Origin of the sequence: Burkholderia cenocepacia (genome assembly GCF_900446215.1) — a bacterium.
Lineage (GTDB): Bacteria > Pseudomonadota > Gammaproteobacteria > Burkholderiales > Burkholderiaceae > Burkholderia > Burkholderia cenocepacia.
The window spans coordinates 168,662-281,936 of record NZ_UAQZ01000018.1 but is presented as its reverse complement, the minus strand read 5'-3'; the positions used below and the strand labels follow the sequence as shown (position 1 = coordinate 281,936).

Genomic DNA, 113,275 nt, shown 5'->3' with positions numbered 1-113,275 from the left:
GCTTCGCATCGACGCGCGTCATCAGGTGCTGGTACGCCTTGATCGGCTGCGCCGACGACAGCGGCTTCGCGGCATCGGCCCACGCGAGCGGCGCGATCCCGAAGAACGCCTCGACCGCTGCGGCGACGCGCGGCATCACCGGCTTCAGCGCGAGCGACAGCAGGCGGAAGGCCTCGAGGCTCACGCTGCAGGTTTCGTGCAGCGCGACCGCGTTGGCCGGATCCTTCGCGAGATCCCACGGCTTCGCGCCGTCGACGTATGCGTTCACTTCGTCCGCGAGCTCCATCGTGTGGCGCAGCGCGCGGCCGTATTCGCGCGCTTCGTAGCTCGCGGCGATCTGCGGAATCGCATCGCGCAGCTTCGCGACGAGCGGATGATTCATCGCGCTGTCCTGCACGCGGCCGTCGAAACGCTTGATCAGGAAGCCGGCCGCGCGGCTCGCGATGTTCACATACTTGCCGACGAGATCGCTGTTCACGCGCGCCTGGAAGTCGTCGAGGTTCAGGTCGATGTCTTCCATCGTCGCGTTCAGCTTCGCGGCGAAGTAGTAGCGCAGCCACTCCGGGTTCAGGCCGGTGTCGATGTAGCTCTGCGCGGTGATGAACGTGCCGCGCGATTTCGACATCTTCGCGCCGTCGACGGTCAGGAAGCCGTGCGCGAACACGTTGGTCGGCGTGCGGTGGCCCGAGAACTCGAGCATCGCGGGCCAGAACAGCGTGTGGAAGTACAGGATGTCCTTGCCGATGAAGTGGTACTGCTCGGCCTTCGAGCCGGGACGGATCCACGCATCGAAATCGATGCCGTTGCGCTCGCACAGGTTCTTGAAGCTCGCGTAGTAGCCGACCGGCGCATCGAGCCACACGTAGAAATACTTGCCGGGCGCGCCCGGAATCTCGAAGCCGAAGTACGGCGCGTCACGCGAGATGTCCCAGTCGGCGAGCTTGGCTTCGCCCGCGTCGCCGAGCCATTCGCGCATCTTGTTGGTCGCTTCGGGCTGTGCGAGGCCGCTCACCCATTCGCGCAGGAACGATTCGCAGCGCGGGTCGGACAGGCGGAAGAAGTAGTGCTTCGAGGTCTTGCGCACCGGCGTCGCGCCGGACACGACCGAATACGGGTTCAGCAGTTCGGTCGGCAGGTAGGTCGAGCCGCACACTTCGCAGTTGTCGCCGTACTGGTCCTTCGCGTGGCACTTCGGACACTCGCCCTTGATGAAGCGGTCCGGCAGGAACATTTCCTTGACCGGATCGTACGCCTGTTCGATTTCGCGCTCGGCGATCAGGCCGGCTTCCTGCAGCGCGAGATAGATCTTCTCGCTCAGCACGCGGTTCTCGTCCGAATCGGTCGAGTAGAAGTTGTCGAACGACACGCCGAAGCTGTCGAAGTCGCGCTTGTGCTCGGTCCACACGCGGTCGATCAGCTGCTTCGGGGTCAGGCCTTCCTTCTCCGCGCGCAGCATGATCGGCGTGCCGTGCGTATCGTCGGCGCCGATGTAGTAGACCTCATGGCCATGCATTCGCAGCGCCCGCACCCAGATGTCGGTCTGGATGTACTCGACCAGGTGGCCGATGTGGATCTGCCCGTTGGCATAGGGCAGTGCGGACGTAACGAGGATCTGGCGGCTGCCTTGCGGCGCCGCAGCCTGCACGGAAGTGAGGTCGGATGCGGACATAGGGTCTGGAGAAGAACAGCGGGAAAAACGACGGGAAACTGCGATTCTAGCAGGGGCGCGGGCCAGCGCGGCGGGCCGGCGCCGCGGACCGGGCGGCGGAAGGGGCGAGGCCGCACACGCGGCATGCCCGGCGACGTTGTGCTGCAGCGCAGCACGAATTCTCCGGGCAAAAAAAAACCGGGGCGGATACGGCCCCGGAGCAACAACGACAAGAGGAGAATGGTGACGCGCCGGCAACACCAGCCGCGTACCGTAAATACTGACCACGGCCTGCGACAGAAGTTCGAAAATTTTTTCGATTTGTTACCGGCCCCGCCCAAAGCCTTGCCAGGCGGGGCTGTGCGGGCAGGCTGCCCGCACGATTCCTCTCGTGGTCGCGCTTACTGATGCTGTTGCGGTGCGCGCAGGTAGATCTCGACGCGGCGGTTCTGTGCGCGGCCGGCTTCGGTCGCGTTGTCCGCGATCGGGTTCGATGCGCCCATGCCTTGCGCCGACAGGCGGCCGCCGTTCACGCCGCGCTGCACGAGCGCGTTCACGACGCTTTGCGCGCGATTCTGCGACAGCGTCTGGTTCAGCTGGGCCGAGCCCGTGCTGTCCGTGTAGCCGACGATCGATGCCGTCACTTGCGGGTTCTGGTTCAGCGTCGTCGCGAGGTCGTTCAGCAGCGGCGTGAACGCCGGCGTGATCGCGTACTGGTTCGTCGCGAACGTGACCGAGCTCGGCACGTTCAGCTTCAGCGAGCCGTCCGGCTGCTCGGTCACCTGCGTGCCCGTCTGCGCTGCCGACGGTGCGAGCTTGTTCTTGATCGCTTGCCAGTTGTAACCCGTCACGCCACCGACCAGTGCGCCGACGCCCGCGCCGATCGCCGCGCCCTTGCCGCCACCGGCCAGCGCGCCGATCCCCGCGCCCAGCGCCGCACCCGTGCCGGTGCCGACGGCCGTATTGTTGCCTTGCTGCGTGGCGCAGCCTGCCAGCAGTGCGCCGGCGAGTGCGAATACGGACAGGCGAGTCGCGATTTTCATGTTCATCTTGGATTCCTCTCTTGGTTGAACGAGTCGACAACGACGACAAACAACAGTTACGGCTCCCTGCGCGGGCCGTCCGAAAAAGGAAGGCCGGCCTGCGCTCGCGGCAGCCGCCGAGGCGGTCGCATGCCCTGTCCGTCAGCGTGGCTGTTCGGACAGCGCGACGCGTCAGCCTCTACAATATAGGCGGTTAGTGGCCGATTTGGCCCTATAGCGTGCCGCACGCGAAGAGTGCGCCGGGTCGCGCGTTCGCGCAATGGCGTGCAACAGATTCTTTCACTTTTCCCGATTTTCGCAGCGTAATTTGATATTTTTTGACGTTTGCGCGCGAGAAAAACGTTTTCACGGAGTTTCGATGAGCATTGACCGGGCACAAGTCGACGCCGCGCTGGCGGCAGTCGTCGACCCCAATACCGGCCGCCCGTACGCGGCGAACAAGGGCGTGCGCAACGTCGCGATCGACGGCGATGTCGTGGCGCTCGACGTGGTGCTCGGTTATCCGGCGCGCAGCCAGCACGACGACGTGCGTGCGCGCGTCGCCGCGGCGCTCCAGGCCGTGCCGGGCGTGCGCGACGCACGCGTCGCCGTGTCGCAGGAGATCGTCGCGCATACGGTGCAGCGCGGCGTGAAGCTGTTGCCGAATGTGAAGAACATCGTCGCGGTCGCGTCGGGCAAGGGCGGCGTCGGCAAGAGCACGACGGCCGTGAACCTCGCGCTGGCGCTGGCCGCGGAAGGCGCGTCGGTCGGCATTCTCGACGCCGACATCTACGGCCCGTCGCTACCGACGATGCTGGGCATCCACGGCCAGCGCCCCGAGTCGCCCGACAACCAGTCGATGAACCCGCTGGTCGGCCACGGGCTGCAGGCGAACTCGATCGGCTTCCTGATCGAGGAAGACAACCCGATGGTGTGGCGCGGCCCGATGGCGACGTCGGCCCTCGAGCAGCTGCTGCGCCAGACCAACTGGCGCGAGCTCGACTACCTGATCGTCGACATGCCGCCCGGCACGGGCGACATCCAGCTCACGCTCGCGCAGCGCGTGCCCGTCACCGGCGCGGTGATCGTCACGACGCCGCAGGACATCGCGCTGCTGGACGCGAAGAAGGGGCTGAAGATGTTCGAGAAGGTCGGGATTCCGATCCTCGGCATCGTCGAGAACATGAGCATCCACATCTGCTCGAACTGCGGCCACGAAGAGCACATCTTCGGCGCGGGCGGGGCGGAGCGGATGGCGCAGGATTACGGCGTGAACGTGCTCGGCAGCCTCCCGCTCGACATCGCGATCCGCGAGCGCGCCGACAGCGGCACGCCGACGGTCGCGGCCGAGCCGGACGGCGCGCTCGCGCGTCGTTACCGCGACATCGCGCGCGGGGTGGCGCTGGCGATTGCCGAGCGATCGCGCGACATGACGTCGAAGTTCCCGTCGATCGTTGTTCAAAATACGTAAAACCCTTGCGGGGCGGGGCCTCACGCTGTTTACGGCGCCGCGAGGCGCGGTATCATGGCGACTTTTCCCGGGTCCCTTTACCCGCCCGGCGCGGCCGCCGTGTCAAACGGCCGTCAGCCGGCATGAGGATCGAATGAAACAACGACATCACGGCGTGCGCGCCGGCCGCGCGCAGCGCGCGCTGCTGGCCGCCGCCGCGCTGGGCCTGCTGGCCGGCTGTACCTCCTTTTCCTCGTCGCACGAAAAACGGGCCGACGCCCAGCTGCAGCCGACGGTCGGCTCGCAGGCGCGCGGTGCGGTGACGTTCGTCGAGCGCCCGGACGGCGTGCAGGTCACCTACAACCTGGTCGGCCTGCCGCCGAACAGCGATCACGCGCTGCAGGTGCACGAACGCGGCGACTGCAATGCGGGCGACGGCTCGAGCGCCGGCCAGGTGTTCGCGCCGGCCGCCGACCGGCTGCGCGCCGGCGCGCGCGTTGCCGGCGATCTCGGCAACATCCATGCGGATGCGAACGGCGTCGCGGCCGGCTTCATCGTCGCACCCGATCTGGCCCTCGATGGCGTGCGCTCGGCGATGAACCGTGCGGCGCTGGTGCATCGCGACGCGAGCGACCCGGCGTTTGCGCAGCATGGCGCGGGGCCCGCGCTGGCCTGCGGCGTGATCCGTTGACGGCCGCCGCGTGCGCGAGCCGATGATCGCGTAAAATGTCCGCCTTTCCCGGCCGCCGCCTTGCGCGAGCGGCCCTCCCTGACCGTCACGCAGCGTTTCCAGGCGCCCTGATATGAAACGACCCCAACGCTCACTTCGTTCGCTGTCCCCCGAGGGGACGGCCAGCCGCCTCGGGACGGCCCTGCGGAGGCTGGCATGAGCATCAAGTCCGACAAATGGATTCGGCGCATGGCCGAAGAGCACAAGATGATCGAGCCGTTCGTGCCCGATCAGGTCCGCGCGTCCGAGGACGGCCGCCGGATCGTCAGCTACGGCACGTCGAGCTACGGCTACGACATCCGCTGCGCGGACGAATTCAAGATCTTCACCAACATCAACTCGACGATCGTCGATCCGAAGAACTTCGACGAGGGTTCGTTTGTCGATTTCAAGGGCGACGTGTGCATCATCCCGCCGAACTCGTTCGCGCTGGCCCGCACCGTCGAATATTTCCGCATCCCGCGCACCGTGCTCACCGTCTGCCTCGGCAAGTCGACCTACGCGCGCTGCGGGATCATCGTCAACGTGACGCCGTTCGAACCCGAGTGGGAAGGCTACGTCACGCTGGAATTCTCGAACACCACGCCGTTGCCCGCGAAGATCTACGCGAACGAAGGCGTCGCGCAGGTGCTCTTCTTCGAAAGCGACGAGGTGTGCGACGTGTCGTACGCCGATCGCGGCGGCAAGTATCAGGGGCAGCGCGGTGTCACGCTGCCGAAAACCTGATCTGGTTGCATAACGTCTCACCAGTTTCCGGGTGACCGCTGCGCGTGACGCGCCGCGGTCGTTCTTTTTGGAGAATCGCCCATGAAGTTTCGTTTCCCCGTCGTCATCATCGACGAAGATTTCCGCTCCGAGAACATCTCGGGCTCCGGCATCCGGGCGTTGGCCGAAGCGATCGAGAAGGAGGGCGTCGAAGTCCTCGGCCTCACGAGCTACGGCGATCTGACGTCGTTCGCGCAGCAATCGAGCCGCGCGTCGTGCTTCATCCTGTCGATCGACGACGACGAACTCATGCTCGGCGAAATCGGCCCGGACGGCGAGCTGCCCGAGCTCGCGACCGCGATCATCGAGCTGCGCGCGTTCGTCACCGAAGTGCGCCGCCGCAACGCGGACATCCCGATCTTCCTGTACGGCGAGACGCGCACGTCGCGCCATCTGCCGAACGACATCCTGCGCGAACTGCACGGCTTCATCCACATGTTCGAGGACACGCCGGAATTCGTCGCGCGCCACATCATCCGTGAAGCGAAGGTCTATCTCGATTCGCTCGCGCCGCCGTTCTTCAAGGAACTCGTCAAGTACGCGGACGAAGGCTCGTACTCGTGGCACTGCCCGGGCCACTCGGGCGGCGTCGCGTTCCTGAAGAACCCGCTCGGCCAGATGTTCCACCAGTTCTTCGGCGAGAACATGCTGCGCGCGGACGTGTGCAACGCGGTGGACGAACTCGGCCAGCTGCTCGACCACACCGGCCCGGTGGCGGCGTCCGAACGCAACGCGGCGCGCATCTTCAGCGCCGACCACCTGTTCTTCGTGACCAACGGCACGTCGACGTCGAACAAGATCGTCTGGCACGCGACGGTCGCGCCCGGCGACATCGTGCTGGTCGACCGCAACTGCCACAAGTCGATCCTGCACGCGATCACGATGACGGGCGCGATTCCCGTGTTCCTCACGCCGACGCGCAACCATTTCGGCATCATCGGGCCGATCCCGCGCGACGAATTCAAGCCGGAGAACATCCGCAAGAAGATCGAGGCGAACCCGTTCGCGCGCGAGGCGCTGCGCGAGAACCCGGACATGAAGCCGCGCATCCTGACGATCACGCAAAGCACGTACGACGGCGTGGTCTACAACGTCGAGATGATCAAGGACCTGCTCGGCGACCTGCTCGACACGCTGCACTTCGACGAAGCATGGCTGCCGCACGCGACGTTCCACGATTTCTACCGCGACATGCACGCGATCGGCGACGGTCGGCCGCGCACGGGCGCGCTCGTGTTCGCGACGCACTCGACGCACAAGCTGCTCGCGGGCATCTCGCAGGCGTCGCAGATCGTCGTGCAGGATTCGGAGAACCGCACGTTCGACAAGCACCGCTTCAACGAGGCGTACCTGATGCACACGTCGACGAGCCCGCAGTACGCGATCATCGCGTCGTGCGACGTCGCGGCCGCGATGATGGAGCCGCCGGGCGGCACCGCGCTCGTCGAGGAATCGATCGCCGAGGCGATCGACTTCCGCCGCGCGATGCGCAAGGTCGACGCCGAGTACGGCGACGACTGGTTCTTCAGCGTGTGGGGCCCGGACAACCTGTCCGAGGAAGGCATCGGTTCGCGCGAGGACTGGATGCTGAAGCCGAACGACCACTGGCACGGCTTCGGCCCGCTCGCGGAAGGCTTCAACATGCTCGACCCGATCAAGGCGACGATCATCACGCCGGGGCTCGACGTCGACGGCGAGTTCGGCGAGACCGGCATTCCGGCCGCGATCGTCACGAAGTACCTGGCCGAGCACGGGATCATCGTCGAGAAGACCGGCCTGTACTCGTTCTTCATCATGTTCACGATCGGCATCACGAAGGGCCGCTGGAACTCGATGGTGACCGAGCTGCAGCAGTTCAAGGACGACTACGACAACAACCAGCCGCTGTGGCGCGTGCTGCCGGAATTCGTCGCGCAGCATCCGCGCTACGAGCGTGTCGGCCTGCGCGACCTGTGCACGCAGATTCACGACGTGTATCGCGCGAACGACATCGCCCGCCTGACGACGGAGATGTACCTGTCGGACATGGAGCCGGCGATGAAGCCGTCGGACGCGTTCGCGAAGCTCGCGCACCGCAAGATCGACCGCGTGCCGCTCGACGAGCTCGAAGGCCGCGTGACGAGCATCCTGCTCACGCCGTACCCGCCGGGTATTCCGCTGCTGATTCCGGGCGAGCGCTTCAACAAGACGATCGTGAACTACCTGCGGTTCGCGCGCGACTTCAACGAGCGCTTCCCGGGCTTCCACACCGACATCCACGGCCTCGTCGCGGAAGAGGTGAACGGCCGCGTCGAGTACTTCGTCGACTGCGTGCGCGACTGATGGCGACGCACGGACGACTCCGGGCGATGCGCGCGGCGCTGGCCGCGCTCGTCGTCTGGACGGCAGGATTGGCGGGGCTCGCGGGCGCGGGCGTCGCCCATGCGGAAGTCGCGGCGGCCGACCCGATCGACGTCGCGATGCGGCAGTGTCTCGCGCGGCGCGACCGGTCGTCGCCGGCCGGCCAGATCCAGTGCATGGGCGAAGCGCAGCAGCAGTGGCAGACAGTGATGGACGGCGCGTACCAGCGCCTGTTGAAGGACGCGCCGGCCGACGCGAAGCGCGGCTGGCAGGACAGCCAGCGCCGCTGGCTCACGTGGCGCAAGGACGAAGTGCTGCTGCTGAAGGCCGTGTACGACACGACGCGCGGCACCGCGTATGCGATGTCGAGCGCCGACCTGCAGCTGCAGCCGGTGCGCGATCGCGCGCTGGCGTTGCGCGGGGCGGCCGATCGCTATGCGCCGCCGCCGGCCGCCGTGCCGGTTGCGGCGACGAGCGGTGCGCAGGGCGGTGCGGCTGCGGCGGCCGCGCCGGCCGGTACGAAGCCGGCGAACGCGCCGCGCGAGCCGGCGGTGCGCCGCGTGCGACCGTGCGTGCAGGATGCCGCGTGCGAGCATGCGCTGTTCGACCTGAACCGCTATTACCAGAAGCTGCGCCGCAAGATGCCCGCGCATTCGGCCGGGACGCTCGTGCGCGCGCAGCGCGCGTGGGTGGCGTTCCGCGATGCGACGGCGCCGCTCGTCGGCGAGGATGGCCGCGTCGACCTGATCGGCGCGCGCATCGCGACGATGAAGCGGCTGTCGGAGACGGCCGGCAACCGGTAACGGCGCGCCGCTTTCGAGTGGGCGACACGACGGAACGGGCACCCTCGGGTGCCCGTTTTGCATGGCGCGGTGTGCTGCCTACGCGGGCTGCGACGTGCCCTGCAACCCGAACCACGACGGCACGAGCGCGATCGCGTCGTCGAGCGACGCGAGCACGTGCAGGCTCAGCGCGACGATCTCGGGCGTCGGCGCCTTCAGGTCGGGCACGGTGACGACCGCCGCGCCGGCGCCGGCGGCCGACTGCGCGCCGAAGTCGCTGTCCTCGAACGCGACGCACGCGTGGGCCGGCACGCCGAGGCGCTCGGCCGCGAGCCGGTAGACGGCCGGGTCGGGCTTGCCGCGCGCGACTTCGTCGCCGCCCGCGATCGCGCGGAAGAACGGCAGCACGCCGACCGCGCCGAGCCGCGCGCGGATCACGTCGCCCGCGGACGACGACGCGACCGCGCACGGAATGCCGGCCTGCGCGAGCGCGTCGAGCAGCGCGAATGCGCCGGGTTTCAGCGGAAACTTCGGATGCGGCTCGGGCGCCGCGAGCTGTTCGCGCACGCGGACGCGCACCGCGTCGAACGTAGCGGGGTCGCCGATCAGCCGTGCCAGGATCACCTGGCCTTCGGCGAACGAACGGCCGACGATCTGCAGGTAATCGATCTCGGTCAGCACGACGCCGTGCGCATTCGACACGTCGATCCACGTGTTCATGATGGTCCGCTCGGAATCGACGAGCAGGCCATCCATGTCGAAGAGCGCGGCGGAGAAGGTCATCGGGGGCGTCCGTGAAGCGGGGAAGGCGACGGGCGGCGCGCTGGCCGCCCGAATGAAAAACGGACGCCGAAGGCGTCCGTCCGGAACCGCAGGCCGTTACTTGCCGAGCGCGGCGCGGGCCGCCTTGACGGCCGCACGCACCTGGTCGGGCGCGGTGCCGCCCGGATGGTTGCGGCTCGCGACCGAACCCTCGAGCGTCAGGTAGCCGAACACGTCGTCGCCGATCAGGTGCGCGACGTTCGGCAGTTCCTGCTTCATTTCGTCGAGCGTCAGGTCGGCGAGGTCGATGCCGCGGTCGTCGCAGATCTTCACCGCGTGCGCGACCGCTTCGTGCGCGTCGCGGAACGGCAGGCCGCGCTTCACGAGGTAGTCGGCGAGGTCGGTGGCGGTCGAGAAGCCCTGCAGCGCGGCCGCGCGCATCGCGTCCGGCTTCACGGTGATGCCGGCGACCATCTCGGCGAAGATCCGCAGCGTGTCGGCGACGGTGTCGACCGTATCGAACAGCGGTTCCTTGTCTTCCTGGTTGTCTTTGTTGTACGCGAGCGGCTGGCCCTTCATCAGCGTGAGGAGCGCCATCAGGTGGCCGTTCACGCGGCCGGTCTTGCCGCGCGCGAGCTCGGGCACGTCCGGGTTCTTCTTCTGCGGCATGATCGAGCTGCCGGTGCAGAAGCGGTCGGCGATGTCGATGAAGCCGACGCGCGGGCTCATCCACAGCACGAGTTCCTCGGAGAAGCGCGACACGTGCGTCATCACGAGCGCGGACGCGGCCGTGAATTCGATCGCGAAGTCGCGATCGGACACCGCGTCGAGCGAGTTCGCGCAGATGCCGTCGAAGCCGAGCGTTTTCGCGACCGCGTGACGGTCGATCGGGTAGCTCGTGCCCGCGAGCGCGGCCGCGCCGAGCGGCAGGCGGTTCACGCGGGTGCGGCAGTCGCGCATGCGTTCCGCGTCGCGCGTGAACATCTCGACGTACGCGAGCAGGTGGTGGCCGAACGTGACGGGCTGCGCGACCTGCAGGTGCGTGAAGCCCGGCATGATCGTGTCGGCGTTCTGTTCCGCGAGATCGATCAGCGCGCCGCGCAGGTCGTTCAGCAGGCCGCCGATGCGGTCGATTTCGCCGCGCAGCCACAGGCGGATGTCGGTCGCGACCTGGTCGTTGCGCGAGCGGCCCGTGTGCAGGCGCTTGCCGGCATCGCCGATCAGCGCGGTCAGGCGCGCCTCGATGTTCAGGTGGACGTCTTCCAGGTCGAGCTGCCATTCGAATTCGCCACGCTCGATCTCGCCCTTGATCTGCGCCATCCCGCGTTCGATCGCGGCCAGGTCGTCGGCGCTGATGATCTTCTGCGCGGCGAGCATGTTCGCGTGCGCGAGCGAGCCGGCGATGTCGACGAGCGCGAGGCGCTTGTCGAAAAACACCGACGACGTGTAGCGCTTGACCAGCTCCGACATCGGTTCCGAGAAGCGGGCCGACCAGGCCTCGCCCTTTTTGTGCAGTTGGGACGTCATGGCGATTCTTCGAAGGGGAGTTGGGCGGCTGGGCGCCGCCGAGGGAATCTTGCGATTCTAACATTCGCGACGCGGGCGGCCGGCGCGCGCTACCGCGGGCCGCAGGTCAGCGGGCCGATGCGCGGCAGCGTGCCGTCGTCCGGCCGCCGGTACGCGAATTCGACGGTGCAGTCGCGGCCGCCGCCGGAGATCTGCAGGTGGTTGTTCGCGACGAGGCCGTCGACGAAGGTCAGGCCGTCGTAGCCGACGATCGTGCGCTGGCCGCTTTCGACGTGGCGGACCTCGAGCCCCGGCGGAAGCGGCGTGCCGTCCGGCGCGCGCAGTGCGATCGACGCGGCGCTGTAGCGTGTGATGGCGAAGTGCGCGAGCACGCCGGAGCGGGCCTGCGGCACGACGTCGAGCGTCGTGTCGGCGATCCGCGCGTCGGCCGGCAGCGCGCTGCCGTCGATCGCGACGCGATTGTTCTGGTACGCATTCAGGTCGGGCACCAGCAGGTAGCCGGCCCGGTCCGTCGCGCCGATCAGCCGGTTCTGGTGCAGCACGGGCACGCGCCCCGTGTCGGTCGAGACGAGCGCGAAGCCGTCGTCGACGCGGCGCGCCGTCATCACCCGGCCGTCCATCAGCACGAACGCGCCCGTGACGTCGACCGCCGCGTTGCTGCGCCCGTCGAACGATTGCGCGAGCAGCGTGACCTGGCCGGCGCGGCCGAGATACTGCAACTGGCCCTGCCCGTAGCGCGTGCCCGCGTTGGTGCCGGCCTGCACGTTCCAGCCGAAGCCGCCGCCGTAGTCGGGCGGCCGCGATGCATTGAGCGTGTAGGTCGATTCGCCGTTCTGCCGCCCGGCGTTCGCGGAGACGGACGTGTTGCCGCCGAGCCCGATGCTCAGGCTCGCGAAGAAGCCGCGCGCGTCGCGTTGCCGGAAGTCCTGGAAGCCGCTGAACGCGATCGAGGTCAGCCCGCCGAGATTGACGAGATAAGCGATCGAGCCGATCCGCGACGCGGCGATGCCCGGATACTTGAGGGCCAGATAGCTGAACGACAGCGTTTGCGCGCGCAGGAACGGGAACGATACCGTCACGCGATCGGTGGCGCGCGAGACGGGCACGCCTTCGCGGCTGCCCAGGTCGACGTAGTCGCCGAATGCGCGCAGCGTCTGTGCGTCGATCGAGAAGCGCGACGTCACGTACTGGTATCCGACGCCCGCCTGCACGCCGGTCCTGCCCGGCGCGCTGAGCGCCAGCGACGCGTTCGCCACGCCGCGTTCGCCGAGGCGCGCGAGCACGCCGGCGCCGGCGTTGTAGACGCCGGCCGTTGCTTCCCCGTGCGCTTCGACGGTCAGCCGCTCGCTGATCCCGTAGCGCAGCGAGCCGCTCGCCGCCGGTGTGCGCGCGTAGTCGAACGAATCGGTGCCGTACGCGCGGCGCAGGAAACCGGCTTCGAGCGAATGGCTGACGAGGCCGGGGGCCAGCAGGCGCGTATCGACGTACAGCGGAATCGACGTCGCGATCGAGCGGCCGAGCGCGTCGCGCGTGACGACCGTCGCGTTGCCCGCGCCGGTGATGCCCGGCACGCTGTTGATCACGAACGGCCCGCTCGGCACGTCGCCGCTGAACTGGCGCACGTTGTTCACGTACAGGTCGACCGACGTCGGCACGACCGCGCTGCCGGACAGCGCGGGCACCGGAAACGTGACGAGGTCGGGGCGCAGGCCGAAATTGCTGCGCCACTGCACGCCGCCCAGGCGCAGCGAGCGCGTCCAGGACAGCGACGACGAAATCGTGTCGCCGATCTGGGTCGTCGTGAGCGTGCGGGGATTCGAACGGGTCCATGACGTGTCGTAGCGCACGTAGCGCCGACGGTCGTCGTACAGGTACGCGATGCCGGTGCTGCTGAGTACGCCGGCCGGATCGAAATAGCGCGCCTCGCTCCAGACCGCGAGCGGTGCGCGCGCGATGGTTTGCGCGTAGGCATCGTAATTCAGCACGAAGCCGCGGCCGGACGTGGCCGGCGGCGCGGCGGCGAGCGCGCGCGTATCGAACGTGTGCGGAATGCGCAGTGCGTCGGGCACGCGCAGGTCGAGCGTTTGCCGGCCGGCGTCGTAAGCGTAGTGCAGCCCCGCGAGCGTATCGAGTGCGACGAGCGTGTTCGACGGTGCGTTCGCGGGGCCGCCGGTCGCGATGCCCAGATCGTTCAGGTCGGCGGAGGCCGCGTACAGCCGCCCGTCGATCTGCCGGAACCGGGCGATCCGGTGCGTCGGTTCGCCATTGAGCGACACGTCGAGATACAACCCGTCGGCTTGCGCCGCGGCGTCGGACACGGCGGTGGGCGGTACCGGCTGCGCGCATGCGGCGAGTGCGCGCAGCGCCAGTATCAACGCCAGCGCGAGCGGCGCGGCGGTGGGCCGGGCCGGCCCGGCGTGTCGCACGGGGCAGTCGGTCCGGAGGGTCTTGCTCGGCGGCGGCACGGGCAACGTCGTGCGATCCTGCTCGGGGGGCTCAGGGCGGCGTCAACCGGGCTTCGACCGGCTGCGCGTTGACGGTCGCCTGGATCTTGACGAAGCGCGTGCCGGCGTCGAGCTTGAGCGGCCAGCGTCGCGTACTGCTCGCGAGCGCATAGCCGAGCAGCCCGCGCGTGATCTCGTGGACGCCGCCTCGCGCATCGACCAACCGGACCGCGGAAATCTGCGCCCGCCGTCCGCCGCGATTGTCGACCGTGAGCTGCATGCCGGTCCCGTCGGGTTCGACGCGCCAGTCGAGGCGCGGGGACGCTTGCGCGGCATCGGGCTCGATGAATACGGGCACGGAATAGCGCAGCCGGATCGTCACGCCGTTGTCGACCGGCGTGCCCGGCGCGGGCAGTTCGTCGATCAGCACGCGATAGCTCTCCTCGGCGGCCGGCGAGCCGCGGCTCGTGCGCACGAGCCGGATCAACTGCTCGGCGTTCGCGTCGATCTGCAGCAGCGGCGGCGACGCGGCGAGCGCGTCGGTCGGCGTCATCACGTCGGTACCGTTTTCCTGCGTCCAGCGATAGGTGCGGACCTGGCCGTAGATCGGCCGGCCGCCCGGGTTGCTGAGCGTCATGCTCGCGGCGGCCGCCGATGGCGGCAGTTCGATCGTCACGGGCGTGATCTGCAGCGTGGCGGCATGCGAGACGGCCGCCGCCCACCCGACGCACAGCGCGGCAAAGGCGCGCGGGAACAATCGCACGGCCCGTCAGAAATAGACGGTGGCGGTGACCGAGGCCTCGTAGGTGTCGGGCTTCGGCGTCGCCTGCGCGGGCACCTGGCCGTACACGTTCAGCACCTGCGCGGAACCGGTGCCGGTGCCGCCGACCGTGTCGGTGCCTTGCGTGTTGCCCCAGATCGTCGAGTGGCCCGAGTCCTGGTAGAGCTGGTAGCCGACCGTCGTGCCGGTATTGCCGGCCGTGGTACCGCCCATCAGCCGGCTGGCGACGGTCGAGCCGGTTACCGCTCCGGCGTCGAGCCCGACGTTGTAGGGTGTCGAGTTCGTGCAGGTGACGGAGACCGTCGTCTGCCGGTTGACCGTCGATGCGAGTACGCCGGTCGTGCCGAATGCAAGCGGGTTCGCGGCGATCGTGCAGTTCGCCTGGATCGTGAGCGTGACGTTGAATTGCGCGGTGGCCGTGCCGTTCGAATAGACTGCGGCAACGGTGACGGGCTGCAGCACCGGCGCGAATGCGAACGTGGCTGCGAGCATGGCTGAAAAAACACGACGTCGGGAATCTGTCATTATGATTGTCTCCTGCCGTTCAAGGGGTCGCCCGGCCGCGGAGTGCCTGCCGCGTGGTCTGTCGCCGGTCGCCGTTACCGCTCTGTCGTTGGTGGAAGACTACTCCACGGGTTCGGTCGCGCGCAATGGAGAAAACGCCGACCTGGCGTGCATTGTCAGGGGAGCGGACGGATTCCATCGGCCTATTTGACATGGATCAAGTAACAGTGCGAACGATCGATGCGCAGACCGATACGATGATGGCGCGGCCCGATCCGCGAACCCGATCGGGCGGACGGTTTTTTTCGGGGAGGCGCATGGCGGATGACCGCTTCGACCTGGCGCGCCGCTGGATGCGCGCGCTCGCGTACCTGCTGCTGGCAGCGGTACTCGGCATGCCGTGGATGTCGGCGCGTGCGGATACGTGCACGGTGACGCCGCCGGTGCCGAGCTTCGGCTCGGTCAGTCCGATCACGCAACAGGCCTATACGACGACCGCGACGATGACCGTGAACTGCACGTGGGACACGCTGAGCCTGAACACCGGCGTGCTCGTGTGCGTGAACCTCGGCGGCACCAGTCCGCGCTACCTGAGCAACGGGACGAACCAGATGCAGTACGACCTGTATCAGGACGCGGGCTACTCGCAAGCCTGGGGCGCCGTGAGCAGCGGCACGACGCCGATATCGGTGACGTTGACGAAACCGGTGCTCGGCACGTCCGCGAGTGCGAACGTGACCATCTATGGTCGCATCGCGCCGAACCAGCCGACCGTGCCGACCGTGAACAACGGCAGCACCGTCTACACGCAGAGTTTCAGCGGCAACCAGGCCGCGTACAGCTACAGTTTTTCGCTGCTCGGCGTGCTGCCGACGCCGTGTGCGTCGCAGTCGACGGCTGGCACGATGACGGTTACCACGACCGCCACCGTCATCAACAACTGCATCATCAGCGCGACCGGCGTGGCGTTTCCGGCGGCAGGCGTGCTGGCGTCGGCGCTGACCGCGAGCGGCTCGATCAGCGCGCGCTGCACGAACGGCGACGCATTCCGGATCGCGTTGAACGGCGGCGGCAGCGGCAACGTCGCCGCTCGCACGATGCAGCGCGCGGGCGGCGGGTCGGTCAGCTATCAGCTCTATCAGGACAGCGGCTTCACGCAGCCATGGGGCGACGGCACCGCCGGCACGTCGATGGCGACCGGCACCGGCAGCGGGTTCGCGCAGGCAATCACCGTGTACGGCCGCGTGCCCGCGCAAGCGACGCCGGCGCCCGGCAACTACAGCGACACGATTACCGCGACGATCAGCTTCTGAGCCGCGCTCAGTCGCGCACCAGCACGACCAGCTTCAGGTCCTCGCGGTGCGCGGGCTTCAGCGTGATCTGCTGGTACACGAGACGGCCGTCGGCCGGATGGTCGAATTCACGCAGCCCGCCTTCGCGCTCGAACACGTCCTGCGACGCCCAGTACTGCGCGAACGCGTCGCTGCCGGCCGTCAGCGCGTCGATCAGCGCGCGCGTCGGCGCGTCGGTCAGGTGGCGGATCGCATCGGCGCGGAATTCGGCCGCGAGCCGCCGCGCGCGGGTTTCCCAGTCGACGATCAGCGTGCGGGCGGCCGGCGCCATGAACGTGAAGCGCAGCAGGTTGCGGTCGTGCTCGCCATCGAGCCAGCCGGAAAAGAGCGCGGCGGCCGGCGCATTCCATGCGAGCGCGTTCCATTGGCGGTCGAGCACGTAGGCGGGCGTCGCGATCGCCGCGACGGTCGCGGCGAGCGTCGGCGGCAGGTCGCCGCCCGCGACGTCGGGCTCGGCCGGGTCGCGCTGCGCGGCCAGCTCGAACAGGTATGCGCGCTCGGCCTTCGACAGTTGCAGCGCGACGGCGATCCGCGCGAGCGCGTCGGCCGACGCCGACACGGGTCGGCCCTGTTCGATCCACGTGTACCAGGTCGGGCTGACGCCGCACAGTTGCGCGACTTCCTCGCGCCGCAGCCCCGGCGTGCGGCGGCGCGGGCCGGGAGGCAGGCCGACGGCCTGCGGCGACAGCCGCTCGCGGTGGGCGCGGATGAATTCGCCGAGCGCGCGGGCGGGCGTGGCGTCGAGTGGCGGGACGGAGGCGGAGGACGGCTGGTTCATGCGGAAACGGCGAAGTGAAGGCGAAAACGCGGCAACGATCAGACAGGTGGATCAAATACCAGAATAACTGCTTAACTTGTACTGGTACACACGCAGGCCTATTGTAGCGGCTCGCGCGCTGGCAGGGCAGCGGGCGTCCCCCACAATGCGATGCACGGGGCCGGATCGGGCGTTGAAGCGCCGGGGCCGGCCGACTGCATCAAGGAAAGGAGCGAACGATGAAACACCACGACCAGGTCGCCGACGCCTTCGGCACGACGGCCGCCGCCTATCTGACGAGCACGGTTCATGCGACGGGCGCCGACCTGCAGACGCTCGCCGACGCGGTGAGCGCGACGCCCGACGCCGCGGTGCTCGATCTGGGCTGCGGCGCCGGTCACGCGAGCTTCGCGGTCGCGCCGCACGTGCGCGACGTGGTCGCGTACGATCTCGCCGCGCCGATGCTCGCGACCGTCGACGCGGCCGCGCGCGAGCGCGGGCTCGCGAACGTACGCACGCAGCAGGGGCCGGCCGAGCGGCTGCCGTTCGACACCGCGACGTTCGACTGGGTCGTGAGCCGGATGAGCGCGCACCACTGGCACGACATGCATGCGACGCTGGCCGAGGTGCGTCGCGTGCTGAAGCCGGGCGGCCGCGTGTTGATGATCGACATCGCGGGCAACGATCATCCGCTCCTCGATACGTACCTGCAGGCCGCGGAAGTGCTGCGCGACGCGTCGCACGTGCGCGACTACCGTGCGGACGAATGGCTCGCGATGTTCCGCGCAGCCGGTTTCGACGCGCAGGTGCACAGCCGCTGGCGGCTGCCGATCGATTTCGACACGTGGGTCGCGCGCATTCGCACGCCGGCCGACAGCGTCGCCGGCATTCGCGCGTTGTGGGCGCATGCACCGGACGAGGTGCGCGGCTACTACGCGGTGCAGGCCGACGGCTCGTTCGAGCACGACGCATTGCTGATCGACGCGCACTGAGCGTGCGGCGCGGCGCACGCTGCGCCGTTTGTCGTCGCATGAAAAAAGCCGCGATACGCATCGACGCGTATCGCGGCTTTCGTTATCCCGGCCGGCGCGGAGCGTGCCCGCGCCGCCCGCGGATCAGCCGGTGTTGCGCAGGCCGGCCGCGATCCCGTTGATCGTCAGGTGAATCCCGCGGCGCAGCCGCGCGTTCGTGTCGCCCGCGCGGTGACGCTTGATCAGCTCGACCTGCAGGTGATTCAGCGGATCGAGATACGGGAAGCGGTTCTTGATCGAGCGCGCGAGCAGCGGGTTGGTCGCGAGGCGGCCTTCGTGCCCGGTGATTTCCGCGAGCGCCTGCGACGTGCGTTCCCATTCCGCGACGATCCGCTCGAACACGTGCTTGCGCAGCTTGCGATCGGACACGAGTTGCGCATAACGCGACGCGACCGCGAGATCGGTCTTCGCGAGCACCATGTCCATGTTCGACAGCAGGTTCGAGAAGAACGGCCAGGTCTTGTTCATCTTCTTCAGCAGCGTGACGCGCTTCGTGCGTTCGGCGGCGTCCGGCGCGCCGTCGAGATACGCGCTCACCGCGCTGCCGAAGCCGTACCAGCCGGTCAGCAGCAGCCGGCACTGGCCCCACGAGAAGCCCCACGGAATCGCGCGCAGATCCTCGATCTTGCGCTGCTTCGGGTCCTGCAGCTTGCGCGACGCCGGCCGGCTGCCGATGTTCAGCTCGGCGATCTCGGTGATCGGCGTCGACGAGAAGAAGTAGTCGGTGAAGCCCGGGGTTTCATAGACGAGCGCGCGGTACGCGGCCATCGCCGAGTCGGACAGCGTCTGCATCGCGGCCTCGAACGCGGGCAACTGCGCCGGTGCGTTCGACTGCGGCAGCAGCGACGCCTCGAGCGTCGCGGCGACGACCGTCTCGAGGTTGCGCCGGCCGATCGACGGGTTCGAGAACTTGCTCGCGATCACCTCGCCCTGTTCGGTCAGGCGGATCTGGCCGTTCACGGTGCCCGGCGGCTGCGACAGGATCGCCTGGTAGGTCGGGCCGCCCCCGCGGCCGACCGTGCCGCCGCGGCCATGGAACAGCCGCAGCGTGATCTTGCGCTCGCGGAACAGGTCGACGAGCGCGAGTTCCGCGCGATACAGCTCCCAGTTCGACGTGAGGAATCCGCCGTCCTTGTTGCTGTCCGAGTAGCCGAGCATCACTTCCTGTTCGGCGCCCTGATGCGCGATCAACGCGTCGATGCCCGGCAGCGCGAAGTAGTCGCGCATGATGCGCGACGCGTCGCGCAGGTCGGGGATCGTCTCGAACAGCGGGATCACCATCAGGCTGTTCTTCGCGTCGCGGCCCGGCACGCCGAGCGTGCCTTCGAGCAGGCCCGTCTCCTTCTGCAGCAGCAGCACCTCGACGAGGTCGCTGACGGTTTCCGTATGCGAAATGATGTAGTTGCGCACCGCGCGCGCACCGAACTGCGTGCGGACCTCGCGCGCCTTCTCGAACACGCCCAGCTCGCTCTGCGCGAGTGCCGAGTATTCGAGGTACGGCGAGCGCAGCGGGCGCGGATCGGCGAGCGCGGCGAGCAGCACGCGCAGCTTGTCTTCCTCGGCGAGCGCCGCATAGTCGGCCTCGACGCCGGCGCGCGCGAACAGTTCGGCGACCACCGCCTCGTGGATGTCGGAACTCTGGCGCAGGTCGATGCTCGCGAGATGGAAGCCGAACACTTCGGCCGCGCGCACGAGCGGCGCGAGGCGCGGCGCGGCGAGCGACGCGCCGTGGTGCTCGTCGAGCGACGCGGTCAGCACCTTGAGATCGGCGACGAACGCTTCGGAGTCCTCGTATGGAATCGCACGCACGGGCGGCGCGCCGCGGCCCGCGCTGCGCACCGGCACCGTGCCTTCGCCGAGACGTACGCGCGCGCTCGCGGCGAGCCGCGTGTAGATGCCGATCAGCGCGCGGCGATACGGTTCGTCGACGCGGTGCGGCGACTGGTCGGGCGATGCGGCCGCGAGCGCCTTCACCGCGTCGTTCGCGCCGACCAGCAGGTTCGACACCGACAGCTCGGCGCCCAGCTTGTGCACCTGTTCCAGATAATGTTCGAGGATCACCGCGGCCTGGCGGTTGATCGCCTCGTCGAGCGTCGCCGCGGTCACGTTCGGGTTGCCGTCGCGATCGCCGCCGATCCAGCTGCCCATCTGGAAGAACGCGGGCACGCGGGCCGACAGGCCATGCTCGGCGAGCGCGGCCTCGATGTCGCCGTACAGCGCGGGCAGTTCGTCGAGGAACGTCGCGCGGTAGTACGACAGCGCGTTCTCGATCTCGTCGCCGACCGTCAGGCGCGAGTCGCGCAGCATCCGCGTCTGCCACAGCGCGGTCACGCGCGCGCGCAGCATCGCTTCGTTGTACTGGCGTTCGCGCGCGGTCAGCTCCTGGTCGCGCTCCGCGAGCAGACGCGCGATGTCGTGCTGCGCATCGAGGATGCTCTTGCGCTGCACTTCGGTCGGGTGCGCGGTCAGCACCGGCACGATTAGCGCATCGTCGAAGAAGCGCTGCAGCAGGCGCTTCGACGCGTTGCCGGTGGTTTTCAGCTGGTCGAGCGCGTACGCGACCGTGCCGGGCTGCGGCGCGGACCCGGCCAGCGCGTGGATGCGGCGGCGGCGGTTGTGGTGGCGGTCTTCCGCGATGTTCGCGAGATGCGAGAAATAGCTGAACGCGCGCACGACGCTCACCGTCTGCTCCGGCGTCAGCTTGCGCAGCTTCTTCTCGAGCGTCTGCGCGGCTTCGCTGTCGTCCTCGCGGCGGAACTTGACCGCGGTCTGGCGGATCGTCTCGACCACGTCGAACACCGTATCGCCTTCCTGTTCGCGCACGACGTCGCCGAGCAGGCGGCCGAGGAAGCGGATGTCCTCGAACAGCGGGCCGTCCTTGTCGTCGCGCGTGCGGGTGCCGGCCTTCGGTGCGACGGCCTTGCGGGCGGGGGCGCCGGCGGCTTTCGTCGCGGGTTTTGTCTGATGTATCGGGTCTTTCGGTTTCGTTGCCGTTTTCGCACGGCCGTTCGCGGCGGTGGCGAGGGTGCCCGTCGGGGCGTCGGGGGAGGGCAAGGCAGCATTGCGGCGCGCCGTACGCGCCGATCCGGAAGACTTCACGATGGGTTTCCTTGGGAAAGCTCGAGTCAAAAGGAACTGCGGAAACTGCGGGAACTGCGGTCAAGCAACCAGCTACGTGCGGCACATCCGCACAACGGCGCCGCGACCCGCACGGAGGCAGGCCGGGCGCAGGCTCCGGGCCCGGGCGGGCTGGGGCGTGCGTGCTACCATTGTTCGATCTTCAATCCCGTCCTTCGATGTTCCAGCAATGAATTCCGAGACCCCCGCGGCCGGGCCGCAACAGGCACAGCCGCCCGCGACGTTGACGATTGCTTCGCGCGAGAGCCGCCTGGCGATGTGGCAAGCCGAACATGTGCGTGATGCGCTGCGCAAATTATATCCAGCTTGTGACGTGAAAATCCTCGGGATGACGACGCGCGGCGATCAGATTCTCGATCGCACGCTGTCGAAGGTCGGCGGCAAGGGCCTGTTCGTGAAGGAACTCGAGGCCGCGCTGGCCGACGGTCGGGCCGATCTCGCCGTGCATTCGCTGAAGGACGTGCCGATGGCGCTGCCCGACGGCTTCGCGCTCGCCGCGATCATGGAGCGCGAAGACCCGCGCGATGCGTTCGTGTCGAACGACTACGCGTCGCTCGACGCGCTGCCGGCCGGCGCGGTCGTCGGCACGTCGAGCCTGCGCCGCGAAGCGATGCTGCGTTCGCGTTACCCGCATCTCGAGGTGCTGCCGCTGCGCGGCAACCTCGATACGCGGCTCGCCAAGCTCGACCGCGGCGACTACGCGGCGATCATCCTCGCGGCCGCTGGCCTGAAACGCCTCGGCCTCGAAGCGCGGATCCGCGCGCTGCTCGACGTCGAAGCCAGTCCGCCGGCAGCGGGCCAGGGCGCGCTCGGCATCGAGATCGCCGCGCACCGTGACGACGTCGCCGCGTGGCTCGCGCCGCTGCACGACCCGCGGACCGCGCTCGCGGTCGAAGCCGAGCGGATGGTGTCGCGCGCGCTCGGCGGCAGCTGCGAGGTGCCGCTTGCCGCGCATGCGGTGTGGCGCGCGGGCGAGCTGTACCTGACGGGCCGTGTGTCGACCACCGACGGCAAGCGCGTGCTGACGGCCGAGGAATGCGGGGCGGTCATGACCGTCGCCGACGCGCTCGCGCTCGGCCGCGCGGTGTCCGACGAGCTCGAGGCGCAAGGCGCGCTCGACATCGTCCAGGCGCTGCTCGCGGGCTCGCAGGCCGCCGGCAAGGGCGACGCCTGATGGCGGGCGGCGCGCGCGCGTTCACCGCTGTCCTGACGCGTCCGGACGGCCAGTCCGACGCGCTTGCGGCGCAACTGGCCGATGCCGGTTGCGACGTGCTCGAATTCCCGCTGATCGACATCGCGCCGGTCGACGATCCGGCGCCGCTCGACGCCGCGTTCGCGGCGCTGGCCGACTACGCGCTGGTGATCTTCGTGTCGCCGAACGCGATCGACCGCGCGCTCGCGCGGTACGGCGCGATCTGGCCGAATGCGCTGCCGGTCGGCGTGGTCGGGCCCGGCAGCGTCGCGGCGCTCGAGCGTCACGGCATCGCGGCGCCCGCGCATCGCGTGATCGCGCCGCAGGCGCCGGCCGACGGCGGCGTGCCTCATTACGATTCGGAAAGCCTGTTCGCGAGCATCGAGGCCGCGTTCGGCGGCGCGCCGGCGCTGGCGGGCAAGCGCGTGCTGATCGTGCGCGGCGACGGCGGGCGCGAATGGCTCGCCGAGCGGCTGCGCGAGGCCGGGGCCGACGTCACGCTCGTCGCCGCGTACCGGCGCGTCGTGCCGGAGCCGCGTGTCGGCGCGTGGGAGCGCGTGCACGCGCTGCTCGACGGCCAGCCGCACGCGTGGCTCGTCACGAGCTCGGAAGGCGTGCGCAACCTGCACGAGCTCGCGCGGGCCCACCTGAACGATGCCGAGATCGACGCATTGAAGCATGCGCCGCTCGTGACGCCGCACCCGCGGATCGAGCAGTCCGCGCGCGCATTGGGTTTTGATAGGATTACGCTGACCGGCGCGGGCGATGAGCGCATCGTCCGCGCGTTTCGAACGATGGCCGACGAGGCCGTCCAACCGGCGACAGCCGCACCGGTGACTAAACGCATGACAGATACCAACGATTCCAAAAGCGTCGCTTCCCAGCCGGCCGCTGCATCCGCACCGCCGACCAGCCCCCCTTATCTCGCGCCCGAGCCGCCCGCACGCCGCGGCGGCAGCGCGGTGCTGTGGTTCGTCGTCGTCGTGCTCGGCTGCGCGGCAGGGGTCGGCGGCTACGCGCTGAACCGCAAGATCGACCGGCTCGACGGTACGTTCGTCGCGCGCCAGAAGGCGCTCGACGCGCAGACGGCCGAAACGCGGATGAAGACCGAGCAGGCGCTCGCCAGCACGCACCAGGTCGACACGCAGCTCGCGCAGCTCGACGGCAAGCTGGCCGATGCGCAGAGCGCGCAGCAGGCGCTGCAGCAGCAATACCAGGACCTGTCGCGCAACCGCGATGCGTGGATGCTCGAGGAAGTCGACCAGATGCTGTCGAGCGCGAGCCAGCAGCTTCAGCTGACCGGCAACACGCAGCTCGCGCTGATCGCGCTGCAGAACGCTGACGCGCGTCTCGCGACGTCGCAGAGCGCGCAGGCCGTCACGGTGCGCAAGGCGCTCGCGCAGGACATCGAGAAGCTGAAGGCCGCGCCGGCAGCCGATCTCACGGGCCTCGCGATCAAGCTCGACGACGCGATCGCGAAGATCGACGCGCTGCCGCTGTCGGGCGAGGCGATCGTGCCGCACGCGGCGCCGAAGGCCGCGCCGGCCGACGCCGCGTCGTCGGTCGCCGCCGGCGAGCCGCGCTGGAAGGTGTGGTGGCACGACTTCTCGGCCGGCCTCGGCCAGCAACTGAAGGGGCTCGTGCAGGTACGCCGGATCGACAACGCGGACGCGATGCTCGCGTCGCCCGACCAGGGCTACTTCGTGCGCGAGAACGTGAAGCTGCGCCTGCTCACCGCACGGCTGTCGCTGCTGGCGCGCAACGACAGCGCGATGAAGGCCGACCTGCACGCCGCACAGGCATCGCTCGGCAAGTATTTCGATCAGGCATCGAAGGACACGCAGACCGTCGAGGATCTGCTCAAGCAGGTTGACGGCGCGTCGCTGACGGTCGCGGTGCCGAACCTGAACACGAGCCTGAACGCCGTTCAGCAGTTCAAGAGCCGGGGGTAACGATGACGCTTCGAGGAATCGTCTGGCTCGCGGTCCTGTTCGCGATCGCCGCGGCGCTCGCCACCGTCGGCCGTTTCGACGCGGGGCAGGTGCTGCTCGTCTATCCGCCGTACCGGATCGACGTGTCGCTGAACCTGTTCGTGATCGCCATCGTCGTGCTGTTCATCGTCGTGTACGCACTGCTGCGCATCGTGCGCAATATCTGGCGCATGCCGCAGCGGGTCGCCGCGTATCGGGCGCGTGCGCGCAACGAGAAGGCGCAGGCATCGCTGCGCGATGCGATCGCGAACCTGTACGCGGGCCGCTTCTCGCGTGCGGAGAAGGCCGCGCGTGAAGCGCTGACCGTCGACGCGAACCTGGGCGCCGCGAGTCTCGTCGCGGCCACCGCCGCGCACCGGATGCACGAGTACACGCGCCGCGACGACTGGCTGTCGAAGGTCGACGCGCCCGAATGGCAGGATGCGCGGCTGCTCGCCGCCGCCGACATGCGCGCGGACGCCCGCGACGCCGACGGTGCGCTCGCCGCGCTGGCCGACATGCAGGCCGGCGGCAAGCGCATTCATGCGCAGCAGGTCGCGCTGCGGGCGCAGCAGCAACTGAAGAACTGGGCCGAGGTGCTGAAGCTCGCGAAGGCGCTCGAAAAGCGCGAGGCGCTGCATCCGGCCGCGGCCGTGCGGCTGCGCCAGCAGGCGGCGGAAAACCTGCTGCGCGAACGCCGGCACGATCCGGACGCGCTGCTCGAAGTGTGGCAGTCGCTGTCGCCGGTCGAGCGCCAGTCGCCGCGTCTCGCCGATCTCGCGGCCGAACTGCTCGTGCCGCTCGAGCGCCGCAACGAAGCGCGCCGCATCGTCGAGGACGCGCTCGCGCACAACTGGGATGCACGCCTGCTGCGCCGTTACCCGGACACGGCCGGCGCCGATGCGCTGCCGCTGATCCAGAAGGCCGAAGGCTGGAAGAAGGATCATCCGGAAGATGCCGACCTGCTGTTCGCGCTCGGCCGCCTCTGCCAGCAGCAGCAGCTGTGGGGCAAGGCGCAGTCGTTCCTCGAATCGGCGCTGAAGCTGGCCGACAACGAGGCGCTGAAGGTGCGGGCGCATCGTGCGCTCGCCCGTCTGTTCGAGCATCTCGGCGAAACTGACAAGGCCGCGAAGCACTACCGCGAAAGCGCGCTCGCGATCACCGTGGTGTGACGCGGCGCTGCGCCGCGCAGCGTAAAAAGCCCCGAACGCCGATCGGCCTTCGGGGCTTTTTTTTGCCCGTAGCGAGGCGCGGGCGGCCCGCGGCGCGTTACGCGTCGAGCCTGCGCAGCAGGTCGTCCTCGCTCGGGACGAACCAGACCGATTTTCCGCGATTGCACTCGCGAACGAGCGCGCGCAGCGCTTCGCTGCGCGCGAGCCGGCGGTCGATGTCGCCGACCACGCCGAGCCGGACGCCGTAGTTGGTCAGCTTTTGCAGCACGGCGCCGGCCAGCCCGCTGTCGAGCCGGTAGAAGTCGTCGTGCAGCATGTCCGCGGCGACCGCGATCCAGTCGGCTTCATGCTCGTGCGCGAGCGCGACGAGATCGAGCGCGTCGCTTTCCCGTTGCACGAGGCCGGCGGAAGGATCGCGGACCAGCACGCGGCTGCCGGCGGCCTGAACGATTCGATGGGGCATGTCGAGCGTGTCCGTCGATGAGAGAAAAGTGCGCAGGGTGTCGCGTTGCCCGCGGATGAAGTGAGGCTGCTCGGGAAGAAACCGCACCTGCGCGTGCGGCACGAGGCGCGTCAGGCGATCCCGCGTGTCGCGGGAATCGAGCATCACGTCGCGGCCTCCGACGATCGCCAGCACGGGCATCGACAACGTGCGGAGCATGGTGTCGTCGAATACCGGAACCGGCTCGATGCGCGGCCGAAAGCCGCGATCGATGGCGCGAATCAGGGCGAGCGCGTCCCGTTCGGCCGGCGTCGATGCGGGTGGCAGGCGACCCAGCACGCACCGCCGCACGCATGCACGCCCGGCATCGCCGAGCAGCAACAGCGGCAGCGCCCACCACAGAAACGGCTTCTGCCTGCCGATGCCGGACGGGCAGAGCAGCGCGAGCCGGGTGACGCGCGGCGGCCGCCGCAACGCGAAGTCGAGCGCCGTTCGCGCACCGAGCGAGATGCCGACGAACGCGGCGCGCGACACCTGCAGGCCGTCGAGCACGTCGTCGAGCCACTGCGCATAGGCGTCGCCTGCGAGCGGCGGCCGCGCCGGCGCGCTCGGTCCCGCTTCGCCGATCACGTCGATCGCGTAGAGCCGGAAGTGCGTCGACCAGTCGGCCGCGTGATGCTGCCAGCTTGCCGCCGTCGTCTGTGCGCCGTGGATCAGCACGACCGGCGGCGCGTGTTCGGGGCCGCAGACGATGACGTGCGTCGCGCCATGACGCGTTTGCACGGTGACGCGCCGATGCCCGGCCGGCCAGTGCGACAGCGCGGCCGCGTACGCGGCGCGAATCGCACGGGCATGGCGGGGCGACTTGAAGATTGCGCTCATGTCCCGCTTTGCTGGAGCAGCATGTCGAGCGACGACATCAGCGCGGCCGTGTCCGCCGGTGTCGCGGTCACGATGATCTTGACCACGCTCGAGGCGGGATCGAACGTGACGTCGATTCGCACGGGGTCGACGTACGATGCGCGGCCTGACGCCATTGCGTGCAGCGACCGCGACAGGTACTGGTGCAGCGACTGCGACGCATCGGGAATGTCGACGATGCTGGTGACACGCACCGCACGCGGCGCGGGCGAGGCCGGCTCCGTCCGGGCGAACGCGGCGAGGTCCGCGTCGAGGATGCGGTATGCACGGCCGACCCGCGTCGCGCGCAGCTTGCCGTCGCGAATGAACCGCAGGACGGTCTTCGGATGGACGCGCAGGCGGGCGGCGGTGTCTTCGACGGTGTGGAACATGAATTGTAGGGTAGGAGATTCCTTTGGCTGTCTTTATTGTTCCATATAAAAAGGACTATAAGGGAACAATTTTGTCATTAATGGGATGTCGCCGGATGGGCGAGACGTTCAGCCGATCCGGGGTGTGCCTGTCCGGCATCGAAAACGCCCCGGCGACCGGCAATGCCGGACGGCGGGGCGTATCGGGGAAAAACGGGCCGGAAATCGGCCGGCATGTTCGATCGATCCGGGCGCGCGTTTACGCGCCGCGCGTCGTCACTTGTCGACGAGCCGTTTCGGCACCGACAGCGCTAGCAGCCCGCCGAGCACGAGGAACCCGGCCAGCATGTACATGCCCGCATCGTTGGCGCCCGTCACCTGCTTGAGCCAGCCCATCAGGTACGGACTCAGGAAGCCGGCGAGGTTGCCGATCGAGTTGATCATCGCGATGCCGGCGGCGGCCGCCGCGCCGCCGAGGAACGCGGTCGGCAGGCTCCAGAACAGCGGTAGCGTCGTCAGGATGCCGATCGTCGCGAGCGTGAGGCCGAGCATCGCGAGCGCCGTCTGGTGCGCCCAGATCACCGACAGCACGAGGCCGATCGCGCCGATCGCGGCCGGAATCGCGAGGTGCCAGCGGCGTTCGCGGTGCTTGTCCGCGCTGCGCGCGATCAGGATCATCGCGACCACCGCGGCCGCATACGGAATCGCGGACAGCAGGCCGATCATGAACGTGTCGGTCACGCCCGTCGCCTTGATGATCGTCGGCAACCAGAAGCCGACGCCGTACAGCCCCATCACGAACGAGAAATAGATCAACGCCATCAGCCACACGCGCGGGCTCGACATCACGGCGCCGAGCGGCAGGTCCTCCTTGGTGGCTTCCTCCGCGTCGACGTTGCGGGCGAGCAGCGCCTTTTCTTCGTCGGTCAGCCACGTCGCCTTCGCGATCCGCTCGTCGAGCGTGAAGAACACGAGCACGCCGGCGAGCACCGACGGGATGCCTTCGAGCAGGAACAGCCATTGCCAGCCGTGCCAGCCGCTGACGCCGTCGAACGCCTTCAGGATGAAGCCCGAGATCGGCCCGCCGATCACGCCGGACAGCGCGACGGCCGTCATGAAGAACGTCGTCATCCGGCCGCGCCGGTGCGCGGGATACCAGTAGGTGAGATAGAGGATCACGCCGGGGAAGAAGCCTGCTTCGGCGACGCCGAGCAGGAAGCGCATCACGTAGAACATCGCGGGCGTCGTGACGAACATCGTCAGGATCGAGATCACGCCCCACGTCGCCATGATGCGGGCGATCCACACGCGGGCGCCTACCCGGTGCAGGATGATGTTGCTCGGCACCTCGAACAGGAAATAGCCGAAGAAGAAGATCCCGGCGCCGAGCCCGTACACGGTATCGCTCAGGTGCAGGTCGCTCGCCATCTGCAGCTTCGCGAACCCGACGTTCACGCGATCGAGATACGCGACCACGTAGCACAGCAGCAGGAGCGGCACGAGCCGCCACGACACCTTGCGGTAGGTTGCTTCCTCGAATGCGCCGGACGAGCCCGGCAGCGACTGCGTCGATGTTGCCATGTTGTCTCCTGTCGATCCGGATGAGCGCTTGCGCGATTGCCTGGATCGGATGCACCGCTGTCCTTGTAGTGGCCGGATCGGGCGCGGTGATGCCCGATCCGGTTCCGTGCGAAGCAATACGGGGCGATCGTGCGGCCGGGTACGACTAGATGCAGCGTCCGCCGTCGACTTCGAGGCAGACGCCGGTGATGAATTCCGCTTCGTCGGATGCCAGGTAAAGCGCGGCGTTCGCGATGTCCTGCGGCGTCGAGAAGCGGCCGAGCGGGATCGTCGCGAGGAAGCGGCGGCGATTGTCCGGGGTGTCCTCGCAGCCCATGAACTCGGTCATCAGCGCGGTTTCGCCGAGCACCGGATTGATGCAGTTCACGCGGATGCGGTCGGCGCCGAGCTCGGCCGCGAGCGATTTGCTCGCGATGATCATCGCACCCTTCGTGCTGTTGTACCAGACGAGGCCCGGGCGCGGCCGCACGCCGGCCGTCGACGCGACGTTCACGAACACGCCGCCGCCCTGGGCGCGGAAATACGGGACGAAGGTCTGCACACACCAGAACAGGCTTTTCATGTTGACCGCGTACACGCGGTCGAATTCGGCCTCCGTCACGTCGAGCACGGGCTTGTTGCGGTGCGTGGTACCGGCGTTGTTCACGACGATCTGCACCGCGTGGAAATCGTCGAGCGCGGCCTGCAGCAGCGTGCGCCAGTCGTCCTCTTTCGACACGTCGCCGGCCACCGCGATCGCCTTGCCGCCCGCGAGCGCGATCTCGCTCGCGACGCGCTCGGCCGCCGCGCCGTTCAGGTCGTTGACGACGACGTTCGCGCCTTCGCGCGCGTATGTCTTCGCGATGCCTTCGCCGAACCCCGAGCCGCCGCCCGTGACGATGGCCGTCTTGCCGGTCAACCGCATGGTGTGTCTCCTGTGCAGGTAGTGCGAGTCGTCGTGTGTCGGCGGGCGGCCGGGTGCTAGCGGCCGCCCGTCGCGTGCCGTGCGTTCAGCCGTGCCGGATCGCGATCGTCTTCAGCGCGGTGAAGCCGTACAGCGCCTCGAAGCCCTTCTCGCGGCCATGGCCCGAATGGCCGACGCCGCCGAACGGCAGCTCGACGCCGCCGCCCGCGCCATAGTTGTTGATGAACACCTGACCCGCGCGCAGGCGCCGCGCAAGACGCATCTGGCGCGCGCCGTCGCGCGTCCAGATGCCCGCGACGAGGCCGTACGGCGTGCCGTTCGCGAGCGCGACGGCTTCGTCCTCGTCGACGAAACGCATCGCCGCGAGCACCGGGCCGAACACTTCCTCCTGCGCGAGCCGGTGCGACGGCGGCACGTCGCGCAACAGCGCGGGCGCCTGATAGAAGCCGCTTTCGGGCGCATCGGCGACGACCTGCCCGTGCGCGGCCATCGGAATGCCGTCGTGCTGCGCGTCGGACAGGAAATCCCACACGCGTTGCTGCTGCTTCGCGTTGATCAGCGGGCCGCAATCGAGATCGGCGCGGCTCGGGCCGACGCGCAGCCCGTTGAACGCGGTGGCGAGACGCTCGACGAGCGGCTCGTACACCGCGCGCTCGATCAGCACGCGGCTGCCGGCCGAGCAGGTCTGCCCGCCGTTCTGCACGATCGCGGACACGAGCACGGGCAGCGCGGCGTCGAGGTCGGCATCGGCGAACACGATTTGCGGCGACTTGCCACCGAGTTCGAGCGTGACCGGCACGTGGTTCTCGGCGGCCATCTGCGTGACCAGCTTGCCGGTGGCCGGCGAACCCGTAAACGAGATGTGGTCGATGCCCGGATGGCGGGCGAGCGCGGCGCCCGCTTCATGGCCGTAGCCGGTGACGATGTTGAGCGCGCCGGCCGGCAGCCCGGCCTCGGCGGCCAGTTCGGCGACGCGCAGCACGGACAGGCACGCGTCCTCGGCCGGCTTGACCACGCACGCGTTGCCGGCCGCGAGCGCCGCGCCGACGCTGCGCCCGAAGATCTGCATCGGGTAGTTCCACGGCACGATGTGGCCCGTGACGCCGTGCGGTTCGCGCACCGTCAGCACCGTGTAGCCGGCCTGGTAGGGGAGGGTTTCGCCGTGCAGCTTGTCGGCCGCGCCCGCGTAGAACTCGAAGTAGCGTGCGAGCGCGGCTGCATCGGCGCGCGCCTGCTTCAGCGGCTTGCCGGTATCGCGCGCCTCGATCGCGGCGAGTTCCTCGATCGAATCGGTCACGCGCGCCGACAGCCGCATCAGCACGCGGCCGCGCTCGGCGGCGCTCGCGGCGCCCCATGGGCCTGCGAATGCGTCGCGGGCCGCGGCGACCGCGCGCTCGATGTCGGGCGCGGTGCCGCGCGCGATCGTCGCGAACGGCTGGCCGTCGGACGGATCGACGACCGGGATGGTTTCCAGTTGCGCGGGCAACGTCCATTCGCCCGCGATGAAGTGCTTCGCTTCTTCCATGTCTCCTCCTGTCGACCCGAGTTAGCGCTTCAGCGCTTGCTCGGGTTCCATACCTTGTGATTGACGTGCAACGCAGCCGGCCCGACGCCCGGACATCCGGAACGATTATCGCGCCGATCGTCATCCGGACGCCACCGGTCGATTGGCTATAATGGCGCATTCCTTTTGGGGGACGCCCGCGGCGGCATCGGCCGCGGCGCCCTGTCCCGAATTCCCATCGACCTACAGAGAGTGCTCATGAGCTTCAATCATGTTCCGGCCGGCAAGGACCTGCCGCAAGATTTCAACGTGATCATCGAGATTCCCGCGCAAAGCGATCCGGTGAAGTACGAGGCGGACAAGGAACTGGGCCTCCTCGTCGTCGACCGCTTCATCGGCACGGGCATGCGCTACCCGGTGAACTACGGCTACATCCCGCAGACGCTGTCGGGCGACGGCGATCCGGTCGACGTGCTGGTGATCACGCCGTTCCCGCTGCTGGCCGGCTCGATCGTGCGTTCGCGCGTGCTCGGCATGCTGCAGATGACCGACGAGTCGGGCGTCGACGCGAAGCTGGTCGCGGTGCCGCACGACAAGATCTGCCCGATGACGGCGAACCTGAAGACGATCGACGACGTGCCCGAGTACCTGAAGGACCAGATCAAGCACTTCTTCGAGCAATACAAGGCGCTCGAGAAGGGCAAGTGGGTGAAGGTCGAAGGTTGGGCCGGCATCGAAGCCGCGCACAAGGAAATCACCGACGGCGCCGCGAACTACAAGAAGTAAGCGGCGTGCCGGCCGACGGCCGGTTCGTACGGAACGCAAACCGCGCGTGTCTCCTCAGGAGGCCGCGCGGTTTTGTTTTGCGCGTGCGGTTTTCCGGCGGGCCGGCGGGGACGCAGGCAGGGGCGGGGTGGCCGGTGCATTCTTCGCGCGTTTCGCGCGCGGCGGGACAACGGACGGAGCGGTCGCAGCGGCGGCTTTCCTGGCCGCTGGACGGCGCCGGGCCGGTGCGGAAGCGGCCTCGTCGCGTACGCTCGCGGCCGGCTTGCCGGCAGTGGCCGGTACCTTCCTTTTCGACGACGCGGAAGAGGGCGAGCCGGTTTTCTTTACCGGTGCGCCACGCGACGAGGTCTTTTTTGCAGCAGCGTTGCCGTCGGCTTTTGCACGTTTCGCGTCCGGTGCGGCTTGATTTGATTGCGTCGACTTCGACTTCGACTTCGACTTCGACTTCGACGCTGGTGTGCCCTTTGCGGGCTTCGCCGTCTTCGCGGCCGTTGCCGACCCGGCAACTTTTCCGGCCTTCGGCTTTTTCCCGGCGACCTGTTCCGTTGCCGCAGCCTTCGCCGCATCGTCGGTGTTTTCCGTCGGCTCTTTCTTCCGCCCGCGCGCCGTGGCCTTCGTCCCGGCCGTATCTCCGCGCTCGTCGAGCGCGACCGCCGCCGGCAACACCGATTCCAGCGTACGCAAACCCGCCGCCAGCTCGCGCTTTTTCGCGGGCGTGAGCCGCTTCACCCAGTACTCGGCGCGCGACGCGCTCGACCGGTCGGGCAGTGGAAACGACGCGAGCACCGCGCGCGGCTTGCGCGAGCGCGTGTAGCGCGCGCCCTTGCCGGACGCGTGTTCGTCGAAGCGCGCGGCGACATCGGTCGTGATGCCCGTGTAGACGCTGTCGTCGGCGCATTCGATCAGATACAGAAACCAGGACATGGCGGAGCGGCGGGATGCGAAGCCGCCAGTGTCTCAGAAAAAAACGGCATCAACGCCACCGGTCGCCGTGCCCGTCGCGAAAGCGGCTCGGCGCCGCGCCGAGTTCGCGCGTGAAGAAGCGCGTGAACGCGCTCGTCGAACGGAAGCCGACGCGCACGCCGATCTCGCCGATCGGCAACCGCGTATTGAGCAGCAGGTCGCGCGCCTCGCCGAGCCGCGCCTGCGCGACGAGCGCATGGAACCCGACGGCTTCGCGATGCAGCCGCCGGCGCAGCGTCCAGCGCGACATCGCGAAGCGCGTGCACACGTGCTGCATCAGCGTATCGGTCGGCACGTCGGCGTCGTCGGCGGTGCGCAGCCAGTCGCGCACGCATTGCTCGACCGACGAGCCGAACGTCGAGCGGGCGCGCACGCGCTCGCGCGCGGCGTCGGCGGCATGGCGCTGGATGCCGGCCAGCGGTGCGTTGTAGCGCTCGAACGGCGTGTCGATGTGCGCAGAGCGCAGCACGATGCGGTTGTGCGCGGCATCGAACGAGACCGGCGCACCGAGCATGTCGCGCAGCGCGGCAACGGGCGCGAACGCGCGGCCGGCGAATTCGGCGTCGTCGATGCGCACCTGCGGGTCGTACAGGCGCGCGAGCGCCGCGAGGATCGCGAGGTTCGCGAACGCGCTGCCCGCGTGCCGGCCGTCTCCTTCGTTCACGTACTCGATCGCGATCGCGTCGCCGTTCTCGTGCGCGAACACCCAGTCCACGTTGCCGATCAGCTCGCGATAGCGCAGGTAGCCGTGCAACGCGTCGCGCAGCGTCGCCGCGTTGCAGGTGATGCCGGCGAGCTCGGGAAACGGCACGAGCCACGGCACGACCTCCGGCGGCGGGCGATGCCACGACAGCGGCCAGCCGCTCGTCAACTGCATCGCGGCCACGTGCCGGTCGCCCGCGATGCGGCGCGTGTCGTCGGCGAGTTCGGCCGGCCCGATGCCGAGCGTCTCGTAAAGCGGTGCGGGATCGATGCCGTTCGCACGCGCGTCTTCGCACAGCCAGCGGTAGATCCGGACCGATACCGATTTCTGTTGCAACTCCATGTCTGTCTCCCTGTCGTCATGCCGTTCGGGTTTGTCCCCGCTGCGAGAGGTCAACGCATGCTCCTGCCGGTCAAGCGTGGTGACCGGTTGATTTTTAGACTCGGACGCTGGAGTGAGGCGACAAGTACAACAGAACGATTCTGGAGGATCAATGAAAACTTCGCTGTTCCGGTGTTCGACGATTGCGTCCGCGTGCGCGCTCACGGTCCTGCTCGCGTCGTGCGGTGGCGACGACATCCATGCGCCGACCGACCCCGACGCGGCAGCCGACCAGCGCGCGGCCGCGCTCGTCGCGCAACTGACGACCGACGAGAAACTGCAGCTCGTGCATGGCACCGGCATGCCCGCGCTCAGCCTGGGCGGCCCGTTTCCGGCCGACGCGCTGAACGGCGCGAGCTACATCCCGGGCGTGCCGCGGCTCGGCATTCCGGCCGTCAGCAGCGCCGATTCGGCAGGTGGCGTGAACGTGAAGAATGCGCGCGTGACCGCGCTGCCCGCGCCCGTCGCGCTCGCGGCGACGTGGGACCCGGCTCTCGCGGGCACCTACGGCACGCGCATCGCGCTCGAACTGCGCGCGCTCGGTTTCGCGGAAGGGCTCGGCGGCGGCGTGAACCTCGCGCGCGAGCCGCGCAACGGCCGCACCTTCGAATACATGGGCGAGGACCCGGTGCTCGCGGGCACGCTGAGCGCCGCGCGCACGCAGGCCACGCAGGCGCAGAAGGTGATCGCGACGATCAAGCATTTCGCGTTCAACGACCAGGAAACCAACCGGATGACGGTCGATTCGGTCGTCGACGAGCGGACCATGCGCGAGGCCGAACTCCTCGCGTTCGAGATCGGCGTGAAGGACGGCCAGCCGGGCAACGTGATGTGCGCGTACAACAAGCTGAACGGCGTGTATGCGTGCGAGAACCCGTATTTGCTGACGACGGTGCTGAAGAACGAGTGGGGCTTCAAGGGCGTCGTGCAGTCGGACTGGGGCGCGACGCATTCGACGGTCGCGGCCGTGCAGGCCGGGCTCGACGAGGAGCAGCCGGGCGCGGCCGACGACGGCAACGCGCCGCTCGGCTCGTACTTCAATTCGAAGCTGCGCGCGGCGCTGCAGGCCGGCAGCGTGTCGGTCGCGCGGCTGAACGACATGGTGCAGCGCAAGCTGCGCACGCTGATCCGCATCGGCGTGATGGATGCGCCGCCGAAGCCGGGCGGCGCGATCGACGAGGCCGCCGGCAATGCCGACGCGCTCGCGATCGCGCGGCAAGCGGCGGTGCTGCTGAAGAACGCGGCCGCGCCGGGCGACACGCAGCCGGTGCTGCCGCTGGCCGCCGGCACGCTCAAGTCGGTCGTCGTGATCGGCGGGCATGCGGACGCGGGCGTGCTGTCGGGCGGCGGCTCGGGTGCGGTGCCGGCGATCGACGGCAACGCGGTGACGACCTGCCAGCAACCGGCCGACACGCTGTTCGGCGGGTGCGCGACCTGGTACAAGTCCGCGCCGCTCGCGGCGATCCGCGCGAAGGCGCCGAATGCATCGGTCAGCTATCTCGACGGCACCGACGCGAACGCCGCGGCCAGCGCGGCCGCGCAGGCCGATGTCGCGATCGTGTTCGCCACGCAGTGGCAGACGGAGGGGCTCGACCTCGCGAGCCTGTCGCTGCCCGATGCGAAGGCGGACCCGTCCAACCAGCAATACGACCAGAACGCGCTGATCGCCGCGGTCGCCGCGAAGGCCAAGCGCGTGATCGTCGTGCTCGAGAACGGCAGCCCGGTGCTGATGCCGTGGCTCGCGAACGTGCACGGCGTGCTGGACGCGTGGTATCCGGGCGCGCAGGGCGGCCAGGCGATCGCCGACCTGCTGTTCGGCGACGCGAACCCGTCGGGCCGGCTGCCGCTGACGTTCCCGAAGCAGGAGGCCGACCTGCCACAGCCGACGATCGATCCGTCGAACCTGCGGAACGTCTATGCGGAAGGGCTCGCGTACGGCTATCGCTGGTTCGACGCGAAGGCGATCGAGCCGCTGTTCCCGTTCGGCTACGGGCTGTCGTACACGACGTATGTGTTGTCGGCGATGTCCGCGCAGGCCGACGCAGCGGGCAACGTGACGGTCGGCGTGACGGTGACGAACACGGGCGCGCGCGCCGGTATGCAAACGGTGCAGATCTACGCGGCGCTGCCCGCGTCGCTCGGCGAGCCGCCGAAGCGGCTCGTCGGCTGGACCAAGGTCGCGCTGCAGCCGGGCGAGGCGCGCACGGTCAGCATCGCGGTGCCGGCGCAGCGCTTCGCGGTGTGGGATGCGAGCGCGCACGCATGGCGGATCGGCGCGGGCACGTATGGGTTGTCGGCGGCCGCGTCGTCGCGTGACCCGCAGGCGCTGTCGCAGACAGTGACGCTCGCCGCGCACTGAACCGGCGACGATCGTGCCGTATGCGGCGAGGCCATGCGTGGCTTCGCCGCATGCCGGTGCGCCGGATCGCGCTAGCCGGTGCTGCGCCGGAACGGATCGTGTTCGCGCAGTTCGTCGACGTATGCGTGGATATGCGCGGTCTCGCGTTCGAGAAAGCGCGCGACCGCGTCGGAAAACGCCGGATGCGCGAGCCAGTGCGCGGAGTGCGTGACGGTCGGCAGGAAACCGCGCGCGAGCTTGTGCTCGCCCTGCGCGCCGCCCTCGAACGTGTCGAGCCCGGCCTCGATGCAGAATTCGAGCAACTGGTAATAGGCCGTTTCGAAATGCAGGCAGGGCACGTGCTCGATCGCGCCCCAGTAGCGTCCGTACAGCGTGCCGCCGCCGTGTTCGCCGCGCCGGTACACGGCGAGCGCGCTCGCGATCGGCTGGCCGTCGGCTTCCGCGATCACGAGCAGCAGGTTCTCGGGCATCGTCGCGCCGATCGTGCGGAAGAAGTCGAGGTTCAGGTACGGGCTCGAATAGTGCTCGCGGTAGGTCTGCCGGTAGCAGCGCGAGAAGAAGCGCCAGTCGGCATCGGTGATGCGGTCGCCGGTGAGCCGCCGGAAGGTCACGCCCGCGTCGTGCACCTTGCGCCGCTCCGCGCGGATGTTCTTGCGCTTCTTCTGCTCGAGCGTGCCGAGGAAATCATCGAAGTGCCGGTAGCCGTCGTTGAGCCAGTGGAATTGCACGCCCTCGCGCAGCATCATCCCCATCGATTCGAGCAGCCGCGCTTCGTCGCCGGTCGGGAACAGCACGTGCAACGACGACACGTCGCTCTGCTCGGCGAACGCGAGCAGCGTGGCCGCGAGCCGGCGGCGCGCGTCGTCGTCGGCCGCGAGCAGCCGCGTGCCCTGCACCGGCGTGAACGGCACCGCGCACAGCAGCTTCGGGTAATAGGGCAGGTCGTTGCGCTGGTACGCGTCGGCCCACGCCCAGTCGAACACGTATTCGCCGTACGAATGCTGTTTCGCGTAGACGGGCGCGGCGGCCGCGAGGCGGCCGGTGCCCGCGTCGGTCAGCGTGACGAAGTGCGGCGACCAGCCGGTGTCGTCCACCGCGCAGCGCGCGACGTGCAGCGCGTCGAGGAATTCGTGGCGCAGGAACGGCGTGGGCTGCGCGTCGCGCGCGAGCAGTGCGTTCCATTCGTCGGCCGGCACCTCGGCGGGGGACGACAGGATGCCCGTGCGATAATCGATGCGTTCGTGTTTCAAGCGTGAATCCGTACCGTTGGATGTTGCCGGATGCGGGCCGCCGTGGCCCGCGCCCGGATCGATTTCGTCAGCCGTTCAAGGCGCGCCGCCGGGTTGCGCCGCTCCCGCCATGAAGACCCGACTCGCTCTCGCCCAGATCAACGTCACCGTCGGCGATTTCGCCGGCAACGTCGCGCGGATCGTCGCGGCCGCACGCGCCGCGCACAACGATGGTGCGCAACTGATGGTCGCCCCCGAACTCGCGCTGTCCGGCTATCCGCCCGAAGACCTGCTGCTGCGGCCCGCGTTCTACGCGGCCGCCGCCGCCGCGCTCGACGCGCTCGCCGACGCGCTGAAGGCGTTCGACGGGCTCGCGGTGCTGGTCGGCCATCCGTTGCGCGGTGCGGGCAGCGGTGCGGGCAGCGGTCCGGGCGCGTCAGCCGTCGATGGTAATGCAAACCGCCCGATCGAGCGCGGCGTGCCGCCCACCGACACCTTCAACGCGGTGTCGCTGATCGTCGGCGGCGAGATCGTCGGCACCTACCGCAAGCAGGACCTGCCGAACGCCGAGGTGTTCGACGAGAAGCGCTACTTCGCGACCGACACCGAGCCGCTCGTGTTCGAGCTGAACGGCGTGAAATACGGCGTGATCATCTGCGAGGACGCGTGGCATGCGTCGGCCGCGCAGATCGCGAAGGCGGCCGGCGCGCAGGTGCTGCTGATCCCGAACGGCTCGCCGTATCACCTGAACAAGGAGGCGGTGCGCATCGACATCCTGCGCGCGCGGATTCGCGAGACCGGCTTGCCGATGGTGTACGTGAACCTCGTCGGCGGCCAGGACGAGCTCGTGTTCGACGGCGGGTCCTTCGTGCTCGACGGCGCGGGCGCGCTCGTCGCGAAGATGCCGCAGTTCGACGAAGGGCACGCGATCGTCGAATTCGACGGCGCGCGGCCGCTGCCCGGCGCGATCGCGCCCGAGCTGTCGACGGACGCGCAGGTGTATCGCGCGCTGGTGACCGGCGTGCGCGACTACATCGGCAAGAACGGTTTTCCCGGCGTGCTGATCGGGCTGTCGGGCGGCGTCGATTCGGCGCTGGTGCTGGCCGTCGCGTGCGATGCGCTCGGGCCCGAGCGCGTGCGCGCGGTGATGATGCCGTCGCGCTTCACGGCCGACATCTCGACGACGGACGCGGCGGAGATGGCGCGGCGCGTCGGCGTGCGCTACGACGAGATCGCGATCGCGCCGATGTTCGATGCGTTCCGCGCCGCGCTCGCCGGCGAATTCGCGGGCCGCGCGGAAGACGCGACGGAGGAGAACATCCAGGCGCGCATCCGCGGCACGCTGCTGATGGCGCTGTCGAACAAGTTCGGCTCGATCGTGCTGACGACCGGCAACAAGAGCGAGATGGCGGTCGGCTACTGCACGCTGTACGGCGACATGGCCGGCGGTTTCGCGGTGATCAAGGACATCGCGAAGACGCTCGTGTACCGGCTGTGCCGCTATCGCAACGCAACGGCCGACTACGGGCTGCGCGACGTGATTCCCGAGCGGATCCTGACGCGCGCGCCGTCGGCCGAGCTGCGCGAGAACCAGACCGACCAGGACAGCCTGCCGCCGTACGACGTGCTCGACGCGATCATGCGGATGTACATGGAAGAAGACCGGCCGCTCGCCGAGATCGTCGCGGCCGGTTACGCGCAGGCCGACGTCGAGCGCGTGACGCGGCTCATCAAGATCAACGAATACAAGCGCCGCCAGGCGCCGATCGGCATCCGCGTCACGCATCGCGCATTCGGGCGCGACTGGCGCTACCCGATCACGTCACGCTTCACCGAACGGCTCGATTGAGCGGTGCTGGGCCGGATGCGGCCCGCCGGCTTACAATCGGGATCGCGATTTTTCATCCAAACGAGCATTGAGGGACAACCATCATGAAACGCATCACCGCCATCATCAAGCCGTTCAAGCTGGACGAAGTCCGCGAAGCGCTCGCCGAAGTGGGTCTCACGGGCCTGACCGTGACGGAAGTGAAGGGCTTCGGCCGCCAGAAGGGCCATACCGAGCTGTATCGCGGCGCCGAATACGTCGTCGACTTCCTGCCGAAGATGAAGATCGAGGTGGTCGTCGCGGAAGCGCAGGTCGATCAGGTGATCGACGCGGTGATCGGTGCGGCGCGCACCGGCAAGATCGGCGACGGCAAGATCTTCGTGTCGGACGTCGAGCGCGTGATCCGCATTCGCACCGGCGAAGAGAACGAAGCGGCCGTCTGAGCGCCGCATTCGTCGATCGGCGCGGCAGGCCCGAGCCGGCCCGCCAAGAAAAAACGGTGCGGATACCCGTCTGGGTACCGCACCGATACGCGCCTCTCGCAGCAGCGTGGAAAGTGTTGTCGAATCGTTCTTTGACGGCGCCTGATCAGAACAGGTGCTGGATACCGGCGTAGACGCCGGTCTGGCTGCCGCCCGGATGCGGGTTGCCGGTCGACACGGCCGTACCGGCGCCGTTCGCGTTCAGGCCGAAGTTGGCCGTCGAGCTGTTGCGCACCGTCGCGACCTGGACGTCGAACAGCGTGCGCTTCGAGATGTTGTACGAGCCGCCGACCGTGTAGATGTTCGCGTTGCCGCCGCCATGGTTCGCGTTCACGTGATACACGGCTGCGATCAGCGCCGCCGCCGGCGTGGCCTGCCACGTCACGCCGCCCCAGACCTGTTGCGTACCCGTCACGCCGGCGTTCACTGCGGGGCCGCCGCTGCCGTCGGCGCGCGATGCCTGGTAGGCCGCCTGGACCTTGAACTGGCCGAGGAACACGTTCACGCCCGCGAAGTATTCACGCGAGTAGTTGAACACGTCCGAGAAGCGGCCGTTGCTGTCGCGCGTTTCGTCATAGATACCGCGCAACTGGAACAGCGAATTCGTGTAGGTAACCTGACCGCCCATTGCACGGCCCGGTTGGCCGGCCGTCGTGTTGCCGTTGAAGCTGGTCGAGTTCGAGAACGAGAACTGGCCGTAGAAGTCGAGGCCGTACAGCGACGGCGACTGGTACGACACGTTGTTGCTGGTCTTGTTCCAGTTGCGGCCGCGCACCAGCGAGGCCGTCGACCAGGCCGACTGGCCGAACGGGTCGAAGTCCCACACGCCGTTGGCGATCGCGAGCTCGCGACCCAACAGCAGCGTACCGTAGCGGTCGTTCGAGATACCGACGGTCGCGAAACGATCCCAGATCGAGCCGCTGAAGCCGCCGTTCATCGTGTTGAACGCACCTTCGAGGTGGAACAGGATCTTGTTGCCGCCGCCGATGTCTTCGCTGCCCTTCAAGCCCCACAGGCTCGTGCCCCAGTCGCCGCTTTCCGCGCGCACTTGGTGGCCGTTTTGCAGGCCGTTCAGGTACTCAAGGCCTGCGTCCAGGCGGCCATACAGCGTGACGCTGCTCTGTGCGTGCGCCGTCACCACCCCAGCAGCCATCAGCGCGGCCGCGACCAAAGCTTTCTTCATCGTCTCCTCCATACCCTGTCAAAAAGTCAACCCAGAACTGCACGAGATGCCCGGCGCGGCACGCACCGGGCAAAAGCGGGATAACCAGGGAGACCTCGTGCAGGGCCGGTAAGCGCGGCACGCGGGCAAGCGGACGGAAAACCCGTTGAGCGGTCCCGCGCAGCCGGGTCGGCCTGCGGGTCTCCTTGTAGTGTCGTGAAGCTAAACTACATTTCACGAACTTCGTTTTGCTACTTTGGTTACTAATTTAGCAAAAATACAATTTTGTGGCGATGGAAATCGTTGTTTGACTAACCGCTGTCGCCAAATTGCCATGCAACACGGTGCGCGACAGCGGACCCAAGGGTTCCCGATTACCGGAAAACCCTTGTGCCACAAGGGAGACATGGATTCCGCGGGCGTGGGTCAAGGATTGCCACTATTGACGTTCCAAAGGCGCCGGCGTAAGCGCGAAAGTCGCGAAATTGGTAAGTATTTCGTAATGATTCGGGCGATTGCCGCCAGCGCCGATCGACGCTGGCGATGCCCGTCCCGCCACGCGCCGCGCTTAGTCGGGGCTCGGCCGCGCGTCGAGCAGCTGCGCGCGAATCCAGCGGTGCGCATCGGTGCGCGCATGCTTCGCGTGCGAGTAGATTTTCACCGTGTAGCGCGGGATCTCGAACGGCGCGGGGAAGATGCGGATCGGCGCTGCATGCCGCAGCGCCTGCGCGGCGCGGTTCGGCACGGTCATCAGGAGTGCCGACTCCGCGATCACGAACGGCGCGGCCAGTACGGTCGGCAACTGCACGGCCACGTGCCGTGCGAGGCCGAGCCGGTCGAGCACGTAGTCGACCACGCCGCGCGACTCGTTCCACGGCGTGACGACGACGTGGCGGGCCGCCAGATACTGGTCGAGCGTCAGCCGCCGGCGGATCTCCGGATGCGCGGCGCTCGCGATCACGACGTAGTCGTCGGAAAACCAGTCGAAATCCTCGATGCCGGGCGCGTCGGCGGCCGTTTCCTCGTGGTAGCCGAGCGCGAAGTCGATGCGGCCGGCCGCGAGCGCGTCGACGGAAATCTTGCGGTCCGAATGAACGACGCGGATCCGCAGGCGCGGCGCGACGTGCTGGATGCGGGCCAGGAACGCCGGCAGTACCGCGAACGCGGTGTAGTCGGTCGCGGCGAACACGAACGTCCGGTCGCTTTGCGCGGGATCGAAGCGGCGTGCGCGGGCGAGCCCCTTCGACATCGCGTCGAGCGCGTCGCCGGCCCACGTGGCGATGTCGTCGGCGCGCACGGTCGGCTGCATCTCGTTGCCGAGGCGCACGAACAGCGCATCGCCGATCGCGTCGCGCAGCCGTGCGAGCGCGTGGCTCAACGCCGACGGGCTCAACGCGAGCTCGTGCGCGGCCGCCGCGACCGACCGGTGGCGATACAGCGCGTCGAATACGAGCAGCAGGTTCAGGTCGAGGCGGCGCAGATCGGGATGCATCATGTTCAGGTCTGGATGAAGAAACTGCACTTCCTGCAGGAAGGACGTGAACGTAGCATGCTGGTTCGAACGGCGCCAGCGCGGGTGCGCGGCGCCGCTTTCCCTTTTCATATCCGGGCCGGAGGAGGGCTCAACCCGTGCAAATCGATATCCGTTCCGCCACCGTCGCCGACGTGCCGCTGATCCTGCGCTTCATCACCGAACTGGCCGTCTACGAGAAGGCCGAGCACGAAGTCGTCGCGACGCCCGCATCGCTCGAACGCAGCCTGTTCGGCGAAGGCTCGCCGGCGCGTGCGCTGATGTGCGAGGTCGATGGGGAGCCGGCCGGCTTCGCCGTGTATTTCTTCTCGTATTCGACGTGGCTCGCGCGGCAGGGGTTGTATCTGGAGGACCTGTACGTGTCGCCCCGTTTTCGCGGCGCCGGCGCGGGGCTGCGGCTGCTGAAGGCGCTCGCGCGGATCGCGGTCGAGTCGGGCTGCGGGCGTTTCGAATGGAGCGTGCTCGACTGGAACGAGCCGGCGATCCGCTTCTACGAGCGCGTCGGCGCGGCGCCGCAGAGCGAATGGGTGCGTTACCGGCTGGCGGGCGACGCACTGCGCGCGTTTGCCGACGGCACGCCGGTGAGCGCCGCGTAAACGCGAAACGGGCGCCGCGCGGCGAACCGCGAGGCGCCCGTTCGGGCGTCGTGCGTGACGGACGCGTTACTTGAGGCTGCCTGACAGGAACCCGCGCAGGCGCTCGCTCTTCGGATTGGCGAACACCTCGGCCGGCACGCCTTCTTCCTCGACGCGGCCCTGGTGCAGGAACATCACGTGATTCGACACGTTGCGCGCGAAGCCCATCTCGTGCGTGACGACGATCATCGTGCGGCCTTCCTCGGCCAGCTTCTGCATCACCTTCAGCACTTCGCCGACGAGCTCCGGATCGAGCGCGGACGTCGGTTCGTCGAACAGCATCACGTCCGGATGCATCGCGAGCGCCCGCGCGATCGCCACGCGCTGCTGCTGGCCGCCCGACAGATGCGACGGATACTGCTTCTCGACGCGCGGCGCGAGGCCGACCTTCTCGAGATACTCGCGCGCACGGTCTTCCGCTTCCTTCTTCGGAATGCCGAGCACGTTCACCGGGGCTTCCATCACGTTCTCGATCACGTTCATGTGCGACCAGAGATTGAAGTGCTGGAACACCATCGACAGCTTGGTGCGCACGCGCTGCAGTTGCTTCGAGTCGGCCGCGCGCAGCGCGCCCGTCTTGTCGAGCGCGGTGCGTACTTCCTCGCCGTCGACGAAGATGCGGCCCGCGTTCGGTTGCTCGAGGAAGTTGATACAGCGCAGCATCGTGCTCTTGCCGGAGCCGGACGAGCCGATCACGCTGATCACGTCGCCCGAGTTCGCCTTCAGCGACACGCCTTTGAGCACCTCGTTGTCGCCGTACCGCTTGTGGAGATCGTCGACGAAAAGCTTCTGGGTCTGGGAATTCATCAATAGTCCTGCGAAAACTTACTTGCCTTGCGGGCGCAGATACGCGAGCCAGCGGCGCTCGGCCTGGCGGAACAGCCACACGAGCGTGAACGAGATCACGAGGTAGAGCAGGGCGGCGATGCCGAACGCGTGGAACGACATGTAGGTCGCCGAGTTCACGTCGCGCGCGATCTTCAGGATGTCCGGCACGGTCGCGGTGAAGGCCACCGTCGTCGCGTGCAGCATCAGGATCACTTCGTTGCTGTAGAGCGGCAGCGCGCGGCGCAGCGCCGACGGCAGGATCACGCGGCGATACATCGTGAACGTGGACATTCCGTATGCGCGCGCGGCTTCGATCTCGCCGTACGACGTCGCCTTGATCGCGCCCGCGAAGATTTCGGTGGTGTACGCGCAGGTGTTCAGCGTGAATGCGAGCAGCGTGCAGTGCATCCCGTCGCGGAAGAACGCGTCGAGCATCGGCGTGCCGCGCACGGCCTGCAGGCTGTAGAGGCCCGTGTAGCAGAGCAGCAATTGCACGTAGAGCGGCGTGCCGCGGAACACGTACGTGTACAGCCACACCGCGCCCGACAGCCACTTCCGCTTCGACACGCGCGCGACGGCGAGCGGCACCGACAGGCAGAAGCCGAGGCCGATCGACACGACCAGCAGCCACAGCGTGATCGCGACACCGGTGATGCGATAACCGTCGGTGTAGAGATAGTTGCGCCAGTATTCTTGGATGAGTTCGATCATAGGTCAGCCTTGCGGACACCGGTCGAGTAGCGCTTTTCGAGCCACATCAGCACGAAATTCGAGATCGTCGTGATGGCGAGGTAGACCGCTCCCGCGATCAGCGTGAAGAAGAAGAACCGCAGCGTGCCCTTGCCGGCGTCCTGCGACGCCTTCACGACGTCCGCCAGGCCGATGATCGACACGAGCGCGGTCGACTTCACGAGCACCTGCCAGTTGTTGCCGATGCCCGGCAGCGCGAAGCGCATCATCTGCGGGAACATGATCCGCGTGAACACCTGCCAGTTCGTCATCCCGTACGCGCTGCCGGCCTCGAGCTGGCCGCGCGGCACGGACAGGAATGCGCCGCGGAACGTCTCGGTGAAGTACGCGCCGTAGATGAAGCCGAGCACGAGCACGCCGGCGAGGAACGGGTCGATATCGATCTGGTCCCAGCCGAGTGCGTCGGTCGCCATGTTCAGCCAGATCTGCAGGCTGTAGAACAGCAGCAGCATCAGCACCAGATCGGGGACGCCCCGGATCAGCGTCGTGTAGACGGTGCCGACGCCGTTCGTCACGCGGTTGCGCGACAGCTTCGCGCCGGCGCCGAGCAGCCCCAGCAGGAACGACAGCGCAAGCGAAAGCACCGCCAGCTTGACGGTTTGCCAGGTGCCAGCGAGGATCAGCGGGCCGTAACCTTGTAGAAACATATGTGGTCCCTGGTGTGGTCCCTGAGGGCGCACGCAGTGCGCCGCGAAAGACGCGCCCGCCAAGCTGCGCGGAACGCCCCGTACGTATCATGACCGTCCGCCCCGGCAACGGTGCCGGGCCTGCCCGTCGCGCGAGCGGCGGGCAAGGGGGCGGGCGGCGCGTGGTTGACTGCCTGTACTGCGCGGCCGCGGGGCCGCCCCCGCATCCGCTGCTTCTCGTCGTCGGCGTTCAGCGGGCCGGCGCCGAATAGACGCTGAACGAGAAGTACTTGTGCGACAGCCGGTCGTACGTGCCGTCCTTATGCATGTCGGCCAGCGCCCGGTTGATCTTGAGCTTCAGATCGGTATCTTCCTTGCGCAGGCCGATCGCGGTGCCGTCGCCGATCGTCTTCGGATCCTTCACTTCCGGGCCGGCGAACGCGAAACCCTTGCCGCGCGGCGTGCGCAGGAAGCCGTAGTCGGCCTGCAACTCGTCCTGCAGCGTCGCGTCGAGGCGCCCCGAGCCGAGATCGGCATAGACCTGGTCCTGGTTCTGGTAAGGAATGATCGTCACGCCCTGCGGTTCCCAGTACGCTTTCGCGAAGGTCTCCTGCGTCGAGCCCTGCTCGACGCCGACGCGCTTGCCTTTCAGCGACGCGACCGTCGGCAGCAGCGGCGAGCCGGTCTTCGCGATCATCCGCGCGGGCGCGTCGTACACCTTGTCGGAGAAGTCGATCTGTTCGCGGCGCTTGTCCGTGACGGTCAGCGACGACACGATGACGTCGTACTTCTTCGCCTTCAGCGCCGGAATGATCCCGTCGAGATCCTGCGCCACCCACACGCATTTCACGTTGATCCGCTTGCAGATTTCCTTGGTGAGATCCACGTCGAAACCGACGATCTCGCCGCTCGGTGCGGTCGACTCGAACGGCGGGTAGCTGGCATCGACGCCGATCCGCACGGTCTTCCACTCCTTCGCGAAGGCGCTGCCCGCCACGAGGGCGAGGGCGGCGCACAGGGCGGCCTTCTTCATTTCCATCCTTCTGTTGCTGACTTTCCGGGGGCGCTCGCGGCCGGTCGGACCGGGCGCCGCGGCGTATTCTAGACGGCCAAAAATCGCCGATCGGCGCTCTGGCGCTGGCGGCCGCCGGAACGGCGAACGCCAAAAGGGCGGTATTTTACCCGAACGCGATATCCGGAAAACGGCAATCCGGCGCGATCGACCGATTCCTCGATTCGGCTGTTGCGGCAATCGTGGTATTCACAACGAATATTTTGGCAATTGTTTGCGCGGGTGCAACGATGCGGTGCGCCGGCGGCGGATTGTGGCGCTTTCGGTCTCCCCCTACAGTGGAGGTAAACCCGAACAGAACATCTGCGCCCCCGAGCGTCCTCCCCAATGTTCCAGATCCTGCGCGCCGAAGACCGCTGCCGCACGCGCCACGGCTGGCTCGAATCGAGTCACAGCTTTTCGTCCGCCTGCCACACCGAGCATGCGCCGGTACGTCCGCCCATTGGCGCGCTGTGCGTGTTGAGCGAGGACCTGATCGCACCGACGCGCGGCTTCGGGATGCAGCCGCGCCGCGACGTGGAGATCGTCACGTACGTGCTGGATGGCGCGCTCGCGCATCGCGACAGCCTCGGCTGCGGCGCGATCGTCCGGCCCGGCGGCATCCAGCGGATGAGCGCCGGCACGGGGCTCCAGCACAGCGAAACCAACGCATCGCGCGACCGGCCGCTGCATCTGCTGCAGATCTGGCTGCAGCCGGCCGAGCCGGGCGGGCGGCCCGGCTACGAGGAACGGCGCTTCGCCGACGACGAGAAGCGCGGCCGGCTCAGGCTCGTCGCGGCGCCCGACGGCGGCGACGGCGCGCTGTCGATGCGGGCCGACGCCCGCATCTTCGCGGGGCTGATCGACGGCGACGAGACGGCGGCGTTCGACGTGCCGGCCGGGCGCAGCGTCTATGTGCACGTGGCGCGCGGCGAGGTCGAGGTCAACGGCCGCGCGCTGGCCGCCGGCGACGGCGCGCGGATCGGCGGCGTGGACGCGGTGGCGTTCGCGCGCGGCCGGGCCGCCGAAGTGCTGCTGTTCGACGTCGCCTGAAATGAAAAAGGGGACGCAGGCCGATGCCTGCGTCCCCGTTCGAGGCCGCTGCGGGAGCGGCCCGCCGGCTTACTGCGCCGGCGCCGATGCGCCCTTGGCGGCCGCGCGGTGCTGTTCCCAGCGCTCCTTCATCTTCTCGTGGCGCTGTTCCATCTTCGCGAATTGCTGCTTGAGCGCCGTGCTGACCATCGTCTTCTGCGAGTCGTTCAGCCCGTTATAGAACGTGAGCCACGCGGCGGACGTCTGCTCGCGCAGTTGCGCGTTCTGCGCCTCCGCCTGCTGGCGCGCCGAATGCATCGCGCTCAGGTCGAGGATCGGCTGGTTCTGCTGTGCCTTGAACTGCTCGCGCATCTGCTCGTGGCTCTTGCGCATCGCGTCACGGTTCTGCTTCATCGTGTTGACGGCCGCCTGCCACTGCTGTTCCTGCGACGCGTTGAGCTTCAACTGGTCGTGCAGTTTCATGATCGCGCCGAACGGGCCGCCTTCGTGCCCGCCGTGCATCCGGTGCATGCCGGGGCCGCCCGGCGGCGGCATGTCGTCGGGCTGCGCGGCATGCGCGGTGCCGAATGCGAGAGCGAGCACGGTGGCGGCCGCGATGGCCACGCGGGAAGTCTTCTTATACATTTCAGAAACTCCTTGTATCCAAAGGGTCCGGCGATGCGGCGCCGGGAAAGTCGGGTGCCGCATCCGGTAAGACGCAGGTTAGCGATGCAGGCCCCGGCGGGTGTTACGCGGGGTGGCGGCCCGGTTACCGAGCATTACAGTTCCCTTGCGCGGTAACCCGCAGTAACCCTTTCGTCCCTTTGTTTCGTTCTTCGACTCCGCCCTCGCGCGGTAAACTTCGAGCCATGACTACCCAGATCCTCATCGTCGACGACGACCAAGAACTCCGAGACCTGCTGCGCGACTATCTCGTGCGCCAGGGGATGGAAGTGTCCGTGCTGCACGACGCGGCGACGCTCGAGAAGCGCCTCGAGCGCGAGCGGCCCGACCTGATCGTGCTGGACCTGATGATGCCGGGCGTGGACGGCCTGACCGCGCTGCGCCAGTTGCGCGCGGCCGGCGACGACATCCCCGTGATCATGCTGACCGCGCGGGCGGACGACGTCGACCGCATCGTCGGGCTCGAGCTCGGTGCGGACGACTACCTCGGCAAGCCATTCAACCCGCGCGAGTTGCTCGCGCGCGTGCAGGCCGTGCTGCGCCGCCGCCGCGCGACGCCGTCGGCGGCCGCGCCCGAGCAGCGCGAGCCGTTCGCGTTCGGCCGCTTCCTGCTCGACTTCCAGGCGCGCACGCTGTCGGTCGACGGCAAGCCGGCCACGCTGTCGAGCAGCGAATTCGCGCTGCTGAAGATCTTCGTGAACCATGCGCTGCGCACGCTCACGCGCGAGCGGCTGCTCGAGCTGCTGCACGGGCCCGAGTACGACGGCACCGACCGCGGCATCGACGTCCAGGTGTGGCGCCTGCGCCGCATCCTCGAAACGGATCCGTCGACGCCGCGCTTCATCCAGACGGTCCGCGGGCGCGGCTACGTGTTCGTGCCCGACGGCGAGGCTCATGCGCAAACCCATTGATTCGCTGTTCGGGCGGCTGGCGCTGCTCGTCGTCGGTGTCCTGCTCCTGTCGCACTTCGCGTGGTTCTTCGCGATGCGGCTCGAGCGCAACCAGATGCAGACGCGTTACGCGGTCGAGGAGGCCGCGTTCCTCGTCGATGCGGTGCGCCAGCACGTCGAGCGCACGCCCGACCAGCCGTTGCCGTCGCGCGTGCGGCTCGTGGCGCCCGACAGCCCCGATGTGCCGAAGGGCGGCGATTCGGGGCTGCCGCCGCCGCTGAAGCGGTTCCGCGACGACGTGAGCGAGCGCATGCCGCCCGGCACGCAGGTCGAGATCGGTACGCCCGGCCATCCGCCGGTGCTGTGGGTGAAGGAGCCGGCCGACCGCAACTGGATCGTGGTGCCGGTGCAGCCGCTGCGGCCGCCGCGCTCGCTCGACCGGATGCTGCTGTGGCTCGGCACGATCTTCTCGGCCGGCGTGATCGCCGCGCTGTTCGCGGCCTGGCAGTTGCAGCAGCCGCTGCGCTCGCTCGCACGTGCGGTCGCGCGTTTCGGCCGCGGGCAGCCGGTGCCGCCGCTGCGCGAACGCGGCCCGCGCGAGCTGCGCCAGCTCACGCACGGCTTCAACCAGATGGTGGAACAGGTGTCGCAGGCCGAAAGCGATCGCGCGGTGATGCTGGCCGGCGTCGCGCACGACCTGCGCACGCCGCTTGCGCGGATGCGCCTGCGCGCGGAAATGATGGACGATGCGCGGCTGCGCGACGGTGTCGTGCGCGACGTCGACTCGATGTCGCACATCGTCGACCAGTTCCTGGTGTTTGCGCATGGCGGGGCCGACCGCAGCGAGCCGGTGCCGGTCGACCAGGCGTGCGAGCGGATCGCGCGCAGCTATCGTGCGGTCGCGCCGAACGCGCCGGCGGTCCAGACGCGGCTGGAGGCCGATCCCGGCTTCCGGCTGCCGACGGCGACGCTCGACCGGATCCTGTCGAACCTGCTGGACAACGCGCATGCGTACGGCGCGCCGCCGGTGCTCGTCGAGACGGCGCGCACGCCGACGGGCTACGTGTTGTCGGTCAGCGACAGCGGCGGCGGCATCGCACCGCGCGACCTCGCGGCCGCCACGCGGCCGTTCGTGCGGCTCGACCCGGCACGCGGCGGGAACGGCCACAGCGGGCTCGGGCTCGCGATCGTCGAGCGGCTGGTGCTCAGGCTGGGGGGCGCGTGCGACATCGGCAATCGCCCCGAAGGCGGCCTGCGGGTATCGATGACGTTTCCGTTCGAGGCCGTGCCGAAGGATGAACCCCACGCCGAGGCCGCCTGAGCGGCCGCGGCGCCCGCCCGGCCGGGCAGGCGCCGCGCGGCGTCATTCGCCGAACAGCGTGCCGAGCGTCTCGGCCGCGTTGCTGTCGATCGTGTTGTAGGTCACCGTGGTGGCCTCGAAGATATAGACGGTCGTATACCGGCCGAGGCGCTCCAGGATTTCCTCCTGCAGCGATTCCGGCACGACGTTCATGTTCAGGTACCACGCCGTAGACGACAGCCGCGTCTGGAACGACCCGTACTCCTGCATGAGTTCATAGAACGCGTCGGCATCCTGATCGCGACAGACGATCACCAAGTTTCCTGCCATTCCCTTCCTCCCGCTCGTCGGTCGATCCCCGGGGCCTGTATACAGAGCAGAGGGCGCGTGCGCATGGCCGCGGCACCGCCGACACGAACCCGGGGGCTAGCCCCGATCATACCTGCTTCGTCGTATCCGGCTGCTGATGCCGGACACGGTTTGTGCCCGCGTGCGGCGGGCGGGTTCACGGCCGGGCCGGATCACGGCATAATTCGGGCCTGCGTGCCGGCCGCAGGACTGCGGCCGGGCTGTTCCGTACCGCGCGCCCGCCATCCGCCCACGCGCCGGGCACGATCCATGCGCTGCCTGCGCCGTCGCCGGACGGTTGTACCTGAAATACAGGTTGGTGTAGTGTCGTGCCGTCGCGGCCCGACTCGCCCGGCCGCGGCAGCGCATGCGCGCACGGCGCGCCGCGTGCGCGAGATCGCCAGTCAATCGAATTACCGCGCCCGTGCGCTTTGCCATGAATCAACATCGACTGCCGGCTTCGTTCGGCCTTACCGGGGAGGGCGCCTGATGAACGTCGGATTCTTCAATCCGAACCGGACCGCCAACGCATCCGCGTGGCGCGTGTTGCCGAACCGGTGGGACTTCATCGCATTTCCGCTGATCATCTGCCTGATCGCGATGGCGGTGGTCGGCTTTCACGAAACGATGGCGCCGAGCGGCGTGCTGCAGACGCAGAAGATCTCGCTCGATCCGTCGAACCTGCCCGAATACGCGCTGCGCACCACGCTGCGGATGCTCGCCGCGATGGTCGCATCGCTTGCGTTCACGCTCGTCTACGGCACGCTCGCGGCCAAGAGCCGCCGCGCGGGCATGGTGCTGATCCCGATCCTCGACATCCTGCAGTCGGTGCCGGTGCTCGGCTTCATCTCGTTTACGGTCACGTTCTTCCTCGCGCTGTTCCCGAGCCGCGTGCTCGGCGCCGAGCTGGCCGCGATCTTCGCGATCTTCACGAGCCAGGCGTGGAACATGACGTTCAGCTTCTACCAGTCGCTGCGCACGGTGCCGCGCGACCTGGACGAAGTGTCGCGCGGCTTCCACCTGACGTCCTGGCAGCGCTTCTGGAAGCTCGAAGTGCCGTTTTCGATGCCGGGCCTGATCTGGAACATGATGATGTCGATGTCGGGCGGCTGGTTCTTCGTCGTCGCGTCGGAGGCGATCACCGTCGGCAACCAGACGATCACGCTGCCGGGCATCGGCGCGTATCTCGCGCAGGCCATCTCCGACAAGAACTTCGGCGCGATCGGCTGGGTGATCCTGACGATGACGGTCGTGATCCTCGCGTATGACCAGTTCCTGTTCCGCCCGCTCATCGCGTGGGCCGACAAGTTCCGGATGGAGAACACCGCGTCGGGCGATGCGCCGCAGTCGTGGCTGCTCGACCTCGTGCGCCGCACGCGGCTGATCCATCAGTTGCTCGTGCCGGCCGGCTGGTTCTTCGCGAAGGCCGCGCGGATCCCGCTGCGCCTGCCGCTGTCGGGCGCGATGCGTTTCACGCTGCCGAAAGTCGAGAAGAAGGCGTCGCGCACGGTCGACATCGCATGGGCCGGGCTCGTGCTGATCGGCACGGCCTACATCGTGTGGCGCGTCGTCAGCTTCGTCGCGACCGGCGTGACGATGGCCGAGGTGGGCCACGTGCTGGTGCTCGGCCTCATCACGCTGCTGCGCGTGGTCGTGCTGATCTCGATCGCGTCGGTGATCTGGGTGCCGATCGGCGTGTGGGTCGGGCTGCGCCCGAAGCTGGCCGAGAAGCTGCAACCGCTCGCGCAGTTCCTCGCCGCGTTCCCGGCCAACCTGCTGTTCCCGGTGTTCGTGATCGTGATCGCGCGCTTCCACCTGAACGCGGACATCTGGCTGTCGCCGCTGATCGTGCTCGGCACGCAGTGGTATATCCTGTTCAACGTGATCGCCGGCGCAACGTCCTACCCGAATGACTATCGCGAAGCGGCGACCAACTTCCGCATCCGCGGCTGGCAGTGGTGGCGCCAGGCGATCCTGCCCGGCATCTTCCCGTACTACGTGACGGGCGCGATCACCGCCTCGGGCGGCGCGTGGAACGCGAGCATCGTGTCGGAAGCCGTGCAGTGGGGCAGCACCAAGATCGAGGCGCACGGCCTCGGCGCCTACATCGCGCAGACCACCGCCGCCGGCGATTTTCCAAAGATCATCCTGGGCATCGCCGTGATGTCCCTGTTCGTCACCCTGTTCAACCGCCTGCTGTGGCGCCCGCTGTATGCCTTCGCCGAAGCGAAGCTGCGGCTCGACTGAGACCGATTGAGAGCGAAACGCGATGCACAATCCGAATGCTGTAAACGCCCCCGTCCAGACGTCCCAGCCCCCGCGCCTCGGTGAAGAAATCCTGCGCGTCGATCATGTCTGCCGCGGCTTCAACAAGACGCAGGGCGAACTGCTCGTGCTCGACGACGCGAACCTGTCGCTGCGCGAAGGCGAGATCGTCGGCCTGCTCGGCCGCTCGGGCTCGGGCAAATCGACGCTGTTGCGCATCATCGCCGGCCTGATCGAGCCGACCGGCGGCGAAGTGACCTACCTCGGCCAGCCGCTGCGCGGCCCGGCCGAAGGCGTCGCGATGGTGTTCCAGACCTTCGCGCTGTTCCCGTGGCTCACCGTGTTGCAGAACGTGGAAGCCGGGCTGGAAGCGCTCGGCGTCGGTGCACGCGAGCGGCGCGAGCGTGCGCTCGCCGCGATCGACCTGATCGGTCTCGACGGTTTCGAGAACGCGTATCCGCGCGAGCTGTCGGGCGGGATGCGCCAGCGCGTCGGTTTTGCGCGCGCGCTCGTCGTCGACCCGACGATCCTGCTGATGGACGAGCCGTTCTCCGCACTCGACGTGCTGACGGCCGAAACGCTGCGTACCGATCTGCTCGATCTGTGGACGCAAGGCCGGATGCCGATCAAGTCGGTGCTGATCGTCACGCACAACATCGAGGAAGCGGTGTTCATGTGCGACCGGATTCTCGTGCTGTCATCGAACCCGGGGCGCGTGATCGCCGAAATCAAGGTGCCGTTCAAGCATCCGCGCAATCGTCTGGACCCCGCGTTCCGCAAGCTCGTCGACGACATCTACGCGAAGATGACCGCACGCCAGACCGGCGAAGCGACGAAGAAGGGACTCGAGCTCGGCAGCTGGCTGCCGCAGGTGTCGACCAACCTGATGGCCGGCCTGATCGAGACGCTCGCGATGGCGCCGTACCATGGCCGCGCCGACATGCCGGAAATCGCCCGCACGCTGCACCTCGAGGTCGACGACCTGTTCCCGATCGCGGAAGTGCTGCAGTACCTCGGCTTCGCGGACGTGCGCGAAGGCGACGTGTTCCTGACGCCGCCGGGGCGCGTGTTCGCGGAATTCGGTACGCAGGAGCGCAAGCTGATGTTCGCGGATCACCTGCTGAAGCACGTGCCGCTCGCCGCGCGTGCGCTTCGAGCAGGAACTCGAGGACTTCCTGTCGGACGGCGCGGCCGAGGAAACGCTCGACGCGGTGATCGACTGGGGCCGTTACGGCGAGATCTTCTCGTACAACGACCAGACCGAAATCTTCAGCCTCGAGGACGTCGAGTCCTGAAGACTGCGGATGGATGAATATGGAGCGGCATCCATGTAAGCGAAAAAATCAATAGAAAACAATGTCTAACGTGACGGCGTCCCGATTTTTACGTTGACTTAGATACCTTTATGTTCGCACAATTTGCCTACATGGTGCCTACTTGGGGCTGGAATGGCAAAGCAAAGTTTTACAGCGGCACGGGTTGAGGGCTTCGGGTGTGAGCCAGGAAAGCAGCAGACAATCCATTGGGACGCAAGGACGCCTGGCCTAGGCTTGCGCGTTACTGCGGCTGGCACGCGGGCCTACGTTTTTGAGTCTAGGCTGTTCGGCAAAACAGTCCGAGTGACCATCGGCGATGCTCGAGCTTGGGATCTCGGTAAGGCTCGCATCGAGGCCAGCAAGTTGAAAACGCTGGTTGACGAGGGCAAAGATCCCAGGGAAGTGAGGGCTGACCAGCGGGCGGCTCATGAAGCTCGGCGGGCAGAGGCTCGGAGGAAGGACGTAACGTTTGGTGAAGCGTGGGACGATTACGTCGAAACGCGTAAGTCCTTTTGGGGTGCGCTGCATTACCGTGATCACCTCCAACACGGCGGCGTTGGTGGCCAACCTCGAAAGAGCGGCATGGGCACAAGAAAGGCGGGACCGCTTGCGCCGTTGCGTCCGGTCAAGCTTTCTGACCTGACGGGAAAGTGCGTGAGCCAGTGGCTCGCGGCACAGTCATCGGAGCGTCCTACCGTATCCGCCCTCTCCTTTCGTCTATTGCGAGGGTTTATTCGATGGGCGGCGGACACACCGGCCTACGCTGGAATCATTCCGGCGGATGCCTATTCGTCGCGAGCAGTGAAGGAGGTGGTGCCGCGCGTCAAAGCGAAGGAGGGCGATTCTCTGCAGCGCGAACAACTCAAGACCTGGTTCTGTGCTGTACGGGACATCGAGAATCCGGTCATCAGTGCCTATCTGCAAGGCCTTCTGATAACTGGTGCGCGGCGCGAGGAATGGGCGTCACTTCGCTGGGAAGATGTCGATTTCCAGTGGCGAAGTCTTGTCCTTGACGACAAGGTCGAGGGCTCTGGCGGCCGGACAATACCCCTGACTCCGTACTTGGCGAGCCTTCTTCTGAACCTGAAGCGATTGAACGAGACGCCGCCGAGTAGCCAAAAAGTCGCCCGGCTGGCAGCGAAGGGGGAGCAGTGGAGTCCTTCGCAATGGGTCTTTTCGAGTGCCAAAGCGGCCGATGGCAAGATTGCAGATCCCGGTGTTGCGCACCGTAAAGCATTGGCGGTCGCAGGCCTACCCCATGTGACATTGCACGGACTTCGTCGCTCATTCGGTACGCTGTCGGAGTGGGTCGAGGTGCCGGTCGGTGTTGTTGCGCAGATCCAGGGGCACAAGCCCTCCGCCATCGCCGAGAAGCATTATCGGCGGCGCCCGCTTGATCTGCTTCGGATGTGGCACGATAAGATTGAAGCGTGGCTGTTGGTGCAAGCAAATATCGACGTCAAGCCAACCACAACACAGCCACAGTCACCGAAATAGTCCCCGAACAACGCGGGGCGAGCGAAAATGGCCAGAATCATTAGCGAACACCTTGACGAAGAAACAGTGGTTCAGTGGTTGAACAAAAGGGAATGGACGCCATTGGCCGCTGCGTGCCTTGTTTATGGCGTCAAGCCAATAGATGTTCCCGACAAGGAACTGTTGGCCGAATGGGATACATTGAGTTTCCTATCCAGGCGGGTCCGCGATGCGCTTCGGCTTTTTGCGTACTGGAAGAGTCATCTAATGTCATCCGGTCTAGTTCAGCCGCCCCTTTTTCTTGCTTGGTGCAGGTTCAAGAACGTTGATATAAGTGAATTTCTGGCGTCCGTGAACCAATTTGCACCGGATCTCTACAAGCGGCTCGATCCATCGCAATACGGCGATCGCGAGGCGATCGGGCACCTTTATAGCACATATGCCGGGCTATTTTCGGCCGACGAGTGGGGGTATCAGAGACCGGGGCGTGCTACCGAAGGACCTTGGGACTCTGCTCCTAAGCCGCGGTCACGGACCAAAGCAGATACTTCGGCTGGCGATAGCAGCATGTTGCCTCAGGCGGTTGATGCTGTTCCCCAGCCAGGGACCGAATCGGATACTTCGTCTCGTGACGGCAGCATGTCGGGTGCTGCGGATGGTCAACCGTGGAAAGGCATTCAAACCAGAGTCATCGTCAATCTATTCGCAAAAAAAACGCTGTCGGAGGAGGAGCAACGCAAATGGAACAGAACCTTTTCCAACCCGCCTCAAGGGCTAAAAGAGTCTGCGCGTATAGAGAAGAAGCCCGCTCAAGGCGTTGAGGCGCATTGGAACCCTGTCGCGGTTGCAAGCTGGCTGCACACGGTTCGAAAGCGTCGGCTTCGCGAATTGGACGAGATCTTTCTTAAGAAACAAGACCTCGAGGCGTGGCGGTCGGATTGGGAAAAGGAATCCGATCGTCTGCGCAATCGGTCAGGATTTATTGGTTGAGTTTTGGTCGGTGTCGCGCCCATGCTTCCTGCTTGATCGGATTCATCCTCCCGGCCATAGTCTATCGCCGGGCGCTGATGTCCTCAGCGCCCGTCCCAGCGTAAAGTCTGGTCGCTGAGGACGCCCGCCATTTTCGTATCCAATCCAGTAGCTGAGCCATTATGCCGCTCGCTGCGCGGCGTACCAGTTTCGTGCGATCCGTGCTGACGCCTTCGCGATCTACGTCGTGGCTTGATCTTCACCCGCACCAGTTCTGCTCGAAGCCGAGCAATCCCCATCTGTTCGGGCGACACCTTTACGTCAGCGCGATTCGACTTGCGCGCCGTGTCGGCCTTGCCCCAGTTGTGCAACTCTGCACCCGTATATCCAGAGAATCTTCCACCGCCGCTATGCTCCGCGGCCCGTGCGAACTATCCGAACTTCACGCCGAACTTCACAACCACTTCCCGTCCTGAACCACGTGAACTCGCGCCAATGCTAGGTGGAACCTCCCATGGTAAGAGGGGATGTTCCTATATCGAGCGAAACTACGATCCACATCGCGACGTTGATCCTCGAAGAAAGGTGGGGATTTGTACGGTGTGTACGTCAACGCTCATCACTACAGGAGGCGATATGGGCAACATCCACCAAGTAATAACGTTCGGTGGTCGCACGTTTCTGACGACCGAAGAACTGGCAACGGCGCTTTCCCTGAGCGCGCAATCGATCCGCAAGCGCTACGCACAGACCGGGAGCTACTTCGAACTCCGCCCCGTCAAATTGCCGAACCGCCGTCTGCTCTGGCCGGCCGACGCGCTCGCGCAGCTGATCAATCGCCAAGCATAGGTGTTTCGATTTTGGAGCCTATATTGCGGCGTCAGGCCGCGAACTATTCAATCAAGGTTAAGAATGAATACGAACGACGACAATAAACTCCCCAGCACATCCTCCGATGCGCAGCGCCTCGTCGAATCGCTCGACGCTTTGCAGCCCAGCAAACAACAGCAAAAGGTTCTACTGTTCGAGAAGGCGTATCTGGCCATCGAGCGCGCCATCGGGCGCGAAGTTCCACAGAAGCAAATTGTCGAAGAATTGGAGAAATCGGGATTGCGGCTCTCCATGGGAGGTTTCCGTTCGCTGCTGGAAGCTGAACGCAAGCAGCGCAAGGAAACCGGAGAGCGTGTGCGCTGCGAGCGCTGCGGTTCGAATCTCCCGCATGTCAATGACGAAGGTTCGCAAACAAACGCGACCACGTAAACGTCAGTGTAAGGCCGGCCGGGCCGGAATCATGTTCGGTCATCAGTGGTGTAGATAAGATCGACATAAGTTTAGAAGATTTCAAATCGTAGAATTTAGGAATGCAGATGAAAAAAACGAAACTTCCCATGCTGAGCGTCGCTGCCCTGTCGCATGGGCTACGCCGAGAACGCCTGGCGAGTGGCAGCCAAGGCAATCACGTGACGAACACGCCGGAGGTCGTATGAGTTTTGATCTTACGTCGCCGCGGCGGTATCCGATTGATGCGTTTTACCTGATCATCAGGGATGCGATCAACGAAGTTTGGACAAATACGCAGGCACCGGACGCTTTGATCGCCATGGAGTTTCTGACAGACATGGCGGTCTCAGCACAAGGCATTTACGAGGTGCGGTTGCCAACAGGACAGGTACGCCCGCTGTCCTTGAATTTACTCGTAGTGGCGGAGTCCGGTGAGCGCAAAACACGCGTGCACAATTTGGTCGCGAAACCGCTCTACGAGTTCGATACAAGTCGTATGAAGAAGTACAAGGACGATCTTGCAAAGTACGAACAGGAGCACCGCATCTGGAAGTCGGAGGGGGCGGGTCTTCATCGACGGATCACGAAGCTGACGCAGGAGGGCGAGTCGATCGAAGAACCGCGTATTCAACTGTCCGACCACAATGCGCGTAAGCCGATCAAGCCTCGGGCGCGCCGTATCATGCGACAGAACGTGACCGAACGGGCACTGATGGACGCTCTCGAGGGCGACGGTGAATCGATTGCATTCGTCTCGGACGAGGGGGAGGTCATCATCAAAGGCGGCGCGTTGAATCAAACGGGGGTGCTTAACAAGGCATGGGACGGTGCGCCGATGTTGACGTTGGACCGCCGCGATGGCGTCAGTGTCGTGGTGCGCAATCCACGTGTATCGGTTTCGTACATGGTCCAGCCCAAGGTGTTCAAGGAAATGGTCGACCGACGGGGTGACGTCATGCGGGGTTCAGGGCATTTGGCGCGTTATCTAATCGGTTGCCCAGTTTCGACTCAGGGAGTGCGCTTTACGTACAGTCTCAACGATGAATGGATCCATTTGCCGAAATTCCACGAGCGTATGCACGAGCTGCTCGACGAATTCGGGCGGCGTGTCGACGCCGGTGAGGTGGCACGCACGACGTTGGAGTTTTCGGACGACGCTGTGGCTCGCTGGATCGTGATCGCGAATCATATCGAACAGATGCTGCAACCCAACGCATACATGCACGACATCAAGGACTTCGGGTCGAAGGCGTTGGAGATTACAGGGCGCATTGCCGCGCTGCTACACGTGTTTTCCAGGCAGGAAGGGAAGATCTCGGTTGATTCGTTGAACCGTGCAAACGCAATTGTTGAATGGCACCTGCATGAGTTCAAGCGCATCTTTTCACCGCAGAGCGTGGTGTCGCAGATTCAGACCGATGCGCAGACGCTTGAAAATTACCTGCATTCCCAGTACAGGTGCCGTGGCTTCACGGCAGCACCAAAGAATGCAGTGCTCCGGAATGGCCCGTTGCGACCTCGACAGCGACTCGATGCTGCGCTCGATTATCTGTGCGCTATGAACCGCGTGTGGATCGTGGTCGATGCGAAACGCAAGCGCTACATCCAATTCAATTTCACTATGTGCGATTCGCTAACGACCTCCTACAGAGCAAACCGGTGGGACGTTTGAGGTGCGGTAAGGAAGCGGATCAGCGCAGGTCGGCCGGCATCTACCAGGGGAGCGGCGCATCGTAGTCGTCGACGGTGCTCGCCACCGGGAGATATTGGAACCGCCAGTGAGATTGCGATGCGGATCGATGCCGTTGTAGTCAATCTCGAAATCAGTGTGTTGCAAGAGCCACGGCCAGATCACGCCGAGAAAGGCAATCGAAATGCGAAGCGGGGCGCGCGGGTGCCGCTTTGCATCAGCTTTGTTTGCGGGCTGTACCGACCGATGCCAGGCTAAAGATGGGTGTGAGTGAGGCAAGTCAGCACCACGCAGTACCATTGCGTGTACGAAATCCGGCTCGAATCAAATCAAAGCCAACGGATGTCGCATCAACACGCTGCGGTGAAAATCGTCATGGACTGAGTAACCGTCTTCCGAGTCAAGCCCGATGAAGTGAATCGTCCCAAGGCGTGTTGGTTTTGACCATGGCATTGAGCATGGTTAGGAGCTTGCGCATGCAGGCAACAAGCGCGACCTTGGACAGTTTGCCGGCGGCCTTCAGGCGTTGATAGAAGGCTCTGATGGCGGGGTTGTAGCGTGTGGCAGTCAATGTAGCCATGTACAGCACGCGACGGATCGCGAAGCGGCCACCTTGAACCCGTCGTCGCCCATTACGTAAGCCGGAATCGCAAGCAATGGGAGCGACGCCAACGAGGGCTGCAATCTGACGGCGATTGAGCCGGCCCAATTCGGGCAGTTCTGCGATCAGGCAGGCGCTGGATACCGGGCCAATTCCATGTGTGGACTGCAACAGGCGGTCGAGTTCACCGAAGTGCTGGCGTACATGAGCGACCATCTGAGCGTCAATGTCATCGAGTTGTGCCTGGATGGCGGCAATGATAGCCAGCAGACTTGAATGCAGACCAACCGGCGTGATCTGGAGCCGCTGTCGCTCCGAAAGGAGCATGGTGAGTAGTTGGCGCCGTCGGGTCACCAGTGCAGCCAGCCACTGCTGCCGCTCGTCGGGAACGGGACGTAGCAAGCGGGACAGATCGTCCCGACGCAGTAGCACGGAAGCCAGTTCGGCAAGCATACGTGCGTCGATGGCATCGGTTTTCGCCAGACGTCCCATCGAGCGGGCAAAATCGCGTGCTTGCCGAGGGTTGACGACAGCGACCGGCAAACCCGCACCTTGCAAGGCGCACGCCAGCTCGGTCTCGTAGCCACCGGTCGCCTCCATCACGACCAACTGCACGTTCAGCGGCTGAAGGGCAACAGCCAGGGCCGAGTGGCCCTCGGCATCGTTGTTGAATCGACGGATGTCCAGATTGGCACCCAGTACGGAAACATCGACGTGAGCTTTTGCGACGTCAATGCCGACCGTTACGGCAGAAGGAGCAGACATGATCTTCGGATCCCATGCTTGTACATGCGCACTCGATGTAAATGGCGCGCGTAACCGTTCGGGCTTCAGGAAGACCAGCACGGCAACCGTGCGTTTTGTACTCAGTCACGGGCTCCAACACCCAAGCGCGGGGCAAACTGCACGGTCTCGTCTGGCTACCACCAGACTTTACCGTACTGGTCAGTACTGAACATACAAGCGTGTCGATGGATTGGGATCAGTGGAGCCACATCGGGATTGGTCAGCAGAGGTTGAAGCAGGCTGGCATCGCAATACCTGCTGCGCAGGAATTTTCGGCAGACCGTCGGAATTAGTGCGATTCATGCGACTAGTCGCAAAAATCGCATGGTCTTGAGGCAATATGGTGACGCACTGTTAGATTTCAGTGTTGTGTCTTCGGACGGCTGGCATGAGGATGCGACGACATCCGATTCCGGGCAAGGATCTCGCTAAGCCCGAGGGGCCGTGGTCCGTCGACCGGCTGTTGCCTTTCATGTCGATGGTCGCTTCTGCTGAGAAATCGTCGAATTGATGCTGAGGTTTGCGGAAGTGCGACAACGTCGAATAGGAAATTGCTGACCTGGTCGTCGGTAGTGCGCGCAGTAGATGCTCGTTTGAGTCGTGGCGACGATGTACTTCGGCTGCACATGAGCTTGGATGCGTTTGACATTGGCCTGATTCCTCACTGTCGGGCCAATGCAACGCATCGTTTGGCTGGTGATGTCCTCCGTGTGCCCGTGCACGCGGTTGGTCTGAATCTGCCTGAATGGACCGTATCTACCGGAAGCCGATGGTTGTGCTGCTTTACTTATGCCTCTCTACTGCGTGCGTATGTATGTATATGAGGGGCGTCATGAATAACCGCGCTTCTCTTGGTTGTCGATGATCGAATTTCCGTGATTAACGCGTGATTGAGCGATGCTTGGATATTGCTTCATATGGAATGCCAAAGGATAATAAGCGATAGGAAATTCCAGCCTGTTGAATTCAATGTAATACTAAAGGCAAAATGTTGCTCTCGTTAGAGCCAAGTGTATCAGTGGTCGAGACGATGTGGCCTTGTATTCATGGGTGAGAGGGATGAGTGACAAGTCAATGTCATACCCTATTTGTATCAAGGAGGAGAGAAGATCAATCCACAATGATCGTTGCTACGGTCAATCGAAAGCGAAAGGACGGTCTCGTACTCATTATTGGCTGACATGGCTTGCAGGCAGTTCAGCTATACGTGAGATCAAGAGACTCGGCATCAACAACGTTGCCATGCTGTAACGACATACCATTATCAGGTCATGGAAACTGAGGACCAGGAGGCATTGGAGGTAATTGCTCGTCTTGATGAGCGTACGAACATCGAGGAAACTGACATAGATGGCGAGAGGCGAGTCTTCATTCACAAGGGCTACGCGTCACGACACCTGTTCGAGATAGAGAAGTTTGTTAAGGCTGTTGAGAAGGGATGGGGTGGGTTCGTTGATGAAATCACGCGCTACAGTCGAGTGCGAGTGATTCGCGAACTCTTTCTAGGAAAGCGCTATTACCGGTTCATGAACGACTGGCTGAAACGTTATTCAGACGTCTATCACTACTCGGCAAGAGTAGAGGTGTTCTACGATGTCTGCAAGGAGCTTGGACTGATTGGTCATCAGTATCCGTTTGCACTCGGTCAGCCTGATGAAGTGATTCGAACTGATGGCATGCGATGCATGGATGCGTTCAATATCCTGATCGAGCAGATTCGTGAGCGTTGCCAGTCGCGTGCATTCAAGGAGCGTGAACGACTAAGAGAGGCAAACGCAAGGAAGAATAAGACAAATGTACTCGCGTTGGAGGAGGCCATGTTCTCGAAGGAGACGGGTAGATCGCGTTGGTTGGTGCTGTCATTGACGTTGCGCTACAAACCTCAGTTTCGTCGCTGGATTACGCCGGAAGTGATCCAGCAGCATCGTGACCGCTTCTTCGCCGCTCGTCGGTTTAATACGTTGATGTCAGGTATTGCTGACCTGCCCCCATCAATAGGGCCAATGGGCTTCTAGCAAAGTCCCTTTAAACCAACTCCTGGAAAGCGGCAGGAGTATCCGCGGTTGCCCGATGTTTCGCCGCAAACTCTGACGGCGCAAGGTAGTTCAGTGCGCTGTGCGGCCTTTGCTCGTTGTAGTCCTGACGCCATGCCGCGATGACTGCCCGAGCATGCGCGAGCGTCGTGAACCAGTGCTCGTTAAGGCATTCGTCGCGGAACTTGCCGTTGAACGATTCGATGTACGCATTCTGCGTTGGCTTGCCCGCCTGAATCAACTTCAGAGCGACGCCGTTCGCATACGCCCACTGGTCAAGCGCGCGGCTCGTAAATTCGGGGCCCTGGTCTGTTCGCACCGCCTTGGGATAGCCACGGAAGCGAGCTGCGCGGTCCAATGCCCGAGCGACATACAAACCTGAGATGCCATGGTCGACAACGATGTCGACAGCCTCTTTCGTGAAGTCGTCGACGACGGTCAGGCACTTCACGCGCCGGCCGTTGGAAAGCGCATCCATCACGAAATCGATTGACCACACCTCGTTGGGGGCGCCCGGCAATGCCAGTTGCTCGCGCTCAATCATTACGCCGTGGCGCTTGCGACGGCGCCGCACAGCCAGCCCTGCCTCACGGTACAGGCGATAGATGCGCTTGTGATTGGCGTGCGTGCCTTCGCGTTCCACTAGGGCGTGCAATCGGCGGTAGCCGAATCGACGACGTTCGTGTGCCAACTCCACCAGACGCGCCGCTAGCACCTCATTCTCGTGGTCTGGCTTCGCGTCGTAATGCAGCACGCTGCGAGAAAGCCCGACAAGCCGGCAGGCGCGGCGCTCGGAGATGTTGACCTTCCCCCGAATCGCCGATACTGCTTCGCGTTTGGCTTGCGGGCTCAGGGCTTTCCCTTGACGACGACCTTCAACGCTTCCATATCGAGCATTGCTTCGGCCAGCAGCTTCTTCAGCCGGGCATTCTCCACCTCGAGGTTCTTGAGCCGGCGGGCTTCCGAGACCTCCATGCCGCCGAACTTCGCACGCCAAGTGTAGAACGACGCATCACTGAACCCGTGCTTCCTGCACAGTTCCTTGACCGGCATACCGGCCTCGGCTTCCTTCAGAAACCCGATGATTTGCTGTTCCGTAAAGCGCTTCTTCATGTTCGTCTTCTTCTCCGAAAACGAACTTTACTAGACTCCGGCTGGCCCTGTTTGCAGGGGGCAGGTCAGAGGTTGTAAGCCAACACCTGAAGGCTCATTTCGGTACTCACCGGTCCAAGCTTGCGGGTCAGGAAGTGTGTGGCACCCATCCAGTGCTTGAGCGTGCCGAAGACGTGCTCGACAGTACTTCTGCGGATGGTCATTGCGTCTGGCTTGCGGTCCAGCCGCCGCTGCATGGATTCCAGTATATGTTCGTGCTCCCATCGTCGGATGCGGCGATAGTCACTCGGCGAGCAGCGCTCCTTGAGATGGCAACGCGGGCAGGCGCTGGGCCAGTACACCCGCAGATTCATGTCATGCTCAACAGTCGTGAATCGATGAACGGCACGCTCACCAGCTGGGCATCGATAGACATCGTCTTTGGCGATGTAGATGAAGTCGCGTTTTGTAAAGAGACCTTTCTTCCTGGAGGCCGACGTGAGTGGCTTGGGGACATACGCCTTGATGCCGGCCAGTTCGCACGCGCGGATATCAGGGCCGCTAAAGTAGCCCCGATCGGCTAGCACCTTCAGTCCAGACTTGCCCATCGCCTCCCTTGCTGCCAGGGCCATCCTGCTGAGTTGTCCATGATCGCCTCCGACATTGGTCACCTCGTGTTCGACGATCAGGTGGTGCTTCGTGTCCACGGCGGCCTGTACGTTGTAGCCTACCGTTCCGGTTCTTTTGCCGCCGCTGGTCATGGAACGGGAATCCGGATCGGTAAGGGATAGCTGTTTGTCCGGTTGCGTCTTCAGTTGCTCGCGGATCTGCTCGAGTTCACGCATCTGCTGGCGCAGGAGGGCAATCTTCTCGTACAGGCGCACGGTCTTGACATCGAAGCCTGTCGGGCTCGTCCGGTCCGCGGTATCAATCGCGTCGAGGTATCGCTGAACGCTTTCCTCAATCTGTTGCTGACGCTTGTCGATCTTGCCTGCTGTGTAGTTCCTGTCGCGGCTGTTCACGGCCTTGAACTTGCTGCCGTCGATGGCCACCATGTCGCTGGAGAGCAGCTTCAGTCCACGGCATAGTTCGACAAAGCGCCGGCATACGTTACGAATCGCCGCACCGTTATCGCGCCGGAAGTCAGCGATCGTCTTGAAGTCCGGTGCCAGCCGTCCTGTTAGCCACATCATTTCGACGTTACGCTGGCATTCGCGCTCAAGACGCCGGCTCGACGGTACACGGTTCAGATATCCGTAGATATAGACCTTGAGCATTACGCCCGGGTGGTACGACGGGCGGCCCGTGAGTGCAGGCGTAGCGCCGTTGAAACCGAGTTCCGCAAGATTCAGTTCATCGACGAACACGTCTATGATCCTGACGGGATTGTCCGGGCCGATGTAATCATCGACGCATTCGGGAAGTAGTGCGACCTGCTTGCGGTCATCGCCTTCAACGAATCGCTTCATGAGTCACCCGATCTGAATGCGTTGATTCAGTTTAGGCGATCAGTGCGTTTTCACACAGGCTCGGCCATGAGACGTCGAAGTCACAACTGGTCGACCATTCGAGATGGACTGCCGGCGCCGTCATCAATTCACCTCTGCCGTAACGGCCAGTGATCGGTCAGAACGCCTTGGCCATTCGCAGGTTCAACCTCAGTTTGTTTTTGGGCCCGTTGGATACGTGGATGTCCTGCCCGGCCTGAAGCTGTACCTGAAACGTCGGAGTGAGGAAGCGAGCGAACGTAACGAGATAGGTGTCGGTGGACAGGCTGCCGCTGGCGCCATTGCCGTCAAGCTCAGTGCGCCCGCCCGCCGTATGGTAGTAGCTGAAGGCGACCCGCGTGCGGCTATCGATCTCGTAGCGCAGGTGCGTTTGTAAGTCGAACGTCGGTGCTTGCCAGTAGCGTTGCCCAGCGTAGTCGTGATTTGTCGAATAAAACGCGAATTCCCCCGTTACGTCAAGAAAAAGCGGACCGTATACGCGTTGTGAATAGTTCAGATGGGTGACTTCTGACCAACGATGTGCCCCGATGTTGAGGCCGCCCTGGTTCGCGTCGTATGTCCCGAGAGGAAGCGACACAAATGCCGCAAGACTCAGGTAACGCTGCGAAGCCGGATCATTGATCAGCCATATCGCAGAACCCACGAACGGATCGCCAATGCCGTTCGATCGCAAACTGGCCGGCTCACTCATCCGTACGCTGCCGAATGGCAAGATGATTTGAGGGGTTACTGTGAACCCGAATAGTTTTCCATAGTGGATGAAGCGGGCGATGCCGATATCCGACTGAACGTGGAAGGGCTGATCGACGCGGTTGCCGCTTGAGTATGCGGCCGTGCTGTTGGCATGCTGGTAGTAGAGCAACGCTAAATTGACACCCTGGGGCAGCGCCACATAGTCTGCGGGATCTGTCTCCAGCACCACCGCGCTTGCGGGGCGGATTAGTGTGATGGTTGTAACAAGAAGAATTGCTACCTTTGCCGCAAACCCTTTCATGATTCGTTCTCCAAACAATATATTTCTCGTAAAAGACGTATGAAGGTATCCTTCCTTCAATGCTGTTTTGGATTGTCGGGAGACAATATTCCTTGCGAATTGGATCAACTTCGCATCAAGATTGACTGAGCTTTTCAGCTTGACACCGGTGTCCGAACATTCGCATAATGAGAGGCACGAAGGTGCAGCCGAATCTCGGTCTGGCTCTATCTCGATGAAGCGTCTGCCATGAAGCATTTCAGTACCGACGAAGCACCCGCCGCAGAGCAAGCCGACTATTGGTCGGCGGCCTTGGCAAGTTCCTTCGTCAAGCTCGACTTCGAACCGACTACCTCCCGGTCCGGCCGCCCCTTTACGGGCCATATCGATCAAGGATCCTTGGCATACGTCGACGTCGCGGTCGTCAATTCGCGTGCTCAGGAAGTGCATCGGACGAGCAGGCTGGTGCGGCAAGAAGATGCGGACTTGTTTCTGATCAGCGTCCAGGTAGCGGGGCGGGGAGAGCTGGAACAGGATGGCCGTCAAGCCGTCCTTTCAGCTGGTGATTGTTCGCTTTACGATACGACGCGCCCATATCATCTCAGCTTCCGGGACGACTTCGAACAGCTCGTATTGTCGATCCCGCGCGACCGCTTAAGGATACGAATCCCCGCTGCGGATCGTCTCACGGCCATCCCCATACGAGGGGTCAACGGTCTTGGATCGCTGTTTTTTGATTTGGTGACCAGTATCCCGCGAAATCTCGAGTCCATGACGGCGCAGGTTCGCGAGTCCGTCTCGAACAGCGTCCTTGATCTGGTTGCCACGGCACTCGCTGGCCTGCCGTCTCCGATCCCCGCGCCAGCGTCCAATTTGAAGCAGTTTCATCTCAATCGGATCAAATCGTATGTGATTGAGAACCTCTCGGACGCGGAGCTGGACATCGCACGAATCGCACAGACCTTGGGGATGTCCGTGAGTTCGCTCTATCGTGCATTTGCATCCGAGGGGTGTCCATTGTCGCAGTGGATCTGGGATCAGCGCCTGCATGCTTGTCGAAAGGCGCTGCTGGACGAATCGTGCGCCAACCTGAGCGCCAAGCAGATCGCAATGAGCTGGGGATTTAACGACCCGGCGCACTTCAGCCGGGCTTTTCGACGGAAATTCGGCGAGAGTCCGAACGCGTTGCGCACGCGGAAATAATCTGACTCCCGCACCGGCCATCCGGTGATGCGGGAGCAAGGCGCCTTCGTTTTAAGCGGGTGTGACGCGCTCGAGCGGCTCGGTTGGCTGATCGACTTGAACAACTGCAGTTGCCGGTTGCATTTCAGGCGCTGCCGGTTCCGCCCGGACATGGACTACACGAGATTTGGGCGTGGGGTCTAGCAGCAATCTGGTGACGTCGGGTCGCGAATAGTGGCCGGCAGGGTCCGCCGCAGCCTTGGCGAGGCTGATCACGCTCAGATCGATTTCCGCATAGAGAATGCCCTCGACATTCTCCGGTATGGGTTCGGCCAGCGAGCGGCCATCCGGCCCGAAGATGCGTGCATGGCCGCCGCCCGCTTGCAGCAGCGCGTGGTGCTCAGGCGTCGAGCACAGAAGCTCGATCATCTGTTCGGACACGACAGCGCTGGGTGCTACGACGAAGCACTGGCCCTCGACAGCATAGATCTGGCTGACGGCCGTATTGACTTCCGGGCCGAGCGTATAGGCTGCGCCGGCATAGAGGGAGAAACTGGGCCACGCGCCGATGTGCACCTGTTCATTCTGCGCGAACATCGCGTACCGAGTAAGCGGTTGCAGATGTTCCCAGCAGCATAGTGCGCCTACACGGCCCAGCTCCGTTTCGTGAACAGAGAGGTCACTCCCGTCCCCTTCGCCGAACACGGTCCTTTCGACATGGGTCGGCTTCAGCTTGCGGCGCGTGGAAATCGTGATCCCTTCGCTGTTGATGATCGATTGGGAGATGTACAACGAGCCGGCGTCACGCTCACTGAATCCCAGCACCACCATGATCTTGTTGCGAGCTGCTGCTTGTTCGATGAGACGGTATTGCTCGCTGTTGATGACAAGCGAATTGTCATGATAGCGCTGAAAAAACTGCAGACTCCAAGCCGGCGAGCCGAGCCAGGAAAACAACGGGTATCCGGGAATCCAGGTTTCCGGAAAGGCAATCAAGGTGGCACCGTTGCGGGCGGCTTCCTCGATGAGCTCGATGGTCTTAGTGACCGTTGCTTCGAGGTCCAGGAACACGGGGGCCGCCTGAACGGCAGCCACCACATAGCGCGGGTGATTGATGGTCATAACTGTTCTCCAATCAGGGGTGGTGAAGAAGATGGTACGAATCCACAAATCCACCATGTTGACCGTAGTTCCCGTTCAGATTGACTCTTCTGCCCGGATTGTGCAGTCACGTACGAGTACTTTGCGAAGCTGTCCGGTCCACTAACCTCGACGCAATGGGTTGGCGGAAAGGTCACTTGAGCTTGCTCTGTGATAGCTTTCCGTTCGCGCGCCGCAAACCCCTGCTCGTTCATATAACGACCTCCGTTCTCGACGTTTACGAATGCGAACGGGACTGGCGCTATTACTCAGCGCACGAGACCGGTCTCACATCGACCACGATAAGGCTAGTGCAAGGCGCCAACCTGAGTTGGAAAGGCAGGACGCCGCGATATCGCGTCGGCGGTATTGCGTCGTCGCGAACGTGTCGATTGCTCCGACACCTATCGTCACTCTTCCAAGTTAGACGTGTCGTCGATCAATTGATAGATCGGTTGTCCTGAGTTATTCGAAAACGACAGCCGGTCGCCTCACTCGCATGAACAACCTGCTCCAGCGCGTAGACGGTCGCTCTGTATCGAATGCGGAGAGAATGTCGACACCGGCACGCATACCGTTGCATCGTCCGGCGGGCCTTGACCTCGCGCACCAAAAATCAACACCTGAACGAGTGGGGCGGCTCTTGCACTCTCTGGCAGCTCGTCGAAAAGTCGTTGGCGGTGAGCGTCATCGGCAGAAACGGGGCCGCACTGTGACCTGTACTGTCAGTCAGCAATCAGCGCTACCTTGCGCTTCGAGCAGGAGCACCCGACGGGCTGCATCCCGTAGCGGGGCCCCGGCGCCAATTGCTGCAGCGATTTGGCGTGCCGGCGTACCTCTTCGGCGCCAAGCGGTCCGCCATGGCCCATGTGGAACCGTTTCATCCCGGTGTTGACCATGCCCAACAGCTCCACGGTGACAGCTTGCGGATCTTCTTCGAAAGGCGGACGCATCGCGTGGCCGGTGCGCATCATGCCGCCGATGAGGATGCCCGAAGCGAGCAAATCCCCGACCAGCGCTTCACCGCTCACCAGTTCGACCGACACAGAGCCATCAGTATGTCCGGGAGTGTGCCGCACCACGCCGTCGAGACCATAGGGGCTGAGATCGACACTCGCATCGTCTTGCAGCAAGATGTCGGGCGTGAATGCGGTGTACGGCTCTCCGGGCAGCCCCGACCGCAGAAACAGCGGACCCCACCAATGGGCCACGCAGTACGTCATCTCCTTACGTCGCTCGTAGTAGTCGAGGTCTCCAGCGTGCGCCAGAATCGGTGCTCCACTCAGTTGGCGCACTTGCGCTGCCGAACCGGCGTGGTCAGTGTGAGCATGGGTGATGATGATCAAATTAATGTCGCGAAAGCTGCGACCGTGCTTCTTGAGCACGCGCCCAATTTTGTCAACCGAGCCGGGAATGCCCGTGTCGACTAACACGCAGCCCTTGGAGCTGATGACCAGGTGGCAATGAACCATCCCAAATGGAAGGATTGAGATAGTAATGATCTGAGGTTTGTCCATGATTTCGATCCGTGTCGGTTTGCTTGTTCGAGGGTGCCAACGTCGAGCGAGGCACACCAACCCATGTAACCGATTATCGTCCCGGTCATCGACGTGGGTGTATGTCAATATTGACTATAATTAGGTGAAAATGGTCACTCGATGCGTTTTCAGGAAGCCCATGAAGAACGTGCGGATTGCGGTCCTTGCCTATGACGGATGCATGCCAACGCAGCTCTTTGGTATCGCCGACGTATTCCGCATCGCCGGCGACATTGACGGCAGTATTGGAAGAAAGCGACGCGTCTGACCTGCCCCCTGCAAACAGGGCCAGCTGGAGTCTAGTAAAGTTCGTTTTCGGAGAGAAGACGAACATGAAGAAGCGCTTTACGGAACAGCAAATCATCGGGTTTCTGAAGGAAGCCGAGGCCGGTATGCCGGTCAAGGAACTGTGCAGGAAGCACGGGTTCAGTGACGCGTCGTTCTACACCTGGCGCGCGAAGTTTGGCGGCATGGAGGTCTCGGAAGCCCGCCGGCTCAAGGACCTCGAGGTGGAGAATGCCCGGCTGAAGAAACTGCTGGCCGAAGCAATGCTCGATATGGAAGCGTTGAAGGTCGTCGTCAAGGGAAAGCCCTGAGCCCGCAAGCCAAACGCGAGGCAGTGTCGGCGATTCGGGAGAAGGTCAACCTCTCCGAGCGCCGCGCCTGCCGGCTTGTCGGGCTTTCTCGCAGCGTGCTGCATTACGACGCGAAGCCGGACCATGAGAATGATGTGCTAGCGGCGCGTCTGGTGGAGTTGGCGCACGAACGTCGTCGATTCGGTTACCGCCGACTGCATGCCCTGGTGGAGCGCGAAGGCACGCACGCCAATCACAAGCGCATCTATCGCCTGTACCGTGACGCAGGGCTGGCTGTGCGGCGCCGTCGCAAGCGCCACGGCGTAATGATTGAGCGCGAGCAACTGGCATTGCCAGGCGCACCCAACGAGGTGTGGTCAATCGATTTCGTGATGGATGCGCTTTCCAACGGCCGGCGCGTGAAGTGCCTGACCGTCGTCGACGATTTCACGAAAGAGGCTGTCGACATCGTCGTCGACCATGGTATCTCAGGTTTATATGTCGCCCGGGAGCATTGGACCGTGCAGCTCGCTTCCGTGGCTATCCCAAGGCGGTGCGAACAGACCAGGGACCCGAATTTACGAGCCGCGCGCTTGACCAGTGGGCATATGCGAACGGCGTCACTCTGAAGTTGATTCAGGCGGGCAAGCCAACGCAGAATGCGTACATCGAATCGTTCAACGGCAAATTCCGCGACGAATGCCTTAACGAGCACTGGTTCACGACGCTCGCGCACGCTCGGGCTGTCATCGCGGCATGGCGTCAGGACTACAACGAGCAACGGCCGCACAGTGCACTGAACTACCTTGCGCCGTCAGAGTTTGCGGCGAAACATCGGGCAACCGCGGATGCTCCTGCCGCTTTCCAGGAGCTGGTTTAAAGGGACTTTGCTAGAAGCCCATTGGCCCTATTGAAGGGGGCAGGTCAACTATGATGGGTAGCATAGTGCATGCTACTATGACGACCATCATAATCGCCCAAGGGGACTTCCACGATGCTTACACGTCGCTCTGTTCTCGTTATCTTGGCGCTCCTGTCGCCCGTGTTCACCGCCTGCTCAACGCTTCCTAATTCCGCGTCATCATCTGCTTCACAAGGAGTTGCACCGATGTCACTCGAACAGACGCAGCAAGCAGTGCTTGGTGAATGGACCAGCATCGCACCGGAAGTCCGCCCAAGCGCCCAAAAGAATGCCGACGGCACGATCAAACCGTTTTATCTCCGCGCGTGACTTCAAAGCGTTGCCGGATAACCGGTTTGAGTTAACCGTTGTGACCTTTGCGGATCCTTATGGAAAGGCACCCCTTGCGCGGATGCAGATCAAGGGTCACATGCTTTGGCGCGGCGAGCACCCGATTGCGCCGGGCGCGCAGAAGGTGGATTTCATTGCTGATGAGGCCTATTCGGTGACACCCTTGATGCAAGGGTTTGCGAACGTGCTGAATACGGTCGCTTCTCATGGTTACGCGAAATGGGAGATCGGGCAGACTCAGAGCGTCTTCGACAAGGACTTTGTCCCTCTCGGTCTGTCAGCCGGAAAGTATTTTAAGGAATACGATCTGGTTTACCTTTCGCACGGGATGATGTTCTGGGGTGCTCGAAACATAGATGGTCGGGGCTTCGATACCGAACTCAACCGACCGACTAATCTGCAGATTCCGATGGTCCGGAAGTAAGGTAACAGGAGTCGATCCATCGGAGTTGAGCGCCCGTGAGAAACGGGCTCGCGGCAAAGGCGTCATTTGAGCTTGGCGCCTTTTCCTGGTGGATACCACAATGCAAAAATCACTGGTGCGACGTCGAGCGGCTTCACCACAGCTAGAAGTCGCGTCCAAGTGTGATTGAATCGCCGACGCCTGGGGCGATGATCAATTCACCGTTCTCGGGTGAACCCTTTGGCGTTTCGCCGCAGTCTCGTGTCACACCTGACGCCAATTGTCCCAGGATGGTTCGTCTCCAAACGACTCGACGAGATCATCAATGAATTCGCGAACTTTGAGTGGGACATGGCGCGTGCTGGGATAGACAGCCTGAATCGTCAATTCCGTCGTGCGGTACGTGGGCAATAAGGCAACCAGTTCGCCACGCGCAACGTACTTACCGAAAACAAACGTCGGGCCGTAAGCTATACCTGCGCCAGCAAGCGTTGAGGCAAGTAGCATCTGCATGTTATTTGCCGACATACGACAGGTTCCATCGATGACATGGGGCCGGTCTTTCTCGTCCCTGAGCGTCCAGTCCCCGCTCGAAACAGCCTCGCTGAAAGTAAGGCGTTGTGCTTGTCCTAATTCCTCCGGCGTATGCGGTGTGCCGTGACGTTTCAAGTACGCTGGAGATGCACACACAATCATGCGGCAGGGAGCAATCTTCCGCGCGACCATGCTGGAGTCGGCAAGCGTTCCAATTCGGATTGCAAGGTCCGCTCCCGTTTCTAGCAGATTCACATAACGATCGCTCAGCGAAACGTCGACATTGACATGAGGGTGGCGCTCCATGTAGCGCGCAACCACATTGCCCAAATGCAACGCGCCAAACGTGACAGGCGCCGCAATTCGCAGGACTCCGCGTGCAATGGTCTGAGAGTCACTTGCCTCGCGGTTTGCTTCGGCAAGGGCATCCAGAATTTGTACACATCGGTCGTAGTAGGCTCGGCCGACATCGGTCAGGTTTAAACGTCGGGTGGTGCGTTGAAGAAGTCTCGCATTTAGCGTGGACTCCAGTTCGCTGACGTACTTGCCGGCCATAGCTGCGGAAAAACCGAAGCGCCGCGCCGCCGCAGCGAGGCTACCTTCGTCAACTGCGGCCACAAAGACATTGATGCATGTGAATTGATCCATGAGCGTCTCGCCGATTCGATACCTACATTATCGACTGCATATCTCGAAACGTGAATTGTCTCTAGGGGCACCAACTTTTACGATGCCGCTACGGATTCAACGCTGGCGCAGTCAGCGTGGGTCGTGTCGCAATCGGTAGTGGACATGGAGTGCAGCAAGGATGGCAACGGATATTCAATCAAACGGCGTACGAATTCGCGTCGCCGACAAGGGGCATGGCGACGTGGCAGTGGTCTTCCTCCACTACTGGGGCGGATCGTCGCGCACGTGGAGTATGGTTACGGACGACTTGTCGAACGAGTTCCGGACCGTCGCGACCGATCATCGCGGCTGGGGGAACTCGGAGGCGCCCAAGGCAGGCTACTCGATCTCGCATCTGGCTGATGACGCGCAGGGTGTAATCGAGGGTCTGGGGCTGTCGCGCTACATTCTCGTGGGCCATTCGATGGGGGGAAAGGTCGCGCAGCTCATTGCGTCGCGTCGCCTCAAGGGTTTGGAGGGACTGGTGCTGGTCGCACCGTCGCCGCCGTCCCCGATGGCGCTGTCCGAGGAGCAACGTACGACAATGACGGGCGCTTACGATTCACGGGAGTCGATCAGCTGGGTGCTCGACAACGTGTTGACGGGTAGTCAGCTTGCTGCCGAGCTTCGTGAACAGGTCATCGAGGATAGTCTCCGCGGAGCACCGAATGCGAAGTTTGCATGGCCGAACATCGCAATGAAGGAAGACATTACCGCCGACGTCGCAGCGATCGATATCCCTGTCCTGGTGATCGCCGGCGAACGAGACCAGGTCGACCGTGTCGAGACACTTCAAGCAGAACTTCTGCCCCGTGTTGCGCACGCTCGGCTCGAAATTCTCCCCGGGGTCGGCCATCTGTCGCCTCTTGAGGCGCCGACCGAGATCTCTGCCCGCATTCGGAAGTTCGCTAACGAGCTTGGGGAAGGTCGCACGCGACACTGATCTGCCGAAGGGGCGTCGAGCGGTGCGACTTGAGTAGCCGGCCGGCGACGACGCTTTGTCTGGATTGAATTCGAAAAGGAAGAAGGATGAAAGACAATTTGCCGAGAGAGACGGACCTCCCGTCGGTCAGAGCTCTGCGGGAAGATCTTGCAGCGCGGGCGGAGAGACCATTTCGGGTTGCCATCGTAGTCGGACCGGGATTTATCCCGATGGATATGGTGGGCGTACAGACGGTGTTCGGGTTGATGCCCGGGGCCGAAATCCTATTGGTTTGGAAGAACTATGACCTCGTTGAAGGTTTCCCGTCGTGGTGGACCAAGCCGAACGAGACGTTTTCAACATGCCCGGATGTGGACGTGCTCGCGGTACCAATGCTTCCGCCTGAAATTCAGAACGATCCCGAGGTTGTCAATTTCGTCGCGGACAAGGCGAAGGACGCGAAATACGTTATCGGTATCTGCAACGGAGTAGTGCTTCTCGGCGCCGCGGGCCTGCTCAAAGGTAAGCGAGTGACGTCGAGCTACAACTCGCTATCGATCGTCGAGAGTCTGGGGGCGTCCGAGGTCGTTCGCGAGGGCGGCGGCACGGTCGTCGACGGGAACCTCTACACCGCTGGGCCAGGGATCGGCAGTTTCGAGGCGTCGCTGCTCGTCGCGGCGAAGGCGTTCGGCGAGCCGGCCGCACAGTTAGCGGAACTGATCATCGAGTATGACCCGCATCCGCCTTACAAGACTGGGACGCCACAGAGTGCTGGGCCTCAACTGGTCTCCGCGTTCGAGGGCATGATGGAAACGATGGTTCGTTCCTATCGCGACGGCGCAATGGCTCACTATAACGCTCTGCCTTAATAGGCTATTCGTGCATCGTGGGTCGAATAGATCTCCCGGGAACCGTGCTGGCCGACTGCATGATTAATCCCCGGCGTTGAGATTCACGAGGCAGGACACCTTTAGTTTCAAGCCGTTGATGTAGCCGATAACCCGAGCTTCGCGAGATACCTTTCGAGTTGGACTCGGGCACACATTTGCTAGAGCGAAGAATCGTACCCGACGTACGGTTACGATCTTCGCTTCCCACTACACATCTGAAGACGCTCGTCCGTTGGTGCGCGTCGCCTTCGGGATTTATCTTTGACCGTACTAGTGTCCCGGTGCAAGCAAAGCGCGGGCTAGCAACCGAGTGATGCCATCGAGTACGAAACCCAGCGCGCCGATGACGACGATCACCGCGGTCAGCTCCGCGTACGCGAGCCGGTCGCGCGTATCGAGGATCAGGTAGCCGAGGCCCGCGTTGACGCCGAGCATCTCGGCCGGCACCAGCACGATCCACAGGATGCCGATCGCGAGCCGGGTGCCGTTGAGCAGCGGCCCCGCGATCGCGGGCAGCACGATATGGACCAGCAGCTCGCGGCGGGTGGCCGCGAGGCTTGCGCCGAGTTGCAGCCAGCGCCGGTCGATCTGCTTGACGCCGGCCGCCGTGCTCATCAGCACCGGCCACAACGCGGCGAACCCGAGCAGGAAGTAGATCGCGCGGTCGCCGATGCCGAACGACATGACCGCAAGCGGCATCCACGACAACGGCGACACCATGCGCAGGAACTGGAACGTCGGCGACAGCATCCGCTCGACCCATTGCACGCGGCCGAGCAACAAGCCGAGCGGGACGCCGGCCAGCAGCGCCGCGCCGAGCCCGACGCCGATGCGTCGCAGGCTGACGAGCGCGTGTTCGAGCAGATGATCGTCTGCGCATAGCGAGCGCAGGCTGACGAGCGCGCTGTCCGGCGCGAACTGCCGGCCGAGCGAGCCAGGCTCGGTCAACGCATGGATCGCGGCCCACCAGACCACGACCGTCGCCACGAGCCCGGCCACGCCGAGCCATCCCGCGGCCGCATGTGCCGGGGAACGGGCGCCGCCGGTCCGGCGCGTGCCGGGTGCGGACGAGCGGCGGGTAGCAAGCGCATCAGACAACGACGATCTCCTCGCGGCGGAACCCGCCCGATTGACCGAACGCGGTCAGCCCGCCCACCGCGTCGATGCTCTTGCGCACGAACCGGTCGTCGACCAGGTCGCGGGCCGCGAACGCCGGATCGAGCGACGCGAGGAATGCGCTGTCGCCGTCGACCACCGTCCGCTTCAGCCGCTGCACCAGCGCCTCGGTATAGCTCGGGAACGGATACGGCTGGAAGTCGATCCGCTTCGCGTGCCAGTCGGCGTGGCGGATCGCGCCGCTCGCCCGATAGGTATCGGCCAGCGACGCCGACGGCACCAGCACGCGATCGAGCGACGCGAGCGTGTGCGGCGAATAGCGGTGCGTGCCGTCCTTCGACAGCAGTTGCGCGGTTTCCTGCGGATGCGAGCGCGCCCACAGCTGCGCCTTCACGATCGCGTTGACGACCTTTTGCGACCACGCGGGGCGCTGCGTCAGATCGTGCTCGTGCATGAACACGACGCAGCACGCATGGTTCTTCCAGACATCGCCGGTGAAACGCAGGATCTTGCCGATCTTCATCAATTCCGCGGTCGCGTTGAACGGCTCCGCGACGATATACCCGGAGATCTAGCGCGCGGCGAGCGCGGGCAGCATGTCCGACGGCGCCATGACGACGAGGTTGACCTCGTTCGCCGCGGGCGTGCCGCGCCGCTTGAGCACGGGGACGAGCCCCTGCTCGCGCAGCATGTCCTGCAGCACGACGTTGTGAATCGAGTACCAGAACGGAATCGCGACGGTCTTGCCGCCGAGATCGCGCAGCGAATCGATGTCGGGCGCGACCGTCAGCCCGGAGCCGTTCACATGGTTCCATGCGACCACCTTCGCCGGCGCGCGGCTGCCGTAGCGTGCCCACAGCGTCATCGGCGACAGCAGGTGCACGACGTTGACCTGGCCGGACAGGAACGCCTCGACGAGTTGCGCCCAGCTGCGCAGCAGCTTGGGTTGCTCGACCGTCAGCCCTTCGGACGCGAAATAGCCGTTGTTGTGGGCGACCAGCAGCGGGGCCGCGTCGGTGATCGGCAGATAGCCGATGCGAACCGGCGCATCCGGTTCGGCCGCGGCGTGCGCGTTCGCCATCGACAGCAACGGGGCGGCGCCCGTCGCGGTGAACAGGGCCGCGAGCTTCAGCCATTCGCGGCGCGACATCGGAATCTGGCACATGGATAGGGAGGTCAGTTCAAGGGATGGGGTTCGGACGCGTGCGGGCGCTTCATGCCGGCCTGCAACGCCTTCAGGATGTCGATGCGCATCGTGCCGAGTTCGCTGACGAACGCGTCGCGCGGATGCGGGAAATCGACCTGCCACGCGTCGATGAAGCGGCCCTGCGTGCCGAGCAGCACGATGCGATCGGCCACCAGCAGCGCCTCGTCGATATCGTGGGTCACGAGCACCGTCGCGCAGCGCGTCGTCGCGACGATGTTCAGCAGCAACTGCTGCATCGCGGCGCGCGTGACTTCGTCGAGCGCCGAAAAGGGCTCGTCGAGCAGCAGCGCGTGCGGCTGACGCGCCAGTGCGCGCGCCAGCGCCGCACGCTGCGCCATCCCGCCGGAAAGCTGAGCCGGGCGCAGCGACGCGGCGGCGTCGAGCCCGACTGCGCGCAGCGCCGAGCGGACGCGTTCGCGTTGCTGATCGCGCGTGAGGCGTTCCTGATGCGCGAAGGCAAGCCCGAACGCGACGTTTCTTTCGGTCGACAGCCACGGCAACAGGCACGGGTCCTGGAACGCGATCGCGATCCTCGGGTGCGGGCCCTGCAGCAGCGCGCCGTCGACGGACACGGTGCCGGATTGCGGCCGCTCCAGCCCGGCCAGCGCGCGCAGGAGGCTCGACTTGCCGGTCCCGCTCGGGCCGATCAACGCGACGATTTCGCCGCACTCGACCGACAGCGACACGTCGGCAAGCACGGTCGTGCGCGGCTCGTCGCCGTAGCCGAGCGTCAGGTGACGGACGTCCAGCAGCGGGGGCGTCATGCGGCGATGCTCCGCGTCCGCGCGGCGAGTTGCGCCTTCAACTGCACCACGCTCGGCGTGACGATCGGAATGAACGCCGCTTCGCGCCAGCGTCGCTCGAAGCCGAGCCCCGCATCGCGCAGATAGCCGCGGCCGCCGCTCGCCTCGAGTTCGAGGTTCACGGCGGTGGCCACTAGCGTCGCGAGCGCGATGCGCAGCTCGAACAGGCGGTTCGGATGCAGGCGCAGGCTGCCGTCGGCGATGCCGGCCGACAACTGCGCGCACGCGGCGGCCAGTTCGGCCGCGCACGATTCGACTTCGGGGCCGAGAATGCCGCGCGTCGTCTCCGCCGCGCGCCGCGCTTCGGCCAGCGAGCGCCGCGCGAGCCCGATCGAGAGCCCGCACTGCAAGCCGAGGAATGCCGGTCGTACCGCGGGCAGGAAGGTTTGCGCATCCGGATGGATCAGCCATGCGGCGTCGCTCGGCACGTCGTCGAGATGCAGCGCGGCGGTGTTGCTGCCGCGCAGCGCGATCAGGTCGAGATCCGTGCTGCGGGCCAGGCCGCGCGCGTCATCCGGAATCGCGACGATCGCGGACGGCCGGCCATCGTCGAACGCGACGGCTGCCGCCACCACGAACCGTTCGGCGCGCAGGTTCGTCACCCACGCCATCCTGCCCGTCAGCCGCCAGTCGTCGGCGCTGTCCGCGTGCCGCGTCGCGTCGATCTGAAGCGACTCGATGCCGCACAGATACTTCATCGCGTTCGACAGCCCGCTGGCGCCGGCGCAACGGCCGTCGAGCAGCGCCGGCAGCCGGCGCGCGCGCAGTGCGGCGTTCGGGCTTTGCAACAGGTACTCGATGAAGCTGCGCTGGCCCCACAGCACGAATGCCGCGGTCAGCGAATGCTCGGCCACCGCGGCGATGCCGGCAATGGCGTCCGCGGTGGTGCCGCCGGCGCCGCCGAGGCCCGCCGGCACGCCGATCCGGAACAGTCCGGCCGCCGCGAGGCGCGGCACGACTTCCGCTTTCAGCGCGGCGCGCGTGTCGAGCGACGTGGCGTTCGCGTCGAGCCAGTCGACCAGCGACGCGTCGAGTTCGGGCGCCGTCAGGCGGCCTGTGTCCGGGGTTCCCATCGGTATGCCGCCAGTTCGGGGTTGAGTTCGTTGCGCGACAGGTTGTTCGCGAAGTTGCACAGCGTCGCGAGGCTCACGCCCAGCACCACTTCGAGCGCGTTCGCCTCGGTGAAGCCGGCGGCCAGGAACGCGTCGAGCGCGTCGTCGGGCACGCCGCCGCGCGTCGCGATCACGGCGCGCGTGAATGCGGCGACGGCGTCGAGCCGCGGATCGGCGACCGGTTCGCCGTCGCGCAATGCATCGACGTCGGCGTGGTCGACGTGGGCCTTTTTCAGCGCCGCCGCGGTGTGTCCGGCCACGCAGAACGCACAGCCGTGGACGGCGGCCGCGGTGATCTGCACGGCTTCGCGCTCGGCGAACGTGAGGCCCGCGCGGCTGTTGATCTCCGCGACGGTCAGATAGGTTTCGAGCGCGACCGGCGCGTTCGCGAGCGAGCGCACGAGGTTCGGCAGGAAACCATTCGCGCGCTGCGACTTTTCCAGGAATGGCTGGCTGGGCGCGGGGGCGGTTTCGATGGTGGGCAAGGGCAGGCGGCTCACAGGATTCTCCGGAAAGGCAGTGAGATCATTGTCGAGGCGGCGTCACCGCCGGACAATGCGCGAACATCCGCGATTCCTGTGCGTTCGTCCCGCGCCACGCGTCCCGACGTCGCGCCGCCCGGCTAGTGCTGGCGCGCCGCCGATTGCGACGCGTTGTCACGGTCCCGGCGCCATGCGCCGGGCTGCATGCCCATCGTGCGCTTGAACGCATGCGCGAACGCCGACTCGGACTGATAGCCGACGAGTTCGCCCGCACGCGAAATCGGCAGCCCCTGCTGCAACAGGTCTGCCGCGAGCCGCATTCGGACCATCGTGACGAACTGCATCGGCGGATGGCCGGACGCTTCGCTGAAGTGCTTGCAGAACGCGGTGCGCGACATGTTCGCGAATGCGGCCATCGAGTCCGTGGTCCATGCGTCGGCCGGCGCGTCGATGATCGCGGCGATGAGCGTGCCGAAACCGGTCCGCTGCATCAGCGACGCGAGCCCGCTGGCCACGGTATCGTGCCCTGCGGCGTCCCGCACCGCATAGAACAGCAGCAGTTCGACCAGCTTGTCGATCAGCGGGGAAGGCGCGTCGACGCCGTAACGGCCTTCGGCGCGAATCAGGTCGAACAGCCCGTGGATGCCGCGATAGGCGTCGTCGCCGCGCCGCACGATCAGGTACTCGGGAAAGAGCGACACGATCGCGCGCGACACGGTGGAGTGGAATTCGATGAAGCCGCAGGCGAGCCCGACGCTGCCGTCGACCGACGGGTCGAGCGGTTGCATCGACCCGCGTCGCTCGAGCGGGTGGCCGCCCGCGACGGCGCAGACCTGCGGGTTGACCGGGCTCGGCGATAGCCCGTGCGGCACGTCACGCAGCAGAAAGACGGCTTCACCGGCGGCGACCGGGATGCTGTCGCGCCCGTCGGCGAAGTGCAGCCACGCCGATCCATGCAGGATCACGTGGAAGCTCGCTTTCGCACGGCCGGCGGTGGACGCCTGCCAGTCGCCGCAATACTGGCCGACATGAAAAAGCTGGCTTCTCGGCTCCAGGCTGGACAGCAGCCAATGGACGACCTTGTCTGTTTGCGCGGACATTCCGATGCTGGAGGACGGGTGACGCGCCCATGCTACGGGCTGCGCCGCGCCGCTCAAACCAACGAATCGTACATTGCATTTTCTCAATGCGACTATGCATCGTTGAGCGCTCATCGACGGCGGAGGGATGCATGTACTGAGCTCAAAAAATCCCAGCTTTTCGCTTATAGCGTTGGTGAATATCGAAGAACGGCTTGGCCCCTCAGTGAGCGACATGCTCCTTCATTACCGCCTCGCGATACACCTTCGCCACGAGCATCCCGGTCCTCTCGATGTGTCGCCCGGCTGCCGCTTCCTCGATGCAATGCAGTGCATCGAGCGCGCCTTCGCCGCAGACATCGCCGTCTCGCCGCGCGAAATCGAGTTCCTCCATCTTTCCTTTCCTGGCCAGTTGAGCGGAAAGCCACTCGAACGCGGTGGCTCCGTCCGTCGGTCGCATGTGGACCGGCAACGCCCTCAGCATTTCGGCATTCGCTTCGTCGAACGCGTTGACGCGCACGTATTCCTCGACATCCGCGAGCAGCCTGGTCGCGCCGCCTGAGGCATGACCAGCGCGATTAATGGCGGCGCGCCAATCGGGAACACACAGAGTGAGCGCCCGGACAAGGAATGCAATGTTGAAGTCCCGCCAGAAGCGCGGGTGAGGCTGGTAGACGTACTCAAGTGCGAGCGAAACGGTCGCGGCCGTCAAGCCTGAGGCGCAGAACCGGCAGTCATCCATGAAGGATACCAGTGCGTCGACGGTTCCAGCGTGAGCTTCTCGAGTTGCTTTGGATTGCATTGGGCATGTCCATGAGTGGTCTTTGCACGTATATGCCGGCCCACATCTGTAGGCCATGCAGCCCATGCACGACGGGGGCTCCCGCAGTCGTAGGCCATGGAAGCCGGGGCAGAATTCACGCAACGGCATCTCTGCGCCTCGAGGCCTCGGACAGAGATCTCTACCCGCTACAATACGGTCTCGGGCAGCCCTCATCGGGCTCATCCTGATGAATATGGCGATGAGTCGCCAGGAGTCGAGCGAGTTTGGCGACCAACTTATCGACGCCGCTTTGCGCAGTACACAGCCTGCCCAAGTTGCCGATAGCGTCCCAACTGCCCCGCCCACGGCCATACCTGCTCAACCCGTGTCGGCGCCGGCTGTTGCAACGCCAGCCGCGGCTTTTACCGTAGGACAATGGACTGGGACGGGCGGCCTTTCTCGATAGCCATTGGCATGTGCTGACGCCGCCCGCCGATGCTCGTCCGGATACGACCTACCTGAACTACGAAGGCACGAGTGACGTCGCGGTGACCGTGCCGACGTCGGACACGCTTCGCTTGGTCGCCGCGGCGCTGTACGGGTTGAAGCGCATCTACAAACCGGGGTTCAAGTATGCGAAGGCCCGCTTCATGCTGACCGAGTTGCAGGCGCAAGGCGTCGAGCAGGGAGATCTGTTCGCGCCCGAGGCGAGCAAGCGAGACCGCCTGATGGCCGAGCTCGATGCTGTTAACGACCGATTCGGACGGAACACGTTGCGCGTTGGCAATGTGGAGGGGCACCAAGCGTGGCACATGGCGCAGAACGCCAAGACCCCGTCTTACACCACCGACTGGGGCGACCTGCCGGTGGCGCGTTGAGGCGACGCCCGGCAACGCTCAGGTCAGGGCGGTCCGGAGATGCTGCTCCATTCGCGCGAGCAGCGTTTTGCCTGTGATCTTCGACCCAGGCCAGCGAAGGGCCTTGACGCACCCCGGCTCAGTGGCGATCGTGATGGCGAGAGCGTTTTGCACGAGCCGGTAGAAGGTCTCTGGGTCGTCTGGTTCGATCGCCTTCTCGGAATGGAAGTAGTCGAGATCGATGTCCAGGATGTAAGGTTGCGCCGTGACGGCCGGCGCGCCGCCCCCTTGCGCCATGCTGTCCAAACTCGCCAGCACATGGTCGAGATACATCGATTCGAGGACCCGATCGATTCGCTCCTTTTCGATGAGAGGATCGGTATTTGGCCGTGTGCAGCCGATTTCATCGTAGTCAGCGCGAACCCCGTAGACTTCCTCGTCCGCGATGTACTCGCTTTCTAGGTTCACCACGAACGCGCGCGACAGGATTCCGGCTTGGACCGCGGTGCGGATGTGCTCGTCGTGCTTGAGCTTGTCGATCGCCGCCTCCACTGTTGCCTCGATATTCCAGTCAATCGCCGCGATCATCCCAGGCAACAGCGCTTTCTTCGCCGCGGCGTTTTGATCGGTCATCCGTTGATGGGTCGCGTAGAAGCGATGGTCGTCGAACGGCTCCTCCAAGTCGGTGTGGTGGTCGAGCGTGAGAAGCGCCGGCGGCGGCGAAGACGGTTGACTCCGCCGCACCTCCGCCCAGCCTCGCAGGACGTGGTGATGCGACTCGACGACGAAGATGTTCTTGCCGCCGATGTTGAAGGTATCGTGGAACATGCCTGCTGCCCTGCTGATGCGATGGTGAGCCCACCAGGATACAACCCCTCCCGTCCCGTGGTCCCCTGTCGCCCGACGACCGCCGGTCAGGCGATGGCCGCGGCGATGTGCTGCTTCATGCGTTCGAGGAGTGATTCGCCCGTGACGTCAGATCCATCGTCCCGGCAGTCCTCGACGTACTCGGGCTCTGTGGCGATCGTGACCGCGATCGCGTTGCGCACCAGGCGGTAGAAGGTCGCGGGGTCATCCGGGGCGATAGACCTCTCGGAATGAAAGTAGTCGAGGTCGATGTCCAATACGTAGGGTTCGGCCTCCGGCGCCGGCACGCCGTCGTCTCCGGCCATCGTGCTGAGGACATTAAGTTCGCGGTCGAGGTAGACCGACTCCAGCACCTGCGCGGAACGGACCGACGTGCACGCGTCGTCGTGCGACGCCTTTGCGCAACCCACGGCGCACATGGACCCCGCCTCGTAGAGTACGCCCGCCTGGCTGCATGTCTCGTAGGAGAGGTTGATGACAAAGGCGCGGGACAGAATCCCTGCCGCGATCGCGGTTGTGATGTGCTCGTCGTTGCTGAGCTTGCCGATGGCGTTCAGCACAGACGCCTCGTCGTCGAAGCGTAGGGCTGCGATCAAGCCAGGCAACAACGCCTCCATGGCTGTAGCCCGAGCCTCACCCGACTGCCGGCGCGTGGCGTCGAACAAGTGCCGGTAGAACGGTTCGTAGGTGTCGGTGTGATGATCGAGCGTGAGGAGTACCGGTGCGGCCGACAAGGCCCGACGGATTTCCCCCCACGATTGCAAGACGTGATGGTGCGATTCGACGATGTAGACGTCCTTGCCAGCAATGTTGGTCTTCGTGTGCGCCATGGTGGGTTACTCGCGTAATGTCTCACACCGTCCCGTCGCAAGCCGGTTCAGCTTGCAGCGGACTTTATCAAATACTCTGCTTCTTCCTGCACGACCGGCCATCCCTCTCGCAGCATCCGCACGACTTCGTCGACAACGTCGTAGCTCAGTCCGCAGCTATCGATATCTGTGACGCCCATGAGCGCGAGGTCGGAGGCCGATGCCTCTCCAAAGGAAATTCTGCAAAACAGGGAATCCGCCATAGCGCCGGTATCATCCGTTTCGCCGCTCAGGATTTCGTCGGCCAACATGCCAGCCATGCCGACGAGCATCTTCCAGTTCGCAGGTAGCTTGGGAGCGGCAAACCCATGGTTCAGCGCCGCCTTGCGCATCAGCTCGGGACAGGTACGGGGACGGAACTGGCCCAGCCATGCGCTCTCGTCTGGATTGCCGTTCTCGTTTTTCCACACGACTGCGTCGCCAGCGCCGCCGAAGCGCTCGTAAAGCATCTTGTGACCCGCTTCGTGGCACGCGGTGTTTCGGAGCTCTCTGGCAGCTATCTGCTCTTCCGCAAAATCAATCATGTTCGTCGAATGTAGTCGGTGCGGCTATTCGAGCGCGGCGCTCTCGGCAATGCTCATCGCCTGCCAACATTTGTTGTATGCAGCGCAAGATGCTCGGGCCGCGCTATTCCAGGGGAGGGCGAGTCCGGCCGATCAGCCACTCGCACAGGCGTGCGTTGCCTGCATATGAGTGTAGGTTTGCCGAAGAGGCATGAGTTGCTCGAATTGATCAGAGCTCGTGTCGGCGAGGCTCGAACGCGGTTACGACATGGCGGGACACTATATTGTGGCGGGCTGGGGGCTGGCCGCTAACGGTCCTGTCTGACACACGATCAAGCAATTGAATGGAATGTGTTTGCGTATTCCGGCGAACGTGATCACGCATTTCGGCGGATCGTGATCATGGATTCCGAATGATCGTGATCACCCGTTTCGGTTGATCGTGATCGCTGATCACAGGTTTCCGAAACGCGTGATCACGATGCCGGAATGAGCGATCACGGGACCGAAACGGGTGATCACGTAACCGGAACGTAATCCGGGTTTGAGTCTGGCGGTGGCGTTGCGCATGTATTCACCGACGGCGTTAGCCTGCTCCCTTTTTTGCGGGAGAAGTGCCGATGCCGACACCTCGGATGAGCATGCGCAAATTGAAGGAAGTCCTGCGACTAAAGTGGGCGTGTGGCCTGACGCATCGGCAGATCAGCCGGGCTATCGGCATCAGCGTCGGTGCCGTCTCGAAGTTCGCGGCCCAAGCCAGCCAGGCGGGACTCGATTGGGCGGCAGCCGAAGCAATGTCCGACGACGAACTGGACGCGCGCCTGAGGCCTGCGGCAACCAATGCCGCGGCGACGACGACGCGACGCATCGAGCCCGACTACACGGCATTGCATCGCGAGCTGCGCCGCAAGGGCGTGACGCTGCAACTGCTGTGGGAAGAATACGCTGAAGCGAACCCCGGCCAGCGGACGTACCGCTACACGCAGTTCTGCCAGAAGTACAAGGACTGGGCGAAGTCGATCAAGCGCTCGATGCGTCAGCAGCACCGCGCCGGCGAGAAGCTGTTCGCGGACTTCGCGGGTCCCACCGTGCCGGTCCTGGCGAGCGATGGCGGCGTCGAGTTCGAGGCGCACGTGTTCGTTGCCGTGCTCGGCGCATCCAACAACACGTTCGCGTGCGCGACGCGCACCGAGACGATGGCGGACTGGATCGGCAGCCTGTGCGATGCGCTAGAGTTCATTGGCGGCGTGCCCGAGCTGCTCGTGCCCGACAACCCGAAGGCGCTGATCGCGCGACCCGACCGTTACGAACCCGGACTCGGCACGACCACGCAGGACTTCGTGAACCACTACGGCACCGCGATGCTGCCGGCGCGTCCGCGCAAACCGCAGGACAAGGCCAAGGTCGAAGTCGGCGTGCAGATCGTCGAGCGCTGGGTGCTGGCCCGACTGCGCCACTATCGCTTCTACAGTCTGGCTGAACTCAACAAGGCGATTGCAGAACTGATCGCCGACCTAAACCAGCGCCCGTTCAAGCGGCTCGAAGGCAACCGGCGTGAATGGTTCGAACGGCTGGACCAACCCGTCCTGCGCCCGTTGCCCGTGCGTCGCTACGAGATCGCCACCTTCCAGAAGTGCCGTGTGAACATCGATTACCACGTCGATGTCGGCGGCCACTATTACAGCGTCCCGCATAGCCTCGCACGGCAGGAGGTCTGGGCGCGTATCACACGCCACGGCGTAGAGATCCTGCATGGCGGCAAGCGTGTCGCTGCGCACGCTCGCTCGCGCCTCAAAGGCAAACACACGACCATCGCCGAACACATGCCGGCTGCGCATCGCGCGCACATGGAATGGACGCCTGGGCGCCTGCTCAACTGGGGCGCATCCGTCGGCCCCGGCGCCGAGGCTGTCGTGCGGCATCTGCTGACCAACAAACCTCACCCCGAGATGGGCTATCGCGCCTGTCTCGGTCTTCTCTCGCTCGCGCGCAAGTACGGCAAACACCGCCTCGAGGCCGCATGCCAGCGTGCATTGAAGATCGGCTCGCCCACGCGTCGCTCCGTGCTGTCAATCCTGGAAGCGGGACTTGACCTGCAGCCCTCGCTCCCGACCACGCCCGCCGAATGGCGCTCGCCCGAGCACGAGAACGTGCGCGGCCCCGACTACTACCACTGACCCGAAGGAGGTCACGATGTTGATGCAGCACACCCTTACCCAGCTAAAGGCGCTCAAACTGGACGGCATGGCTCGCGCGTTCGAGGAGCAGTCAACGCTCACGGCAAGCACCAGCCTGTCATTCGAGGAACGCGTGGGCATGCTCGTAGATCGCGAGCTGGCCTGGCGTGATACGCGACGACTCGAACGTTTGCTGCGCGCCGCGAAGCTCAAGAACCCACAGGCCTGCGTCGAAGACATTGAATACCGGCAAACCCGTGGGCTGGACCAGCGCATCGTCGCCACGCTCGCCGGCTGCGACTGGGTGCGCAATGCTCAGAACCTGATCCTGACCGGCCCCACCGGCGCGGGCAAGACGTGGCTCGCTTGCGCGTTCGGCCAGCAGGCGTGCCGGCAGGGCTTCTCCGTGTTCTATGTGCGCGTCGCGCGGCTGTTCGAAGAGCTGAAAATCGCGCACGGCGACGGCAGCTTCACACGTCGGCTTGCGCAACTCGCGAAGATTGATGTGCTGATCCTCGACGATTGGGGCTTGCAGGATCTCGACCAGGCGGCGCGCAATGATCTGCTTGAGGTACTTGATGATCGTGTCGGTACGCGCTCGACTGTGATCACCAGCCAGTTGCCGCTCGAACACTGGCACGCGTGGCTGCAGGACCCCACGCTCGCCGATGCGATTCTCGATCGGCTCGTGCATCAGGCCCACAAGCTTCCGGTCAAGGGCGATTCGATGAGAAAGAAAACGAAATCCGAGTCCGCTGACGCCTGATCGTGATCACCGTCGCTATAATCCATTGACCGCGCAACACCACCTTCCAGACTGATCACGTTCGCCGAAACGATTGATCACCATCGCCGAAATCCGCAACGAGCCGGTGCTGGAGATCTTCGAGGCGCCGCACAACCTCTCGGTGGCGGACTACGCCAGGCTCGCGGGCAAGTCGCGCCGCTGGATCACCTACGAGATCCAGGCCGGCAACCTGCTGTCGATCCACATGGGGCATCGCGGGCAGCGAGTGCCAGACTGGCAACTCGATCCGCTCAAGCGCAGGCTGGTCCAGTCCGTCCTGAAGCAACTGCCACGGGGCATCGACACCTGGGACATCTACCACGCTCTCCTGCGCTCATATGAGGCCCTCGGGACACGGCCGGCCATCGAAGCCGTCAACCCAACGAACCTGCACCTTGCCGCGCGGCTGGTGGCCGCACAGTGCATGCAGGCGAGCGAGCCAGTCGTGACGACCGAGTTTCCTGAGCAGGTCCGGCAAAGCGTGCAGCGGCTGGTGCGCGAAGCCGTCGCTGCCGATGTCGCCGAAGCGACGCCCGGAGACTGATCAAGCCAGGGTCGCGCCGAAGTTCGGTCAGGCGCTTGCCTGGAGCGATTGGAAGAACCGCTCCAGGTGGGTGCTGTCCGTATTTCGACGGCTCAGGAAGTAGGTGGTGAGCGTCAGCGCGCCCTCTTGCAAGGGACGCTGGACAACGCCAAGGGAACGATGGCCCTCGATGCGGGCGGCGGGTGCCAGGCAGACGCCGTAGCCGGCGGCCACCAGGGTCATCATCAACCCGAACGATGTGGCCGTCGTGACGTCCGAGGGGAAGACGCCGGCCGCCGTCAGCAGCGTGTCGATCTGCCCGCAGTAGCCCACACAGTCGCGGGCATCCAGGGCGATCCAAGGGTGGTCGGCGGCCTGCTCCAGGGACACTGACGCGAAGGCCAGCAAGGGGTGATGGGCAGACACGGCCAGTGCCAGCGCATCGCGCCAGACGGGGCGGACATCGATGCCTTCAGGGGCTGCGGGCGACTGGCAGAGGCCCGCCTCGAAAGCCCCCGCGAGCAGTCCTCGATGCAGGTCCTCCAGGCGTTCTTTATGAAGGCGAATGGGGTGGTCCGGATGGCGCCGGCGATGTTCCGCCATCGGCACCGACAACCGGGGATAGGCCAGGCAGTCCGACAGGGCAATGTTCAAGGGCTCGGAAGCGATCATCGTGTCACCTGTACAACGCCGACACTGGAAAAAACCGGGCGCAACCGGTTGATGAGATAAGTTTAACGTGGTTTAAATTCGCTTGGCGCGTGACGCTTCTGTTGATGCAGAAGCGATCGGTGCAACGCGGCAGACCCGCAGGGACAAGAACCTATGAAAGCGAGCCAGCGCGCGCTTTCGGCGTTGCCGTGCGCGAGGCACGGACCGCGCAGGGGCTGGCCCAGGAGGTGCTCGCGGAACAGGCGGGCATCGCCCGGTCGCACATGGGCAAGATCGAGCGCGGCGAGCACATGCCCACGCTGGTGTTGATCCTGCGGATCGCGAAGGGGCTGGGGTGCTCGGCCGCGGCACTGATGGCCGCGACCGAGGCGCAACTGTCCGAGGAAGAGAACGACGCCGAATAGCCATGCCGTCATGGCGGTGAGGCGTCAACAACGTTCTTGTACGTCAAGGTTGTGACTTGCCAGGCGTTCATTGCCACCTCGCATTTGACACGCGACCTTTTTCGTAACATCATTTGTTTCATGAAAAGAGACAGCCGCCTCTCGTCTGTCCTGCATGCGCTGCTGCACATGGCCGAGCAGGATGGACCCGTTACCTCAGAAACCTTGGCGCTATGCCTGGGAACCAACCCGGTCGTCGTTCGGCGCACGATGGGATACCTGCGGCAAGCGGGGATCGTCACCTCCGAACGAGGTCACTCAGGAGGATGGCGTATCCACGCCGACCTTGGCAGCGTCACCCTGCGTCAGTTGCACGAAGCCCTGGGCGAGCCGGCGACGTTTGCCATCGGCAACCGCAACGAGACACCGGAGTGTCTGGTCGAGCAGACGGTCAATGCGGCACTCGAAGGCACGTTTGCCGAAGCCGAGGCGCTGCTGCTGAAGCGGTTCTCGGAAATCACCCTTGCCGATCTGGCCTCTGACTTCGCACGCCGGCATGCGGCTTTACGACATTCAAGGAATCAATCATGAATCACGATGTGATCGTCGTCGGCGGAAGCTACTCAGGAATGGCCGCGACCCTGCAACTGGTGCGCGCACGCAGGTCAGTGCTGGTGATCGATGCGGGCCAGCGGCGCAACCGCTTCGCCAGCCATTCACACGGATTTCTCGGCCAGGATGGTGTGCCGCCAGGTGAAATCGCTGCAAACGCACGCCGCCAGCTTCAAGCCTATCCAACGCTGACCTGGCTTGAAGGTCGGGTGGAAGCTGTCGCCGGGCAGGCGGATGAATTCACCGTCACGACGGCTGATGGCGAGTCGCACCTGGGGCGACGCATTCTGTTGGCGACGGGGGTGACCGACCAGCTTCCAGCCATCGACGGGCTCGCGCAACGCTGGGGGAAGACGGTTTTTCACTGCCCGTACTGCCATGGCTATGAACTTGGACAAGGCCGCATCGGCATCGTCGGTGCCAGCCCGATGTCCATCCATCAGGCTGAACTGCTCACGGATTGGGGGGATGTCACCTTGTTCGTCAACGGTGCATTGGAACTCAATGAGGAAATCAGGTCCACTTTGGAACGCCGAGGCGTGGTCATCGAAGAGGCGCGCATCGACAAAATCGAGGGGCATGCCGACGTGACATTGGTGGACGGAAGGCGACTGAGCTTTGCGGGCCTGTTTGTTGCAACGCGAACCGTTCCCTCCGACCCTTTGGCCAGGACAATCGGCTGTGCACTGGAAGAAACGCCCATGGGCATCCAGATCCGCACGGATGCCGAGAGCAAGACCTCGGTGCCTGGGATCTTTGCCTGCGGCGATGTCGCGCGGGCACCGCATTCGGTGTCGCTGGCCGTGGGCAACGGTGCCATGACCGGCGCCCAGATTCACCGATCACTGCTTTGGCCCGAGACGATCGAGCCAGCGCAAGCGGAAGGCCGCGCTCGATGACGTCGTTCTCCGACCCGACGGCGGTATCGGGTTATGCGGAAAGAACCGCGAGGATCGTGCCGGGCCTGCGCGACCTGCACCGGATGGCGGGCGTGCTGCTGGCCGAACGCGCGCCGGCCGACGCGCGCATCTATATCGACAGCGCCCCCAAGGGGCCCTTCGATGGCGCGACCTGCCTGCTGACACTGCATTTCCTGCCGCCAGCCGAGCGGCTGAAGACGCTGCAGCAAATACACCTGCGACTCAAGCCCGGTGCGTCCCTTGTCGTCACGCATCACAGTTTTCCCGGCGACGATCCCGTCAGGGACAGATGGCTCTCGCGCAATGCGGCGTTTGCGGCTGCTTCCGGCGTACCAGTGCGTCAAGCCGAAGGCAGCATCGCGGCGATCAAGGAACGGCTGCCCGTGCTTTCGCCCGCGCAGGATGTCGATCTGCTCCGCGAGGCTGGATTCACGGACATCGACCTTTTCTATTGCGCGTTCACCTTCAAGGGTTGGGTCGCCCATCGAGCATGAGGGGGATCGACGATGCAAGACATAGGGTCGGCAGGTGCGTTGCCCGTGTGTAGCGAGGAGACTCTTAGCCACGCACCAGGGACAGGTAGGGGTTGTCCGGCGGGACTTCCGCGAACAATGCCGAAGGCGCCATCAACAGATAGCCGTGCAACCGCCGCGACTTGCGCGGCCCGGTGACTTCGCAGGTCCAGATGTTCAGGCCGCTGTCCTGATTGCGGTGCAGTCCCAGCTTCTCGAAGCGCTTCTGCACCCATTGCCAGTCGTGCAGATTGTCCTGCCGGGCCAGCACCTGGATCTCCGGATGTTCCTGCGCGTAGCGCTGGAAAACACCGGGGCTGACCAGGTACGCCGTGCCATCGACGGTATGCACCAGTGCCTTCGCGTCGTTGATGATGAGCTTGCGCGACTCGATGCCTTGCCTGAGCCAGGCGATGAAGGCTTCCCCGAACGGCGTGGCCTTCGCGGGAGCCGGCATGGTGGCAGGACTGGTCGGCGCCAAATGGGTCACTGTCGCAGGTGCGGCGGTGGATGGTGATGGCGGTTCCGCGCTGGCGGACGATGCACTGGTGGTGGCTGCGTCGGACGCATCGAGCATCGACAGCAGATCGGAGACCGGGTCCGCGATCCCTGCCGGGCAATCCGCTACCCCAGGGGACGGTGAGGTGGCCGGGATACCGGAGGGGGTCGACGCGTCATCTTCGCCAGGGAGGGGCTCTTCCGTCGTGACCGTGCCAGCGAACGATGTGGGACGCTCTCCCGACTCCCAGATCAAGGCCGGCGACAGGCGCAGGAAGGTAAAGCTGTGCGACCAGCCTGTGCCGCTCGTGACGGTCGCCCGCCAGATCGCCTTCCCATCCGGGGCGGGCTGCACGATGCCATGGTCCTGGAGCACCGTGAAGACGGCAGTGTTGTTCGATGGAATGCCTTCGATGCCCTGCGACAGGAGGTGCGCGCGCAGCTTGTCGCTGACCGTCTTGCTGACGAGCCAGAGTGCGTCCTGGGTCAGCCATCCATCCGACGGGCCGCCGGGCTGGTTCAGCTTGAATTCCTCGCGCAGCAGGTAGCGCAGGCCATCGAGCAGCTTGCGCTGCAGCGCATGCTTCGGCGCCGCCATGGCCCTGGCCGGATCACCGCCGAGCGCCAGGGCCACCGATGCCTGGTCGGCCTTGATGACCAGTTCGCCCAGCGTGCCGGCATGCTCGTATTGGCCCGCCAGCACGTACAGCAGCGCCGACCACAGGTCTTGGTAGTCGCTCAGCCAGTCGAGGATGCCGGCATCGAGCACACGGGTGTAGAGCAGCCCCGTGGCGGCGCCATGCAGCCGGTACTCGCGATCCGTCCGGTAACGAAAGCGGTACGGCTGGCGCAGCGGCCCGTGCCAGGGGTGCCAGACCAGGCCATCGGCCTGCTCGACGTGCAGATCGACCGCGATCTTGCCAATGTCGTGCAGCAACGCGGCGTAGGCGGTCCCGGCGGTCCAGGCCTCGGCTTGCGCGGCCTGGGCCTCGGGCGAGGCGCCGGCCGGGAGCAAGTGGGACTGCCTCAGCTTGAGCGCGTAGGCCACGATCTCCAGGCCGTGGTCCAGCATGCCGCCCGGCCAGGCATGGTGATGCGCCTCCGAGGCCGGGAACTGCTGGACCAGCTCGGCGTAGCGTTCCAGCGGCGCCAGGTACAGCGAGCGGAACTGCCGACGCGACAGCGAGGTGCGCTGCCAGATGTGTTCCAGCAGCCGCTGCCGGCGCGGCTCCGCCAGCAGCGATGTGGCCGACTGCGGTGGCGTCAGCCCTTTGGCGGGCTCGACGGGAGGTGGCGCGGCGGCTGTGGTCAGCGGCACCCGTTTGCGCTGGAACAGCGAAAGCATGGCGACATCCTGGTGATGGGCTGGCCGGAGGAGCCTTTTGGCCTTTTCGGGTAGGGCCTTTCCCGTTGAGGCCATTCCCTTGCCCCTTCCCCAGCCCTTCGGCCTTCGACAAGCCCTTTGGTATAGGGGCAGTCGGCTTCCTGTGCCGCAATCAATGCGGATCTCGTGCGCTCCAGGATCGGACGGAACAGGCACTGTGTTTTCACCGGACCAGGCCGCTTCAACCGGCGCTGGAAGCGCAGCAGGCCCTGAAACCCCTACGCCCAAAGACATGCTTGTCGAGAATGGAGTAAGGAAGTAAGATTTCCTTTGTAACTGACGGAGGTCTCCCATGCTTGCCAAGCTCACCTCTAAAAATCAGATCACGCTGCCCAAGGCGGCCGTGTCCGGCGTGGATGCGGCGGAGTACTTCGACGTGACCGTCGAGGGCGGCCGGATCGTCCTGACGCCGGTGCGGGTCCAGAAGGCCCAGGCCGTGCGCGAGAAGCTGGAGCAACTCGGGATCACCGAACAGGACGTCGAGGATGCCGTGGCCTGGGCACGGCGCTGATGCACAGGGTCGTGCTCGACACCAACATCGTGCTGTCGGCGCTGATCTTCAATGCCGGACGCCTGGCCTGGATACGCCAAGCCTGGCAGCAACAGCAGTTGCAGCCGCTGGTCTGCCGGGAGACGGCCAGTGAACTCCTGCGCGTCCTGGCCTATCCCAAGTTCAAGCTGTCTACCTTGGAACAGCAGGAGTTGCTGGCGGACTTCCTGCCCTACGCCGATGTGGTGGAACTTCCGGCACCATGGCCAGACCTGCCGGTCTGCCGCGACGAGAAGGACCAGGTGTTCCTGGTGCTCGCGCATGTCGGCAAGGCGGATGCGTTGATCACGGGCGATGCGGACATTCTCGCCATGCGAGAGGACTTTCCCGGCCTGATCATGACCGCCGAAGCATTCGCGGCGCGGCAGGGATGAAGGAGACCGGCACCGCCTTGCCCAGCGGCCGTGGAACGACCATGAGGTAGCCACCATGAAGCAGACCGCAGGCATGACCACTGCAGCGCGACTCGGCCGCTGGCTGGGCAGCGTATGGGGTGGTTACCTGCGCGCGGAGCGTCGAGTGCATCGATGGCTGATGGCGCAGGGACTGCCGGCAGGCGGTGCAAGGGTGCTGATCTGGGTGGTCAAGCTGGCGATCCTCGGGGTGTTGCTGTACGTCGCATTCTGGGTGGCGCTGATGCTGGTCGCTCTCGCTGTGGCAGCAAGGATGGCGGAGCAGACGTCGGGGGGCGACGACGATTTTGACCTGCAATTTCCTGCGAGTCTGGATGAACTACGTCAAACGCCTGGCTACGATCCAAACCTTTACAACGACACCTCTCACGAGATGTACAGCGAAGACGATTGAAGCCGTTCATCGCTGAGTCATTTCAGCTTCCTCGACATGACGCCTGGCCCCTTGCCGCCTGCGTTGCCCGCGTCCTTGGTGCCTGCCGAGAAAGCATTTGCGACAGTTCCGGCCCGAATCCCAGCCCAAGTCAATGCGCCAATCCAGAATGCCGGGAGCACCAGGAACATCGTGGCCATCACGAAGTTTAGCAGCATGTCTCCGAAGGTGTTGTTGAGGCCCACCAGCGGATCGAAGTTCGTGTGCGGCCGGTTCCAGCCCCACCCCCAGCCGTAGAGCGCATCGAGGATCGTCGAGTCGATCCAGCGGGCGAGCTGAAACCAGAATTCGGTGAAGAACAGCGCGAACTGCACCACGCTCACCGTGACCACGGTCTTGAGGTCATAGGTGCCGATCAGCAGCACCAGCGGGATGCAGATGACCAGCGCCATCTTGAGCAGGGACAGCACCATCGGCAGCGCCTGCCGCACCACGTCCATCGCCGGGAAATAGCCCAGTGATCCGACGGTCAGCCCCACGTCGCTAGCAGCGCGGGTGACGATGTTGGGCAGCGTCATGTCGATCTGGCCACCGTAGTCGGTGTATACCGCCCCCTGGTTGAGCTTCTGCTGGCGAGGGCTGGCGACGGCGCGGATCACCGAGTCGTTGACCTCGGCCTGGCTCAGGAAGCCCGCCCAGCCGGCCAGTCGCGCCAGCAGGTTGGGATCGACCTGGGCCAGCAATCGTGCCCGCAGGCCGTGGCCGCCGTCGGACCACCACTGCCGGCAGGTCGGGTAGCCGCCTCCGCCGGGCACTTGGGCCAGGCCGGCGTCGCGCGTGGCGTCGAACGGCCAGGCATCGCGCGGTGTCCTGGAGCGGTAGCTGTCGTAGAAGCCGGCAGTGCCGACGAAGTAGCTGGAGCCGATCCAGGTGACGTCGTGCATCTGCTCCTCGCTCAGGCTGGGCCGGGTCATGAACAGCTTGGCGCGGGCGGGGCCATAGCAGTCGCGGGTGAAGTCGCTGACCTCCTGGGCCAGCACCGGGTCGTCGATGCGGGTCGCGTCGATGTCCATGCGGATCTGCCGCAGGTCGGTGCCGCAGGGAATGGCCGCGACAGAGGCGCCGGTGATCGCGCGCGAGATCTCGTGCATGGCGAACCACCACACCGGCACCTTGGCCGACTGGTTGTTGATCGTGCTGAACGATTGCGACCAGCCCGTATCGGTCGGCTCCGGGACATTCACTTGGCATTGGGTCGAACGCGAACGGTCGTACTTGATGGTGTTGAGATCGACGTCGATGAAGGGGATGCCCGCGAACATGATCACCACGATGGCGACGAAGACGCGGTTCTCGATGCGAGCCGAGGACAGCACGCCCTTGTTGCCCTCGTCCGCGCCTTCCGCGCGGGCCTTCAGCCATTCCTGGATGACGATCGCCAGGAACGGGACGGCGAACATGCCGCTGGCGACCAGCACCGACCAGATGCCGTTGTGGACCACCCAGGACACCAGCGTCAGGTAGTACTCCAGGTAGTCGGTCGTGAACAGCGTCATGGCGAACCCTGCGCTACCGTGCCTGCATCAGCAAGCTGGCTTCCAGCACGATCACGGCGACGATGGCCGCAACCTCCGCGCGCAGCAGCCGCTGCCCGGCAGCGCGCTCCGGTTCCCGCGCGCGCAGGCGATGGTGCATCCAGAGCCAACCCCAGGCGGTGACGGCGTACAGCAACAACCGCCAGGCCAGGAGGGCCCCGGATTGCGCCGCCATCCAGCGCTGCCAGCCCTCGATGCCGCCCGCGATGCGGATGCCGACCACATTGACGGCGGTCGCGGCGATCAGCAGCGACACCGCCCATACCAGCACCAGGATGGCACGCCGGCTGGACAGCCAGCGCAGGCACCGCCCCACGGTATTCATGGATGGCTTCCGCCGGACGGCGGCCGCTGCAGTTCATCGATCCGATTGCGTACCGGGTCGCCCTCGTAGATGCCACGCGCACCGGCGGCACGGGTGCTGTGGCGCTGGATGATCGCCATCGGCGAGTTGCTGGCCAGTTCGCGGCGCAGTTCCAGCTCCGCCTTCAGGTTGTGAATCTCGCGATCGAGGATGTCGCTTTCGTGGGTGACGGCCTTCTGGGCCAGTTCGTTGGCGGCCACGTTGGGCTCCTTGCGCCCGGTCAGCAGCGTGCGTTGCAGCAGCAGTGCCTTCTCCAGCACGCTGGCCAGCGCGACCTCCGAGGCCAGGCGCCGAGCCAGGATGTCCTGGTCCGTCTCGTCGCGAAGGGCCTCGACCACGCCACGGGTGATGGGCAGCGACGCGCTGCTCGCAGCCTGCAGGTTCTGCGCCGTGGTTGGACGGCTGCCGGCGACCAGTTCCTGCAGGGCCTGCAGCTTGTCCTCGTATTCCTCCTGGATCAGTGGGGTCAGGCCAACGCCCGGCGTGGTGACGGTCTTGGTGCATGCGTCGCAGGTGCGCTGCTCCTGCTCGCCCAGCACGCGAACTGCCCAGGCCGCGGCGGCATCGGGCGAACTCCAGGTCTGGCATGCCAGGTTGCCGCCGCAACTGGCTTGCGGAATCGAACTGGTGTCGCCGACGCCACGGCCGTTGAGCAGGTTGTAGCCGGCGCGGGTCACGTCGCCGACCACGCGCACCGGACGTTGGCCCGCGCCGCCGGCGTTGTCTCCGCCGACCCACGGAACGCCATTGTTGCCACGGTTCGCCTCGGCGTCGTCGATCGCCGAGACCGCATCGGTGCTCGCGACGGCCTGCTTCAGCGCCATGCCTTCGGCGAGTTGGTCCCAACCGAGTTGCCCACCCGCCATGTCGGCCATGCGGTTGGCGATGGCACGGCAGGTCAGCTTGCTGCGATCGAAATCCAGCCTGGCTTGCAGCACCCCATTGGTCAGCAGGTTGTACAGCCCTGGATCGGCGCGCTGGATGATCAACGCGGGCAGCGACGCCACGGCAGCGGTGGCGTTCTGGATCACCGAGGACATGATGGCCTGGAAGCCGTTGGTGATGCCGTTCAACTGGTTCTGCAGCGTGGTGGTGATGCTCATGTCGCCACAGATCAGGTTGCTGTTCCAGCCGACGCCAACACCGATGGAGTGCATGTTGGCCGCACCGCTCATGGACACCGCGCGGCCGCCTCCAATGCTGTAGAGCACGTCATCGCCGATCACGCTGCCCTGATGCTGGACGCCGTACTCGTTGACGCTGGTCTGTGCCCCGGCGCTGGAGCAGCACAGCGCTGCGACAACGGCCAATGCGACGTGCAGAAATCGACGGGCGTTCGGAAATGAATTCGTCATGGCATCGGGCCTCACAGGAAATCGACGCTGCCGAGGAATATCTGGCCGCGGCGCTGGCAGCAGCTATAAGGACGCCACAATGCCCAGGCGTAGTCGCCTTGCCGGGCCTGCACCTTGGCATTGCCGTGGGGGAATACCGCGCAACTGCTGGACAGCGTGGGGGTCAGCTCCTGCCACTTGCCCGTGGCGGCATCGGTTTCCATCAGGGCGCCGGCTGGCCAGTAGCCATCGCGCGAACTGGCGAGCAGCGGCTGGTACACGTGGATCTGGTTGCGGCGCGTCACGATGTCACCCGCGCGCTGGGCGACCACGGCTGCGGCCTTGTGGTCATCGACCTGATGCAGGAAGCCGCCTCGCGGATAGACGTTGCCCCAGAGATTCATGTCCGTACGCGTGCCGATCTCGCGCCGGCCGGGAATCAGTGCTTCCGGATACAGCGCCTCGGGGATGTTGGGCGGTGCCGGCGCCCTCGCAGGTGTAGCCGGACGCGCTGGCGAACTGGCTGAACACATGGCCACCGGGATGGCCGATGACGTCGGCGTTCTTGAACTTCGCCAGGTTGTTCTCGTGATCCTCGTTGGTGGTGCCGTCGCCGCCGGCCTTCGCGGTCGGGTTCGGCAGGATCATCGCCCGCACCTCGACCCAGGGGTTCTCGCCGGTGTTCGAGTAGCTCGACACCACAGCATCGGGGATGTAGTGGCGCACCTTGACCGAGGTGCGCACGGTGCAGCCCGTCCAGGTGCAATAGAGCCAGTAGCAGATGCCGGTGACGCGGTATTCCAGGCAATCCGGCGACAGAGTGGAGGCCACGATAGTGGCAGTGTTCAGTGCGAAGGACGATGCGGAACACCCCAGCAGCAGCGCTGCGATGGCCAACCGCTGGCGTCGCGATGGCGCGGACAGACGCCTCGTCACGGCTGCGTCCTCCGGTATTGGTCGATGCGGGCAACCGCACGGGCCACGTCCGTCTCGCCATAGACCACGTATCGGCGATCCACCACGATGGCCGGAACTTTGGTGACGCCAAGGCTCCAGGCATCGACGATGCCCTGGTAAGCGATGCCGATCCGGCGCTGCATGTCTGCACCGCCCAGCTTCAGGCGTTGCTGGACGATGGCGCTGGCGCGTTCTTGATCGGTGGGCAAGTTGGCGGCCAGTTCCGCTTCGAGCACCGCGCCCGCGTCCAGGACGACGTGTCGGTCAGCCTGGCCAAGGACCGGATGATGCGAGTCAGTGACGAGCCATACTTCCGCAGCGGCGGCGCGCGTCGCCAGCGCCAGAAAGGCAATGCCCGCAGCAAACCATGCTGGGCGAGCGCGAGCGGCATGAGGAACAGCGCGAGAGTCCATGAGACAACACCGGAGGGAAGCCAATCCGGTGACAGTCGAACCGAAACCAGGCCTCGACGCGACAAACAAAGCGGAGACGACCTCGCCCCGTTTTCGCCATCCCTGTCCGCCCCGACTCGCTGATCGGACCTGCGCGCTTGCCATAGGCTGACTGTGTGCAGTGGATGGGTATGAGCCGATCCGGCCCCGTGGCCCAAGCTGTTCACATCGGACGCCGATGTGGCTTGATTGCTGACTGAGATTGATATCGGCGATGACAACAACCACGCATTTGGCTTTTGCGACTTGGGCCTAGACGATGTCCCCGTCCTGCAGGATGTCCTCGGAGAAAGGAACACCGTGGCAAACCACATGGTTGCGGGAGGCGTTGAGCGCGTAGACGTACCCGTACTGTCCTTTACTGGCCGGACACGCTTTGAGTTCATGGACGATGGGGCCATCGACCAAGATCATTGACCTGCGTCGTGGGCTAGTGAATACCTGTCACTAGGCACTCCAATGTGATCAGCCCGATCTGCTTGGGTGGAAAATTGACCACCACCACCAACTATCTACCAGTCTGTCCGGCGTGTAGAGCCCGGCGATCTGCGGGCTGGACTTGCGCTGCCCGACCTCCTGGCCGAAATCCATCAGCAGTTTATAGGCCGACTTGCGTGCTTCGGCAACGCCTGAGCCTTGATGATTGCGGACCACGCGCAATGTCATCTTCATGAAGCCGTTCCATGCAATCGTCGTTATCGACATGCTCCGTTGGTTGTGACTTGTTGGAATCGCCCCAGACGTTTCTCCGTCGTCCAATACGCCAGGGCCGCCACCGGCAGTGCGGCACCCAGACCGGAGGTCCACGTCCAGCCGCCGTGGGCATAGGCCCATGCACCAAACGCCGAGCCGAGCGAGCCGCCCAGGAAGAACGCCGCCATATAGAGGCCATTGAGTCGACCACGCATGTTCGCGTCCAGCGTGAAGATGGCGCGCTGACCCAGCGTCAGATTGGCCGCGACGCCAAAATCCAGCACGATTGCGGCTAGCATCAGCAGGCCCAGCGCCCAGCCGGAACCGGGTTGCGCTAGGTGCGTCAAGGGGAACGCCAGCGCCACCATGCCCATCGCCAGTGCGGTGGCCCTGTGGCTGTGACCCAGGTCGGCAATGCGCCCGGCCAGTGGCGTGGCGACCGCGCCTGCGGCCCCTGCCAAAGAGAACAGCGCGATGCCGCTTTGCGACAGCCCGAACGCCGGGCCGGCCAGCAGTAGCGGCACTGTCGTCCAGAACACGCTGAACGCCGCGAACAGCGCGGCATGGTAGAGTGCGCGTCGGCGCAGCACCGGGGTATCGCGCAGCAGATGTCCCATGGAAGCGAGCAGGCCACCGTAGCGCAGGCCGAGGCTGGGCTGGCGAGCCGGCAGCGTGCGGGCCAACACTACGATCAGCACCAGCATAGCGGCTGCCGCCAGCAGGAACATGGCATGCCACGAGGCCAGATCAGCGATGAAACTGGCGACCGGCCTCGCCAGCATGATGCCGAGCATCAGTCCGCTCATCACGTTGCCCACTGCCCGGCCGCGCGACGCTTCGGGCGCCAGGTGCGCAGCATAGGGCACCAGCACCTGCACAGCTACAGTGCCCAGGCCGATGCCCAGCGCCGCCGCCAAGAACGGCAATGGCTGGCGTGCCAGCGCTGCACCCAGCAGTGCCATTGCCGCCAGCCCCAGCAAACCAAGCGTAAGCCGGCGGTTCTCGATCAGGTCGCCGAGCGGCACGAGCAACAGCAGGCCCAGCCCGTAGCCAAGCTGGGTGAGTGTCACGCTCAGGCCGGCTGCCTGCGGCGACAGTCCCAGCGCCACGGCGATCGGGCCGGCCAGCGGCTGCACGTAGTACAAATTGGCGGCGGCCAGGCCGCAGGCCACTGCCAGCAGCAGCGTCAGGCCTGCCGATGCAGTTGGGGCATGGTCTTCCCCCGTCACGTCTGTCCGGCCCGGCGCACTGGGCTGCGCGATAACGCTGCCCAGTACAGATGGCTCTCGCCGTGCGCGAGGCTTTCGAAAAGCGATCTTCATGAAGTTTCTCTCTGATTCAATAGGAATTGATCGTTTCCTAAATTGGCAAAAAAATCAGGCCAGCGCCTTGAGCGCGGTCGCCACGACGGCCTGCATCTGTGCACGGCTGCGCCCGGTCTTACCGACCACTCGCATGCCTTGCGTCAGGCATAGCAGCATCTGCGCCGTGACTTCGGCATCGACATGGTTCTTGATCGAGCCGTCCGCCTGCCCTTGGCGGATCAGGTGAGCCAGCATGGCCTCGTTGCAGGCCAGCGCAGCGGCGACCCGATCACCTACAGATTGGTCGAACGTCGAAAGCTCCACCGTACTGGCGACGACCAGACAGCCTTGCCGTCCTGTGGCGCCGTGGGCGGATTCGGCGTAGAAGGTCAGCGCGGCGCGCAGGCGCTCTAGGCCTGTGCCGCCGTCGTCAATGGTCCGGCGCAGATTTTGCGTTCGCTGGGCGCGGTAACGATCCAACGCCGCCAGGAAAAGCGATTGCTTGTCCTTGAACGCTTTGTAGAGGCTACCCTGGGCCAGCCGCATGGCGCGGGTCAGGTCGGTGATAGACGTACCGGCATAGCCGCGCTCGCTAAAGACGCGTACCGCTTGGTCAAGCACCTTGTCGGCGTCGAATTCGCGGGGACGGCCCCGGCTGCGTGGAGGCGATGAGGAAGATTGGACAACCATGCTGGCCATTATATGGAATCGATCGCTTCCTAATATAGCACTTCACCGGAGGTTTGGGCGAGCCGTCATCACTGCTGAAGAGGAATGTCACTTCCAATGTGCGCGGGACGTTGAGCTGGCGGCCGCTCGTGCGACCTGGGAGGCGTACCGTTTTATCTTTCCCGCACCTGGGTGAGGTCGATCCTGCACCAAGGAGATACCTGCCAATGCTCAGCTTCGAACCGGTCGATGGCTGCTGCATCGCGCAAGGTCATGCCGATCATGTCCAAGCCATCGACCAGCATCCGCTTCTGCCTGGGTTGCAAATCGAAGGGATATTCATCGCCCTGCGGCGTGGAAACGATTTGCTTCTCCACGTCGATGGTCAGGCGCTTTTCCTGGCCATGCGCCACGCTGTCCATCAACGCCTGGACCTGCTCCGGCGGCAAGGTGACAAGCAGCAGGCGATTGTTCATCGCATTGAAATAGAAGATCTCTCCGTAACTCGGCGCGACGACAGCATCGAACCCGGCCTGCTGCAATCCCCATACCGCGTGCTCCCGGCTCGATCCGCAGCCGAAGTTCGCCCCGCCCAACAGAATGCGCGCGCCGCGATATTCCGGACGGTTGAGCACGAAGTCCGGGCGAAGCCGCCCTTCGGTGTCGAAACGCAGGTCATGCAGCAGTCCGTCTGCCAATCCGCTCTTGTCGATCCCCAGCAGGAACTGCTTGGGCATGATCTGGTCGGTGTCCAGGTTGCCGATTGGCAATGGCGCCGCCACGCCTGTGATACGGTGCGTTTCGCTCATGCGCGGAACTCCTTGCGAATGTCCACGATGCGTCCGGTAATCGCGGCAGCGGCAGCCATGGCCGGACTCATCAGATGCGTGCGGCTGCCCCGGCCCTGACGGCCCTCGAAGTTGCGATTGGTCGTGGAGGCGCACCGCTCGCCCGGCGCGAGTACGTCGTCGTTCATCGCCAGGCACATCGAACAGCCCGGTTGCCGCCATTCGAATCCCGCCTCGACCAGCACCTGTGCGGTCCCTTCGCGTTCGGCCTGGTCACGGACCAGCCCGGAGCCAGGCACCACCATCGCCCGCACGCCCGGGGCAACCTTGCGCCCCCGCACCACCCGAGCTGCCTCGCGCAGGTCTTCGATGCGGGCGTTGGTACACGAACCGATGAACACGCGGTCGATCGGAATACCTTCGATCGGCGTGCCGGGCGCCAAGCCGATGTAATCCAGTGCCTTACGCCAAGTCGCCCTCTCGATGTCACCCGCGGCATCGCTCAACGGCGGCACGGTGCCGTCTACCGGCACCGCCTGGTCGGGACTGGTACCCCAGGTGACATAGGGAGCGACCTCGGAAGCATCGAATCGATGCTCGGCATCGAAACGCGCCGATGCGTCCGTGCGGAGTTGCTTCCATGCCGTGTGCGCGGCCGCCAGCGCAGCGTCGTCCATATCGCAGATCCGCTCGGACACGTAGTCGGATGTGATCGCGTCAGGCGCGATCAGCGCCGCGCGGGCACCGGCTTCCACGGTCATGTTGCACAAGGTCATGCGCGCCTCGGCGGACAGTGCGGCGATAGCTTCGCCGACATACTCGACCGCATAGCCACGCGCGCCTTGTGCTCCGATCTTGGCGATGATGTGCAAGATCAGGTCCTTGGACGTCGTCCCCAGAGGCAGTCGACCATCGACTTGGATTCGCATGTCCTTGGCCACGCGATACACCAGAGTCTGCGTGGCAAGCACATGCTCCACTTCCGACGTGCCGATCCCGAACCCGAGTGCCCCGAGGGCACCGTAGGTCGTGGTATGGCTGTCGCCGCACAACACGACCATGCCGGGACGGATCAGGCCAAGTTCCGGCGCGACGACATGCTCGATTCCTTGCATCGGATCACGCACGTCGAACAGCTCGATCCCCTGCTCAGCGCAGTTGGCGGCAAAGTTCGCCGCTTGCCGTGCGGCGGGGGCGATGTCGATCGTACGCGCCGCGATCGGCACCGGGCGCGTGGGGATGACGTGATCGACCACGCCCATTTGCTGGTGTGGGCGCCGCACCCGCAATCCACGTTGCGCCAGTCCTGCAAAAGCTTGTGGGCTGGTGTATTCGTTCATGATGTGCAGGTCGACATATAGCAGCACGTTGTCGACATCCAGGCGTTCGACGGTGTGCGAATCGACCAGTTTTCGGTAAAGCGTCGTCGCTGGCATGGGCAGGCTCGAGGACATTCATGAAGGCAGGAAGGCGAGGACGTGATCGAGCAACACCTCGGGTGCTTCCTCCGGGATGTAGTGGCCGCAGGGCAGCGCCATACCCTTTACGCCGGGATTCCAGCGGCGCCACTCGGCCAGAGGGTCGAAGCACCGTTCGATCACGCCATCGCGTCCCCACAATGCCAGGAAGGGACATTGGATCTGCTTGCCCGCGGCAAGATCGGCCTGATCGTGTTCGAGGTCGATACCTACCGAGGCACGGTAGTCCTCGCAGATGCCATGTGCGGTTGCCGGATCGGACAGGCAACGCAGATAGGCAGCATAGGCCTCCGGCGCGAAAGGCTTCAGGCCGGCACTGCGGGCTCCCATGGTCTGCTTCAGGTAGAGATCCGGGTCGGCCCGGATCAACGTCTCTGGGAAAGGCGACGGTCGCACGAGGAAGAACCAGTGCCAGTAGGCGCGCGCGAATTCGAATGAGGTCTGCTGGTACATCGCCAGCGTGGGTGCCACATCCAGCGTGACCAGGCGGGATACCACATCTGGATGATCCAGCGCCATCCGCGCCGCGACCCGACCACCCCGGTCATGACCGATCACCGCGAACGTCGGCAGGCCCAGCGCCTGCATTAATCGCACTTGGTCCAAGGCCATCCGACGCTTGGCATAGTTGGCGTGGTCTGGCTCGCCTGGCGGCTTCCCGCTGTCGCCATAGCCGCGCAGGTCCGCAACGACAATCGTGAATTGCCGCGCCAGCGTCGGAGCCACCTTGTGCCAGATCGCGTGTGTCTGAGGGTGTCCATGCAGCAGAAGCAGCGCCGGCCCGGCGCCGGCCATCAACGCATGAATCTTGATGCCATCGACCGTGGCGGATACGTCGGAAAAGCCTTCGAACATCCCTTGCCTCCATGTTCCGACGGCCATTCTATTCCTGCATCAGAACGGCGTTATTGAATTATAATTATTCAATTAATAACTTATAAGAACGAATTGGAGCATCATGTCCGAGTTCTCCGACATCCGCCTTTTCACCCTAGTGGCGCGCCATCGCAGCTTGGCTGCGGCCGCGCGCGAACTTGGCGTCACCCCGCCAGCGGTCAGCAAGCGCCTGGCGCATTTGGAAAAGCGGCTCGGCGTGCGCCTGACCCATCGCACGACACGACGCCTGACACTCACGCCGGAGGGCGAACGCTACCTGGCCGAGGGATCACGCCTGCTCGGGGAATTGCAGGAACTTGAGCAAGTGCTGATCCGCGGCCATGCCGAACCGGCCGGACTGCTCCGTGTCAATGCCTCATACGGTTTCGGTCGTGTACGGGTGGCACCGGCCATTTCGGCGTTCGTTGCCCGCTATCCCGCCATACGGGTGCAACTGCAATTGACCGACCAGCCCTTGAACCTGCGCGAACACGGCTATGACATCGGCATCCGCTTCGGCGATCCTCCCAGCACCCGGATCAACGCAAGGTTGCTGCAGCGCAATCACCGCCTTGTATGCGCCTCGCCGGCCTATGTCGCCCGGAACGGCAGACCGGCCGTTCCGCATGATTTGGTGCGTCACGCCTGCTTGATCGTTCGGGAAAACGATGCGGCCTACGGCGCTTGGCATTTCCGTCGCGGAAAGTCCACGGAGACGGTCAAAGTCGACAGTGTGCTATCGAGCAACGATGGCAACGCCGTGCTGCGCTGGACGCTGGACGGCCATGGCATCGCCATCCGCTCAGCGTGGGAAATCGCGCCCTACCTGGCCCGGGGCGAACTGATCCCATTGCTGGGTGACTGGAAGCTACCCAACGCTGACATCTACGCGACCTACCTGGAGCGCAGCGAGGTGTCGTCCGCCAAAGTGCGCGCGTTCGTTGATTTCATAGCAGAATATTTGACGATGAGTTGAAACGCTATCAAAAGGTAGCAATAAGCATTATGGGAGTCATCGTGACGCCAAGGGCGATTACGCGCTCAATCGGCGTTGCCGATGTGGATGCAGTCGTCATCCAGGGGCCGATGCCGGCAGATAACACATCGACGTTGTTGCAATGCCCCATCGCCAACGCCGACTCCACCATCTCCGGCAGCAGACTGCGCTGGATGAGATCGCGCTTGAGCCCTCCTCGCCAAGGGTGCGCCGCCAGAGTCCAGCAACAGCCGCGGCAACGGACTTCAAGGCTTCGTTTGTGATGCGCACAATCTTGTTGACGCTCCCTCATCCTGGTACGCGTGGTCACGCAAGCATGCAACCCAGCGGTCGGAAGCGAATGAGGTATCACGGAGGAGCGCAAACGATTGCATGGCTTGAGCGGCAGTTGCGACGGCAAAGCACAGTTGACATTGGCATTGCTACCCAATAGCATTCCACCTAACGATCGTTAGGTGGCATGAAATTGCTGCCTCATTGATACGAAATCGTCGCGTGGAGAGCCCTTAAATGAATACTGTTGCAATGGCGGTTGATGGTGAGCCAGCAATGAAGATCTATGACTTCCCCAAAGGACCCTATCCGACCCGTGTCCGGATCGCTCTGGCGGAAAAGAGCCTCCAGTCGCGCGTGGAATTCGTGATGGTCGATCTGCGTAAAGGGGAACACAAGGATCCAGAATTCATTGCGGGGAAAAACTACTCTGGCACGGTTCCGGTACTTGAGCTTGCGGATGGAACTTGCATTGCCGAGTGCACTGCCATCACAGAGTATCTCGATACGCTCGTCGGGGAGCCTGTCTTGACGGGCTCCACTGCGCTTGAGAAGGGGATGATTCACATGATGAGCAAACGTGCCGAACTCGAGTTGCTCGACGCCATCAGTGTTTACTTCCACCATGGGACGCCGGGCCTGGGTCCGCTGGTGGAGCGATACCAGAACCCGGAATGGGGGTTCAGGCAGCGTGACAAGGCCTTGCGTGGCATGCATTATTTCGACGACTTGCTTCGCAAGCAAGCTTATGTTGCCGGCGACGCGTTCTCCATGGCCGACATTACGGTCATCGCCGGACTGGTATTCGCTGATATTGTCGACTTGACAGTACCAGCCGAATGCACGGCACTCTTGGCATGGTACGAAAGGATGAAAATGCGCCCCAGCGTAAAGAGCCAACCCGCATTTGCTCGCAGATAGGCCGTTCGACGATCATTGCAACCGGGTGTTTGAATAATAAAAATGCCGCCGCGGAACATCCTCAAACAAATCGAAGGCAACGGCTGTGGAGAGTCAGAGAAACACGAACTCCAGTGACAAGATCTTGTCCATTGCAACACGAATCGCCCAGGCGCACGGTTACGGTGGCTTGAGCGTTCGCCGCTTGGCCGAAGAAGTCGGTGTCAAACCTGCAAGTCTTTACCATCATTTCCCGAGCAAGGCGGCTCTTGCTGCTGCAGTTGCCAGACGATACTGGAACAATTCGGCGACGCAATTGGAAGAACTGTTGAATCGGTTTCCGGACCCCACAGATTGCTTGCGCAGATATCCCGATATGTTCAGGAAGGCGCTGGAGAACGACAACCGCATCTGCCTGTGCAGTTTCATGACGGCTGAATACGATGACCTTCCCGAGAATGTGAGGCAAGAAGTTCGAACATTCTCTGATGTGCATATCACATGGCTGGCTAAGGTTTTGGCGAGCGCCGGGATTGTCAATCCGAATATCGCGAAAGAACGCGCGCAGGCCATCTATGCTGCAATCACAGGAGCGCAGCTGATGGCACGTGGGCGTTTCGACTTAAGTCTTTTCGATACGTTGATCACGAGCTACAGGGCAACCGGGCTTCTGCCGGCATAGAGGCAAGGCCGGCGGATGCACCACGAAGACAAGCGCTCGACTGCTGTTTGAGCAAGGCAACTGCCACGTTACGTTTGGGGCGCGTCCAACGCCCGGCATTCTCAGGGCTGGGGCTATGCATTCCAGGGCTCAGGGGCAACCTCAAGCCGTAGTGCTCCTATGCATGAGATCCCATGGCTGCATGTCGCCGAAGCTCATGCTCAGATGCTCGATGAAGCGGCGAACTTTCAACGACACATGCCGCTTGCTCGGATAGATGGCATGAATCGCCAAATCAGTTGTTTTGTGGTCGGGCAGCAGGACACGAAGCGCACCGCTGGCGATGGACTGCTCGAACACGAAGCTGGGGCCGTAGACCACTCCCGCCCCTGTCAGCGCTGCCGCTAGCAGCATCTGCATGTTGTTTGCAGCGAGCCGGATCGCACCATCAATGTGATGGGTCTGGCCGTTAGCATCCGTGACGCTCCAGTCTCCGGCTGAAACTGCCTGGGAGAAAGCGAGCCGAGGTGCCTGGCGGAGCTGTTCGACGGTTTTCGGCTCGCCATGTCGTGCCAAAAAAGATGGCGCTGCGCAGAACATCATGCGACACGAGGCGAGCCGCCGAGCAACGAGGTCGGAGTCTTGCAGACGGCCGATGCGGATAGCAACGTCGATGCCATCTGCCAGTAGATCGACATAGCGATCGCTCAGCGTGGTCTCGATCGAGACATCGGGGTATTCAGCCAGATAACTCGATACAACACGACCAAGATGCAGTGCCCCAAAGGTTGTCGGCGCAGCCACGCGCAAAATACCATGCACACTCTGTTGCGCGTCCTGGGCTTCGCGGTTCGCGTCCTCGTATTCTTCCAGTAAGCGCTTGCATCGCGTGTAGTAGGACCTTCCTACATCCGTTAGCGTCAACTTGCGCGTACTGCGTTGAAGCAACCGAACTTTCAACTGCTCCTCGATCGCGGAAACGTGCTTGCCCGCCATCGAGGGTGACAGGCCAAACCGTCGAGCGGCGCTTACCAAGCTACCTTCTTCGACTGCGGAGACGAACACCGCCATGCTGAGCAATCTATCCATACCACCTCATTCGATATCCTGATTATCAGGTGGTAATAAATCTAGGCCAATTATCGGCCGAACGGAATGGGTCTAGCCTAGCACTGTAGCCAGCCGATCCCCGGTGGGCTTTAGCAAAAGGATGTTCCAATGAAGGTCGAATCGAACGGCATAGAGATCCATGTCGAGGAACAAGGGCAAGGCGATCCGTCACTCGTTTTTCTGCATTACTGGGGCGGCTCGTCCCGCACTTGGAAGCACGTCTGCTCCGGGCTGGCGCCGAACTTCCATACGCTTGCTCTCGATCATCGCGGCTGGGGTCGATCCGACGCGCCTTCGATGGGCTACGGGCTGGCAGACCTTGCAGCCGATGCGGAGGGCGTGATCGCAGCGCTGCACCCGAAGCGCTACGTTCTGATCGGTCACTCTATGGGAGGCAAGGTTGCTCAGCTTATGGCGTCGCGGCGGCCTGTCGGACTGGCCGGGCTGGTTCTCGTCGCTCCTTCACCGCCATCGCCAATGATCTTGCCGAAAGAGGCACGCGAAATGATGGCAGGAGCCTACGCAAATCGCGAAACAGTGGAGGCGACTATCGACAACGTGCTGACGGCCCTCCCACTGTCAGCGGAGGATCGCGAACAAGTGATCGCGGACAGCTTGCGTGGCGCGCCAGCGGCTAAGCTAGCTTGGCCCAGAGCGACCAGCTTGGAAGACATCACTGGACAGGTAGGTGCCATCGACGTACCTACGCTTGTTATTGCGGGCGAGCGGGATCGCGTGGATTCGCCCGAGGTACTGAGGAAAGAATTACTTCCTCGCGTATCGCAAGCCGTCATGACCGTAGTACCAGGTGCAGGGCATTTGCCTATGTTAGAAACACCGGATGCATTGACTCCATTGATTGAGAATTTCTGCCGTTCACTGCCTGGGAAGGGGTGAAGCGGACATCGCGGCGGTGCGCAATCGAAGCGCCTCGCAGCTAATACGCGGCGAAAAGCTCGCCCCCCGAAGGGCGTTGCACGGACATGGGCGGCGCAGTTCGTGCACTGGTACAACCACGAGCACCTGCACAGCGGGCTGCGCTTCGTGGCCCCGGCCGTTCGCCATGCCGGTCAGGATGAGGTCCAGTTGCAGGCACGCAGATAGGTATACGAGCTTGCCCGCCAGCGCCATCCGCAGCGCTGGACCGGACCGACCCGCAACTGGAGCCGCGTTGGCGCCGTCACCCTCAATCCCGACCGCGATGCGGGCGCGCCGAGGCAAAGCCGACAGCATGAAAGTAACCGATTAGCTGCATGAGATCAGGCGACAACTACCTTGACACGCACCGAGAGCACGCCGGCAACGGCGTGTTCTTATCCGAAGGCAAAGTCAGGTCCTGAGCGAAAGTCCGTATCGCTACCACACTGGATCAGTGCAACGCTTTTTCGCCCGGGCGCAGTGTCAAGACACGCACGCCGCTCCCGGTGACGGCAACGGTTGACCTGCCCCCATCAATAGGGCCAATGGGCTTCTAGCAAAGTCCCTTTAAACCAACTCCTGGAAAGCGGCAGGAGTATCCGCGGTTGCCCGATGTTTCGCCGCAAACTCTGACGGCGCAAGGTAGTTCAGTGCGCTGTGCGGCCTTTGCTCGTTGTAGTCCTGACGCCATGCCGCGATGACTGCCCGAGCATGCGCGAGCGTCGTGAACCAGTGCTCGTTAAGGCATTCGTCGCGGAACTTGCCGTTGAACGATTCGATGTACGCATTCTGCGTTGGCTTGCCCGCCTGAATCAACTTCAGAGCGACGCCGTTCGCATACGCCCACTGGTCAAGCGCGCGGCTCGTAAATTCGGGGCCCTGGTCTGTTCGCACCGCCTTGGGATAGCCACGGAAGCGAGCTGCGCGGTCCAATGCCCGAGCGACATACAAACCTGAGATGCCATGGTCGACAACGATGTCGACAGCCTCTTTCGTGAAGTCGTCGACGACGGTCAGGCACTTCACGCGCCGGCCGTTGGAAAGCGCATCCATCACGAAATCGATTGACCACACCTCGTTGGGGGCGCCCGGCAATGCCAGTTGCTCGCGCTCAATCATTACGCCGTGGCGCTTGCGACGGCGCCGCACAGCCAGCCCTGCCTCACGGTACAGGCGATAGATGCGCTTGTGATTGGCGTGCGTGCCTTCGCGTTCCACTAGGGCGTGCAATCGGCGGTAGCCGAATCGACGACGTTCGTGTGCCAACTCCACCAGACGCGCCGCTAGCACCTCATTCTCGTGGTCTGGCTTCGCGTCGTAATGCAGCACGCTGCGAGAAAGCCCGACAAGCCGGCAGGCGCGGCGCTCGGAGATGTTGACCTTCCCCCGAATCGCCGATACTGCTTCGCGTTTGGCTTGCGGGCTCAGGGCTTTCCCTTGACGACGACCTTCAACGCTTCCATATCGAGCATTGCTTCGGCCAGCAGCTTCTTCAGCCGGGCATTCTCCACCTCGAGGTTCTTGAGCCGGCGGGCTTCCGAGACCTCCATGCCGCCGAACTTCGCACGCCAAGTGTAGAACGACGCATCACTGAACCCGTGCTTCCTGCACAGTTCCTTGACCGGCATACCGGCCTCGGCTTCCTTCAGAAACCCGATGATTTGCTGTTCCGTAAAGCGCTTCTTCATGTTCGTCTTCTTCTCCGAAAACGAACTTTACTAGACTCCGGCTGGCCCTGTTTGCAGGGGGCAGGTCACGGTATGCTCGAACTGAGCCGACAGTTGCCCGTCGCGCGTGACGACCGTCCAGCCGTCGTCCTCAGTTCGAATGGCACGTCGTCCTTGGTTCACCATCGGCTCTATGGTGAAAACCATGCCTTCGCGCAGTACTAGCCCCGTTCGCGGCTTGCCCCAATGCAACACCTGCGGCGGCTCGTGCATCTCCCGGCCGATGCCGTGCCCGCAGTATTCCCTAACGATTGAATAGCCATTCCTGCGGGCATGCCGCTCGATGGCGTGGCCCACGTCGCCGAGCGTGGCACCTGGGCGGACAGCCTGGATGCCTTTCCACATCGCTTCATAAGCCACTTGCACGAGCCGCCGTGCCGGCTGCGACACCTGGCCCACCAGATAGGTCTTGCTGGAATCGGCGATGTAGCCATTCTTCTCCAGCGTGATGTCGAAATTGACGATGTCCCCGTCCTGCAGGATGTCCTCGGCGGAAGGAACGCCGTGGCAGACCACATGGTTGCGGGAGGCGTTTAGCGCGTAGGCGTAACCGTATTGCCCTTTGCTGGCCGGGCGTGCGTTGAATTCATGGACGATGAGGTCATCGACCAGATCATTGACCTGCATCGTGGACATGCCAATCAGATTCAGCCGATCAAGATGGCTGAACACCTGTGCCAAAAGCTGGCCTGACTCCGCCATCAGCGCGATTTCTTCTGGCCGTTTGGTCATGACGCCCCCATCTTGATGGGTTGCGCCACAACGCCCGCGGCTCGCAGTTCACGAGCAACGATATCGTTGAAGCTTTGCGTTGGATTCATTTCACACAGCATGCCGATCCTGATCCAGAAGGCTGCCTGTGCGTTGATCGACCGGCACGATACTGCGCTGGCCTTGCGCAGTTGGTCATGCAGATCGTCGTCGATGTTCACGATGCCCATGTATCTAGTCGTATATGAGACATATACGAATCATATAGTCGTCT

Annotated in this window: 102 protein-coding genes and 6 pseudogenes (1 of these 108 only partly in view); 48 read left to right on the top strand and 60 right to left on the bottom strand. The window is 64.6% G+C overall.

All coding sequences use genetic code 11. The annotated features are described in order from the left end of the window. Together metG and DTA15_RS37870 are read right to left on the bottom strand one after the other, a co-directional pair. A protein-coding gene (gene metG / locus DTA15_RS37880; protein WP_006493649.1) for a methionine--tRNA ligase crosses the window boundary here: on the bottom strand, positions 1–1,669 show its 5' portion. Its footprint begins 488 nt before the window's first position; only the first 1,669 of its 2,157 coding nucleotides appear in the window; its start codon is at positions 1,667–1,669; its stop codon lies beyond the left edge, outside the window. A 380-nt stretch (positions 1,670–2,049) separates the two neighbouring features. Further along, positions 2,050–2,697 carry a YiaD family glycine zipper/OmpA-like lipoprotein gene (locus DTA15_RS37870; RefSeq protein WP_006485420.1) on the bottom strand — a complete coding sequence of 216 codons (648 nt, stop codon included), beginning with the start codon at positions 2,695–2,697 and terminating at the stop codon, positions 2,050–2,052. A gap of 352 nt (positions 2,698–3,049) precedes the next feature. On the opposite strand from DTA15_RS37870, the gene apbC reads away from it, so the two are divergent. The 5 genes from apbC to DTA15_RS37845 all read left to right on the top strand — a co-directional run bounded on the left by apbC (position 3,050) and on the right by DTA15_RS37845 (position 8,758). After that, positions 3,050–4,141 carry an iron-sulfur cluster carrier protein ApbC gene (apbC, locus tag DTA15_RS37865; RefSeq protein WP_006485416.1) on the top strand — a complete coding sequence of 364 codons (1,092 nt, stop codon included), beginning with the start codon at positions 3,050–3,052 and terminating at the stop codon, positions 4,139–4,141. Positions 4,142–4,274: 133 nt separating this feature from the next. Further along, positions 4,275–4,811: a superoxide dismutase [Cu-Zn] gene (gene sodC, locus DTA15_RS37860; protein ID WP_006493653.1), complete on the top strand. Its 537-nt coding sequence runs from the start codon at positions 4,275–4,277 to the stop codon at positions 4,809–4,811. Positions 4,812–5,006: 195 nt separating this feature from the next. Then, positions 5,007–5,576 carry a dCTP deaminase gene (gene dcd, locus DTA15_RS37855; RefSeq protein WP_006398615.1) on the top strand — a complete coding sequence of 190 codons (570 nt, stop codon included), beginning with the start codon at positions 5,007–5,009 and terminating at the stop codon, positions 5,574–5,576. An 81-nt stretch (positions 5,577–5,657) separates the two neighbouring features. Continuing rightward, positions 5,658–7,937, top strand: a complete 2,280-nt coding sequence (locus tag DTA15_RS37850) for an arginine/lysine/ornithine decarboxylase (RefSeq protein ID WP_006491304.1) — start codon at positions 5,658–5,660, stop codon at positions 7,935–7,937. After that, positions 7,937–8,758 (top strand): lysozyme inhibitor LprI family protein, encoded by an 822-nt coding sequence (locus DTA15_RS37845; protein ID WP_012492816.1) that lies wholly within the window; start codon positions 7,937–7,939, stop codon positions 8,756–8,758. The genes DTA15_RS37850 and DTA15_RS37845 overlap by 1 nt, the downstream gene beginning before the upstream one ends. A 78-nt stretch (positions 8,759–8,836) precedes the next feature. On the opposite strand, the gene DTA15_RS37840 is transcribed toward DTA15_RS37845, so the two are convergent. The 5 genes from DTA15_RS37840 to DTA15_RS37820 all read right to left on the bottom strand — a co-directional run bounded on the left by DTA15_RS37840 (position 8,837) and on the right by DTA15_RS37820 (position 14,776). Continuing rightward, a complete protein-coding gene (locus DTA15_RS37840) occupies positions 8,837–9,520 on the bottom strand; it encodes an HAD family hydrolase (RefSeq protein WP_006484015.1) in 684 nt (227 codons plus the stop codon). A 96-nt stretch (positions 9,521–9,616) separates the two neighbouring features. After that, positions 9,617–11,026 carry an argininosuccinate lyase gene (gene argH, locus DTA15_RS37835; protein WP_006484010.1) on the bottom strand — a complete coding sequence of 470 codons (1,410 nt, stop codon included), beginning with the start codon at positions 11,024–11,026 and terminating at the stop codon, positions 9,617–9,619. Between the two features lie 89 nt (positions 11,027–11,115). After that, the gene (locus DTA15_RS37830; RefSeq protein ID WP_006484012.1) at positions 11,116–13,452 is read right to left on the bottom strand and encodes a fimbria/pilus outer membrane usher protein; all 2,337 of its coding nucleotides are present in this window, start codon (positions 13,450–13,452) and stop codon (positions 11,116–11,118) included. A gap of 70 nt (positions 13,453–13,522) precedes the next feature. Continuing rightward, on the bottom strand, positions 13,523–14,233 hold the full coding sequence (locus DTA15_RS37825) for a fimbrial biogenesis chaperone (RefSeq protein WP_006484014.1): 711 nt from the start codon (positions 14,231–14,233) through the stop codon (positions 13,523–13,525). Between the two features lie 6 nt (positions 14,234–14,239). Further along, entirely contained in the window at positions 14,240–14,776 is a 537-nt protein-coding gene (locus DTA15_RS37820; RefSeq protein WP_006484009.1) for a Csu type fimbrial protein, read from the bottom strand. A 296-nt stretch (positions 14,777–15,072) separates the two neighbouring features. Here DTA15_RS37820 and DTA15_RS37815 point away from each other — a divergent pair, with 296 nt between their 5' ends. Continuing rightward, entirely contained in the window at positions 15,073–16,068 is a 996-nt protein-coding gene (locus DTA15_RS37815; protein ID WP_012492815.1) for a Csu type fimbrial protein, read from the top strand. 7 nt (positions 16,069–16,075) lie between these two features. On the opposite strand, the gene DTA15_RS37810 is transcribed toward DTA15_RS37815, so the two are convergent. Further along, positions 16,076–16,885 carry a helix-turn-helix transcriptional regulator gene (locus DTA15_RS37810; RefSeq protein WP_006492931.1) on the bottom strand — a complete coding sequence of 270 codons (810 nt, stop codon included), beginning with the start codon at positions 16,883–16,885 and terminating at the stop codon, positions 16,076–16,078. Between the two features lie 218 nt (positions 16,886–17,103). Between DTA15_RS37810 and DTA15_RS37805 the strand changes: the two genes are divergently transcribed. After that, complete coding sequence (locus tag DTA15_RS37805) at positions 17,104–17,856, top strand: class I SAM-dependent methyltransferase (protein WP_006491190.1); 753 nt, start codon at positions 17,104–17,106, stop codon at positions 17,854–17,856. A gap of 123 nt (positions 17,857–17,979) precedes the next feature. Here the strand turns inward: DTA15_RS37805 and ppc are convergent, their stop codons facing one another. Then, complete coding sequence (gene ppc, locus DTA15_RS37800; RefSeq protein WP_006491191.1) at positions 17,980–20,994, bottom strand: phosphoenolpyruvate carboxylase; 3,015 nt, start codon at positions 20,992–20,994, stop codon at positions 17,980–17,982. A 208-nt stretch (positions 20,995–21,202) separates the two neighbouring features. Here ppc and hemC point away from each other — a divergent pair, with 208 nt between their 5' ends. Genes hemC through DTA15_RS37785 form a run of 3 tightly spaced genes read left to right on the top strand, consistent with a single transcriptional unit; the run spans position 21,203 to position 25,367 of the window. Then, the gene (gene hemC, locus DTA15_RS37795; protein WP_012492813.1) at positions 21,203–22,207 is read left to right on the top strand and encodes a hydroxymethylbilane synthase; all 1,005 of its coding nucleotides are present in this window, start codon (positions 21,203–21,205) and stop codon (positions 22,205–22,207) included. Then, complete coding sequence (gene hemDX, locus DTA15_RS37790; RefSeq protein WP_012492812.1) at positions 22,207–24,177, top strand: fused uroporphyrinogen-III synthase HemD/membrane protein HemX; 1,971 nt, start codon at positions 22,207–22,209, stop codon at positions 24,175–24,177. The genes hemC and hemDX overlap by 1 nt, the downstream gene beginning before the upstream one ends. Positions 24,178–24,179: 2 nt before the next feature. Next, positions 24,180–25,367 (top strand): heme biosynthesis protein HemY, encoded by a 1,188-nt coding sequence (locus tag DTA15_RS37785; RefSeq protein WP_006489644.1) that lies wholly within the window; start codon positions 24,180–24,182, stop codon positions 25,365–25,367. 97 nt (positions 25,368–25,464) lie between these two features. Here DTA15_RS37785 and DTA15_RS37780 read toward each other — a convergent pair whose 3' ends face one another. The 5 genes from DTA15_RS37780 to DTA15_RS37760 all read right to left on the bottom strand — a co-directional run bounded on the left by DTA15_RS37780 (position 25,465) and on the right by DTA15_RS37760 (position 31,090). Beyond that, entirely contained in the window at positions 25,465–26,691 is a 1,227-nt protein-coding gene (locus tag DTA15_RS37780; RefSeq protein WP_006489650.1) for an alpha/beta fold hydrolase, read from the bottom strand. Next, positions 26,688–27,101, bottom strand: coding sequence for a helix-turn-helix domain-containing protein (locus tag DTA15_RS37775; RefSeq protein ID WP_006489657.1), 414 nt, complete (start codon positions 27,099–27,101; stop codon positions 26,688–26,690). Before DTA15_RS37775 ends, DTA15_RS37780 begins: the two co-directional genes overlap by 4 nt. Positions 27,102–27,356: 255 nt before the next feature. Then, on the bottom strand, positions 27,357–28,661 hold the full coding sequence (locus DTA15_RS37770; RefSeq protein WP_006489648.1) for an MFS transporter: 1,305 nt from the start codon (positions 28,659–28,661) through the stop codon (positions 27,357–27,359). Positions 28,662–28,806: 145 nt separating this feature from the next. Beyond that, entirely contained in the window at positions 28,807–29,565 is a 759-nt protein-coding gene (locus DTA15_RS37765) for an SDR family oxidoreductase (RefSeq protein ID WP_006489663.1), read from the bottom strand. 85 nt (positions 29,566–29,650) lie between these two features. Then, positions 29,651–31,090, bottom strand: coding sequence for an aldehyde dehydrogenase family protein (locus tag DTA15_RS37760; protein WP_006489660.1), 1,440 nt, complete (start codon positions 31,088–31,090; stop codon positions 29,651–29,653). A 237-nt stretch (positions 31,091–31,327) separates the two neighbouring features. On the opposite strand from DTA15_RS37760, the gene ppa reads away from it, so the two are divergent. Continuing rightward, a complete protein-coding gene (gene ppa, locus DTA15_RS37755) occupies positions 31,328–31,855 on the top strand; it encodes an inorganic diphosphatase (protein ID WP_006489643.1) in 528 nt (175 codons plus the stop codon). 54 nt (positions 31,856–31,909) lie between these two features. Here the strand turns inward: ppa and DTA15_RS37750 are convergent, their stop codons facing one another. Continuing rightward, the gene (locus DTA15_RS37750) at positions 31,910–32,779 is read right to left on the bottom strand and encodes a GIY-YIG nuclease family protein (protein WP_006489661.1); all 870 of its coding nucleotides are present in this window, start codon (positions 32,777–32,779) and stop codon (positions 31,910–31,912) included. A 49-nt stretch (positions 32,780–32,828) separates the two neighbouring features. Next, complete coding sequence (locus DTA15_RS37745; RefSeq protein ID WP_006489652.1) at positions 32,829–33,863, bottom strand: helix-turn-helix transcriptional regulator; 1,035 nt, start codon at positions 33,861–33,863, stop codon at positions 32,829–32,831. A gap of 151 nt (positions 33,864–34,014) precedes the next feature. On the opposite strand from DTA15_RS37745, the gene DTA15_RS37740 reads away from it, so the two are divergent. Beyond that, a complete protein-coding gene (locus DTA15_RS37740; protein WP_006489658.1) occupies positions 34,015–36,261 on the top strand; it encodes a glycoside hydrolase family 3 C-terminal domain-containing protein in 2,247 nt (748 codons plus the stop codon). A 71-nt stretch (positions 36,262–36,332) separates the two neighbouring features. Here the strand turns inward: DTA15_RS37740 and DTA15_RS37735 are convergent, their stop codons facing one another. Continuing rightward, complete coding sequence (locus DTA15_RS37735) at positions 36,333–37,511, bottom strand: GNAT family N-acetyltransferase (protein ID WP_006489664.1); 1,179 nt, start codon at positions 37,509–37,511, stop codon at positions 36,333–36,335. A 109-nt stretch (positions 37,512–37,620) separates the two neighbouring features. Here DTA15_RS37735 and DTA15_RS37730 point away from each other — a divergent pair, with 109 nt between their 5' ends. Then, on the top strand, positions 37,621–39,339 hold the full coding sequence (locus tag DTA15_RS37730) for an NAD+ synthase (protein ID WP_006489649.1): 1,719 nt from the start codon (positions 37,621–37,623) through the stop codon (positions 39,337–39,339). Between the two features lie 83 nt (positions 39,340–39,422). Beyond that, a complete protein-coding gene (locus DTA15_RS37725; protein ID WP_006398637.1) occupies positions 39,423–39,761 on the top strand; it encodes a P-II family nitrogen regulator in 339 nt (112 codons plus the stop codon). Positions 39,762–39,906: 145 nt separating this feature from the next. Here the strand turns inward: DTA15_RS37725 and DTA15_RS37720 are convergent, their stop codons facing one another. Both DTA15_RS37720 and DTA15_RS37715 read right to left on the bottom strand, forming a co-directional pair. Continuing rightward, entirely contained in the window at positions 39,907–40,983 is a 1,077-nt protein-coding gene (locus tag DTA15_RS37720; RefSeq protein ID WP_006491862.1) for a porin, read from the bottom strand. A gap of 547 nt (positions 40,984–41,530) precedes the next feature. Then, positions 41,531–42,457 carry a LysR family transcriptional regulator gene (locus DTA15_RS37715; protein ID WP_012492810.1) on the bottom strand — a complete coding sequence of 309 codons (927 nt, stop codon included), beginning with the start codon at positions 42,455–42,457 and terminating at the stop codon, positions 41,531–41,533. A gap of 134 nt (positions 42,458–42,591) precedes the next feature. Between DTA15_RS37715 and DTA15_RS37710 the strand changes: the two genes are divergently transcribed. Then, complete coding sequence (locus tag DTA15_RS37710) at positions 42,592–43,089, top strand: GNAT family N-acetyltransferase (protein ID WP_006489651.1); 498 nt, start codon at positions 42,592–42,594, stop codon at positions 43,087–43,089. A 66-nt stretch (positions 43,090–43,155) separates the two neighbouring features. Here DTA15_RS37710 and DTA15_RS37705 read toward each other — a convergent pair whose 3' ends face one another. The 4 genes from DTA15_RS37705 to DTA15_RS37690 all read right to left on the bottom strand — a co-directional run bounded on the left by DTA15_RS37705 (position 43,156) and on the right by DTA15_RS37690 (position 46,365). Further along, complete coding sequence (locus tag DTA15_RS37705; protein WP_006489654.1) at positions 43,156–43,935, bottom strand: ABC transporter ATP-binding protein; 780 nt, start codon at positions 43,933–43,935, stop codon at positions 43,156–43,158. A gap of 18 nt (positions 43,936–43,953) precedes the next feature. Then, positions 43,954–44,667, bottom strand: a complete 714-nt coding sequence (locus DTA15_RS37700; protein WP_006489646.1) for an ABC transporter permease — start codon at positions 44,665–44,667, stop codon at positions 43,954–43,956. Next, positions 44,664–45,353 carry an ABC transporter permease gene (locus tag DTA15_RS37695; protein ID WP_006489645.1) on the bottom strand — a complete coding sequence of 230 codons (690 nt, stop codon included), beginning with the start codon at positions 45,351–45,353 and terminating at the stop codon, positions 44,664–44,666. The genes DTA15_RS37700 and DTA15_RS37695 overlap by 4 nt, the downstream gene beginning before the upstream one ends. Positions 45,354–45,582: 229 nt before the next feature. Beyond that, positions 45,583–46,365, bottom strand: a complete 783-nt coding sequence (locus tag DTA15_RS37690) for an ABC transporter substrate-binding protein (protein ID WP_012492809.1) — start codon at positions 46,363–46,365, stop codon at positions 45,583–45,585. Between the two features lie 366 nt (positions 46,366–46,731). On the opposite strand from DTA15_RS37690, the gene DTA15_RS37685 reads away from it, so the two are divergent. Next, positions 46,732–47,436 (top strand): pirin family protein, encoded by a 705-nt coding sequence (locus tag DTA15_RS37685; RefSeq protein ID WP_012492808.1) that lies wholly within the window; start codon positions 46,732–46,734, stop codon positions 47,434–47,436. Between the two features lie 69 nt (positions 47,437–47,505). Here the strand turns inward: DTA15_RS37685 and DTA15_RS37680 are convergent, their stop codons facing one another. Further along, positions 47,506–48,060 carry a Spy/CpxP family protein refolding chaperone gene (locus tag DTA15_RS37680; RefSeq protein ID WP_006484082.1) on the bottom strand — a complete coding sequence of 185 codons (555 nt, stop codon included), beginning with the start codon at positions 48,058–48,060 and terminating at the stop codon, positions 47,506–47,508. Positions 48,061–48,284: 224 nt separating this feature from the next. Between DTA15_RS37680 and DTA15_RS37675 the strand changes: the two genes are divergently transcribed. Beyond that, positions 48,285–49,010: a response regulator gene (locus tag DTA15_RS37675; protein ID WP_006493394.1), complete on the top strand. Its 726-nt coding sequence runs from the start codon at positions 48,285–48,287 to the stop codon at positions 49,008–49,010. Beyond that, complete coding sequence (locus tag DTA15_RS37670; protein WP_006482146.1) at positions 48,994–50,310, top strand: ATP-binding protein; 1,317 nt, start codon at positions 48,994–48,996, stop codon at positions 50,308–50,310. Before DTA15_RS37675 ends, DTA15_RS37670 begins: the two co-directional genes overlap by 17 nt. 42 nt (positions 50,311–50,352) lie before the next feature. On the opposite strand, the gene DTA15_RS37665 is transcribed toward DTA15_RS37670, so the two are convergent. Further along, the gene (locus tag DTA15_RS37665; RefSeq protein ID WP_011545926.1) at positions 50,353–50,619 is read right to left on the bottom strand and encodes a double-stranded DNA-specific endonuclease; all 267 of its coding nucleotides are present in this window, start codon (positions 50,617–50,619) and stop codon (positions 50,353–50,355) included. 507 nt (positions 50,620–51,126) lie between these two features. Here DTA15_RS37665 and DTA15_RS37660 point away from each other — a divergent pair. From DTA15_RS37660 to DTA15_RS37630, 7 genes and pseudogenes are all read left to right on the top strand, one after another. After that, positions 51,127–52,884: an ABC transporter permease gene (locus DTA15_RS37660; RefSeq protein WP_012492807.1), complete on the top strand. Its 1,758-nt coding sequence runs from the start codon at positions 51,127–51,129 to the stop codon at positions 52,882–52,884. Between the two features lie 22 nt (positions 52,885–52,906). Beyond that, positions 52,907–54,197: pseudogene (locus tag DTA15_RS37655) on the top strand (ABC transporter ATP-binding protein). 153 nt (positions 54,198–54,350) lie between these two features. Beyond that, on the top strand, positions 54,351–55,715 hold the full coding sequence (locus DTA15_RS37650; protein WP_006482144.1) for a tyrosine-type recombinase/integrase: 1,365 nt from the start codon (positions 54,351–54,353) through the stop codon (positions 55,713–55,715). Positions 55,716–55,742: 27 nt separating this feature from the next. Next, entirely contained in the window at positions 55,743–56,684 is a 942-nt protein-coding gene (locus DTA15_RS38475; protein WP_012492806.1) for a hypothetical protein, read from the top strand. Between the two features lie 615 nt (positions 56,685–57,299). Further along, positions 57,300–57,512: a helix-turn-helix transcriptional regulator gene (locus DTA15_RS37640; RefSeq protein ID WP_006482147.1), complete on the top strand. Its 213-nt coding sequence runs from the start codon at positions 57,300–57,302 to the stop codon at positions 57,510–57,512. Between the two features lie 63 nt (positions 57,513–57,575). Continuing rightward, a complete protein-coding gene (locus DTA15_RS37635; protein WP_006482143.1) occupies positions 57,576–57,923 on the top strand; it encodes a hypothetical protein in 348 nt (115 codons plus the stop codon). Between the two features lie 223 nt (positions 57,924–58,146). Beyond that, positions 58,147–59,616 (top strand): YfjI family protein, encoded by a 1,470-nt coding sequence (locus DTA15_RS37630; protein WP_006482148.1) that lies wholly within the window; start codon positions 58,147–58,149, stop codon positions 59,614–59,616. Positions 59,617–60,034: 418 nt separating this feature from the next. On the opposite strand, the gene DTA15_RS37625 is transcribed toward DTA15_RS37630, so the two are convergent. Beyond that, positions 60,035–61,000, bottom strand: coding sequence for an IS110-like element ISBcen8 family transposase (locus tag DTA15_RS37625; RefSeq protein ID WP_006476181.1), 966 nt, complete (start codon positions 60,998–61,000; stop codon positions 60,035–60,037). 1,292 nt (positions 61,001–62,292) lie between these two features. Here DTA15_RS37625 and DTA15_RS37620 point away from each other — a divergent pair. Next, the gene (locus DTA15_RS37620; RefSeq protein ID WP_227743213.1) at positions 62,293–63,036 is read left to right on the top strand and encodes a hypothetical protein; all 744 of its coding nucleotides are present in this window, start codon (positions 62,293–62,295) and stop codon (positions 63,034–63,036) included. Positions 63,037–63,046: 10 nt separating this feature from the next. On the opposite strand, the gene DTA15_RS37615 is transcribed toward DTA15_RS37620, so the two are convergent. From DTA15_RS37615 to DTA15_RS37605, 3 genes are all read right to left on the bottom strand, one after another. After that, a protein-coding gene (locus DTA15_RS37615) for an IS3-like element IS407 family transposase (RefSeq protein ID WP_102896096.1) occupies positions 63,047–64,167 on the bottom strand; the annotation gives its coding sequence in 2 pieces (ribosomal slippage) (positions 63,047–63,909 and positions 63,909–64,167; 1,122 coding nt in all). A 65-nt stretch (positions 64,168–64,232) separates the two neighbouring features. Further along, positions 64,233–65,615 carry an IS1182 family transposase gene (locus DTA15_RS37610; RefSeq protein ID WP_006489043.1) on the bottom strand — a complete coding sequence of 461 codons (1,383 nt, stop codon included), beginning with the start codon at positions 65,613–65,615 and terminating at the stop codon, positions 64,233–64,235. A gap of 157 nt (positions 65,616–65,772) precedes the next feature. Then, a complete protein-coding gene (locus tag DTA15_RS37605; protein ID WP_012492805.1) occupies positions 65,773–66,648 on the bottom strand; it encodes a transporter in 876 nt (291 codons plus the stop codon). 228 nt (positions 66,649–66,876) lie between these two features. On the opposite strand from DTA15_RS37605, the gene DTA15_RS37600 reads away from it, so the two are divergent. Beyond that, the gene (locus DTA15_RS37600; protein ID WP_006489036.1) at positions 66,877–67,830 is read left to right on the top strand and encodes an AraC-like ligand-binding domain-containing protein; all 954 of its coding nucleotides are present in this window, start codon (positions 66,877–66,879) and stop codon (positions 67,828–67,830) included. A 51-nt stretch (positions 67,831–67,881) separates the two neighbouring features. Here DTA15_RS37600 and DTA15_RS37595 read toward each other — a convergent pair whose 3' ends face one another. Both DTA15_RS37595 and DTA15_RS37590 read right to left on the bottom strand, forming a co-directional pair. After that, positions 67,882–68,931 carry a carbon-nitrogen hydrolase family protein gene (locus DTA15_RS37595; protein WP_012492804.1) on the bottom strand — a complete coding sequence of 350 codons (1,050 nt, stop codon included), beginning with the start codon at positions 68,929–68,931 and terminating at the stop codon, positions 67,882–67,884. Positions 68,932–69,674: 743 nt separating this feature from the next. Continuing rightward, the gene (locus DTA15_RS37590; protein ID WP_006489005.1) at positions 69,675–70,466 is read right to left on the bottom strand and encodes an MBL fold metallo-hydrolase; all 792 of its coding nucleotides are present in this window, start codon (positions 70,464–70,466) and stop codon (positions 69,675–69,677) included. Between the two features lie 160 nt (positions 70,467–70,626). Here DTA15_RS37590 and DTA15_RS39380 point away from each other — a divergent pair, with 160 nt between their 5' ends. From DTA15_RS39380 to DTA15_RS37580, 4 genes and pseudogenes are all read left to right on the top strand, one after another. Continuing rightward, the gene (locus DTA15_RS39380; protein WP_021033494.1) at positions 70,627–70,755 is read left to right on the top strand and encodes a hypothetical protein; all 129 of its coding nucleotides are present in this window, start codon (positions 70,627–70,629) and stop codon (positions 70,753–70,755) included. Positions 70,756–70,819: 64 nt separating this feature from the next. Next, positions 70,820–71,942, top strand: a pseudogene (locus tag DTA15_RS37585) (IS3-like element IS407 family transposase). Between the two features lie 228 nt (positions 71,943–72,170). After that, a complete protein-coding gene (locus DTA15_RS39375; protein ID WP_006489040.1) occupies positions 72,171–72,293 on the top strand; it encodes a hypothetical protein in 123 nt (40 codons plus the stop codon). Next, a complete protein-coding gene (locus tag DTA15_RS37580) occupies positions 72,253–72,738 on the top strand; it encodes a hypothetical protein (protein ID WP_197535351.1) in 486 nt (161 codons plus the stop codon). Before DTA15_RS39375 ends, DTA15_RS37580 begins: the two co-directional genes overlap by 41 nt. Positions 72,739–72,981: 243 nt before the next feature. On the opposite strand, the gene DTA15_RS37575 is transcribed toward DTA15_RS37580, so the two are convergent. Continuing rightward, positions 72,982–73,899, bottom strand: coding sequence for a LysR family transcriptional regulator (locus DTA15_RS37575; protein WP_006405735.1), 918 nt, complete (start codon positions 73,897–73,899; stop codon positions 72,982–72,984). 160 nt (positions 73,900–74,059) lie between these two features. Between DTA15_RS37575 and DTA15_RS37570 the strand changes: the two genes are divergently transcribed. Continuing rightward, positions 74,060–74,863, top strand: coding sequence for an alpha/beta fold hydrolase (locus DTA15_RS37570; protein WP_006405734.1), 804 nt, complete (start codon positions 74,060–74,062; stop codon positions 74,861–74,863). Positions 74,864–74,949: 86 nt separating this feature from the next. Continuing rightward, a complete protein-coding gene (locus DTA15_RS37565) occupies positions 74,950–75,711 on the top strand; it encodes a DJ-1/PfpI family protein (RefSeq protein WP_006405733.1) in 762 nt (253 codons plus the stop codon). A gap of 291 nt (positions 75,712–76,002) precedes the next feature. On the opposite strand, the gene DTA15_RS37560 is transcribed toward DTA15_RS37565, so the two are convergent. From DTA15_RS37560 to DTA15_RS38830, 7 genes and pseudogenes are all read right to left on the bottom strand, one after another. Beyond that, positions 76,003–76,830 carry an ABC transporter permease gene (locus tag DTA15_RS37560; RefSeq protein WP_006488996.1) on the bottom strand — a complete coding sequence of 276 codons (828 nt, stop codon included), beginning with the start codon at positions 76,828–76,830 and terminating at the stop codon, positions 76,003–76,005. After that, positions 76,823–78,013 (bottom strand): annotated as a pseudogene (locus tag DTA15_RS37555) (ABC transporter substrate-binding protein). Before DTA15_RS37555 ends, DTA15_RS37560 begins: the two are co-directional and overlap by 8 nt. Before the next feature lie 11 nt (positions 78,014–78,024). Continuing rightward, entirely contained in the window at positions 78,025–78,819 is a 795-nt protein-coding gene (locus DTA15_RS37550; protein WP_006489020.1) for an ABC transporter ATP-binding protein, read from the bottom strand. After that, positions 78,816–79,931, bottom strand: a complete 1,116-nt coding sequence (locus tag DTA15_RS37545) for an acyl-CoA dehydrogenase family protein (protein WP_006489046.1) — start codon at positions 79,929–79,931, stop codon at positions 78,816–78,818. The genes DTA15_RS37550 and DTA15_RS37545 overlap by 4 nt, the downstream gene beginning before the upstream one ends. After that, positions 79,904–80,470, bottom strand: coding sequence for a carboxymuconolactone decarboxylase family protein (locus DTA15_RS37540; protein ID WP_006489008.1), 567 nt, complete (start codon positions 80,468–80,470; stop codon positions 79,904–79,906). Before DTA15_RS37540 ends, DTA15_RS37545 begins: the two co-directional genes overlap by 28 nt. Before the next feature lie 122 nt (positions 80,471–80,592). After that, complete coding sequence (locus DTA15_RS37535; protein WP_006405727.1) at positions 80,593–81,552, bottom strand: AraC family transcriptional regulator; 960 nt, start codon at positions 81,550–81,552, stop codon at positions 80,593–80,595. A 202-nt stretch (positions 81,553–81,754) separates the two neighbouring features. Beyond that, the gene (locus DTA15_RS38830; protein ID WP_034178583.1) at positions 81,755–82,333 is read right to left on the bottom strand and encodes a hypothetical protein; all 579 of its coding nucleotides are present in this window, start codon (positions 82,331–82,333) and stop codon (positions 81,755–81,757) included. A 437-nt stretch (positions 82,334–82,770) separates the two neighbouring features. Between DTA15_RS38830 and DTA15_RS37525 the strand changes: the two genes are divergently transcribed. Next, entirely contained in the window at positions 82,771–83,172 is a 402-nt protein-coding gene (locus DTA15_RS37525) for a DUF4113 domain-containing protein (protein ID WP_006405725.1), read from the top strand. 18 nt (positions 83,173–83,190) lie between these two features. Here DTA15_RS37525 and DTA15_RS37520 read toward each other — a convergent pair whose 3' ends face one another. From DTA15_RS37520 to DTA15_RS37510, 3 genes are all read right to left on the bottom strand, one after another. Beyond that, positions 83,191–83,979 (bottom strand): peptide arginase family protein, encoded by a 789-nt coding sequence (locus DTA15_RS37520; RefSeq protein WP_006405724.1) that lies wholly within the window; start codon positions 83,977–83,979, stop codon positions 83,191–83,193. A gap of 86 nt (positions 83,980–84,065) precedes the next feature. After that, on the bottom strand, positions 84,066–84,848 hold the full coding sequence (locus DTA15_RS37515) for a peptide arginase family protein (protein WP_006489001.1): 783 nt from the start codon (positions 84,846–84,848) through the stop codon (positions 84,066–84,068). Positions 84,849–84,895: 47 nt separating this feature from the next. Further along, positions 84,896–85,411, bottom strand: a complete 516-nt coding sequence (locus DTA15_RS37510) for a hypothetical protein (RefSeq protein WP_012492801.1) — start codon at positions 85,409–85,411, stop codon at positions 84,896–84,898. A gap of 599 nt (positions 85,412–86,010) precedes the next feature. Between DTA15_RS37510 and istA the strand changes: the two genes are divergently transcribed. The 3 genes and pseudogenes from istA to DTA15_RS37495 all read left to right on the top strand — a co-directional run. Then, positions 86,011–87,567 (top strand): IS21-like element IS408 family transposase, encoded by a 1,557-nt coding sequence (istA, locus tag DTA15_RS37505; protein WP_012492800.1) that lies wholly within the window; start codon positions 86,011–86,013, stop codon positions 87,565–87,567. A 16-nt stretch (positions 87,568–87,583) separates the two neighbouring features. Continuing rightward, positions 87,584–88,333, top strand: a complete 750-nt coding sequence (istB, locus tag DTA15_RS37500) for an IS21-like element IS408 family helper ATPase IstB (RefSeq protein WP_006397350.1) — start codon at positions 87,584–87,586, stop codon at positions 88,331–88,333. 106 nt (positions 88,334–88,439) lie between these two features. Beyond that, positions 88,440–88,898: pseudogene (locus DTA15_RS37495) on the top strand (tyrosine-type recombinase/integrase); the annotation flags it as partial. A gap of 27 nt (positions 88,899–88,925) precedes the next feature. Here the strand turns inward: DTA15_RS37495 and DTA15_RS37490 are convergent. After that, positions 88,926–89,549 carry a LysR family substrate-binding domain-containing protein gene (locus tag DTA15_RS37490; protein ID WP_006489045.1) on the bottom strand — a complete coding sequence of 208 codons (624 nt, stop codon included), beginning with the start codon at positions 89,547–89,549 and terminating at the stop codon, positions 88,926–88,928. A gap of 104 nt (positions 89,550–89,653) precedes the next feature. Between DTA15_RS37490 and DTA15_RS37485 the strand changes: the two genes are divergently transcribed. From DTA15_RS37485 to DTA15_RS37470, 4 genes are all read left to right on the top strand, one after another. Continuing rightward, on the top strand, positions 89,654–89,953 hold the full coding sequence (locus DTA15_RS37485; protein WP_009618091.1) for a helix-turn-helix domain-containing protein: 300 nt from the start codon (positions 89,654–89,656) through the stop codon (positions 89,951–89,953). A gap of 120 nt (positions 89,954–90,073) precedes the next feature. Then, positions 90,074–90,523: an Rrf2 family transcriptional regulator gene (locus tag DTA15_RS37480; RefSeq protein WP_009618094.1), complete on the top strand. Its 450-nt coding sequence runs from the start codon at positions 90,074–90,076 to the stop codon at positions 90,521–90,523. Continuing rightward, positions 90,520–91,443 (top strand): NAD(P)/FAD-dependent oxidoreductase, encoded by a 924-nt coding sequence (locus tag DTA15_RS37475; RefSeq protein ID WP_006489015.1) that lies wholly within the window; start codon positions 90,520–90,522, stop codon positions 91,441–91,443. Before DTA15_RS37480 ends, DTA15_RS37475 begins: the two co-directional genes overlap by 4 nt. After that, entirely contained in the window at positions 91,440–91,958 is a 519-nt protein-coding gene (locus DTA15_RS37470; protein ID WP_006489022.1) for a class I SAM-dependent methyltransferase, read from the top strand. Before DTA15_RS37475 ends, DTA15_RS37470 begins: the two co-directional genes overlap by 4 nt. A 64-nt stretch (positions 91,959–92,022) precedes the next feature. Here DTA15_RS37470 and mobH read toward each other — a convergent pair whose 3' ends face one another. Further along, positions 92,023–93,819, bottom strand: a complete 1,797-nt coding sequence (gene mobH / locus DTA15_RS37465) for a MobH family relaxase (RefSeq protein ID WP_006489004.1) — start codon at positions 93,817–93,819, stop codon at positions 92,023–92,025. Between the two features lie 331 nt (positions 93,820–94,150). Between mobH and DTA15_RS37460 the strand changes: the two genes are divergently transcribed. From DTA15_RS37460 to DTA15_RS37450, 3 genes are read left to right on the top strand one after another with little or no spacing between them, the layout of a single operon-like run. Then, the gene (locus DTA15_RS37460; RefSeq protein WP_006489017.1) at positions 94,151–94,369 is read left to right on the top strand and encodes an AbrB/MazE/SpoVT family DNA-binding domain-containing protein; all 219 of its coding nucleotides are present in this window, start codon (positions 94,151–94,153) and stop codon (positions 94,367–94,369) included. Then, entirely contained in the window at positions 94,369–94,782 is a 414-nt protein-coding gene (locus DTA15_RS37455; RefSeq protein WP_006489018.1) for a putative toxin-antitoxin system toxin component, PIN family, read from the top strand. The genes DTA15_RS37460 and DTA15_RS37455 overlap by 1 nt, the downstream gene beginning before the upstream one ends. A 55-nt stretch (positions 94,783–94,837) precedes the next feature. Next, positions 94,838–95,215, top strand: coding sequence for a DUF3742 family protein (locus DTA15_RS37450; RefSeq protein WP_006489024.1), 378 nt, complete (start codon positions 94,838–94,840; stop codon positions 95,213–95,215). A gap of 17 nt (positions 95,216–95,232) precedes the next feature. On the opposite strand, the gene DTA15_RS37445 is transcribed toward DTA15_RS37450, so the two are convergent. The 12 genes and pseudogenes from DTA15_RS37445 to DTA15_RS37385 form a co-directional block, all read right to left on the bottom strand. Continuing rightward, complete coding sequence (locus DTA15_RS37445) at positions 95,233–96,750, bottom strand: conjugal transfer protein TraG N-terminal domain-containing protein (protein WP_006489021.1); 1,518 nt, start codon at positions 96,748–96,750, stop codon at positions 95,233–95,235. A gap of 13 nt (positions 96,751–96,763) precedes the next feature. After that, complete coding sequence (locus tag DTA15_RS37440; RefSeq protein ID WP_012492798.1) at positions 96,764–97,114, bottom strand: hypothetical protein; 351 nt, start codon at positions 97,112–97,114, stop codon at positions 96,764–96,766. Next, positions 97,111–98,508, bottom strand: a complete 1,398-nt coding sequence (locus DTA15_RS37435) for an integrating conjugative element protein (protein ID WP_006488999.1) — start codon at positions 98,506–98,508, stop codon at positions 97,111–97,113. The genes DTA15_RS37440 and DTA15_RS37435 overlap by 4 nt, the downstream gene beginning before the upstream one ends. Positions 98,509–98,519: 11 nt before the next feature. After that, a pseudogene (locus tag DTA15_RS37430) lies at positions 98,520–99,423 on the bottom strand (TIGR03756 family integrating conjugative element protein). After that, complete coding sequence (locus DTA15_RS37425; RefSeq protein ID WP_012492797.1) at positions 99,420–99,857, bottom strand: TIGR03757 family integrating conjugative element protein; 438 nt, start codon at positions 99,855–99,857, stop codon at positions 99,420–99,422. The pseudogene DTA15_RS37430 and the gene DTA15_RS37425 overlap by 4 nt, the downstream one beginning before the upstream one ends. A 294-nt stretch (positions 99,858–100,151) precedes the next feature. Beyond that, positions 100,152–100,323: pseudogene (locus DTA15_RS39370) on the bottom strand (type I methionyl aminopeptidase); the annotation flags it as partial. Between the two features lie 38 nt (positions 100,324–100,361). Beyond that, positions 100,362–100,568, bottom strand: coding sequence for a hypothetical protein (locus DTA15_RS37410; RefSeq protein WP_006489029.1), 207 nt, complete (start codon positions 100,566–100,568; stop codon positions 100,362–100,364). Between the two features lie 23 nt (positions 100,569–100,591). After that, the gene (locus DTA15_RS37405) at positions 100,592–101,911 is read right to left on the bottom strand and encodes an MFS transporter (RefSeq protein WP_006489044.1); all 1,320 of its coding nucleotides are present in this window, start codon (positions 101,909–101,911) and stop codon (positions 100,592–100,594) included. Positions 101,912–101,965: 54 nt separating this feature from the next. Beyond that, the gene (locus tag DTA15_RS37400; RefSeq protein WP_006489013.1) at positions 101,966–102,592 is read right to left on the bottom strand and encodes a TetR/AcrR family transcriptional regulator; all 627 of its coding nucleotides are present in this window, start codon (positions 102,590–102,592) and stop codon (positions 101,966–101,968) included. A gap of 143 nt (positions 102,593–102,735) precedes the next feature. After that, a complete protein-coding gene (gene leuD / locus DTA15_RS37395) occupies positions 102,736–103,371 on the bottom strand; it encodes a 3-isopropylmalate dehydratase small subunit (protein ID WP_006489026.1) in 636 nt (211 codons plus the stop codon). Further along, on the bottom strand, positions 103,368–104,786 hold the full coding sequence (gene leuC / locus DTA15_RS37390) for a 3-isopropylmalate dehydratase large subunit (RefSeq protein WP_006489039.1): 1,419 nt from the start codon (positions 104,784–104,786) through the stop codon (positions 103,368–103,370). The genes leuD and leuC overlap by 4 nt, the downstream gene beginning before the upstream one ends. An 18-nt stretch (positions 104,787–104,804) precedes the next feature. After that, a complete protein-coding gene (locus DTA15_RS37385; protein WP_012492794.1) occupies positions 104,805–105,683 on the bottom strand; it encodes an alpha/beta fold hydrolase in 879 nt (292 codons plus the stop codon). 103 nt (positions 105,684–105,786) lie between these two features. Between DTA15_RS37385 and DTA15_RS37380 the strand changes: the two genes are divergently transcribed. The 3 genes from DTA15_RS37380 to DTA15_RS37370 all read left to right on the top strand — a co-directional run bounded on the left by DTA15_RS37380 (position 105,787) and on the right by DTA15_RS37370 (position 108,556). Then, positions 105,787–106,680 carry a LysR family transcriptional regulator gene (locus tag DTA15_RS37380; protein ID WP_006489030.1) on the top strand — a complete coding sequence of 298 codons (894 nt, stop codon included), beginning with the start codon at positions 105,787–105,789 and terminating at the stop codon, positions 106,678–106,680. Between the two features lie 531 nt (positions 106,681–107,211). After that, positions 107,212–107,895 carry a glutathione S-transferase gene (locus DTA15_RS37375; protein ID WP_006489007.1) on the top strand — a complete coding sequence of 228 codons (684 nt, stop codon included), beginning with the start codon at positions 107,212–107,214 and terminating at the stop codon, positions 107,893–107,895. An 85-nt stretch (positions 107,896–107,980) separates the two neighbouring features. Continuing rightward, positions 107,981–108,556 (top strand): TetR/AcrR family transcriptional regulator, encoded by a 576-nt coding sequence (locus DTA15_RS37370; protein ID WP_006489025.1) that lies wholly within the window; start codon positions 107,981–107,983, stop codon positions 108,554–108,556. A 141-nt stretch (positions 108,557–108,697) separates the two neighbouring features. Here the strand turns inward: DTA15_RS37370 and DTA15_RS37365 are convergent, their stop codons facing one another. After that, positions 108,698–109,624 carry a LysR family transcriptional regulator gene (locus tag DTA15_RS37365; protein WP_006489014.1) on the bottom strand — a complete coding sequence of 309 codons (927 nt, stop codon included), beginning with the start codon at positions 109,622–109,624 and terminating at the stop codon, positions 108,698–108,700. 129 nt (positions 109,625–109,753) lie between these two features. Between DTA15_RS37365 and DTA15_RS37360 the strand changes: the two genes are divergently transcribed. Beyond that, positions 109,754–110,542, top strand: coding sequence for an alpha/beta fold hydrolase (locus tag DTA15_RS37360; protein ID WP_006486497.1), 789 nt, complete (start codon positions 109,754–109,756; stop codon positions 110,540–110,542). Between the two features lie 588 nt (positions 110,543–111,130). Here DTA15_RS37360 and DTA15_RS37355 read toward each other — a convergent pair. From DTA15_RS37355 to DTA15_RS37345, 3 genes are all read right to left on the bottom strand, one after another. Next, positions 111,131–112,251, bottom strand: a protein-coding gene (locus tag DTA15_RS37355; RefSeq protein WP_102896096.1) for an IS3-like element IS407 family transposase whose coding sequence is annotated in 2 segments (ribosomal slippage) — positions 111,131–111,993 and positions 111,993–112,251 — 1,122 coding nt in all. Because the reading frame shifts where the segments join, the coding sequence is not laid out codon by codon here. 30 nt (positions 112,252–112,281) lie between these two features. Next, a complete protein-coding gene (gene map / locus DTA15_RS37350) occupies positions 112,282–113,022 on the bottom strand; it encodes a type I methionyl aminopeptidase (protein ID WP_043033169.1) in 741 nt (246 codons plus the stop codon). Then, positions 113,019–113,231, bottom strand: a complete 213-nt coding sequence (locus DTA15_RS37345; protein WP_001554376.1) for a ParD-like family protein — start codon at positions 113,229–113,231, stop codon at positions 113,019–113,021. Before DTA15_RS37345 ends, map begins: the two co-directional genes overlap by 4 nt. Positions 113,232–113,275 lie beyond the last annotated feature (44 nt).

Excerpts from the sequence above, each read along its gene's own strand:
- DTA15_RS37870 (WP_006485420.1), bottom strand. The coding sequence starts at position 2,697 with ATGAACATGAAAATCGCGACTCGCCTGTCCGTATTCGCACTCGCCGGC.
- apbC (WP_006485416.1), top strand. The coding sequence starts at position 3,050 with ATGAGCATTGACCGGGCACAAGTCGACGCCGCGCTGGCGGCAGTCGTC.
- sodC (WP_006493653.1), top strand. The coding sequence starts at position 4,275 with ATGAAACAACGACATCACGGCGTGCGCGCCGGCCGCGCGCAGCGCGCG.
- dcd (WP_006398615.1), top strand. The coding sequence starts at position 5,007 with ATGAGCATCAAGTCCGACAAATGGATTCGGCGCATGGCCGAAGAGCAC.
- DTA15_RS37850 (WP_006491304.1), top strand. The coding sequence starts at position 5,658 with ATGAAGTTTCGTTTCCCCGTCGTCATCATCGACGAAGATTTCCGCTCC.
- DTA15_RS37845 (WP_012492816.1), top strand. The coding sequence starts at position 7,937 with ATGGCGACGCACGGACGACTCCGGGCGATGCGCGCGGCGCTGGCCGCG.
- DTA15_RS37840 (WP_006484015.1), bottom strand. The coding sequence starts at position 9,520 with ATGACCTTCTCCGCCGCGCTCTTCGACATGGATGGCCTGCTCGTCGAT.
- argH (WP_006484010.1), bottom strand. The coding sequence starts at position 11,026 with ATGACGTCCCAACTGCACAAAAAGGGCGAGGCCTGGTCGGCCCGCTTC.
- DTA15_RS37820 (WP_006484009.1), bottom strand. The coding sequence starts at position 14,776 with ATGACAGATTCCCGACGTCGTGTTTTTTCAGCCATGCTCGCAGCCACG.
- DTA15_RS37815 (WP_012492815.1), top strand. The coding sequence starts at position 15,073 with ATGGCGGATGACCGCTTCGACCTGGCGCGCCGCTGGATGCGCGCGCTC.
- DTA15_RS37810 (WP_006492931.1), bottom strand. The coding sequence starts at position 16,885 with ATGAACCAGCCGTCCTCCGCCTCCGTCCCGCCACTCGACGCCACGCCC.
- DTA15_RS37805 (WP_006491190.1), top strand. The coding sequence starts at position 17,104 with ATGAAACACCACGACCAGGTCGCCGACGCCTTCGGCACGACGGCCGCC.
- hemC (WP_012492813.1), top strand. The coding sequence starts at position 21,203 with ATGAATTCCGAGACCCCCGCGGCCGGGCCGCAACAGGCACAGCCGCCC.
- hemDX (WP_012492812.1), top strand. The coding sequence starts at position 22,207 with ATGGCGGGCGGCGCGCGCGCGTTCACCGCTGTCCTGACGCGTCCGGAC.
- DTA15_RS37785 (WP_006489644.1), top strand. The coding sequence starts at position 24,180 with ATGACGCTTCGAGGAATCGTCTGGCTCGCGGTCCTGTTCGCGATCGCC.
- DTA15_RS37780 (WP_006489650.1), bottom strand. The coding sequence starts at position 26,691 with ATGAGCGCAATCTTCAAGTCGCCCCGCCATGCCCGTGCGATTCGCGCC.
- DTA15_RS37775 (WP_006489657.1), bottom strand. The coding sequence starts at position 27,101 with ATGTTCCACACCGTCGAAGACACCGCCGCCCGCCTGCGCGTCCATCCG.
- DTA15_RS37770 (WP_006489648.1), bottom strand. The coding sequence starts at position 28,661 with ATGGCAACATCGACGCAGTCGCTGCCGGGCTCGTCCGGCGCATTCGAG.
- DTA15_RS37765 (WP_006489663.1), bottom strand. The coding sequence starts at position 29,565 with ATGCGGTTGACCGGCAAGACGGCCATCGTCACGGGCGGCGGCTCGGGG.
- DTA15_RS37760 (WP_006489660.1), bottom strand. The coding sequence starts at position 31,090 with ATGGAAGAAGCGAAGCACTTCATCGCGGGCGAATGGACGTTGCCCGCG.
- ppa (WP_006489643.1), top strand. The coding sequence starts at position 31,328 with ATGAGCTTCAATCATGTTCCGGCCGGCAAGGACCTGCCGCAAGATTTC.
- DTA15_RS37750 (WP_006489661.1), bottom strand. The coding sequence starts at position 32,779 with ATGTCCTGGTTTCTGTATCTGATCGAATGCGCCGACGACAGCGTCTAC.
- DTA15_RS37745 (WP_006489652.1), bottom strand. The coding sequence starts at position 33,863 with ATGGAGTTGCAACAGAAATCGGTATCGGTCCGGATCTACCGCTGGCTG.
- DTA15_RS37740 (WP_006489658.1), top strand. The coding sequence starts at position 34,015 with ATGAAAACTTCGCTGTTCCGGTGTTCGACGATTGCGTCCGCGTGCGCG.
- DTA15_RS37730 (WP_006489649.1), top strand. The coding sequence starts at position 37,621 with ATGAAGACCCGACTCGCTCTCGCCCAGATCAACGTCACCGTCGGCGAT.
- DTA15_RS37725 (WP_006398637.1), top strand. The coding sequence starts at position 39,423 with ATGAAACGCATCACCGCCATCATCAAGCCGTTCAAGCTGGACGAAGTC.
- DTA15_RS37720 (WP_006491862.1), bottom strand. The coding sequence starts at position 40,983 with ATGAAGAAAGCTTTGGTCGCGGCCGCGCTGATGGCTGCTGGGGTGGTG.
- DTA15_RS37715 (WP_012492810.1), bottom strand. The coding sequence starts at position 42,457 with ATGATGCATCCCGATCTGCGCCGCCTCGACCTGAACCTGCTGCTCGTA.
- DTA15_RS37705 (WP_006489654.1), bottom strand. The coding sequence starts at position 43,935 with ATGAATTCCCAGACCCAGAAGCTTTTCGTCGACGATCTCCACAAGCGG.
- DTA15_RS37700 (WP_006489646.1), bottom strand. The coding sequence starts at position 44,667 with ATGATCGAACTCATCCAAGAATACTGGCGCAACTATCTCTACACCGAC.
- DTA15_RS37695 (WP_006489645.1), bottom strand. The coding sequence starts at position 45,353 with ATGTTTCTACAAGGTTACGGCCCGCTGATCCTCGCTGGCACCTGGCAA.
- DTA15_RS37690 (WP_012492809.1), bottom strand. The coding sequence starts at position 46,365 with ATGAAGAAGGCCGCCCTGTGCGCCGCCCTCGCCCTCGTGGCGGGCAGC.
- DTA15_RS37685 (WP_012492808.1), top strand. The coding sequence starts at position 46,732 with ATGTTCCAGATCCTGCGCGCCGAAGACCGCTGCCGCACGCGCCACGGC.
- DTA15_RS37680 (WP_006484082.1), bottom strand. The coding sequence starts at position 48,060 with ATGTATAAGAAGACTTCCCGCGTGGCCATCGCGGCCGCCACCGTGCTC.
- DTA15_RS37675 (WP_006493394.1), top strand. The coding sequence starts at position 48,285 with ATGACTACCCAGATCCTCATCGTCGACGACGACCAAGAACTCCGAGAC.
- DTA15_RS37670 (WP_006482146.1), top strand. The coding sequence starts at position 48,994 with ATGCGCAAACCCATTGATTCGCTGTTCGGGCGGCTGGCGCTGCTCGTC.
- DTA15_RS37665 (WP_011545926.1), bottom strand. The coding sequence starts at position 50,619 with ATGGCAGGAAACTTGGTGATCGTCTGTCGCGATCAGGATGCCGACGCG.
- DTA15_RS37660 (WP_012492807.1), top strand. The coding sequence starts at position 51,127 with ATGAACGTCGGATTCTTCAATCCGAACCGGACCGCCAACGCATCCGCG.
- DTA15_RS37650 (WP_006482144.1), top strand. The coding sequence starts at position 54,351 with ATGGCAAAGCAAAGTTTTACAGCGGCACGGGTTGAGGGCTTCGGGTGT.
- DTA15_RS38475 (WP_012492806.1), top strand. The coding sequence starts at position 55,743 with ATGGCCAGAATCATTAGCGAACACCTTGACGAAGAAACAGTGGTTCAG.
- DTA15_RS37640 (WP_006482147.1), top strand. The coding sequence starts at position 57,300 with ATGGGCAACATCCACCAAGTAATAACGTTCGGTGGTCGCACGTTTCTG.
- DTA15_RS37635 (WP_006482143.1), top strand. The coding sequence starts at position 57,576 with ATGAATACGAACGACGACAATAAACTCCCCAGCACATCCTCCGATGCG.
- DTA15_RS37630 (WP_006482148.1), top strand. The coding sequence starts at position 58,147 with ATGAGTTTTGATCTTACGTCGCCGCGGCGGTATCCGATTGATGCGTTT.
- DTA15_RS37625 (WP_006476181.1), bottom strand. The coding sequence starts at position 61,000 with ATGTCTGCTCCTTCTGCCGTAACGGTCGGCATTGACGTCGCAAAAGCT.
- DTA15_RS37620 (WP_227743213.1), top strand. The coding sequence starts at position 62,293 with ATGGAAACTGAGGACCAGGAGGCATTGGAGGTAATTGCTCGTCTTGAT.
- DTA15_RS37610 (WP_006489043.1), bottom strand. The coding sequence starts at position 65,615 with ATGAAGCGATTCGTTGAAGGCGATGACCGCAAGCAGGTCGCACTACTT.
- DTA15_RS37605 (WP_012492805.1), bottom strand. The coding sequence starts at position 66,648 with ATGAAAGGGTTTGCGGCAAAGGTAGCAATTCTTCTTGTTACAACCATC.
- DTA15_RS37600 (WP_006489036.1), top strand. The coding sequence starts at position 66,877 with ATGAAGCATTTCAGTACCGACGAAGCACCCGCCGCAGAGCAAGCCGAC.
- DTA15_RS37595 (WP_012492804.1), bottom strand. The coding sequence starts at position 68,931 with ATGACCATCAATCACCCGCGCTATGTGGTGGCTGCCGTTCAGGCGGCC.
- DTA15_RS37590 (WP_006489005.1), bottom strand. The coding sequence starts at position 70,466 with ATGGACAAACCTCAGATCATTACTATCTCAATCCTTCCATTTGGGATG.
- DTA15_RS39380 (WP_021033494.1), top strand. The coding sequence starts at position 70,627 with ATGAAGAACGTGCGGATTGCGGTCCTTGCCTATGACGGATGCATGCCA.
- DTA15_RS39375 (WP_006489040.1), top strand. The coding sequence starts at position 72,171 with ATGTCACTCGAACAGACGCAGCAAGCAGTGCTTGGTGAATGGACCAGC.
- DTA15_RS37580 (WP_197535351.1), top strand. The coding sequence starts at position 72,253 with ATGCCGACGGCACGATCAAACCGTTTTATCTCCGCGCGTGACTTCAAA.
- DTA15_RS37575 (WP_006405735.1), bottom strand. The coding sequence starts at position 73,899 with ATGGATCAATTCACATGCATCAATGTCTTTGTGGCCGCAGTTGACGAA.
- DTA15_RS37570 (WP_006405734.1), top strand. The coding sequence starts at position 74,060 with ATGGCAACGGATATTCAATCAAACGGCGTACGAATTCGCGTCGCCGAC.
- DTA15_RS37565 (WP_006405733.1), top strand. The coding sequence starts at position 74,950 with ATGAAAGACAATTTGCCGAGAGAGACGGACCTCCCGTCGGTCAGAGCT.
- DTA15_RS37550 (WP_006489020.1), bottom strand. The coding sequence starts at position 78,819 with ATGACGCCCCCGCTGCTGGACGTCCGTCACCTGACGCTCGGCTACGGC.
- DTA15_RS37545 (WP_006489046.1), bottom strand. The coding sequence starts at position 79,931 with ATGGGAACCCCGGACACAGGCCGCCTGACGGCGCCCGAACTCGACGCG.
- DTA15_RS37535 (WP_006405727.1), bottom strand. The coding sequence starts at position 81,552 with ATGTCCGCGCAAACAGACAAGGTCGTCCATTGGCTGCTGTCCAGCCTG.
- DTA15_RS38830 (WP_034178583.1), bottom strand. The coding sequence starts at position 82,333 with ATGCAATCCAAAGCAACTCGAGAAGCTCACGCTGGAACCGTCGACGCA.
- DTA15_RS37520 (WP_006405724.1), bottom strand. The coding sequence starts at position 83,979 with ATGTTCCACGATACCTTCAACATCGGCGGCAAGAACATCTTCGTCGTC.
- DTA15_RS37515 (WP_006489001.1), bottom strand. The coding sequence starts at position 84,848 with ATGGCGCACACGAAGACCAACATTGCTGGCAAGGACGTCTACATCGTC.
- DTA15_RS37510 (WP_012492801.1), bottom strand. The coding sequence starts at position 85,411 with ATGATTGATTTTGCGGAAGAGCAGATAGCTGCCAGAGAGCTCCGAAAC.
- istA (WP_012492800.1), top strand. The coding sequence starts at position 86,011 with ATGCCGACACCTCGGATGAGCATGCGCAAATTGAAGGAAGTCCTGCGA.
- istB (WP_006397350.1), top strand. The coding sequence starts at position 87,584 with ATGTTGATGCAGCACACCCTTACCCAGCTAAAGGCGCTCAAACTGGAC.
- DTA15_RS37490 (WP_006489045.1), bottom strand. The coding sequence starts at position 89,549 with ATGATCGCTTCCGAGCCCTTGAACATTGCCCTGTCGGACTGCCTGGCC.
- DTA15_RS37485 (WP_009618091.1), top strand. The coding sequence starts at position 89,654 with ATGCAGAAGCGATCGGTGCAACGCGGCAGACCCGCAGGGACAAGAACC.
- DTA15_RS37480 (WP_009618094.1), top strand. The coding sequence starts at position 90,074 with ATGAAAAGAGACAGCCGCCTCTCGTCTGTCCTGCATGCGCTGCTGCAC.
- DTA15_RS37475 (WP_006489015.1), top strand. The coding sequence starts at position 90,520 with ATGAATCACGATGTGATCGTCGTCGGCGGAAGCTACTCAGGAATGGCC.
- DTA15_RS37470 (WP_006489022.1), top strand. The coding sequence starts at position 91,440 with ATGACGTCGTTCTCCGACCCGACGGCGGTATCGGGTTATGCGGAAAGA.
- mobH (WP_006489004.1), bottom strand. The coding sequence starts at position 93,819 with ATGCTTTCGCTGTTCCAGCGCAAACGGGTGCCGCTGACCACAGCCGCC.
- DTA15_RS37460 (WP_006489017.1), top strand. The coding sequence starts at position 94,151 with ATGCTTGCCAAGCTCACCTCTAAAAATCAGATCACGCTGCCCAAGGCG.
- DTA15_RS37455 (WP_006489018.1), top strand. The coding sequence starts at position 94,369 with ATGCACAGGGTCGTGCTCGACACCAACATCGTGCTGTCGGCGCTGATC.
- DTA15_RS37450 (WP_006489024.1), top strand. The coding sequence starts at position 94,838 with ATGAAGCAGACCGCAGGCATGACCACTGCAGCGCGACTCGGCCGCTGG.
- DTA15_RS37445 (WP_006489021.1), bottom strand. The coding sequence starts at position 96,750 with ATGACGCTGTTCACGACCGACTACCTGGAGTACTACCTGACGCTGGTG.
- DTA15_RS37440 (WP_012492798.1), bottom strand. The coding sequence starts at position 97,114 with ATGAATACCGTGGGGCGGTGCCTGCGCTGGCTGTCCAGCCGGCGTGCC.
- DTA15_RS37435 (WP_006488999.1), bottom strand. The coding sequence starts at position 98,508 with ATGACGAATTCATTTCCGAACGCCCGTCGATTTCTGCACGTCGCATTG.
- DTA15_RS37425 (WP_012492797.1), bottom strand. The coding sequence starts at position 99,857 with ATGGACTCTCGCGCTGTTCCTCATGCCGCTCGCGCTCGCCCAGCATGG.
- DTA15_RS37410 (WP_006489029.1), bottom strand. The coding sequence starts at position 100,568 with ATGAAGATGACATTGCGCGTGGTCCGCAATCATCAAGGCTCAGGCGTT.
- DTA15_RS37405 (WP_006489044.1), bottom strand. The coding sequence starts at position 101,911 with ATGAAGATCGCTTTTCGAAAGCCTCGCGCACGGCGAGAGCCATCTGTA.
- DTA15_RS37400 (WP_006489013.1), bottom strand. The coding sequence starts at position 102,592 with ATGGCCAGCATGGTTGTCCAATCTTCCTCATCGCCTCCACGCAGCCGG.
- leuD (WP_006489026.1), bottom strand. The coding sequence starts at position 103,371 with ATGAGCGAAACGCACCGTATCACAGGCGTGGCGGCGCCATTGCCAATC.
- leuC (WP_006489039.1), bottom strand. The coding sequence starts at position 104,786 with ATGCCAGCGACGACGCTTTACCGAAAACTGGTCGATTCGCACACCGTC.
- DTA15_RS37385 (WP_012492794.1), bottom strand. The coding sequence starts at position 105,683 with ATGTTCGAAGGCTTTTCCGACGTATCCGCCACGGTCGATGGCATCAAG.
- DTA15_RS37380 (WP_006489030.1), top strand. The coding sequence starts at position 105,787 with ATGTCCGAGTTCTCCGACATCCGCCTTTTCACCCTAGTGGCGCGCCAT.
- DTA15_RS37375 (WP_006489007.1), top strand. The coding sequence starts at position 107,212 with ATGAATACTGTTGCAATGGCGGTTGATGGTGAGCCAGCAATGAAGATC.
- DTA15_RS37365 (WP_006489014.1), bottom strand. The coding sequence starts at position 109,624 with ATGGATAGATTGCTCAGCATGGCGGTGTTCGTCTCCGCAGTCGAAGAA.
- DTA15_RS37360 (WP_006486497.1), top strand. The coding sequence starts at position 109,754 with ATGAAGGTCGAATCGAACGGCATAGAGATCCATGTCGAGGAACAAGGG.
- map (WP_043033169.1), bottom strand. The coding sequence starts at position 113,022 with ATGACCAAACGGCCAGAAGAAATCGCGCTGATGGCGGAGTCAGGCCAG.
- DTA15_RS37345 (WP_001554376.1), bottom strand. The coding sequence starts at position 113,231 with ATGGGCATCGTGAACATCGACGACGATCTGCATGACCAACTGCGCAAG.